The sequence below is a fragment of the Nonomuraea sp. AD125B genome, from assembly GCF_041402765.1.
GTDB lineage: Bacteria > Actinomycetota > Actinomycetes > Streptosporangiales > Streptosporangiaceae > Nonomuraea > Nonomuraea bangladeshensis.
Genome location: NZ_JBGLOU010000001.1, coordinates 573,266 through 663,037 on the forward strand (window position 1 = coordinate 573,266; position 89,772 = coordinate 663,037).

General features: G+C 73.5%; 85 protein-coding genes (1 of these 85 running past the window's edge). 35 read left to right on the forward strand and 50 right to left on the reverse strand.

From position 1 onward, the window contains the following. Window positions 1–1,206, reverse strand: partial view of an SRPBCC family protein gene (locus ACBR40_RS02595; RefSeq protein WP_371247216.1) — the 5' portion only. Its footprint begins 159 nt before the window's first position; 1,206 of the gene's 1,365 nt are visible here — the first part of the coding sequence; its start codon is at window positions 1,204–1,206; the stop codon falls past the left edge of the window. A gap of 5 nt (window positions 1,207–1,211) precedes the next feature. Next, window positions 1,212–1,799 (reverse strand): hypothetical protein, encoded by a 588-nt coding sequence (locus tag ACBR40_RS02600; RefSeq protein ID WP_371247217.1) that lies wholly within the window; start codon window positions 1,797–1,799, stop codon window positions 1,212–1,214. A 185-nt stretch (window positions 1,800–1,984) separates the two neighbouring features. On the opposite strand from ACBR40_RS02600, the gene ACBR40_RS02605 reads away from it, so the two are divergent. Beyond that, complete coding sequence (locus ACBR40_RS02605; RefSeq protein WP_371247218.1) at window positions 1,985–3,157, forward strand: SRPBCC family protein; 1,173 nt, start codon at window positions 1,985–1,987, stop codon at window positions 3,155–3,157. Between the two features lie 11 nt (window positions 3,158–3,168). Here ACBR40_RS02605 and ACBR40_RS02610 read toward each other — a convergent pair whose 3' ends face one another. Beyond that, complete coding sequence (locus ACBR40_RS02610; RefSeq protein ID WP_371247219.1) at window positions 3,169–3,444, reverse strand: hypothetical protein; 276 nt, start codon at window positions 3,442–3,444, stop codon at window positions 3,169–3,171. A gap of 81 nt (window positions 3,445–3,525) precedes the next feature. Between ACBR40_RS02610 and ACBR40_RS02615 the strand changes: the two genes are divergently transcribed. Next, the gene (locus tag ACBR40_RS02615; RefSeq protein ID WP_371247220.1) at window positions 3,526–4,101 is read left to right on the forward strand and encodes a carboxymuconolactone decarboxylase family protein; all 576 of its coding nucleotides are present in this window, start codon (window positions 3,526–3,528) and stop codon (window positions 4,099–4,101) included. A 26-nt stretch (window positions 4,102–4,127) separates the two neighbouring features. Here the strand turns inward: ACBR40_RS02615 and ACBR40_RS02620 are convergent, their stop codons facing one another. Then, a complete protein-coding gene (locus ACBR40_RS02620) occupies window positions 4,128–4,553 on the reverse strand; it encodes a MarR family winged helix-turn-helix transcriptional regulator (RefSeq protein ID WP_371247221.1) in 426 nt (141 codons plus the stop codon). A gap of 102 nt (window positions 4,554–4,655) precedes the next feature. Here ACBR40_RS02620 and ACBR40_RS02625 point away from each other — a divergent pair, with 102 nt between their 5' ends. Next, window positions 4,656–6,104 (forward strand): MFS transporter, encoded by a 1,449-nt coding sequence (locus ACBR40_RS02625; protein WP_371247222.1) that lies wholly within the window; start codon window positions 4,656–4,658, stop codon window positions 6,102–6,104. A 10-nt stretch (window positions 6,105–6,114) separates the two neighbouring features. Here ACBR40_RS02625 and ACBR40_RS02630 read toward each other — a convergent pair whose 3' ends face one another. Beyond that, entirely contained in the window at window positions 6,115–6,864 is a 750-nt protein-coding gene (locus tag ACBR40_RS02630) for a glucose 1-dehydrogenase (protein ID WP_344219200.1), read from the reverse strand. 64 nt (window positions 6,865–6,928) lie between these two features. Between ACBR40_RS02630 and ACBR40_RS02635 the strand changes: the two genes are divergently transcribed. Further along, window positions 6,929–7,489: a TetR family transcriptional regulator gene (locus tag ACBR40_RS02635; protein WP_371247223.1), complete on the forward strand. Its 561-nt coding sequence runs from the start codon at window positions 6,929–6,931 to the stop codon at window positions 7,487–7,489. Window positions 7,490–7,528: 39 nt separating this feature from the next. Here the strand turns inward: ACBR40_RS02635 and ACBR40_RS02640 are convergent, their stop codons facing one another. Together ACBR40_RS02640 and ACBR40_RS02645 are read right to left on the reverse strand one after the other, a co-directional pair. After that, window positions 7,529–7,810 carry a hypothetical protein gene (locus ACBR40_RS02640; RefSeq protein ID WP_371247224.1) on the reverse strand — a complete coding sequence of 94 codons (282 nt, stop codon included), beginning with the start codon at window positions 7,808–7,810 and terminating at the stop codon, window positions 7,529–7,531. Between the two features lie 91 nt (window positions 7,811–7,901). Further along, complete coding sequence (locus ACBR40_RS02645; RefSeq protein WP_344219194.1) at window positions 7,902–8,354, reverse strand: hypothetical protein; 453 nt, start codon at window positions 8,352–8,354, stop codon at window positions 7,902–7,904. A gap of 322 nt (window positions 8,355–8,676) precedes the next feature. Here ACBR40_RS02645 and ACBR40_RS02650 point away from each other — a divergent pair, with 322 nt between their 5' ends. After that, a complete protein-coding gene (locus ACBR40_RS02650; protein WP_371247225.1) occupies window positions 8,677–10,248 on the forward strand; it encodes an alpha/beta hydrolase in 1,572 nt (523 codons plus the stop codon). A gap of 18 nt (window positions 10,249–10,266) precedes the next feature. Here ACBR40_RS02650 and ACBR40_RS02655 read toward each other — a convergent pair whose 3' ends face one another. Further along, the gene (locus ACBR40_RS02655) at window positions 10,267–11,073 is read right to left on the reverse strand and encodes an N-acetylmuramoyl-L-alanine amidase (protein ID WP_371247226.1); all 807 of its coding nucleotides are present in this window, start codon (window positions 11,071–11,073) and stop codon (window positions 10,267–10,269) included. A gap of 123 nt (window positions 11,074–11,196) precedes the next feature. Further along, window positions 11,197–12,189 (reverse strand): NAD(P)-dependent alcohol dehydrogenase, encoded by a 993-nt coding sequence (locus tag ACBR40_RS02660; RefSeq protein WP_371247227.1) that lies wholly within the window; start codon window positions 12,187–12,189, stop codon window positions 11,197–11,199. A 176-nt stretch (window positions 12,190–12,365) separates the two neighbouring features. Here ACBR40_RS02660 and ACBR40_RS02665 point away from each other — a divergent pair, with 176 nt between their 5' ends. Beyond that, window positions 12,366–13,043, forward strand: a complete 678-nt coding sequence (locus tag ACBR40_RS02665) for a DUF2306 domain-containing protein (RefSeq protein ID WP_371247228.1) — start codon at window positions 12,366–12,368, stop codon at window positions 13,041–13,043. Here ACBR40_RS02665 and ACBR40_RS02670 read toward each other — a convergent pair. From ACBR40_RS02670 to ACBR40_RS02695, 6 genes are all read right to left on the reverse strand, one after another. Further along, a complete protein-coding gene (locus ACBR40_RS02670) occupies window positions 13,016–13,690 on the reverse strand; it encodes a response regulator (RefSeq protein WP_371247229.1) in 675 nt (224 codons plus the stop codon). The genes ACBR40_RS02665 and ACBR40_RS02670 overlap by 28 nt on opposite strands. Beyond that, window positions 13,687–14,841, reverse strand: coding sequence for a sensor histidine kinase (locus ACBR40_RS02675; protein WP_371247230.1), 1,155 nt, complete (start codon window positions 14,839–14,841; stop codon window positions 13,687–13,689). The genes ACBR40_RS02670 and ACBR40_RS02675 overlap by 4 nt, the downstream gene beginning before the upstream one ends. Before the next feature lie 27 nt (window positions 14,842–14,868). Beyond that, complete coding sequence (locus ACBR40_RS02680; RefSeq protein WP_371247231.1) at window positions 14,869–16,302, reverse strand: arabinose isomerase; 1,434 nt, start codon at window positions 16,300–16,302, stop codon at window positions 14,869–14,871. Window positions 16,303–16,319: 17 nt separating this feature from the next. Next, on the reverse strand, window positions 16,320–17,252 hold the full coding sequence (locus ACBR40_RS02685; protein ID WP_371247233.1) for a discoidin domain-containing protein: 933 nt from the start codon (window positions 17,250–17,252) through the stop codon (window positions 16,320–16,322). A gap of 16 nt (window positions 17,253–17,268) precedes the next feature. Next, window positions 17,269–18,849 carry an alkaline phosphatase gene (locus ACBR40_RS02690; protein WP_371247234.1) on the reverse strand — a complete coding sequence of 527 codons (1,581 nt, stop codon included), beginning with the start codon at window positions 18,847–18,849 and terminating at the stop codon, window positions 17,269–17,271. Window positions 18,850–18,989: 140 nt separating this feature from the next. Next, a complete protein-coding gene (locus ACBR40_RS02695; protein ID WP_344219174.1) occupies window positions 18,990–19,775 on the reverse strand; it encodes a DeoR/GlpR family DNA-binding transcription regulator in 786 nt (261 codons plus the stop codon). A gap of 150 nt (window positions 19,776–19,925) precedes the next feature. On the opposite strand from ACBR40_RS02695, the gene ACBR40_RS02700 reads away from it, so the two are divergent. From ACBR40_RS02700 to ACBR40_RS02715, 4 genes are read left to right on the forward strand one after another with little or no spacing between them, the layout of a single operon-like run. Continuing rightward, entirely contained in the window at window positions 19,926–21,230 is a 1,305-nt protein-coding gene (locus tag ACBR40_RS02700; protein ID WP_371247235.1) for an extracellular solute-binding protein, read from the forward strand. Next, the gene (locus tag ACBR40_RS02705) at window positions 21,227–22,138 is read left to right on the forward strand and encodes a sugar ABC transporter permease (protein WP_344219170.1); all 912 of its coding nucleotides are present in this window, start codon (window positions 21,227–21,229) and stop codon (window positions 22,136–22,138) included. Before ACBR40_RS02700 ends, ACBR40_RS02705 begins: the two co-directional genes overlap by 4 nt. After that, window positions 22,138–22,950 (forward strand): carbohydrate ABC transporter permease, encoded by an 813-nt coding sequence (locus tag ACBR40_RS02710; protein WP_091086146.1) that lies wholly within the window; start codon window positions 22,138–22,140, stop codon window positions 22,948–22,950. The genes ACBR40_RS02705 and ACBR40_RS02710 overlap by 1 nt, the downstream gene beginning before the upstream one ends. Continuing rightward, complete coding sequence (locus ACBR40_RS02715) at window positions 22,947–26,663, forward strand: hypothetical protein (RefSeq protein ID WP_371247236.1); 3,717 nt, start codon at window positions 22,947–22,949, stop codon at window positions 26,661–26,663. Before ACBR40_RS02710 ends, ACBR40_RS02715 begins: the two co-directional genes overlap by 4 nt. Here ACBR40_RS02715 and ACBR40_RS02720 read toward each other — a convergent pair. The 5 genes from ACBR40_RS02720 to ACBR40_RS02740 form a co-directional block, all read right to left on the reverse strand. Then, window positions 26,648–29,071, reverse strand: a complete 2,424-nt coding sequence (locus tag ACBR40_RS02720) for a LuxR C-terminal-related transcriptional regulator (protein ID WP_371247237.1) — start codon at window positions 29,069–29,071, stop codon at window positions 26,648–26,650. The genes ACBR40_RS02715 and ACBR40_RS02720 overlap by 16 nt on opposite strands. 82 nt (window positions 29,072–29,153) lie before the next feature. Beyond that, window positions 29,154–30,548 (reverse strand): amino acid permease, encoded by a 1,395-nt coding sequence (locus ACBR40_RS02725; protein WP_371247238.1) that lies wholly within the window; start codon window positions 30,546–30,548, stop codon window positions 29,154–29,156. A 108-nt stretch (window positions 30,549–30,656) separates the two neighbouring features. Beyond that, window positions 30,657–31,835: a glycosyltransferase family 4 protein gene (locus tag ACBR40_RS02730; protein WP_344219161.1), complete on the reverse strand. Its 1,179-nt coding sequence runs from the start codon at window positions 31,833–31,835 to the stop codon at window positions 30,657–30,659. Continuing rightward, window positions 31,832–32,707 carry a sulfotransferase gene (locus tag ACBR40_RS02735; protein ID WP_344219159.1) on the reverse strand — a complete coding sequence of 292 codons (876 nt, stop codon included), beginning with the start codon at window positions 32,705–32,707 and terminating at the stop codon, window positions 31,832–31,834. The genes ACBR40_RS02730 and ACBR40_RS02735 overlap by 4 nt, the downstream gene beginning before the upstream one ends. A 47-nt stretch (window positions 32,708–32,754) precedes the next feature. Further along, window positions 32,755–34,317 (reverse strand): acyl--CoA ligase family protein, encoded by a 1,563-nt coding sequence (locus tag ACBR40_RS02740; RefSeq protein ID WP_371247239.1) that lies wholly within the window; start codon window positions 34,315–34,317, stop codon window positions 32,755–32,757. A gap of 140 nt (window positions 34,318–34,457) precedes the next feature. Between ACBR40_RS02740 and ACBR40_RS02745 the strand changes: the two genes are divergently transcribed. Next, window positions 34,458–34,826, forward strand: a complete 369-nt coding sequence (locus ACBR40_RS02745; protein WP_371247240.1) for a hypothetical protein — start codon at window positions 34,458–34,460, stop codon at window positions 34,824–34,826. On the opposite strand, the gene ACBR40_RS02750 is transcribed toward ACBR40_RS02745, so the two are convergent. From ACBR40_RS02750 to ACBR40_RS02765, 4 genes are read right to left on the reverse strand one after another with little or no spacing between them, the layout of a single operon-like run. After that, complete coding sequence (locus ACBR40_RS02750; protein ID WP_371247241.1) at window positions 34,823–35,842, reverse strand: nitrilase-related carbon-nitrogen hydrolase; 1,020 nt, start codon at window positions 35,840–35,842, stop codon at window positions 34,823–34,825. The genes ACBR40_RS02745 and ACBR40_RS02750 overlap by 4 nt on opposite strands. Further along, complete coding sequence (locus ACBR40_RS02755) at window positions 35,839–36,279, reverse strand: hypothetical protein (protein ID WP_344219151.1); 441 nt, start codon at window positions 36,277–36,279, stop codon at window positions 35,839–35,841. Before ACBR40_RS02755 ends, ACBR40_RS02750 begins: the two co-directional genes overlap by 4 nt. A 3-nt stretch (window positions 36,280–36,282) precedes the next feature. After that, the gene (locus tag ACBR40_RS02760; RefSeq protein WP_371247242.1) at window positions 36,283–37,677 is read right to left on the reverse strand and encodes an aldehyde dehydrogenase family protein; all 1,395 of its coding nucleotides are present in this window, start codon (window positions 37,675–37,677) and stop codon (window positions 36,283–36,285) included. Then, a complete protein-coding gene (locus ACBR40_RS02765) occupies window positions 37,674–38,567 on the reverse strand; it encodes a DUF1838 family protein (protein WP_371247243.1) in 894 nt (297 codons plus the stop codon). The genes ACBR40_RS02760 and ACBR40_RS02765 overlap by 4 nt, the downstream gene beginning before the upstream one ends. 151 nt (window positions 38,568–38,718) lie before the next feature. Here ACBR40_RS02765 and ACBR40_RS02770 point away from each other — a divergent pair, with 151 nt between their 5' ends. Together ACBR40_RS02770 and ACBR40_RS02775 are read left to right on the forward strand one after the other, a co-directional pair. Then, complete coding sequence (locus tag ACBR40_RS02770; protein WP_371247244.1) at window positions 38,719–39,612, forward strand: SRPBCC family protein; 894 nt, start codon at window positions 38,719–38,721, stop codon at window positions 39,610–39,612. Beyond that, complete coding sequence (locus tag ACBR40_RS02775; RefSeq protein WP_371247245.1) at window positions 39,609–40,778, forward strand: zinc-dependent alcohol dehydrogenase; 1,170 nt, start codon at window positions 39,609–39,611, stop codon at window positions 40,776–40,778. The genes ACBR40_RS02770 and ACBR40_RS02775 overlap by 4 nt, the downstream gene beginning before the upstream one ends. A 24-nt stretch (window positions 40,779–40,802) precedes the next feature. Here the strand turns inward: ACBR40_RS02775 and ACBR40_RS02780 are convergent, their stop codons facing one another. Together ACBR40_RS02780 and ACBR40_RS02785 are read right to left on the reverse strand one after the other, a co-directional pair. Next, on the reverse strand, window positions 40,803–40,925 hold the full coding sequence (locus ACBR40_RS02780) for a hypothetical protein (protein WP_364451978.1): 123 nt from the start codon (window positions 40,923–40,925) through the stop codon (window positions 40,803–40,805). A 218-nt stretch (window positions 40,926–41,143) separates the two neighbouring features. After that, window positions 41,144–41,662 (reverse strand): DUF6232 family protein, encoded by a 519-nt coding sequence (locus ACBR40_RS02785; RefSeq protein ID WP_344216620.1) that lies wholly within the window; start codon window positions 41,660–41,662, stop codon window positions 41,144–41,146. Between the two features lie 293 nt (window positions 41,663–41,955). Here ACBR40_RS02785 and ACBR40_RS02790 point away from each other — a divergent pair, with 293 nt between their 5' ends. Then, window positions 41,956–43,338: a S28 family serine protease gene (locus ACBR40_RS02790; RefSeq protein WP_371247246.1), complete on the forward strand. Its 1,383-nt coding sequence runs from the start codon at window positions 41,956–41,958 to the stop codon at window positions 43,336–43,338. On the opposite strand, the gene ACBR40_RS02795 is transcribed toward ACBR40_RS02790, so the two are convergent. From ACBR40_RS02795 to ACBR40_RS02840, 10 genes are read right to left on the reverse strand one after another with little or no spacing between them, the layout of a single operon-like run. Then, window positions 43,339–44,571 (reverse strand): ABC transporter substrate-binding protein, encoded by a 1,233-nt coding sequence (locus tag ACBR40_RS02795; RefSeq protein ID WP_371247247.1) that lies wholly within the window; start codon window positions 44,569–44,571, stop codon window positions 43,339–43,341. It abuts the gene before it with no gap. Continuing rightward, window positions 44,568–45,599, reverse strand: a complete 1,032-nt coding sequence (locus ACBR40_RS02800) for a branched-chain amino acid ABC transporter permease (RefSeq protein ID WP_371247248.1) — start codon at window positions 45,597–45,599, stop codon at window positions 44,568–44,570. The genes ACBR40_RS02795 and ACBR40_RS02800 overlap by 4 nt, the downstream gene beginning before the upstream one ends. Then, window positions 45,596–46,453, reverse strand: coding sequence for a branched-chain amino acid ABC transporter permease (locus tag ACBR40_RS02805; protein ID WP_344216612.1), 858 nt, complete (start codon window positions 46,451–46,453; stop codon window positions 45,596–45,598). The genes ACBR40_RS02800 and ACBR40_RS02805 overlap by 4 nt, the downstream gene beginning before the upstream one ends. Window positions 46,454–46,457: 4 nt before the next feature. Next, window positions 46,458–47,150 (reverse strand): ABC transporter ATP-binding protein, encoded by a 693-nt coding sequence (locus ACBR40_RS02810; protein ID WP_344216610.1) that lies wholly within the window; start codon window positions 47,148–47,150, stop codon window positions 46,458–46,460. Beyond that, entirely contained in the window at window positions 47,147–47,908 is a 762-nt protein-coding gene (locus ACBR40_RS02815) for an ABC transporter ATP-binding protein (RefSeq protein ID WP_371247249.1), read from the reverse strand. Before ACBR40_RS02815 ends, ACBR40_RS02810 begins: the two co-directional genes overlap by 4 nt. A gap of 9 nt (window positions 47,909–47,917) precedes the next feature. Beyond that, complete coding sequence (locus tag ACBR40_RS02820) at window positions 47,918–49,192, reverse strand: ABC transporter substrate-binding protein (RefSeq protein ID WP_371247250.1); 1,275 nt, start codon at window positions 49,190–49,192, stop codon at window positions 47,918–47,920. A 1-nt stretch (window position 49,193) separates the two neighbouring features. Beyond that, a complete protein-coding gene (locus tag ACBR40_RS02825; protein WP_364451955.1) occupies window positions 49,194–50,285 on the reverse strand; it encodes a branched-chain amino acid ABC transporter permease in 1,092 nt (363 codons plus the stop codon). Further along, the gene (locus ACBR40_RS02830; protein ID WP_371247251.1) at window positions 50,278–51,168 is read right to left on the reverse strand and encodes a branched-chain amino acid ABC transporter permease; all 891 of its coding nucleotides are present in this window, start codon (window positions 51,166–51,168) and stop codon (window positions 50,278–50,280) included. The genes ACBR40_RS02825 and ACBR40_RS02830 overlap by 8 nt, the downstream gene beginning before the upstream one ends. Further along, on the reverse strand, window positions 51,165–51,935 hold the full coding sequence (locus ACBR40_RS02835) for an ABC transporter ATP-binding protein (protein WP_371247576.1): 771 nt from the start codon (window positions 51,933–51,935) through the stop codon (window positions 51,165–51,167). The genes ACBR40_RS02830 and ACBR40_RS02835 overlap by 4 nt, the downstream gene beginning before the upstream one ends. 59 nt (window positions 51,936–51,994) lie before the next feature. Beyond that, on the reverse strand, window positions 51,995–52,774 hold the full coding sequence (locus ACBR40_RS02840) for an ABC transporter ATP-binding protein (protein ID WP_371247252.1): 780 nt from the start codon (window positions 52,772–52,774) through the stop codon (window positions 51,995–51,997). A 188-nt stretch (window positions 52,775–52,962) separates the two neighbouring features. Here ACBR40_RS02840 and ACBR40_RS02845 point away from each other — a divergent pair, with 188 nt between their 5' ends. After that, window positions 52,963–54,159, forward strand: coding sequence for a helix-turn-helix domain-containing protein (locus ACBR40_RS02845; RefSeq protein ID WP_364451949.1), 1,197 nt, complete (start codon window positions 52,963–52,965; stop codon window positions 54,157–54,159). 51 nt (window positions 54,160–54,210) lie between these two features. On the opposite strand, the gene argG is transcribed toward ACBR40_RS02845, so the two are convergent. Beyond that, on the reverse strand, window positions 54,211–55,659 hold the full coding sequence (argG, locus tag ACBR40_RS02850; RefSeq protein WP_344216596.1) for an argininosuccinate synthase: 1,449 nt from the start codon (window positions 55,657–55,659) through the stop codon (window positions 54,211–54,213). Between the two features lie 111 nt (window positions 55,660–55,770). Between argG and ACBR40_RS02855 the strand changes: the two genes are divergently transcribed. After that, entirely contained in the window at window positions 55,771–57,606 is a 1,836-nt protein-coding gene (locus ACBR40_RS02855; protein ID WP_371247253.1) for a DUF2264 domain-containing protein, read from the forward strand. A 3-nt stretch (window positions 57,607–57,609) separates the two neighbouring features. Here ACBR40_RS02855 and ACBR40_RS02860 read toward each other — a convergent pair whose 3' ends face one another. Both ACBR40_RS02860 and ACBR40_RS02865 read right to left on the reverse strand, forming a co-directional pair. Continuing rightward, window positions 57,610–58,605 carry a hypothetical protein gene (locus tag ACBR40_RS02860; protein ID WP_371247254.1) on the reverse strand — a complete coding sequence of 332 codons (996 nt, stop codon included), beginning with the start codon at window positions 58,603–58,605 and terminating at the stop codon, window positions 57,610–57,612. Beyond that, window positions 58,602–59,774 (reverse strand): M48 family metalloprotease, encoded by a 1,173-nt coding sequence (locus tag ACBR40_RS02865; protein WP_371247256.1) that lies wholly within the window; start codon window positions 59,772–59,774, stop codon window positions 58,602–58,604. The genes ACBR40_RS02860 and ACBR40_RS02865 overlap by 4 nt, the downstream gene beginning before the upstream one ends. 49 nt (window positions 59,775–59,823) lie before the next feature. Here ACBR40_RS02865 and ACBR40_RS02870 point away from each other — a divergent pair, with 49 nt between their 5' ends. Further along, window positions 59,824–60,375, forward strand: a complete 552-nt coding sequence (locus tag ACBR40_RS02870; RefSeq protein ID WP_371247577.1) for a hypothetical protein — start codon at window positions 59,824–59,826, stop codon at window positions 60,373–60,375. Window positions 60,376–60,392: 17 nt separating this feature from the next. Here the strand turns inward: ACBR40_RS02870 and ACBR40_RS02875 are convergent, their stop codons facing one another. After that, complete coding sequence (locus tag ACBR40_RS02875) at window positions 60,393–61,031, reverse strand: HNH endonuclease family protein (RefSeq protein ID WP_344216592.1); 639 nt, start codon at window positions 61,029–61,031, stop codon at window positions 60,393–60,395. A gap of 154 nt (window positions 61,032–61,185) precedes the next feature. On the opposite strand from ACBR40_RS02875, the gene ACBR40_RS02880 reads away from it, so the two are divergent. Both ACBR40_RS02880 and ACBR40_RS02885 read left to right on the forward strand, forming a co-directional pair. After that, entirely contained in the window at window positions 61,186–61,482 is a 297-nt protein-coding gene (locus tag ACBR40_RS02880; protein ID WP_344216590.1) for a hypothetical protein, read from the forward strand. Then, window positions 61,482–62,618 (forward strand): NlpC/P60 family protein, encoded by a 1,137-nt coding sequence (locus ACBR40_RS02885; RefSeq protein ID WP_364451934.1) that lies wholly within the window; start codon window positions 61,482–61,484, stop codon window positions 62,616–62,618. Before ACBR40_RS02880 ends, ACBR40_RS02885 begins: the two co-directional genes overlap by 1 nt. Here ACBR40_RS02885 and ACBR40_RS02890 read toward each other — a convergent pair. Then, entirely contained in the window at window positions 62,600–63,553 is a 954-nt protein-coding gene (locus ACBR40_RS02890; RefSeq protein WP_344216586.1) for a cation diffusion facilitator family transporter, read from the reverse strand. The genes ACBR40_RS02885 and ACBR40_RS02890 overlap by 19 nt on opposite strands. Before the next feature lie 137 nt (window positions 63,554–63,690). Between ACBR40_RS02890 and ACBR40_RS02895 the strand changes: the two genes are divergently transcribed. From ACBR40_RS02895 to ACBR40_RS02920, 6 genes are all read left to right on the forward strand, one after another. After that, complete coding sequence (locus ACBR40_RS02895) at window positions 63,691–64,911, forward strand: cytochrome P450 (protein WP_364451928.1); 1,221 nt, start codon at window positions 63,691–63,693, stop codon at window positions 64,909–64,911. 63 nt (window positions 64,912–64,974) lie between these two features. Further along, window positions 64,975–65,655 carry a helix-turn-helix domain-containing protein gene (locus ACBR40_RS02900; protein ID WP_344216582.1) on the forward strand — a complete coding sequence of 227 codons (681 nt, stop codon included), beginning with the start codon at window positions 64,975–64,977 and terminating at the stop codon, window positions 65,653–65,655. Window positions 65,656–66,017: 362 nt separating this feature from the next. Further along, a complete protein-coding gene (locus tag ACBR40_RS02905; RefSeq protein ID WP_344216579.1) occupies window positions 66,018–66,380 on the forward strand; it encodes an STAS domain-containing protein in 363 nt (120 codons plus the stop codon). Between the two features lie 111 nt (window positions 66,381–66,491). Continuing rightward, the gene (locus ACBR40_RS02910) at window positions 66,492–66,890 is read left to right on the forward strand and encodes an ATP-binding protein (RefSeq protein WP_344216577.1); all 399 of its coding nucleotides are present in this window, start codon (window positions 66,492–66,494) and stop codon (window positions 66,888–66,890) included. A 101-nt stretch (window positions 66,891–66,991) separates the two neighbouring features. Next, the gene (locus ACBR40_RS02915) at window positions 66,992–67,357 is read left to right on the forward strand and encodes a helix-turn-helix domain-containing protein (RefSeq protein ID WP_344216575.1); all 366 of its coding nucleotides are present in this window, start codon (window positions 66,992–66,994) and stop codon (window positions 67,355–67,357) included. Window positions 67,358–67,376: 19 nt separating this feature from the next. Then, complete coding sequence (locus ACBR40_RS02920) at window positions 67,377–67,766, forward strand: STAS domain-containing protein (RefSeq protein WP_371247257.1); 390 nt, start codon at window positions 67,377–67,379, stop codon at window positions 67,764–67,766. Between the two features lie 59 nt (window positions 67,767–67,825). Here the strand turns inward: ACBR40_RS02920 and ACBR40_RS02925 are convergent, their stop codons facing one another. After that, the gene (locus tag ACBR40_RS02925) at window positions 67,826–69,280 is read right to left on the reverse strand and encodes an AAA family ATPase (protein WP_371247258.1); all 1,455 of its coding nucleotides are present in this window, start codon (window positions 69,278–69,280) and stop codon (window positions 67,826–67,828) included. Window positions 69,281–69,442: 162 nt separating this feature from the next. On the opposite strand from ACBR40_RS02925, the gene ACBR40_RS02930 reads away from it, so the two are divergent. Beyond that, complete coding sequence (locus ACBR40_RS02930) at window positions 69,443–69,598, forward strand: hypothetical protein (RefSeq protein WP_329576518.1); 156 nt, start codon at window positions 69,443–69,445, stop codon at window positions 69,596–69,598. Window positions 69,599–69,671: 73 nt separating this feature from the next. Here the strand turns inward: ACBR40_RS02930 and ACBR40_RS02935 are convergent, their stop codons facing one another. The 6 genes from ACBR40_RS02935 to ACBR40_RS02960 form a co-directional block, all read right to left on the reverse strand. After that, complete coding sequence (locus ACBR40_RS02935; protein WP_344216568.1) at window positions 69,672–69,926, reverse strand: hypothetical protein; 255 nt, start codon at window positions 69,924–69,926, stop codon at window positions 69,672–69,674. Window positions 69,927–69,982: 56 nt separating this feature from the next. Continuing rightward, the gene (locus tag ACBR40_RS02940) at window positions 69,983–71,092 is read right to left on the reverse strand and encodes a hypothetical protein (protein ID WP_371247259.1); all 1,110 of its coding nucleotides are present in this window, start codon (window positions 71,090–71,092) and stop codon (window positions 69,983–69,985) included. Between the two features lie 62 nt (window positions 71,093–71,154). Continuing rightward, window positions 71,155–71,748, reverse strand: a complete 594-nt coding sequence (locus ACBR40_RS02945) for a response regulator transcription factor (RefSeq protein WP_364451911.1) — start codon at window positions 71,746–71,748, stop codon at window positions 71,155–71,157. Next, window positions 71,745–72,833 (reverse strand): sensor histidine kinase, encoded by a 1,089-nt coding sequence (locus ACBR40_RS02950; RefSeq protein WP_371247260.1) that lies wholly within the window; start codon window positions 72,831–72,833, stop codon window positions 71,745–71,747. Before ACBR40_RS02950 ends, ACBR40_RS02945 begins: the two co-directional genes overlap by 4 nt. Window positions 72,834–72,915: 82 nt before the next feature. Then, window positions 72,916–73,920 carry a glycoside hydrolase family 11 protein gene (locus tag ACBR40_RS02955; protein WP_371247261.1) on the reverse strand — a complete coding sequence of 335 codons (1,005 nt, stop codon included), beginning with the start codon at window positions 73,918–73,920 and terminating at the stop codon, window positions 72,916–72,918. 217 nt (window positions 73,921–74,137) lie between these two features. Next, window positions 74,138–75,682: an MDR family MFS transporter gene (locus tag ACBR40_RS02960; protein ID WP_371247578.1), complete on the reverse strand. Its 1,545-nt coding sequence runs from the start codon at window positions 75,680–75,682 to the stop codon at window positions 74,138–74,140. Between the two features lie 168 nt (window positions 75,683–75,850). Here ACBR40_RS02960 and ACBR40_RS02965 point away from each other — a divergent pair, with 168 nt between their 5' ends. The 7 genes from ACBR40_RS02965 to ACBR40_RS02995 all read left to right on the forward strand — a co-directional run bounded on the left by ACBR40_RS02965 (window position 75,851) and on the right by ACBR40_RS02995 (window position 84,441). Continuing rightward, complete coding sequence (locus ACBR40_RS02965) at window positions 75,851–76,435, forward strand: TetR/AcrR family transcriptional regulator (RefSeq protein ID WP_344216558.1); 585 nt, start codon at window positions 75,851–75,853, stop codon at window positions 76,433–76,435. A gap of 43 nt (window positions 76,436–76,478) precedes the next feature. Beyond that, window positions 76,479–76,922: a GNAT family N-acetyltransferase gene (locus ACBR40_RS02970; protein ID WP_371247262.1), complete on the forward strand. Its 444-nt coding sequence runs from the start codon at window positions 76,479–76,481 to the stop codon at window positions 76,920–76,922. A gap of 158 nt (window positions 76,923–77,080) precedes the next feature. Beyond that, the gene (locus ACBR40_RS02975) at window positions 77,081–77,800 is read left to right on the forward strand and encodes a YoaK family protein (RefSeq protein WP_371247263.1); all 720 of its coding nucleotides are present in this window, start codon (window positions 77,081–77,083) and stop codon (window positions 77,798–77,800) included. Between the two features lie 86 nt (window positions 77,801–77,886). Further along, entirely contained in the window at window positions 77,887–79,047 is a 1,161-nt protein-coding gene (locus ACBR40_RS02980; protein WP_371247264.1) for an FAD-dependent oxidoreductase, read from the forward strand. A 122-nt stretch (window positions 79,048–79,169) separates the two neighbouring features. Then, the gene (locus ACBR40_RS02985; protein ID WP_371247265.1) at window positions 79,170–80,504 is read left to right on the forward strand and encodes an amidohydrolase family protein; all 1,335 of its coding nucleotides are present in this window, start codon (window positions 79,170–79,172) and stop codon (window positions 80,502–80,504) included. Window positions 80,505–80,543: 39 nt separating this feature from the next. Then, the gene (locus tag ACBR40_RS02990) at window positions 80,544–83,768 is read left to right on the forward strand and encodes an AAA family ATPase (RefSeq protein ID WP_371247266.1); all 3,225 of its coding nucleotides are present in this window, start codon (window positions 80,544–80,546) and stop codon (window positions 83,766–83,768) included. 34 nt (window positions 83,769–83,802) lie between these two features. Beyond that, a complete protein-coding gene (locus ACBR40_RS02995) occupies window positions 83,803–84,441 on the forward strand; it encodes a hemerythrin domain-containing protein (protein WP_344216546.1) in 639 nt (212 codons plus the stop codon). Between the two features lie 167 nt (window positions 84,442–84,608). Here the strand turns inward: ACBR40_RS02995 and ACBR40_RS03000 are convergent, their stop codons facing one another. Then, window positions 84,609–85,859 (reverse strand): AI-2E family transporter, encoded by a 1,251-nt coding sequence (locus ACBR40_RS03000; protein ID WP_371247267.1) that lies wholly within the window; start codon window positions 85,857–85,859, stop codon window positions 84,609–84,611. 147 nt (window positions 85,860–86,006) lie between these two features. On the opposite strand from ACBR40_RS03000, the gene ACBR40_RS03005 reads away from it, so the two are divergent. Next, a complete protein-coding gene (locus tag ACBR40_RS03005) occupies window positions 86,007–86,534 on the forward strand; it encodes an XdhC family protein (RefSeq protein ID WP_371247268.1) in 528 nt (175 codons plus the stop codon). A 76-nt stretch (window positions 86,535–86,610) separates the two neighbouring features. Beyond that, window positions 86,611–87,036: a hypothetical protein gene (locus ACBR40_RS03010; protein WP_371247269.1), complete on the forward strand. Its 426-nt coding sequence runs from the start codon at window positions 86,611–86,613 to the stop codon at window positions 87,034–87,036. A 103-nt stretch (window positions 87,037–87,139) separates the two neighbouring features. Here the strand turns inward: ACBR40_RS03010 and ACBR40_RS03015 are convergent. Beyond that, on the reverse strand, window positions 87,140–89,772 hold a 2,633-nt coding region (locus ACBR40_RS03015; RefSeq protein ID WP_371247270.1), incomplete at its 5' end, for a hypothetical protein.

Here is an 89,772-nt window from a genome sequence, read left to right on the forward strand (position 1 = left end):
GTCCTCCGGCTCCTCTTCCTCCTCTTCCTCCTCTGGCTCTTCCTCTTCCTCGGCGCCCTCTTCCTCGGGCTCCTCCTCTTCGGGCTCCTCTTCCTCGGCGCCCTCCTCTTCCTCGGGCGCTTCCTCCTCGGCGCCTTCCTCCTCTTCGGGCGCTTCCTCCTCGGCGCCTTCCTCCTCTTCGGGCGCTTCCTCCTCGGCGCCTTCCTCCTCTTCGGGTGCGCCTTCCTTTTCCGCTTCCTCCGGCGGGGTCACCTCGCCGTCGTGGATCTCGCCCCGCCAGCCGTCCTCGGCGATCTCCTCGGGACGCAGCATCACGTGGGACATGACGTGCCGGGCGAAGTGCTTGAGCTCCAGCCGTACCCGCCGCCCCTGGGCCCGCCACAGGTTGCCGGTGTGCTCGAACAGCCCCTTCGGGTAGTACTCCAGGATCACCACGACGCGGGTCAGATCGGGCGTGAGCTCGTGGAAGGTGACCGAGCCGTCCACGTACCCCTTGTCGCCCTCCGACCGCCAGATGATCCGCTCGTCCGGCGTCTGCTCCAGGATCTTGGCCCGCCAGGCGCGGTGCGACCAGAAGACCTGCGCCTTCCAGTTCTGCCTCTCGTCGGACTGCTGGTCGATGTTCTCGACCTTCTTCATGAACGTCGGGAAGTCCCGGAACTGCGTCCACTGGTTGTAGACGATTCGGCGGGGCGCTCCGATGTCGATCGCCTCGACGATGTTGGTGACCTTGAGCGACTTGCCGCCCGAGCCTTTACCGCGCTTGAAAATCTTGCCGATCTTGCCGAACACGCCCTTGATGGCACCCTTCGCCGCTCCGGCCAGCGTCGAGCCGCCGATCGAGCCGCCTCCCGACCCGCCGAGCAACTGTTTGGCGCCGCTGAGCAGCCCGCCTCCCGAGCCGCCCTCCGAGCCACCGCCGGGGTCATCGCCGGGGTCATCGCCGGGGTCACCGCCCGAACCGCGGCCCGAACGGCGGCGCGAGCGACCCGGCGTGAAGTCGTTCAGCCGCCCGTTCACGCCCTCGACCTTGCCGATCGCCGACGACAACGCCCGCCCGGCGGCGGCCACCCCCAGCCGCTTCAGCGCGGAGCTGAGCTCTCCCGTCGGCAGCTTCGAGACCGCCTTGCCGGCCACCGGGGTCTTCTTCAGGGTTTCCTTGCCTTTGCCGACGACCTTCTCCGCCGCCCTCAGCGCTTCGGTCATCGCGCTCACTCCTTCGTCTTGTCCCGCTCGGCGGACCGGCGGCGGGCCACGCCCGACGCGGCCGCTCTGACCCGATCGGCGGCCCTGGGCACGTGCGGCTTCGGCACGTGCGGCTTCCGGAGGCGGGATTTCTTGCTGCGGGGCTCTTCCTCCTCCTCGTCCTCCTCGCCGCCGCCCTCCTGGTCGGCGTCCTCCTCGGCGCCTTCGTCAGTGCCCTCTGCGGCGCCCTCTGCAGTGCCTTCTTCGGTGTCCTCTGCAGTGTCCTTCTCTGGGCCCTTCTTGGTGCCTTCCTCGGCGCCCTCTTCGCTGCCCTTCTCGGCCTGCCCGGCCTGCTCCAGCCGGTCGGCCAGGGTCTCTATCTGCCGGACCGCGGCCGTCATGGCGGCGGACTTGGTCAGATCCAGCAGTTCCCCGCGCAGCCGTCCGGTCAGCTCGCCCAGTTCCGGCGAGCCGCTCAGCAGGTCGCCTCCGTTCCGCTTGAGCTTGCGGAAGAGCATCGTCGCCGCCATGGCCGAGGCCATGCGCAGCTTGTGCCGCCTGCCGAGGTAGTAGCCGGCGACGAGGGCCAGCGCGACTTTGCCCGTTTCGTTCATGGCCCGCTCCTTTGCGCGTACGCGCCCGGTCGGAATCCGTCCCTCCATGCCCCGACCTTCCCTTGAAAAACGACATATGCCGACAAAAGGGACATATTTTGGGCCGGTGCGATGAACAGCGATGACGCATGACAGGGGCCGGAGGCGGGTAGCCGCTGGTCGAGGGGCGGACGAGGGGGGACACCATGCGCCTGAGCACGGACGACAGAGCCGCCGGAGGGCGGCGCGGGCCGGGGAGGGCCGTCACGGCGGGGGCGGCGTTCTGCGCCGGGGCCGCGGTGGCGTACTTCTGCGACCCGGTACGAGGACGCAGTCGCCGGGCCATAGGGCGGGACAAGGCCGCCCACGCCACGCACAAGCTGCGCGACGGCCTCGGCGTCCTGAGCCGCGACCTGACCAACCGCAGCCGGGGGCTGGCCGCGGCGGTCCGCTACCGCTGCAGGAGCCAGCCCGTCGACGACCGGGTGCTGCACGAGCGCGTACGCGCCGAGCTGGGCCGCCACGTCAGCCACGCGCACGCCGTCGAGGTCCGGGTGGACGAGGGGATCGTCACGCTCGCCGGCGACGTGCTGGCCGCGGAGGACGAACGGGCCCGCCGGGCGATTCGCCGCGTTCCCGGCGTGCGGGGGGTCGAGGCCGTCTGGACCGCCCACCGCGAGGCCGGAGGGACGTCCCGGCTGCACGGCGGCAGGCTCCGGCGGCCGGTGCCCGAGCTGCTGCAGGTCCAGTGGTCGCCGTCCGCCCGCTTTCTGGCGGGCACCGCCGCGGTCGTCCTCTGGACCCTGCGGCTGCCGGGCCCGTTCTCGACGGCGGCGCGCGGCCTGGCCGGGGTGCTGGCCGTGCGCGCCGCGACGAACCTGCCGCTGCGCCGCCTGACCGGGATCAACGCCGGGCGCCGCGGGGTCGACGTCACCGCCGCCGTCACCGTGAACGCGCCCCCGGCCGCCGTCTGGGGGCTGATCAGCGACTACTCGGCGTTCCCGAAGTTCATGCCGCACGTGTACGAGGTACGCCTGTCCGTCGACGGCCGCACCTCCCACTGGCTGGTCAGCGGCCCGGCCGGCACACCCGTACGGTTCGACGCGAGCGAGACCCGCCGCGTGGAGGGCCGCGAACTCGCCTGGAAGTCGGCCGAGGGCGAGCTCATCGCCCACGCGGGCACGCTGCGGCTGGCCCCGGGCCCGGGCGGCCGGACGCAGGTGCAGGTGCGGCTCTCGTACAACCCGGTGGCGGGGGCGGCGGGCCACATCGTGGCCCGGCTGCTGGGCACGGACCCCGAGCGCCGGCTGCGCCAGAGCCTGGCGATGCTCAAGACGCACGCCGAGCACGCCGCGCTCCCTGCCGTGGCCCGCGCGTGACCGCCGGCCTCCTACCGTGAGGGTGAGGGTGAGGGCGACGGGGTCGCAGTGGGGGAAGCCGCCGGCGAAACGGACGCGGACGGGACCGCCGGGGCGGCCGGGGCGGCCGTCTCCGGCGGCTTGCCGAGCGAGGTGACCACCAGCACCCCCGTGGCGACCGCCACCACCGCGACCAGCGCGACGGCGACCAGCGCGAACCTGCGCACCGCCCGCTTGTGCCTGACCTGCCGCGCAGCCTCCTCGCGCCGCAGCTCGGCGCGCCTGCGCTTGACCTTTCTCTGTGACATGAACGCTCCCGAGAGTTCCTCGGGCGTCACGATAGGAGGCAGGCTGTAATGCGCAGCTAAACGGACGGACGGAGGCCGTGAGTGGAGCGGAGCGACCCCGGGCGACGCCTGCCCGGACTGCGCCCGGACGAGCTGGACGAGGAGCAGCGGCAGGTCTACCAGGCCATCGCCGGCGGCCCCCGGTCGCGGGGCCCGCAGCCGTTCGCGCTGGCCGACGCGGATGGGCGGCTGCGCGGCCCGTTCAACGCGATGCTGCTCAGCCCGCCGGTCGGCGGCGCGCTGCAGGCGTTGGGGGCCGCGGTGCGCTACGGCTCGGTCCTGCCCGCCCGCGTACGGGAGCTGGCGATCCTGGCCGTGGCCGCGCACTGGGACAGCGCGTTCGAGCGCGAGGCGCACGAGGCGGTCGGCCGCGCGTGCGGCCTGACCGAGGACGAGCTGGCGACGCTGCGCGAGGGCGGCCTGCCCGAGCCGGACGACCCCGCCGAGCGCGCCGCGCTGCGGGCCGTGGCCGCGCTCGCGGCGCGCGGCCGGCTGGACGACGAGGAGTACGCGGGGGCGGTGGCGGTGCTGGGAGAGCGCGGCCTGTTCGAGCTGACGACGCTGGTCGGCTACTACGGCACGCTCGCCCTGCAACTGAGGGTCTTCGCCGGCGAATGACCGCGGGAGAGACCGGGTGGACGTTCTCAGCGCTCCATGCTGGCGTTGAAGTGCGCGAGCCCGCCGGCGAAGGACTCCAGCTCCTCCGTCGTCCAGCCCTCCAGCACCTTGGCCAGCCCGCGCAGCCGGCCCTCCCGCTCGGCCCGCGCCCGCCGCAGCCCTTCCTCGGTGACGCGGAGCTTGCGCGCCATGCCGCCCTCCGGGTCGGGGATGCGCTCGGCCAGCCCGGCCCGCAGCAGCACGGCGGTCTGCCGGTTCACGGTGGAGGTGTCGAGGCCGAACGCCCGCGCGAGCTGCCCGATCGACAGCGGCCCCTCGGCCTCCAACCGGCTCAGCAGGATGTAGCTGCTGCGTTCCAGCAGCCGCTCGTCGGGCCGGCCGGCCGCCGCCAGCTCCTTGTAACGGCCGATCAGCATGAGCTCCCGCTCGATGTCGGCGATCTCCCTGCGCACCTTGCCTCCCGTCGCGGGAGTCAAGAATATCCGTTGAGTGGGCATGTGTATGATGCACACCATTTGCGCCTGGCGTGCAGGCCGACATCGGGGGAGCGACGCATGGACGAACCGGGCACGGTGCCGCGCAGCGGACTGATCGTCGGGGTGCTGGCGGCGGCGGGCATCACGGTCTCGCTGATGCAGACCCTCATCGTCCCCCTCATCGCCACCCTCCCGGCCCTCCTCCACACCACCACCGCGAACGCCTTCTGGGCCATCACCGCCACGCTGCTCGCCGGCGCGGTCGCCATGCCCGTCTCCGGCCGCCTCGGCGACCTCTACGGCAAACGCCGCGTCATGGTCGCCAGCGCCCTCCTGCTGTCCGCCGGCTCGTTCGTGTGCGCGCCCGCCGAGACGCTGGTCCCCATGGTCGCCGGCCGCGCCCTCCAGGGCCTCGGCATGGGCGTCATCCCGCTCGGCATCGCCATCATGCGCGACGTGCTCCCGCCGCAGCGGCTCGGCTCGGCCATCGGACTCATGAGCTCCTCGCTCGGCGTCGGCGGCGCGCTCGGCCTGCCCGCCGCCGCGCTCGTCGCCCAGTACGTGAGCTGGCACGCGCTGTTCTGGGCGGCGGCCGGGCTCGGGCTGCTGATGAGCGTGCTGATCCTGGTGATCGTGCCCGAGTCGCCGGTCAGGTCGCCCGGCCGCCTGGACGTGGTCGGCGCGATCGGCCTGTCGGCCGGCCTGGCGCTGTTCCTGCTGCCCGTCTCCAAGGGCAGCGAATGGGGCTGGACCAGCGGGACCACGCTCGGCATGTTCGGGGCCTCGGTGCTCGTCCTGCTGCTGTGGGGCTGGTGGGAGCTGCGCGTGCCCGCGCCGCTGATCGACCTGCGCACCTCGGCCCGCCGCCAGGTGCTCATGACGAACCTGGCCTCCATCGTGATCGGCTTCGCCATGTACGCGATGTCGCTCATCACCCCGCAGCTCCTCCAGCTCCCCGTCGCCACCGGCTACGGCCTGGGCCGCTCGATGGTCGAGGCCGGCCTGTGGATGGCGCCCGGCGGGCTGGTCATGATGGCGATCTCGCCCGTGGCGGCCCGCCTGTCGGCGGCGCGCGGGCCGAAGACGTCCCTGCTGCTCGGCGCGCTCGTCATCGCCGCCGGCTACCTGCTGGCCCTCGTCCTCATGAGGCACGCCTGGGGCATCCTCATCTTCTCTGCCGTGGTGGCCGCCGGGATCGGCTTCGCGTACGCGGCCATGCCGTCGATCATCATGTCGGCGGTCCCGCGTACCGAGACGGCCGCCGCCAACGGCCTCAACAGCCTCATGCGCTCGATCGGCACCTCGTCGGCCAGCGCCGTGCTCGGCGCGGTACTGGCCAACATGACGATCCAGGTCGGTCCGGCGACGCTGCCCTCCGAGGCGGGCTTCCGTACCGGGTTCGTCATCGGGGCGGGCGTGGCGGTGCTGGCGGCGCTCATCGTCACCGCCATCCCCGGCCGCCGCGCCGCCGCCCGCCACCTCGCCGGCGCCCCGTCCGGCCTGGACGAGGAGCTGCCCGCCCGCTGAGCGCCCCTTCCTACCCGGCCGACCAGCCGCCGTCCACGGGGACGATCGCGCCGTTGACGAACGAGGCGGCGTCCGAGGCCAGGTAGAGCGCGGCGTCGGCCATCTGCTCCGGCTGCGCCATGAGCTCGCCCAGGGCCAGCACCGGCGACAGGCGGGCGGCGCCGGCCGGGTCGAAAGTGGCCCCGTCGGCGATGTTGGTCGCGGTGGGGCCGGGCAGGATGGCGTTGCAGCGGATGCCGTCCTTGGCGTACGCCCAGGCGACGCTCCTGGTCAGGCCGATGAGCCCGTGCTTGGAGGCGGTGTAGGCGGCTCCGGCCGCGCCGCCGCGGATGCCCGCCTCGGAGGCGGTGTTGACGATCGCGCCCCGGCCCTGGCGCAGCAGGTGCGGCAGCACCGCGCGGGTGACCAGGAACGCGCCGGTCAGGTTGACGCGGATCACCCGGTCCCACACCTCGGGGGCGATCTCGGCGGGCAGCGCCATGGTGTCCAGGATGCCGGCGTTGTTGCAGAGCACGTCGATGCGCCCGTACGCGCCGATCGCCGCCTCCGTCAGCGCCGCCACCGACGCCTGGTCGCCCACGTCGGCGGTGACGGCGAGCGCGGCCTCGCCGACGACGGCGGCCGTCTCCTCGGCCCGCGCCCGGTCCACGTCGGCGGCCACCACCCGGGCGCCGGCCTTGGCGAAGGCCACCGCCATGGCCCGGCCGATCCCCGACCCCGCTCCCGTGACGAGGGCGACGCGGTCGTCGAATGCGTTCATGAGCCTGTCCTTCCTGGGGGTGCTCGGCAACCGGACATCTCTGTCCGGTTGTACGATAGCCCTCATGCCGGGGCCGCGTCGACCGAACAGAGGACCCAGCGCCGCCGCCGAGAACCGCGCCGCGCTGATCACCGCCGCGCGTCAGGTCTTCGCCTCCGAGGGCTACGGCGCGCCGCTCAGCTCCGTCGCCCGCGCCGCCGGCGTCGGCCAGGGCAGCCTCTACCGGCACTTCCCCGACCGCGTCGCGCTGGCCATGGCCGTGTTCGAGGAGCAGGTCGCCGCCCTGGAGTCGCTCGCCGCCGAGCCGGGCAGCACCATCGACGACCTGCTCGCGGTGATGACCGAGAACGCCGTCGCCTCGACCGCGTTCATCGAGCTGGTCTCACGGGCCTCCGCCGAGCCCGACCCGCGCATCCTCGGCCTGCGCGAGCGCGTGGTCGGCCTGCTCCAGGGCGTCCTCGACGACCCGCGGCGGGCTCCCCGCATCCGTCCCGGCGTCTCGGCTGACGACCTCGTGCTGATCTTCGGCATGATCGCCGGCGCCCTCGCCCACATCCCGGCCCCTGAGCGCCGCGCCACCGTCCGCCGCGCGTGGTCCCTGCTCCGCGAGGGCGTGGAGCTCTGACGCCCCGCGAGGGCGTGGAGCTCTGACGCCCGCCGCCGATCAGCCCTCGACCGGCAGCCCGGCCTTCTTCCTGCCGTACCGCCGGGCGATCAACCAGGACTGGAGGGCGAACAGCGCCAACGCCACCAGCCCCGCCACGGCCGACATCTCCTCCTCGGAGAGCCCGCCCGCGCATTCCGTGATGTTGCCGCCCTCGTACGGGGAGACGCAGCCCGACCCCAGGATCAGGTCGGCGACGAGCCAATTGACCAGCAGAAGAGGGACCGCCACCAGGACGAGCAGCAGCGCGACGCGGCTCGCAGGTGATGTTCGACGGTTCATCCCGACCACATAAGCAGAGCCGGATGATCACGGCAAGACCGCGACGGCGGAAGGCCGCGTCAGCGCGGCCTTCCGCCGTCGTACGGGATCGTCAGTTGTAGGGGTTGTCGTAGGTGAAGCCGCTGCGGTGTTCCCTGTAGACGTTGTTCGGGAAGCTGGACCCGATCAGCTCGAAGGTGACGTTCCGGACGACGGCCCCGTAGTCCACCTCGCCCGAGTGCGGGGAGGCGAAGCCGGAGTAGAAGCACCAGGGAACGGTCGTGGAGGGGTTCCAGAAGAGGGTGTTGTAGAGGACGCCGTTGACGTAGATCCTGACGTACGGCGCCTGGAAGCTCGAACGGCGGCACAGCACCAGCGAATAGGTGTACCGCGTGTTCCCGTCGTCGAAGGCGACCGTGCCCTCGACGCGGGCGAGCTGGGTGCCGTCGCTCGCGTTCACCTGCAGGACGATCGGGCTCGGGGGTCCGTACGCGGCCTGTGCCGGGCTGAGCGGCAGCAGCGCGACGGCGATGGCGGCGAGCAACAGCGCGATGCGGCTTCGCATGCACGTCCTCCTGATGGGGGAGTAGGGCGGGTCCACTCGCGGCGAGATTATGGTCGGACGTGCACGGGGTCCGGTGCCCGCGTCATCCGGCCGGGCACGAACCGGGACGCCGGCACACCCCTTTTCGCGGGCCACGCCGCCCACCAGCCCGGCGACCGGAGCAGGTCCGGCAGGGGCCGATGAAAGTTTCACCCGCCCCGGGGCAGGACGTCGATGACGTGGTCGTGGCCGCGCCAAGGCGCGGGAAACCGCCGTACGCCGGAGCGTGCGGGCCGCCAGGATGTCGTCGCGCGGCGACCGGCCGCCTGCCCGAGGAGCGTGCATGAGGAGATCCGCGGCCATGGCCGCCCTGCTTCCCCTGGTGGCCACCACTGTGACCGTCACTGTGGCCGCCACCGTGGCCGCCCCGCCCGCCACCGCGACCGCCACCGCGACCGGCCAGGAGCTCACGTGGAAGCGGTGCCCGGCCCAGGAGAACGGCGACCGGCCGGAGCCGCTGTCCGACGGCACCGCCTGGGAGTGCGCGACGCTGAAGGTGCCGCTGGACCACGCCCGTCCGGACGGTCCGCGGCTGCGGCTGGCGCTCATCCGCGCCAAGGCCAGGCCGGGCGCGGGTGAGCGGCGGCTCGGCTCGCTCGTCTTCAACTTCGGCGGCCCCGGCGAGTCCGGCGTGGCCACGCTGCCGCCGATCGCCAAGGACCGCTACCTGAAGCTGCACCGGCGTTACGACCTGGTCAGCTTCGACCCGCGCGGCGTGGGCCGCAGCGACGGGGTGCGCTGTCTGGACGGCCGGAGGTTCGACGCCTGGCGCGACCTGGACGGCACCCCCGACGACCCGGCCGAGGAGCGCACCCTGATCGGCGGCTTCCGCGCGTTCACCGCCTCCTGCGCCCGCCACGCCCGCGCCGTGCTGCCGTACGTCGGCACCGAGAACGCCGCCCGCGACCTCGACCTCCTGCGGCAGGCGCTCGGCGAGGAGCGGCTGCACTACTTCGGCATCTCGTACGGCACCAAGCTCGGCGGCGTCTACGCCCACCTGTTCCCTCAGCGGGTGGGCCGGATGGTGCTGGACGGCGCCGTTGACCCCACGGAGAACGCCGAGCAGGTCGCCCTGCACCAGGCGAAGGGGTTCCAGCGGGCGCTGGGCAACTTCCTGCGCGACTGCGCCGGGCGGCGCGACTGCCCGGTCCCCGGCGGGCGGGCCGCCACGCGGAAGGGCGGGGAAGAGGACAACCGGCGGGGCGAGCGGCGGATCGCCCGGCTGCTCGCCCGCCTCGACTCCCGCCCGCTGCCCGCCGCCGGCGGACGCCGGCTCACCCAGACCCAGGCCCTGTACGGCATCGCCGCCGCGCTCTACTCCCGCGAGTCCTGGCCGTACCTGCGGCTCGCGCTGCGCTCGGCGATCGAGGACGGCAAGGGCGACCTGCTGCTGTACTTCTCCGACGCCCTCTACGGCCGGGGCGACGACGGCCGCTACACGAGCCTGCAGTCCGCCAACGCCGCCGTCAACTGCGCCGACTCCAGCGACCGGTACACCGCCGCGCACGTACGCGCCCGGCTGCCGGAGTTCCGCACCGCCTCGCCGGTCTTCGGCGAGCTGCTGGCCTGGTCGCTGCTGCAGTGCACGGGCTGGCCGGTCGCCGGCGCGGCGCCCGCGACCGACGTGCGCGCCCCGGGAGCGCCACCCGTCCTCGTGGTCGGCACCACCGGCGACCCGGTGACGCCGTACGAGGGCGCGGCCACGATGGCCGAACGGCTGGGCGTCGGCGTGGAGCTCATCCGCCGGGGCGAGGGCCACGGCGCGTACGGCTCGGGCAGCTCCTGCGTGGACGACACCGTGAACCGGTTCCTCCTGGACGGCACGGTCCCGGCGGACCGCACCACCTGCCCATGACCGGGCCGAGGCCGGGGGTCAGACCCGCAGCAGCGGCGGCCAGGTCTCCGGGCCGACGACGCCGTCCGCGCCGAGCCCCCTCGTCTGCTGGAACGCGCTCACCAGCGCCATGAGACCCTCGTCGGCGACCGTGGACTCCAGCCAGGCGCGCAGCCCGCCGGGGAGGTCGGCGTACGCGGCCGGGGGCACGTGCCCGCGGGCGAACAGGCAGCCGCGCACGGTCTTGACGTCGTAGTTGTCGTCGCCGAGCCTGATCACCGGCAGGTTCCTCACGAGTTCCTCCGTCCAGAAGGCGCCAGGGCCGGCCTTGATGATGGCGGCCACCGACGCCCGGAAGTCGTTCATGTCGATGGAGTGGGGGTCGGGCTTGGCGGTGTTGACCTCGCGGTGCGCCTTGACCCGCGAGGCCGGCAGCTTGAACTCGCGGCACAGCTCCGCGCACAGCCGGACGTAGGACTCCCGCTGCGCGGCCGGCCAGGGCTGGGTCCCGTTGTTCTCGGCCTCGATGCCGAGCGAGCTGGAGTTGTCGTGCCAGGGCGAGGTCGAGGGGGCGTTGTGCCAGCACCGCCCGGCGGCGATCACGTAGATGCGGCCGGAGCGGCCGAGCCCGAAGTGCGACAGCGGGCCGTCGAGGCCGGGCCGCCCGTCGCGCACCACGGCCAGCGACGGGTAGTCGCCGCCGCCGGCCGGGCCGGCCGTGTGGTGGCAGACGACGCCCTGCACCTCCGGCTGCGGTCCGTGGCCCCGGGTCCGCCACCCGGCCACCTCGGTGACCGGGCTGCCGGTGCGGCGGGCGACGTCGGCGAGCTGGGTCAGGAACGGCATCAAGGACTCCCATCGCTGTCGTGCGTCCTGCGCGGTTCCCTAGAATGCCCGACAAAATCGGGATTATGAGCGCTTTCCCCGCCCCGGCCCCCGGCCGGGCGGGCTGACCTGCGCGCGCGGACGTCAGGACTCCGTCACGGTGACGACGACCTTGCCGCGCGCGTGGCCCTCCTCCTGGTAGCGGACGGCCGCCGGGATCTCCTCGAAGGTGTACCGCCGGTCGATCACCGGCCGCACCTCGTCCGCGTCGATGAGCGCGCCCAGCGTGATCAGGTTGCGCCGGGTCTCCTTCCACGGGCCGTTGGTTATGGCGACCTGGTGCGGCAGGAACGGCGCGGCCGCCAGCGTCCCGAACATCCGCCCCATCGGCTGCAGCCACCGGCTGCCCCGCCCGCCCACCTGCACGTGCCGCCCCTTCGGCCGGATCAGCCGCCGGAAGGCCCGCCCGGGGTGGCTGCCCGCGACGTCGACGACCAGATCGAAGCGGCGGCCGAGGCCCAGGACGTCCTCCTTGGTGTAGTCCACGACCTCCTCGGCGCCGAGCGAGCGCACCAGGTCCAGGTTCGCGGGGCTGCACACGGCGGTGACCTTCCCGCCGAACGCCCGCGCGAGCTGCACCGTGAACGTGCCCACGCCGCCGGAGGCGCCGTTGACCAGGACCCGCTGCCCCTCCTCCAGGCCGCCGTCGTCGCGCAGGGCCAGCAGGGCGGTCTGCGCCGCCATCGGCACCGCCGCGGCCTCCTCGAACGACAGCGTCCGCGGCTTGGGCGCCAGGTCGGCGACCTTGACGGCGGCGTACTCGCCGAAGCCGCCGCCGCCGGACATCGCGTACACCTCGTCGCCGGGGGCGGCCTCGGTCACGCCGGGGCCGGTCTCCTCGACGACGCCGGCGACGTCCGCGCCGAGGATCGGCAGGCTCGGCCGGAACAGGCCGGGGCCGCCGGGCATGAGGCGGGCCAGGCGCGGCTCGCCGCGCATCAGGTGCCAGTCGAAGGGCTGGACGGACGTGGCGCGCACCCGCACCAGCACCTCACCGGGGCCGGGCACGGGGCGGGGCAGCTCGGTGAGCTTCAGCGCGTCGGGGGAGCCGTAGGAGTCGAGGACGAAGGCCTTCATGGGGCGCTCCTTGTTCTGGTGGGGACCGTCGGTGGGGACTGACGAACGCCAGTGTGGGCGCGGCCCCGCCCCGTCGTAACCGCCGAAAGTACGACCTCCCGAGTGGCCTTTGGGACGCCTGGATCAGGGCCGAAGCGCCGATGAGCGGGCCCCGTCCCGGCCGCCACCATCGGGGCATGACCCAGGCATCCGTTCCCACCGGCTCAGCCGGGCGCCGCGCGTCGCGGCTCGTGCCCGTCGCGCTGATCGCGCTCTCCGTCGTCCCCCTGGTGGCCGGCGCGCTCCGGCTGTCGGCCCTGTCCGGCGGCCCGGACGTCATGCCGGACGGCGCCCGCTTCGCCGCCATGCCCGTGCCCGTCGTGGCGCACATCATCGCGGCGACCGGCTACACCGTGCTCGGGGCCTTCCAGTTCGGGGGCCGCAGGCCGCCCGCCAGGCACCGGCTGATGGGGCGGATCCTGCTGCCGCTCGGGCTGGTCGTGGCGCTGTCCGGCATCTGGATGACGCTCTCCTACCCGCGCCAGGACGGCGACGGCGACCTGCTGGCCGCCTTCCGGCTCGGGTTCGGCTCGCTCATGGCGGCCGCGCTCGTCCTCGGCCTGGCCGCCGTGCTGCGCCGCCGCTACGCCCGCCACCGCGCCTGGATGATCCGCGCCTACGCGCTGGGACTCGGCGCGGGCAGCCAGGCGCTGATCCTGGGCCTCTGGACGGGCGCCGCGGGCGGCGATCCCACGGGCACGACGCGGGCGCTGCTGCTCGGCGCCGGATGGGCGGTCAACCTGGCGGTGGCCGAAGCGCTGATCCGCCGCGGCACGGGCCACCGGGGTCAGCGCCTGACCCGGTCCGTCTCGTAGGCCCACATCGCGATCTCGACCCGGTTGCGCACGCCGAGCTTGGTCATCAGGCTCGCGACGTGGCTCTTGACCGTGCTGAGCGAGATGTGCAGCTCGGCGGCGATCTCGCTGTTGGTCCGGCCGCGCGCCACCGTCGCCAGGATCTCCTCCTCCCGCTCGGTCAGCGGCTCGACCGGCTGCGCGGGCGGCGCGGACGGGGCCGACCCGGCGAACGCGCCGAGCAGCCGGGCCGTGACGTTCGGGGCGATGAGCGCGTCGCCGCCGGCCGCCGCCCGCACCGCCTGCGCCAGCAGGTCGGGCCCGGCGTCCTTCAGCAGGAAGCCGCGGGCGCCGGCCCGCAGCGCGGCGTAGACGTACTCGTCCAGGTCGAAGGTGGTGATGACGACCACCGCGATGGGGTCGGCGACGGCCGGGCCGGCCAGCAGGCGGGTCGCCTCGATGCCGTCCAGGGCGGGCATGCGGATGTCGAACAGGCAGACGTCGGGGCGCAGCCGCCGGGCCAGCTCGACCGCGCGCCGCCCGTCGCCGGCCTCGGCGATCACCTCGATGCCGGGCTGGAGGTCGAGGATCATCCGCAGGCCGGTCCTGGCGATCTCCTGGTCGTCGGCGACGATCACCCGGATGGGGCCCTGGTCCTGGTCGCTCACGTCGTCGCCCCCGTCCTGGGCAGGACCGCGGTGACGGTCCAGCCGCGGCCCGGGTTCGGGCCCGCCTCGCAGGTGCCGCCCAGCAGGCCCGCGCGTTCGATCATGCCGATGAGGCCGTACCCGGCCGAGGAGATCTGCCGGGCCACGACGCCGTCGCCGTCGTCGGACACCCGCAGCCGCACCGCCGCCTCGTCGGCGGCGACGTCCACCTCGATGCGGGTGGCGTGCCGGGCGTGCCGCCGGGCGTTGGTGACCGACTCCTGCGCGATGCGGTAGATCGCCGCCCCCACCGACGGCGGGACGCCCTCGACGTCGCCGCTGATCCGTACGTCCACGGCCGGCCCGACCCGCGCCCGGCCGGCCAGCTCGGTGAGGTCGCCCAGCTGCTTGCCCGGCGTCAGCTCGGCCGGCTCGTTGCGGCGCAGCACGTGCACCATCGTGCGCATCTCGGCCAGCGTGCGCGACGCCTCGGCCTCGATCACCCGGAGGGCGTCGGCCGCGGCGTCCGGCTGCTCGGCCGCCGCCGCGGCCAGCCCCGCCTGCGCCCTGATCGCCATGGCCGAGACGTGGTGGGCCACGAGGTCGTGCAGCTCGCGGGCCAGCTGCTCGCGCTCCAGCAGCTTCACCTGGTCCAGCTCGCGCGAGCGGGCGCCGGCGCGGAAGCGCAGAGCGCCGCCCAGCCCGAGCGCCGCCGCCGTCACCGCCAGCCCCGCCACCAGGTCGCCCAGCTCAAGGCGGCCCTGCGCCGCCGACAGCCCCAGCGCGACCAGCGCGATGCCGAGCCCGGCGACCGCCTCACGCCCCGACCCCCAGCGGAACAGCGCGTAGACGAGGATCAGCACGAACGCCATCGTGTACGTCTCGACGTCCTGCCCGCCCGCGGCCAGCCCCGCGGCCCCGCTCACCACGAACGCGGTCACCAGCATGAGCAGCGGCCGCCGACGCCGCCACAGCAGCAACGGCACCAGCACGACGGTGAGCACCACCGCCGGCACCCGCAAGGGCAGGTCCGGCCGCAGCACGCCCTCCAGGACCGCGACCGGCACGAGCACCGCGACGAGCGCCCAGTCCCGCCAGACCCGCCGCGGCGCGCCGGGCGCCCGCGGCTCGTTCCACACCGAGCGCCCTAACGAGCGGATGAGTCCGCGCACGCCCTCATCGTACGGGTTTACCCCCGTTCATCGCCCCGGCTGCACGTGCGTGATCCCGGCGCCGAGCAGGTCGGCGACCGCGCGGAGCTCGGCCAGGCGGTGGCCGGTGCCGAGAGCCCAGTGGTGGGAGATGCCGCTGGCGCTCCAGGCGTCGGTCCACTCGCCGGGGTCGCAGCCGAAGTCCACCCGCGAGGTCGTGTTGCCGATCTGCAGCAGCGGACCCTCGACGACCTCGCCCTCCGAGACCACGAAGCCGTAGCCGCCGTCCCGGTCCTGGCGCAGCCCGAACGCGGTGACCGGGCCGCGCGTCACGTCGAACTCGACCGACACGCCCCAGCCGCGCTTGCCGTGGTAGACGCCGAGGCCGCGCAGCAGCGGGCGGCGGGAGCTGATCGCCAGGTGGGCGGGGCCGTCGTGGCCCATCTCGACGTGGCCGCGGGCGAAATCGAGCGCCTGCAGCTCGGTGAAGGAGCCGCCGCCGCCCAGCCGGTCCATGATCAGCATGGCGAGCGAGGTGCGCAGCTCGTACTCGCCGGCCGCCGGGACGCCGCGGGCCGTGAGCAGGGACGCGCCGAGGATCATGCCGGCGCCCAGCCGCTCGTGGATCTCGCCGTCCAGGCCGCGGTGGTAGTAGGCGAGGCTGTCCAGGGCGAAGTCCTCGACCAGCCGGTCCAGGCCGACCGAGACGCGGGCGGCCCACTGGAGGTCCTCCTCGTTGACCGAGCCGTCCAGCTCGAAGACCTCGCGGGCCAGCGCCACCCGGCCGGCGGCCTCGTCGTCGCCGACCTTCTCCACCCGTACCCGCAGGTCGTCGAACTCCAGCACCTCGACGTGGCCGCCGAAGTTGGCGCTGACCAGCGTCAGGTCGGTGGCCACGTCCAGCATGCCGGGGTAGAGGTGGCCCATGAGCCCGTGCCGGCCGCGGCCCAGCGCGGCCCGCACCCCGGCCGCCTTCACCCAGCGGCCGATGCGCTCCCACGCCCGCTCGTCCTCCAGGTAGCCCGACACCGAGCGGAACGGGATGCCGCAGCGGGTGAAGGCGTTGGCCATCTCCGGCAGCGGGCAGGCGCCGCAGTAGGCGAGCCACTGGCCGGTGTCGAAGGTGGCGTGGTCCATCGACTCGGTCGGCTGCAGGTTGATGAGCAGCACGGGCGCGCCGCTGCGCTGCGCGATCGGCACGAGCATGGTGGCCGTCATGTACGTCGTCAGGAACCCGACGATCAGGTCGCACCCGGCGGCGCGCAGCTTCTCGGCCGCCGCCGCGCCCTCCTGCGCGTCGGAGATGAAGCCGACGTCCACGACCTCGCAGTCCAGCGCCTTCATGCGTTCGGCCACCCGCGCCGACGAGCGCCGCAACTGCGGCAGCAGGTCGGGGAACTGCGGCCAGTACGCCCCCAGCCCTCCGGCGACCAGCCCCACCTTCACGGGGCGCGGTGTGATCCGAGTGAACGTGCCGCTCACCGGCGTTCTCCCTTCGCTCAGCGGACTTCGACCTCGATGATGCGGGTGTAGTCGTTGGCGCCGTTCGAGGCGAGCGCCACGACGCGGACCGCGTCCGCGGTGACCGGCGCGAAGTCCGAGCGCACGGTCCCCGCGGTGTTGCCGCGCACCTGCGCGACCGTCTGCCACTGGCCGCCCACCTGGGCCTGGACGTCCCAGTCGCGCACGCCGTAGCGGTAGGCCGGGTAACGCTCGGTGTCGAGCGTGTACAGGTCCACGCGGGAGATCTGGCGCGCGCCGCCGAGCGCGATGGCGACCGTGTCGGGGAAGGATCGCGCGGTGGCGTCGTTCCAGCCGTTGCCGCCGGCCCAGCCGTTGGAGGAGCGGTCGCCGTCGGCGACGCTGCACGGCGGGTAGTTGGCGTTGGTGTGCTGCGAGGAGGCGGTGACGGGGCGGCGCAGCGCGACGTTCCCGCCGTTGTCGAGCCGGTCCACGGGCATGACCTCGACCGGCACCTCCAGGCTGCGGGCAGAGGTGCGCAGGCGCAGGCCGTACGTGCCCTCGGCGGTGCCGGGCGGCACGGCCACCAGCAGCTTGGCGGACAGCTCGTAGCCGGGCGGCAGGTAGCTGGTGAGCATCGCGCGGGACGCGGTCAGCGGCGGGTCCACCTCGACGGCGGCGGTGGCGTAGCCGGCTTTCTTCGCGTCGCTGCGCAGGCCGATGTCGATCCTGGCGGGGCAGGCCGGGTCCACGCCGAGCGGGGCGACCAGGCGGTCGGCGCCGGCGATCGGGGTCAGCGCGCCGCTGCCCTTGGACGTGCCCGGCCGCACCTTGACCGAGACCGACGACGGCGGCTCCGAGGCGGGGGCGGGCAGCGAGGGGGACGGGGGCGCGGGCGTGGCGGCGGTCGTGAGCAGGACCGTCGTGACCAGGGCCGTGGTCGCGGCGAGCGCGGCGGTGAGGTGACGCATGTTCGAAACCTTCCTCCTAGAGCGCGTGCAGGCCGGGGGCGCCGTCGAGGGTGACCAGGCTGGCCCTGGTGGAGACCGGCGCGCCGGGCCGGTCCACGTACGGGACGACCCGGAAGTCGGCCCGCCACTGGCTCCGCGTGACCTCGCAGGAGACGTAGCCTCGCTGGTAGCTGGAGAAGCGCACATGCGGGTTGACGGGATCGCTGCCGCCGGGCGGCACGCCGGTGTTCGCGTTGCCGTTGCCGCCGCTGCTGACGGACGTGCACACCAGCTCGACGCCGACGGCAGGCGAGGCGGGGTCGTCGAAGTTCGTCCGCAAGTCGCCCGCGAGGTTGTAGTGGATGTCGCCGGTCAGCACGACCGGGTTGCTGACCCGGCGCTCGACCAGGCCGGTCAGCAGGCGGTCCTTGGCGGCCTTGTAGCCGTCCCAGAGGTCCATGCTGAGCTTCTGCGCCGGTCCGGCGTCGAAGTCGAGCTGCATCATGGCGACCTGCTGGGCGAGCACGTTCCACCGGGCGCGGGACGCGCCGAGGCCGTCCAGCAGCCACTTCTCCTGCTCGGCGCCGATCATCTGGCGGGCCGGGTCGAGCCGGTCGGCGCAGTCCACCTGCTGGCCGTCGCCGCAGACCTGGTCGTCGCGGTACTGGCGGGTGTCGAGCACGTTGAACTCGGCGAGGTCGCCGAAGGTGAAGCGCCGGTAGACGCGCGCGTCCGGGCCCTCGACCGAGGGCAGGCGGACCGGCATGTTCTCCCAGAAGGCGCGGAAGGCGTTGGCGCGGATGACGAGGTAGTCCTGCTCGCTGACCTCGCCGCCGGGGCCGTACCGGCCGGCCCAGTTGTCGAGCACCTCGTGGTCGTCCCAGGTGACGATCCACGGCGCGGCGTGGTGGGCGGCCTGCAGGTCGGGGTCGCTCTTGTAGAGGCCGTACTGGACGCGGTAGCGGTCGAGGGTGTCGCACTGCACCCGGAACTGCTCGGGGACGGGCGTGTTGCGGTTGCCGCCGGTCGGCACGATGCCGAACTCGTAGATGTAGTCGCCCAGGTGGAAGACCACGTCGGGGCGCTCGTCGGCGAGGTGGCGGTAGGCGCTGTAGTAGCCGTCCTGCCAGGACGCGCACGAGGCGAAGGCCAGGCGCAGCGCCTCCGGGCTGGCGTCGCGGGCGGGCGCGGTCCTGGTGCGGCCGGCGGGGCTCAGCTCGCCGCCGGCGCGGAAGCGGTAGTGGTAGTCGCGGCCGGGCCGCAGGCCGGTGGCGTCCACGTGCACCGAGTGGCCGTACTCGGGCCTGGCCCAGACCGAGCCGTGGCGTACGCGCCGGGTGAACGCCTCGTCCTCGGCGATCTCCCACTCCACCTTGATCTTCTGGTACGGCAGGCCGCCGAGCGGATGCAACGGCTCGGGCGCGAGCCGGGTCCAGAGCACGACCCGGTCGGGAAGCGGGTCGCCGGAGGCGACGCCGAGCCGGAAGGGGTAGTCGCCGCGAGCCAGGGCGCGCGAGTCGGCCCGCGCGGTCCACGGGTCGGCCAGGTCGGAGGTGAAGGCCAGGGCGAAGGCGGCGCCGCCGAGGCCGAGGAAGGATCTACGGGAGGGATGATCCATGCTCCTGCTTCCTACGCTGGGGGGCGAAAGCCCTCACTTTGTAGCAAGCAGGATGTGCTCGTAACAAGAGTGGAGTTACAAATAACGTCCTCGACGTTACATTCGCCGCCCGCCGGGGGCCGGCAGAGTCACCGGCAGGGTCACACGTGCGCGACCAGGACGTTGCGGTGCCGGTCGTGCAGGCGCTGCAGCAGGTCGGCGGGCGCGCCGGAGTCGACCACGATGACGTCGAAGTCGTCGAGCGGCGCCACGCGGTGCAGCGCCACCCTGGCCAGCTTCGAGCCGTCCACGGCCAGGATGCGCCGGGTGCCCGAGCGCAGCATCGCCCGCTTGACCAGGACGATCTCCTGCTCCTGATGGAAGGCGTACTGGTCGGAGACGGCCGAGGTGGACACCACCACCACGTCGGTGCTCACGGCCTCGGCCGCGTCCACGCAGCCGAGGCCGAGAAACGAATCATGGCTCGCGTGATATTCGCCGCCCAGCGCGATGAGCCGGATGTCGGGGACGCCGGCCAGCAGCCGGATCGCCTCCAGGAAGTTCGTCACCACCGTGAGCGGCGCGAGCTCCCCGAGATGGCGGGCCACGGCCAGGGCCGTGGTGGAGTCGTCGAGCATGATCGAGCTGCCCGGCTCGATCTGGGCCGCCACCACCCGCGCGATGGCGTCCTTCTCGGCGGTGTGGGCCTGCAGCCGGTAGGCGATGTTGCTCTCCCACACGTTGCTGGCCTGGGCCGTCGCCCCGCCACGGACCTTGCGGACCATGCCCTGGCGTTCGAGCTCGTCGAGGTCGCGGTGGACGGTCATCACGCTCACGCCGAAGCTCTCGGCGAGCTCGGCGACCGAGGCCGAGCCCTGGCGCACGATGTGCTCGGCCATGCCGCGCCACCGGGCGGACCTGCTGGGGGTGTGCTGACGCGAATCCACCGAAGCCCTCTCCGCCCTCTCCACACTGGTGAGACGGCTGCGCATCCTACTCTTGACACCCCGCTGGGGCGACTCGTAACCTCCCTGCATCCATCACTTGTAACAGAATTGGCTGTGAAATTAACAATCAATTCATGGAGGTAGGCGAGCATGACCGGCCTTCTGCACGACGCCCGGGTGAGCCGCGGGCAGTTCTTCCGCCTGATGGGTGGCCTGGCGCTGGCCAGCGCGGCCACCGCCTGCTCCACCCGGCCGGAGACGACCGCGACGACGGGCGGCGGCGGCACCACCACCGACCTCAAGTTCGTCGGCGTCTCCGACCAGAAGGCGCCGATGGACAAACTGGCCGCCGCCTACGCCCAGGCCACGCCCGGCGTGCGCGTCACGCCCTCGTACGCGCCCACCGACCAGGTGCAGACCTCGCTGCGCACCCAGCTCGGTGCGGGCAACGCCCCCGACCTGCACGTGGTCTATCCCGGCAGCGGCAGCGCCATGTCGATGACCCAGATCGCCCAGGCCGGCCTGCTCGCCGACCTGTCGGCGCAGGCGTGGACGCAGACCATCCCCGCGGGCTTCAAGCCCGCCTTCCAGCTCGACGGCAAGACCTACCTGTACTCGGCCGGCTCGTCGGTCATCGGCGCCGTCTACAACAAGAAGGTCTTCCAGCAGGCCGGCATCGACGCGCCGCCTGCCACGTGGACCGAGTTCCTGGCCGTCTGCGACAAGCTCAAGAAGGCCGGGGTCGTGCCGATCGCGCTCGGCGCGCAGACGCCGTGGGTCACCCAGCTCATCACGTACGCGCTGGTGCCCTCCACCGTCTACGCCAAGGACCCCACGTTCGACGACAAGCAGCAGGCCGGGCAGGCCACCTTCGCCGGCTCCGGCTGGCAGCAGGCCTTCGAGATGTACCTGGAGCTGCAGAAGCGCGGCTTCTTCAACGACAAGCCCAACGGCACCACCTTCGAGCAGCAGACCTCGATGGTCGCCACCGGCAAGGCCGCCATGGCCGTGCAGGTCTCGGCCGTGCTGCCCGACTTCCGCAAGGCCGCCTCCTCGCCCGACGACCTGTCGATGTTCCCGCTGCCGGGCGCCGACGACGCCGCCTCGGTGTGGATCCCGGCCGGCGTCGTCGTCGGCCTCGGCGCCAGCGCCAAGGGCAGGAACGCCGAGGCGGCCAAGGCGTTCGTCGACTTCCTCGGCAAGCAGGAGAACATCAACGCCTGGGCCAAGGAGATCGCCGCCATCCCGCTCACCCAGGACGCCTCCTCGACCATCGACCCGGCGGTGGAGTCGTTCCTGCCGTTCACCAAGGACCGCGCCGTGCCGTTCATGGACCAGCGCTGGCCCAACGCCGAGGTCCAGCCGGTGCACTTCGCGGTCGTGCAGAAGCTGCTGGCCGGCGACTCCACGATCGACGAAGCACTGAAGAAGATGGACGAGGCTTACCGCAAGTGACCCCTTTGACCGTCCGGCGCGCGCGGCCGGCCAGCGCCGCCCGCCCGCGCCGCAGCGCCACCACCCCGCCCTGGCTGTTCGCCGCCCCCGCCCTCGCGGTGTACGCGCTGGTCGTGCTCTACCCGGCGATCAGCGGCGTCGTGTACGCCTTCACCGACTGGAGCGGCATCGGCGAGGACTGGTCGTTCGTCGGCCTGGCCAACTTCCGCACCCTGCTCGGCGACGAGCAGGCCATGGGCTCGATCGGCAACACGCTGCTGCTGACCCTGGCCGTCGTCGCCGTGCAGAACGGCGTCGGGCTGCTGCTGGCGCTCGGCGTGCACGCGAAGCTGAGGAGCCGCGCCCTGCTGCGCGTGGTCTTCTTCGCGCCGGTCGTCGTCAGCCCGGTCATGGTGGCCTTCCTGTGGAAGTACATCTACAACCCCGACCCCGACGCCGGGCTCAACGGCCTGCTCGGCCTGCACGTGGACTGGCTCGGCGACCCGTCGGTGGCGCTGTGGTCGATCGCCGGCATGGTCGTGTGGCAGTACGCCGGCTACTCCATGGTCATCTTCCTGGCCGGGCTGGAGGGCGTGCCCAAGGAGCTGCACGAGGCCGCGATGATCGACGGGGCGGGCACGTTCCAGCGGTTCAGGTACGTCACCTGGCCGCTGCTCGCGCCGGCCGTCACGATCAACCTCATGCTGTCCACGATCGGCGGGCTCAAGCTGTTCGACCAGGTCTTCGCCGCCACCAACGGCGGCCCCGGCTACGCCACCGAGACCCTGTCCACCGTGCTGTACAAGCAGGCGTTCGTCTTCGGCAAGTTCGGCTACAGCACCGCGGTCGCGCTGGTGCTGGCGCTGTTCGTGGCCGCGGTCTCGCTCATCCAGGTCTCCTACCTGCGCGGCCGGGAGGTGAGCGTGTGATGCGGCGGACGTTCCTGCTGGAGATCGTCATGATCGCGGTAGCGGTGGCGTTCCTGTTCCCCGTCTACACGCTGGTGTCGCTGGCGCTGAAGGACCCGGCGCAGATCTCGCAGGCGCCGCTGGCCCTGCCCGACCCGCCCACGCTGGACAACTTCGCCACCGCCTGGTCGGCCGCCGCGCTCGGCCCTTCGCTGGTCAACAGCACCGTCATCACCGTGGTCAGCCTGGTCGCGCTCATCGCGCTCGGCTCGTTCGCCGCCTACTTCCTGGCCCGGGTGCAGACCCGGCTCGGCTACGGGCTCTACATCCTGTTCCTGCTCGGCATCGTGCTGCCGTTCCAGCTCGGCATGATCCCGCTCTACCGGCTGGTCACCGACCTCGGGCTCATCGGCACGCACGCCGGGATGATCCTCTTCTACACCGGGATCCAGCTGCCGTTCACCGTGTTCCTCTACACCGGCTTCATCCGGGCGCTGCCCCGCGAGTACGCCAGCGCCGCCCAGATCGACGGCGCCGGCCACCTGACGGCGTTCACCCGCGTCGTCTTCCCGCTGCTGCGGCCCATCACCGGCACCGTGCTCATCCTGAACGCGGTCTTCATCTGGAACGACTTCTTCACCCCGCTGGTCTACCTCGGCGGCTCCGGTTTCGAGACGGTCCCGGTCAGCGTCTTCGCCTACGTCGGCCAGTACGTCTCCCAGCACGGCCTGGTCTTCGCCGGCCTCGTGCTCGGCGCGCTGCCCATCGTGGCGGTCTTCCTCGCCCTGCAGCGCTACGTCATCAAGGGCTTCTCCAGCGGGTTGAAGGGATGAGCGAGGCCGCCCGGATCTTCCGGGACCCGCCGCGCGCGTACTCGCCGGCCGCCATCTGGTGGTGGAGCGGCGAGCCCCTGCGCCGCGACCGGCTGCGCTGGCAGATGGAGCGGCTGGTCGCCGGGGGAGTGCACAACCTCGTCATACTCAACCTCGCCCCGTCGGGGCCGCTGTTCGGCGCCGACGCCGACGACCCGCCGTTCCTGTCCGAGGCGTGGTGGGAGCTGCTGGACGGGGTGTGCGCCGACGCCTTCGAGCTCGGCGCCCGCCTGTGGTTCTACGACCAGCTCGGCTTCTCCGGCGCCGACCTCCAGGCCCGCCTGGTGCAGGAGCGGCCGGAGTTCGCCGGGCAGTGGCTCGGCCCCGGCGGTGAGGTCACCACGCGCGGCTTCGACTACCTGTCGGCCGAGGCGTGCGCGGTGCTGCTCGACCGGGTGCACGGCGAGTTCGAGCGGCGGATCGGGCACTGGTTCGGGCGGGTCGTCGCCGGGTCGTTCCAGGACGAGCTGCCCACGCTGCCCACCTGGTCGCCCCGCTTCGCCGAGGAGCACCTGGCGCGGCGCGGGAAGGAGTTCTCGCTCGCCGACCCCGACTGGGCCGCCTACCAGCGGACCCGCGCCGAGCTGGCCGAGGAGGCGTTCTTCCGTCCGCTCGCCGCCTGGCACGAGCGGCACGGCCTGCTGAACGGCTGCGACCAGCAGGACCCGGCCCGCGCCGGGCATCCGGTGGCGGGCGTCGAGCTGTACGCCGACTACGCCCGCACCCACCGCTGGTTCTCCGCGCCCGGCTCCGACCACCACGGCGACGCCCGCCTGCACGCCTCGCTGGCCCACCTGTACGGCCGCTCCCGCGTCTGGATCGAGGCGTTCCACTCCAGCGGCTGGGGCGGCACCCTGGAGGAGACCTTCGACTGGCTGCTGCCGTGGCTGCGGGCAGGGGCGACGCTCTACAACCCGCACGCGGTCTACTACACGACCCGGCGCGGCTGGTGGGAGTGGGCGCCGCCGTCCACCGACTGGCGGCAGCCGTACTGGCGGCACCACCGGGTGTTCGCCGACGCGGTGACCCGCCTGTGCGCCGCCCTGTCGCTGGGCCGCCACGCCTGCGACGTCGCCGTGCTGCTGCCGACCACGACCGTCCAGTCCGGCACGGCCCTGGCGGGCGGCGCGCCCGCCGGGCCGGAGGCGGCGCGAGCCGACGAGGTCTACCGGGCGCTGGTGGGCGACATGGCGTGGTTCGCCACGAAGCCCGGGGTGCTCGACCTGCTGGGCCTCGACGCCGACGTGATCGACGAGGACTCGGTACGGCGCGCGGAGGTCGCGGACGGGCGGCTCGCGGTGTCCACGGAGGCGTACCGGGCGATCGTGCTGCCCGCCGTCACCGCGCTGGACGGGGACGTGGCCGCGCGGCTGGCCGCGTTCACCGACGCGGGCGGGCTGCTCGTGGCCGTCGGCGCCGTGCCGCCGGAGCTGCGCGGCCGGGCCAGGCTCGCCGCGACCCCCGAGGACGTGGGGGAGGCGCTGGCCGCGATGCCGCGCCGGGTGGAGGCCCCGGTGCCCGCGCTGGTGCGCGAGACCGGCGACGCCACGCTGGTGTTCCTGACCGCCACGCATCCGATGGCCAGCAGGATCGGCGTCGGCCGGCCGGAGGAGCGGGGTGTGGACCTGGGCTGGCTGGACGCCGACATCGACTTCGACCCCGCCCGGTACGCCCGCGAGATGCACGTCACCGTGCGGGACGTGGCGGGCGCGCCCCGGCTGCTGCGGCCCTTCGCGGGCGGCGACCCGGTCCCGCTGCGGCACGTCAGGCGCGGCGACGCCGTCGAGGTGGTCGTGCCGTTCGACGACGGGCCCGCCGCACTGCTGGTCTTCGACGGCTCCGCCGCCGCCCCGGCCAACGACCCGGCCAACGACCCGGCCAACGACCCGGCCAACGACCCGGCCAACGACCCGGCCAACGACCCGGCCAACGACCCGGCCAACGACCCGGCCAACGACCCGGCCAACGATCTCGCCGACGACCTCGCCGCGGACCCGGCCAACGATCTCGCCGACGACCTCGCCGCGGACCCGGCCGACGACCTCGCCGACGGCCCGGCTTCGCCGGAGCCGGCGTACCCCGTGGAGACGAACCTCGGGGACGAATGGGACGTCGAGCTGGTCCCCACCCTCGACGACACCTGGGCGGACTTCGGCGGCGGCGCCGGCGTCGAGCTCTGGACGCTGCGCACGCCCGGCGGCGAGCCCGTGCACGTCACCTTCGGCCCGCGCGGCGAGCAGCGGGTCGGCGACGGCCCGTGGACGCCCTCGGTCTGGTCGGCCTCGCGCGGCCTGCGCAAGGACCCCGTGCACCGCGACACCCTCGGCCCCAAGGGGCACGTGCCGGTGGAGTTCCTGGCCTTCGGCCGGGTCGCCGCCGGGGCGGAGGCCAGCTTCCGCAGCGTGCTCACCGTGCCGCCGGGCCCGCCGCGGTGGCTGGCGCTCGGCGCGGGCGCGGCCAAGACGCTCTGGCTCGACGGCGAGCCGCGCCCCCTGGACGACGCCGGGTACGCCGCCGTCACCCGTGACCCCGTGCCGCCCGGCGAGCACCTGCTGGAGCTGCTGCTCGTCCCTGACGAGGAGCTGGACCTGCGGGCCTACGCCTGCCTGGCCGACGACCCGGCCGACGCGGCCCGGCCCGAGTGGATCGCCGGGTCCCGCCTGGAGACCGTCGTGGAGGCCGGCGACGGTGACCAGGTGCTGCAGGTGGCGTCCACCACGTTCTGCCGGGTGCTGGTCAACGAGGTGGAGGCGGGCCGGCAGGGCGGGTTCGACCCGTACGCGGAGGCCGACATCCCGCGCGTGCGCCGCTACGACCTCGCCCCCCTGCTGCGGCCCGGCCGCAACACGATCGCCGTGGAGTCGGACGGCTGGATCCTGGCCGACGGCCTGGCCGTCTCGGGGCCGCACTGGTCGCCGGAGCCCCGGGTCCGCCGCCGTCAGCACGGCGACCCCGCCGCGCTCTGGCTGCGGCCCCGTCCGCATCCGCTGCCGGAGGCGGGCTGGCTGGACGGGCGGCCGTCCGCGCCGCCCGCCCGGTTCGCGGTGCCGGGCGACCGGCCGGGGGAGGAACGCTTCCTGCTCGACGTCCCGCCGGGCGCGACCGCCGTCGATTTGCCCACGACCGGCCGCGTCGAGGTCCGCGCCGCGCTCGGCTCGACCAGCCACGCCATCGAGCCGGGCCCCGGCCCCGAAGGCCGGGTCGTCGAGCTGGGTGGCGGGCTCGGGAGCGGGCCCATCGAGGTGCGGGTGGTGACCGAGCCGGGGGCGCGGGCGGGGGCGGCCTTCGGCGGGCCGGTCCGCTTCGCCTGCGGCCCCGGCCGGATGCGGCTCGGCGACTGGGAGGAGCGGGGCCTGCCCGGCTACAGCGGCGGCGTGCGTTACCGGACCACCGTCACCGTCCCGGCCGCCGGTCCCGGCCTGCTCGACCTCGGCCGGGTACGGGGCACGGCCGAGGTCGTGGTCAACGGGGAGCCCTGCGGGGTGCGGGTCTGCTCGCCGTACCGGTTCCCCGTCGAGCTCGCTGAGGGCGCGAACGTGGTGGAGATCCTGGTGCTCGGCACGCTGGGGCCGTACCTGGACGAGGTGAGCCCGACGCACTTCGTCTTCGCCGGCCAGCGCGCCAGTGGCCTGTTCGGTCCGGTACGGCTGCGCACGCCTCAGCCCCCGGCCTGATCGCCCTGCCCGGCGACCCAGGCCGCGATCTGGGCCCGGGAGGTGAAGCCGAGCTTGCACAGGATGTGCTCGACGTGCGCCTCGGCGGTGCGCTGCGCGATCACCAGGGTGGCCGCGATCTCCTTGTTGCTCATGCCGCGGGCGACCAGCGCCGCGATCTCCCGCTCGCGGCGGGTGAGCGGCGAGGTTTCGCCGGTCCGCGCGGCGCGGGGCTGCCGTTTCTCGCCGCCCGTCTTCTCGCTGCCCGCCGCGTACCCGGGCACGTCGCCGGGAGGCAGCTCCACGCCCTTGCGGAAGGCGGCGGCGAACCCGCGGGCGCCGAGGTGCTCGCGCGCCACCGCCTCGGCGGCCTCGTGGTAGCCCTCCAGGTAGCCGAACAGCGGCCCGCCGAACGCCCGCCAGCTCTCCTGCGAGGCGCCGAGCAGCGTCGCGGCCCGCTCGGCCGAGGCGTCCGCGGTCATCCAGGCCAGCGCCTCGACGCAGAGCGCGACGCCGAGCCGGTCGTCGAACGGCTGCTTGAGCCGGATGGCCTCGCGCTCCATCTCGATCGCGCGGGCCGGGTCGCCCTGCCGCCAGGTCTCGATGCCGAACATCCACAGCGTGTAGGAGCGGAACCAGTGCTCGTGGCGCGCCTCGCACCGCGCCAGGCACTCCTTGAACCGGTCGATCGCCTGCTCGTCGTCGCCGAGCAGGCCGTGCGCCGTCGCCAGGTACATCAGCGCGTTGACCACGCCGCTCTCCTCGCCGGCCGACCGGTGGCCGTCGGCGGCCTCGCCGAGCAGCGTCACCGCTTCTCTGAGGTCGTGGCGCATCAGCGCGGCCAGGCCGGCGACGTACGCGACGGGCGCGGCCGGCGGCGGGTCGGGCAGGGCGTCGCCCAGCTCCCGGCACTCCCGCAGGAGCGTGTCCGCCTCCTCGAAGTCGCTCTGCAGCACCGCGAGGCGGGCCTGGACGCACAGCGCCTCGGCCCGCTCCGGCGTCGGCTCGGGCGCGGCGGCCAGCAGCCGCGCCAGCCACACCCGGCCTTCGCGCAACGCCCCGGCCGCGATCCAGTAGAAGCAGAGCGCCGTGGCGAGCACCAGCCCGTCGCGGAGGCCGTCCGGCCCCGGTGCGTAGGGGGAGGAGCCGGGCGAGCCGGACGGCAGGGCGGAGTCGAGGGCGGTGCGCAGGTTGCCGTGGTCGGCGCGCAGGCGGGCGAACCAGGAGACCTGGTCCGGCCCGTACCAGCCGCGCCGGGCGCGCAGGGCCAGGTCACGGAAGTAGGCGCGGTGCCGGGCACGCAGCTCCGCCTCCTCGCCCGACTCGCGCAGCCGCTCGCGCCCGTACTGCCTGATGGTCTCCAGCAGCCGGTATCTCACGCTCTGCCGGTGCTCCTCGCGGGCCAGCACCGACTTGTCCACCAGCCCGCCGACCAGGTCCATCACGTCCTCGGGCGGGATGCCGCCGCCGGAGCACACCTGCTCGGCCGCCTCCAGGTCGAGCCCGCCGGAGAACACCGACAGCCGGCTCCACAGCAGCCGTTCCTGCTCGGTGCAGAGGGCGTGGCTCCAGTCGATGAGCGAGCGGAGGGTCTGCTGGCGCGGCATGGCGGTCCTGGCGCCGGTGGTGAGCAGCCGGAAGCGGTCGTCCAGCCGTTCCAGGAGCTGCTCGACCGACAGCGCGCGCAGCCGTACGGCCGCGAGCTCGATGGCGAGCGGGATGCCGTCGAGCCGGCGGCAGACGCGGGCGACGGCCTCGCGGTTGGCGTCGGTGATCTCGAAGCCGGGCAGCACGGCCCGCGCCCGCTCGGCGAACAGCCGCACCGCGTCGGTCTGGCCGTCCGCCCGCGCACCGGCCTCGGCGTCCCCGGCGGTCTCGGCGGCCTCGGGGACGGCCAGCGTCGGCACCTGCAGCACCTGCTCGCCCGTGACGCCGAGCGCCTGCCTGCTGGTGGTGAGGATCCGCAGGCCGGGCGCGGCGCGTACGAGCCGGTCGGCCAGGGCCGCGCACGCGTCCAGCAGATGCTCGCAGTTGTCCAGCACCACCAGGGTCCGCCGGTCGCGCAGGTGGCCGGCCAGCACCTCGATGGAGGGCCGCGGCGCCCTGTCCTGGATGCCCAGCGCCGCCATGACGGTCGCGACCAGCAGCTCGGCGCTCTCCAGCGCGGCCAGCTCCACCAGCCACACCCCGTCGTGGTAGGCCCGCCGCAGGTCGAAGGCCACCCGCAGCGCCAGCCGCGACTTGCCGACGCCGCCCACGCCGGCCAGCGTCACCAGCCTGCCCTCGCCCAGCAGCCGCTTGACCTCGGCGATCTCCCGCCGGCGGCCCACGAAGCTGTTGAGCTCGGCCGGCAGCGAGCCGGCCGGCGACACGGTCCGCCACCTGTCCGGTTCGAGATTCGGCCCGCTGTTCGGCGCAGCGATGGTCATGATGGAAGCCCCCAAGGACCCAGGCTATGCCGTGACCCTTTTCGTACGCCTTTGTCTTGGTATGGGGTTGGCAAAACCCGCTTCAGCCCGGGTTGAGCGCCGAGTGCCGCCGGCCGTAGGAGAGGTAGACCACGAGCCCGATCAGGAACCACACCGCGAAGCGCAGCCAGGTCAGCGGCTCCAGGAACGTGATCAGCCAGAGGGAGAACACCACGCCGATCGCCGGCACCACCGGCATCCCCGGCGTGCGGAACTCCCGGTGCAGGTCCGGCTGCCGGTAGCGGAGCACGATCACCGCCGCGCACACCACCACGAACGCCAGCAGGATGCCGATGTTGGTCAGCTCGGCCGCCTCCCTGATCGGCAGGAACCCGGCGATCAGCGCCGAGGCCACGCCCACGATCCAGGTGACCCGCGAGGGCACCCGCCGCACCGGGTGCAGCCGGGCGAACCAGCCGGGCAGCAGCCCGTCCCTGCTCATCGAGAACCACACGCGGGTGACGCCCAGCATGAACGTGAACATCACGGTCAGGATGCCGACGATGGCGCCCACCGCGATCAGCGCCGCCAGCCCCCGCAGCCCGACGGAGGCGAACGCCGAGGAGAAGCCGCTCTCCGGGTCGATCTCCCGGTAGTTCTGCATGCCGGTGAGCACCAGCGTGGCCAGCACGTAGAGGATCATCGAGACGACCAGCGAGTAGATGATGGCCTTCGGCATGTGCCGCCGGGCGTCGCGCGCCTCCTCGGCCGCCGTGCTCATCGCGTCGTAGCCGAACACCGCGAAGAACACCGTGGCCGCGCCGGTGATCGCCCCGCTGACGCCGAACGGGAAGAACGGCGAGTAGTTGGCCGGGTCGATGAAGAAGAACCCGACCACGATCACCACCAGCACCACCGCGACCTTGATCGCCACCACGGACGTCTCGAACCGGGCGGCCGTCTTGATGCCGCGGTTCAGCAGGAAGGCGATGAGCAGGCACAGCAGCACGGCGAACAGGTCCACCACGTGGCCGTCCCCGGTGCCGGGCGCGCCCAGCATCCAGGCCGGCAGCCGCAGGCCCAGCTCCTCCACCAGGAAGCCGAAGTAGCCGGAGATGCCGATGGCGACCACCGCCACGATCGCGGTGTACTCCAGCAGCAGGTCCCAGCCGATGAACCAGCCGACGATCTCGCCGAGCACCGCGTAGCCGTAGGTGTAGGCGGAGCCGGCCTTCGGGATCATGCCCGCGAACTCGGCGTAGGAGAACGCCGCCGCCCCGCTCGCCACCCCCGCCAGCAGGAACGACACCAGCACCGCGGGCCCGGCCGTCTGGTTGGCCACCGCGCCCGCGAGGGCGAAGATGCCCGCCCCGATGATGCCGCCGACGCCGATCGCGGTGAGCTGCCACAGCCCCAGCGACCGGGAAAGCTCGCCCTCGTGCTCCTCCGCGATCTGTTCGACCGGTTTGCGGCGGAACATGCTGTGTGACGCGGCCATGACGACCTCCTGAGCACCCTGTCGGTTCTCAGGAGGTCCTTTCCCGGCCCGCTCCCGGCATGCCCCGGCGACGGCGGACCGGACCGGGATTTGACGCGTACGGCGAGGTCAGCGTGCCTTGCCGAAGTCGGCGGGCACCGGCCGGCCGGTGCTCAGCAGCGTGAACAGCTCCTCCCACAGCGGCATCACGACCTCCGGGGTGTAGGCGTGCGCCGTCGCCGCCGCGGCGGCCCCGAGGCGCGCCCGCAGCTCGCGGTCGGCCATGAGCCGGCCCAGCTCCTCGCCCAGCTTCTGCACGTCGCGCGGCGGCACCAGGACGCCGTTCTGGCCGGAGACCAGCACGTCGGCGGGCCCGGTCGGGCAGTCGAAGGCGACCACGGGCAGGGCGTGGCCCATCGCCTCGATCATCGCCATCGGCAGGCCCTCGATGCGCGAGCTGAGCGCGTAGATCGACGACCGCGCGAGCTCCTCGTGGATGCGGTCGCTGCGGCCCATCAGCGTGATCCGCCCGTCCATGCCGGTGTCGGCGATGCGCTGCTGCAGCTTCTGCTGCGAAGGCCCGGTGCCGAAGATGCGCAGGCGCCACTCCGGGTGCTCCTCCGCCACCGAGGCGAAGGCCGGGATGAGCATGTCGTAGCCCTTCTGCGGCACCAGCCGCCCGGCCGCGATCACCACCGGGTTGCTCTGGTCGGAGTGCTCGCGGTGGTCCATGTGGACGGCGTTGGGGATGCGCACGATGGGCGTGTCGTCCAGGATGGCGTGGTATTCGGCGCGGCTGGTCTCGGTCAGCACGGCGACCGCGTCGAAGCGGCCGTAGTGGCGGGCGATCTGCTCGCGTACGGCCTCGTGGTAGGCGGCCAGGTTCATGTGCTCCTGGGCGATCCTGATGACCTTGCGCGAGGCGCGGCGGGCGGAGATCAGGTTGAGCGCCGGGCGGGTGGTGACGAGGATGCCGTCGTTCAGCGACGACACGTAGTCCATCACGGCGGCCTCGACGCGCTCGGTGAACCACTCGGCGGCGAACTCGCCGTACGGGACGATCTTGCCGCGGGCCCGCCGCCACACCTTGCGCACCAGGGAGTCGGCCGACACCCCGTCGCGCTGGTCGACCAGCGCGGACAGGCGCACCCGCGGGTCGATGGCGAACTGCGGCTTGCCGCGCCGGCGCACCACGCTGACGATCTCCACGTCGTGGCCGGCCTCGGCCATCGCGTTGGCCTGGTTGACGACCGTGCGGATGGTGCCGCCCATCCCGTACGCGTGCAGCAGCATGTAGCGGATCCTCACGGGAGGTACCCCCACGTGCGCGCCATCCCCTTGAGGACGTCGGGCACCTCCTCGGGCCCTGGCAGCTCGCGGCCGGGCTGCACCTGCCCGGAGCGGATCTTGTCCTTCCAGTCGCCGAGACCCTTGGTCACCACCTCGGGGGTGCCGTAGCTGAGCATGGCGGGCTCCCACGCGATGGCGAGGAAGTCGCAGATCCCGCGCAGCGTCCGCTCCGGGTCGGCGGTCAGCTCCTCGTAGCGCACGGTGAGGCCGGGCAGCGCCTTCCTGGCACGCTCCACCGCCTTCATGTAGCGCAGCGCGTCCTTCGCCGCCTCCTCGGGCGTGCGCTTGTCCGGGCTGGCCTCGTGCCAGGAGGTCGCGATCGAGGCGGGATGGCGCAGCAGGAACACGAAGCGCGCGTCCGGCCAGCAGGCGGCCAGGCGCTCGTAGGCGAAGGCGTTGGCGGGCGTCTTGTCCACGACGTACCGCTTGCCGCTGCGGACCAGCTCCCGGTGCAGCACCCGGTCCCACAGCAGGTGCTCCAGGTCGGCCTTGTTGTGGCCGAGCGCGGCCATCGCCTTCTCGGCCAAGCTCGTGCCGAAGTCGACGCCGAGCCGCCGGACGTGCAGCTCGTGCGGGGCGTGCAGGTCGGGGTGGGAGTTCAGCATCGAGCGCAGCAGCGTCGAGCCGGACCGCACGGGGGAGATGACGAACACGGGCGCCCTCAGCAGCCGGTCCGCCTCGGGGTCCGCCGGCGGGCGGAACGAGACGTCGGCGGCCTTCTTGGCGGGCACGACCGATTTGGCGGCCGGGCCGGAGGTCTTGGACACCCGCTCGATGCGCAGGCCCGTGTGCCTTTCCAGCGCGGTGGTGATCTTACGCTGCCACTTCATGGTGGGGGAGGGTACTTACCTTTTCTGCAGATTGTCTGAAAGCGGCCTCAGTGGATGCGGCGCTCCCGGCCTGCCCAGGCCTCGTCCCGCAGGACGTACTTCTGGATCTTGCCGGTGGAGGTCTTCGGCAGGTCGCCGAACTCCACGCGCTTCGGCACCTTGAACCGCGCGAGCCGCGCCCGCACGTGCTCCCTGATCTCGTCCGCGGTGGCCGTCGCGCCCTCGCGCAGCGTCACGTACGCGGCGGGCACCTCGCCCCAGTGCTCGTCCGGCACCGCGACGACCGCCACCTCCAGCACCGCCGGATGGTCGGCGATGGCCTGCTCGACCTCCACCGAGGCGATGTTCTCGCCGCCCGAGATGATCACGTCCTTGCTGCGGTCGCGCAGCTCCACGTACCCGTCGGGATGGCGGACGCCGAGGTCGCCGGTGCGGAACCAGCCGTCCGGCGCGGCCGCAGCGGTCGCCTCGGGATCGCGGTAGTAGCCGAGCATGACGTTGTTGCCGCGCAGCGCGATCTCCCCGACCGTCGTGCCGTCGGCGGGCACGTCGCGGCCGTCCGCGGCCACGACGCGGGCGGTGCAGGCGATCATGTTGCCCACGCCCTGGCGGGCCTTCAGCCGCGCCTGGCGCTCGCCGGTCAGCCCGTCCCACTCCGGCCGCCAGTCGCAGATCATCGCCGGGCCGAACGTCTCGGTGAGCCCGTACAGGTGGATGACGTCGAAGCCGAGGCCCGACATGCGGCGCAGGATCGCGGGGGACGGCGGCGCGCCGCCCGTCGAGACCCGCACCGTGCGCTCCAGCGGAGCCGCGTCCGGCGCGTGGGCGATCATGGACAGCACGGTCGGCGCGCCCTCCAGATGGGTGACGCCCTCGGCCCGCAGCAGCCGCCACACCTCGGCCGGGTCCGGCTTCGGCAGGCACACGTGCGTCCCGGCCGCCGCCGTCACCGCCCACGGGAAGCACCAGCCGTTGCAGTGGAACATCGGCAGCGTCCACAGGTGCACGGTGGCCGGCGACAGCCCGGCGTGCCCCACCATGGCGAGGGCCTGCAGATAGGCGCCGCGATGGTGGTACATGACGCCCTTCGGGCGGCCGGTGGTGCCGGAGGTGTAGTTGATCGACAGCAGCGCCCGCTCGTCGGCCGGGGTGAGCGCCAGCGGCGACGCCTTCGCGAGCAGGTCCTCGTACTCCGCGCCGGCCCGGATCCGGAGCGGCGGCTCGGCCAGTCCGGCGCAGGCCGCGTCCACCAGGCCGTCGAAGACCGGGTCGTGCACCAGCACGCCCGCCCCCGAGTGCTCCAGGATGTAGCCGACCTCGCCCGGCGCCAGCCGGGTGTTGATCGCCACCAGCGGCACGCCCGCCCACGGCACCCCGAAGTTCGCCTCCAGCAGCACGGAGGTGTTCGGCGCGAGCACCGCCACCGGGCGGCCCCGCGTCAGGGACGCCAGCGCGCCCGCCATCCGGCGGCAGCGATCGCGCAGCTCGTGGTAGGTGACGCGGCGGTCGCCGTCGATCACGGCGATCCGGTCGCCGTGCGCGTCGGCGGCCCGGTCGAGGAAGGAGACGGGGGTCAGCGGCTCGTACGACAATCCGTCCAGATCGGGCATGCGATGGTCCTCCGGCCGAGAGGCGGGCTCACCGCCATCCTGAGCCGCGATCCCACGCCGCGTCCACCCAGTTCGGCAGGACTTTCCGCCCCCGCGCTGGGTAGTCGTGACGGCCGGACCGAGAGCGAAGGAGCGTTGCCGTGCAGATCCCTCAGCGGCCCGGCATCAGCCAGGTGCACACCGGCATGAAGGTCGTCGACCGCGACGGCAAGGAGGTCGGGACGGTGGAGCTGGTCAAGATGGGCGACCCGCAGGCGGCCACCACCGACGGACAGCAGACCGGGCGCGGCCCCGGCTTCGTGCCCGTGCTGTCGGACGTCTTCAGCCACGCCGAGCCCGACCTGCCGCCCGTGCTGGCGGCCCGGCTGCTGCGGACCGGCTTCGTGAAGGTGGACGGCCGCGGGCTGTTCGCGCGCGACCTGTACGTCGCGCCCGAGCAGGTCGCCAGGATCGAGGACAACGTGGTGCACCTGTCGACCGACGGCGACTCCCTGGCCAAGGAGAGCTAGGCCGGGGGTTCCTCCGGGCCGAGGAGGCGGGCGATGGTCTCGGACTGGCGGGCGCGGAACCAGGCGCGCTCGCGAGGGCCCGCCTCCAGGCCGCAGGGGCGTTCGACGTCGTGGCGGGCGTACTCGTCGGCCCACAGCGCGGCCTTGACCCGGCTCGGCAGGTTCGCCAGGCCGGGGCGGCGGCGGGCGCGGCGCAGCGCCGCGAGGTCCAGCTCGGCCGCGGCGACCAGCGTCTCGCCCGACCCCGCCCGGGCGAGGGCTCGGCCCTGGGGGTCGATCAGCTCCGAGCCGCCGTTGACGGAGTCGCCGGGGACGGCGGTGCCGGTCAGGCCGCCGGAGTTGGCCGCCACCACGTACGTCAGGTTCTCCACGGCGCGGGCGCGGCGGGCGATCGCCTTCGGCGTCAGGTCCGGCGAGGACGCCTCCGAGGTGGGGTTGCAGAACACCTCGGCCCCGCGCAGGGCGAGCGCGCGGGCCAGCTCCGGCATCTGGACCTCCTCCGAGGCCAGCGCCGCCAGGTTGCCGATCTCGGTGCGGGCCACCGGCAGCACCCCGTCGATGCCGTACACCTCCGTGTAGCGCTCCCACACGTCGTACGGCGAAGGCGTGAACAGCGAGTGCAGCCGCCGGTAACGCAGCACCACCTCCCCGGCGGGGGAGAGGATCACCGTCGCCTGGAAGTACAGCCCGGGGAAGTGCTCGTCGCGCTCGTAGGCGTTGACGCACAGGAACACCTCGTCGCGGACGGCGATCCCGGCCAGCATGCGGTATTCGGGCCCGCCGGGGTCGAGCGCCGCCCGTTCGCGCCACTCCGGCAGGCTCTCGCGCATCGGGAAGCCGGTCAGCGCGTACTCGGGCAGCACCACCAGCCGCAGCTCCGGCCCGAGCCACGCCTTGGAGCCCGCGACCCGTTCGGAGACGTGGGCGACGGCGGCGGCGATCTCGGCGCGCGGGTCGGCGGCCGCGTTGATCGCCCGGGTGCCGAGCTGCAGGGCCAGGGCCAGGTAGGCGGTCACGCGCCGGTCCTCCGCTCGTCGATCAGCGTCCTGCGCACGCACACGCCGTCCTCCAGCCACTGCCACACCCGGCTGCGGGAGCGGCCGTCCTCGCTCAGCACGATCAGCTCGAACAGCCGCAGCGGCCGGCCCTTGTAGCGCCAGGTGAGGTAGATCGTGCTGTCGTCCACCTCGCGGAACTCGCCCTCCAGCCGGTCGGTGTCGATGCGGCACCGGCCGCCGCCCAGGTACGCGGCCGGGAACTCGTGCACCTCGGCGCGGCCGTCGTCCCAGGTGTAGCGGTTGGTCTGGTGGTAGGCGGCGTCGCCGGCGATGCGGCACGTCATGTGGACGCGGTGCCGGTCGAGCAGGGCTCCGTCGCGGCCGAGGTGGAGGTATTCGCCCTCCCACTCGCCCTCGTGCCGGGCCAGCAGCGGCATCTCCTCGCGCAGTCCCATCGGCTATTCCTCCGTCGGGTGCCACCAGGGGTCGGCGGCGGGGGATCGGTTGATCAGGAAGGCGCGGCGGCGCAGGAACCGGGCGATCGACGCCGGCCCCATGCGCGAGCCGCCGAGCCCGGACAGGCGGAAGGAGTGCTTCTCGCCCTCGTGTACCAGCGCGGTGAGCGCGGCGTCGTTGACGCTGACCGCGCCGACCGGCAGCCGGGCGGCCACCGCCATGGCCTCCTCCTCGGTGGCGGCGAACACGGCGGCCGACAGCCCGTACGCCGAGTCGGCCGCCAGCGCGACCGCCTCGTCCGGCCCGTCCACGGCCATGACGGGCAGCACCGGCCCGAACGTCTCCTCCGTCATCACCAGCATCGAGTGGTCCACGCCGGACAGCACGGTGGGGCGGCACCAGTGGCCGCCGCCGTGCCGCTCGATCGTCCCGCCGGTGTGCGTGACCGCGCCCCGCGCCGCGGCGTCGGCCAGGTGGGCGGCGATCACGCCGGGCCGGTCGGGCGCGATGATCGGCCCGATGGGGCCGCCCTCGCAGGTCAGCCGGGTCCGCTCCGCCTTGGCCGCGAGCAGCGCCAGGAAGTCGTCGTGGACCTCGCGGGCGACGTAGACCCGCTCGATCGACTGGCAGGACTGGCCGGCGTTGGCGGTGCCGCCCCACAGGATCGCCGAGGAGGCCCGGTCGAGGTCCGCCCCGGCCAGGACGATCGCCGGGTCCTTGCCGCCGAGCTCCAGGTGCGCGGGGACGAACGCGCGGGCCGCCGCCTCGGCCACCTGCCGCCCGGTGGGGACGCTGCCGGTGAACACCACGGCGTCCACCAGCCCCACGAGCGCCGCCCCGGTGACCGGCCCGCCCTCGACGACCGCCAGCGGCAGCTCGCCGGGCACCAGCCGGGTCAGCGGCTCGATGAAGCGCGGCGTCACCTCGCTCGGCTTCACCAGCACCGCGCAGCCGGCGGCCAGCGCCGGGGCGGCGTCGAGGAGGCCGAGCAGCAGCGGGAAGTTCCACGGCGTGATCGCCCCGACCAGCTCGTACGGCACCGCGTCCCCGGCCACGTGCACCCCGGGCAGCTCGGCGGCGAACCCGGCGGGCGGGGCGAGCAGCGCGGGCGCCCGCCGCGCCCACCGCTCGACCGCCCCCGCGACGACCTGCCGCTCCAGCACCGACTCGGCGACCCGCCCGGTGTCGGCCACCAGCGCGGCCAGCAGGTCCTCGTCGCGGGCCAGCGCCGCGGCGAAGCGGGCGAGCACCGGGCCGCGCCCGGCCGGCCCCGCCGCCGCCCACCCGGCGGCCCGCGCGCGCAGCCCGGCCGCGATCCCGGCGAGCCGGTCCGGCGGGACGGGACGCAGGGGCCGCTCGATCCGGCCGGTCAGCGGGTCGAGGACCGGCGTGCTCACGGCCGGCCGTGGGCGGCGCACCAGCCGGCCCACGTCATGGCGCCCTTGTCGAGCTGCTTGGCGTGGAAGGAGGTCCAGGAGTTCTGGCTCGGCCCCGGCTCGTCAGGCGCGGCCGTGTAGAGCGGGTGATGGGCCTCCACCTCGGCGCGCAGCCACGGCTCGACGTCGGCGTACGAGTCGAGCGACCAGGCGTGGGCGCGGTAGGTGAGCTGCCCGCGCACCTCGCTCTCGGCCAGGCCCATGAACGGCGCCCACGGGGCCGTGCGCGTCCAGCTCACCTTGACCTTCATCGCGCCGTCGGGGATCTCGCCGGGGACGGTGCGCGCGGCCACCTCGCGGTCGTCCACCTGGAACTCGAACATCTCCTGCGCCGTGTAGACGCCGCCGACCAGGCCAAACGTCTCGCCCAGGGTGGCGCCGTAGTCGGCGCGGACGGCGATGTCGCTGGTCCAGACGCTCTCGTCGTGCAGCCGGCGGACGGGCGGCCCGGCGAAGGCGGGGGTGATGGGGAACGGGCCGAAGTTGACCGCGTCGTTGTTGATCGGCACGACCGGGTAGGTGCGGCCGTCGAGGGGGTTCGCCCATTCGCGCAGGACGCGCACGGGGTCGCCGGGGTCGGTGTAGCAGACGATCTCGCGGGAGAGCTGGTGGAGCCGGTCGGTGCCGGGCACGCGGTACAGGCGGCGAATGTTGTAGCCCTCGATCCCGAACAATTTCCGGCCATGCGGAATATCAGGTTTCAGCGCGTCACCGGGAATGTTGGCGTAGACGGAGCCGGAAATGCGGAAAACCATGTCCTCCCCATCCGGACGTCCGAAAGTTTGGAGGGCCAGCATTCCGCTCGGGTCGGTCACCGTCCGGTAAACGGGGCCGGGATGCGTCGAGTCCATGACGATCAGAATAAAGGCTTAACGCTGCGTGTATTTCGTGCCGGAAACTGGGTGTGTCATCCCTTTTGTCAGGGGTACGGGGCGCGAAGGGCACCGGGAGGCGTGGCGTCTCCCGGCGCTCGCACGTACATCCGACACCTGTGAGGACCGCATGATGACCGACCGACTCGGCCGTGCGCTGGGCTGGACCAGCCTCGCGCTCGGCACGGCGCAGCTCGCGGCGCCCCGGGCCGTGACCCGCCTGTGCGGCGTCGACGACGCGCCGGGGGCCACGACGATCGCCAGGCTCGTGGGAGGACGCGAGCTGCTGCACGCCGCGCTGCTGCTCGGCGGCAAGACGCCCGCCCGGTGGACGTGGACCAGGATGGCCGGCGACGCGATGGACCTCGGCCTGCTCGGCACGGCCGCCGCCAACCGCACCGGCGGCCGGCGCCGCCGCGCGCTGTGCGCGCTCGGCGCGGTCGCCGGCATCGCCGCCCTCGACGCCGCCTGCGCCGGGATGCGCGCCCGCAAGGCCCGCAGCCCGCTCCAGGTGCGCGCCTCCATCACCATCAACAAGCCCCGCGCCGAGGTCTACCGCTTCTGGCGCGACCTGGAGAACCTGCCGACCTTCATGACCCATCTGGAGTCCGTCCGCACCCTCGGTGGGGGCCGCTCCCGCTGGCGGGCCAAGGGCCCGGTGGTCGACCTGGAATGGGAGGCCGAGATCATCGACGAGCGGGCCGGCGACCTGATCGCCTGGCGCTCGGTGCCCGGCAAGGGCGTCCGCAACGCGGGCCTGGTCAGCTTCACCGACGGCCCCGCGGGACGCGGCACCGTCGTGGACGTCTCGCTGGAGTACGGCATGCGCGGCCGCAAGCTGGCCGCCGCGGTCGCCCGCATGTTCGGCGAGCACCCCGAGCAGCAGGTACGCGACGATCTGCGCCGCTTCAAGCAGGTCATGGAGACCGGCGAGGTGGTCCGTTCCGAGGGCAGCCCCGAGGGCCACCGCGCCCGGCGTCAGCTCCACCAGCGTCCCGCCCAGCCGATCGGAGCACGCGCATGAAGGCCAACGTGTGGACCGGCCGCAACAGCGTCGAGGTCGAGAACGTCCCGGACCCGCAGATCCTCAACGCGCGGGACGCGATCGTCCGCGTCACCTCGACCGCGATCTGCGGCTCCGACCTGCACCTGGTGGACGGCTACATCCCGACCGTGAAGAAGGGCGACATCCTCGGCCACGAGTTCATGGGCGAGGTCGTCGAGGTCGGCCCCGGCGTGCGCAACCTGCGGCCCGGCGACCGCGTCGTGGTGCCGTTCACGATCGCGTGCGGCTCCTGCTTCGCCTGCGAGGCCGAGCTGTACTCGGTGTGCGAGAACTCCAACCCCAACGCGGGGATGGCCGAGAAGCTGATGGGCCACTCGCCCGCCGGGATCTTCGGCTACTCGCACATTCTGGGGGGCTTCCCCGGCGGGCAGGCCGAGTACGCCCGGGTCCCGTTCGCCGACGTCGGCCCCATCAAGATCGAGGACGACCTGCCCGACGAGAAGGTGCTGTTCCTGTCCGACATCTTCCCCACCGGCTTCATGGGCGCCGAGATGTGCGACATCAAGCCGGGCCAGACCATCGCGATCTGGGGCGCGGGACCCGTCGGGCAGCTCGCCGCGGCCAGCGCGTTCCTGCTCGGCGCCGACCGGGTCATCGTCATCGACCGCTTCCCGTACCGGCTCAAGCGGGCTCAGCGGACCGGCGCCGAGGTGCTCAACTACGAGGAGGTGAACGTGCTGGACGCGCTGCGGGACATGACCGGCGGGCGCGGCCCCGACGCCTGCATCGACGCCGTGGGCATGGAGGCCCATCATCCGACCCCGGCGATGTACGCCTACGACCGCACCAAGCAGGCCGCCCGGCTGGAGACCGAGCGGCCGTACGTGCTGCGTGAGGCCATCATGGCCTGCCGCAACGGCGGCGTGGTGTCGGTGATCGGGGTTTACGGCGGGTTCGTCGACAAGTTCCCGATGGGCACCGTCATGAACCGTTCGCTGACGATCCGGTCCGGGCAGTGTCACGTGCAGCGCTACATGCGTCCGCTGCTGGACCGGATCCGCTCCGGCGAGATCGACCCGAGCTTCGTCATCTCGCACCGGATGCCGCTCAGCGAGGCGCCGCGCGGCTTCGAGCTGTTCAAGCACAAGATGGACGAGTGCAACAAGGTCGTGCTCACGACGTAGCCGCCGAGCGCGGGGGAGGAGGCGTCAGCCCCGCTGGCCCTTCTCCCCCGCGTACGCGACCGCCGCCCAGACGGACAGCAGGACGGCGGCGGCCGCGAACACCCACCAGCTCCATGACGCGGTGAGCAGATTGATCAGCGCGCTCACGATCGCCGACAGCACCGCGCAGCCGGCCGCCGCCGCCCCGTTTCTCCGCGATTTCCGGTGCTTTCTTCCGGGTGCTCTTCCGGGCGGTCCCGGAGAAACCGGCTGCGGCGGCTGCGGGGACGACTGATGTTTCCCGCCGGCCACGATGTCCCCGGTCCCGTGATGCACCGCTTTTCCGATGCTGCCCGGCCCGTATTGGTGGATCTCGTCGCCGCCGTTCATCGCGTCTCGATGTTTCCGGCGCCGTGGTGGGTCGCTTTCCCGATGCTGCCGGCGCCGTACTGGTTGATGACCTCGTTGCGGCCCACGGCGTGGGTGATGTTGAAGGTCATCGGCGGCAGGTCGAGCTTGCCCACGGCGGCGGTGAGATCGGCCGAGAGCTGGTCGATCTCGCCTCTGTCGGTGCCCCAGACGGCCTCGCGCTCGACTCCGGCGGTGCCGATGACCAGGCCGTACACCGGCGGCAGCCGGAGCACCGCCACGAGCCGCCAGATCAGCAGCGCGAGGACGACGACGAGCGCGAGCGTCCAGATGTCGCCCAGCGCCCCCACGAGGACGCCGCCGAAGATCAGGGTGAGCAGGGCGCGGACGACGAATTTCCGCCACGCCGCGCCCTTGTCCGCCACCAATTTCCGCTGTCCGATGTGCGTGATGGTCCGCAGCGCGTAGGTGTCGCTGCCGACCTGCATGACCCCGTCGCGAACCAGCACCTGCACCGGCGCGTATTCAGTTCCCATTGTCCCGCCCCCTTCTGGAGATACGAAGAAATCTATGTTTCGGTGGCGGCCGATGGGCGGATTATTGATAACTAGTTGGATTCATTGGATCGACATTCGCGTAACTGTAAATTCCGAAAAAATAATAAAAGCTGAAATGCGGCAATATGTCCGGCGAGGGCCGCGAAGGCGGTCCCGCCTGCGCCGGCGGGAGCTTCTCGGGACGAAACGGGAGAAGTCAACCCTTGCCCTGCGGGAAGATCGCGGGGACACTGCGGTCGGACCCGTGCTCACGTCCGGCTGGAGGCGCCACCGTGCGAAGCCTGCTCCTGACCGTTCTGCTCATCCTGACCGCCGTCACCGCGCCCATGAGCGCGCCGGCCGCCGCGGCGGAGGAGGAGCAGGACCCGCTGGACCAGCTCAGGGCCGTCCCCGGCCTGACCGTGGTGTCGGAGACGCGGCCGGCCGGCTACCGGTTCTTCGTCCTCAGCTACACCCAGCCGATCGACCACCGCGACCCGCGCAAGGGGACGTTCCAGCAGCGCCTCACCCTGCTCCACCGCGCCGTGGACGTGCCCGTGGTCCTCTACACCGGCGGCTACGGCCTGGCCGCCGACCCCGCGCCCTCGCGGACCGAGCCCACCAGGATCCTCGACGCCAACCAGGTCTCCGTCGAGCACCGCTTCTTCCGCTCTTCGCGCCCCGTGCCCGCCGACTGGCGTGACCTGAACATCTGGCAGGAGGCCACCGACGAGCACCGCATCGTCCAGGCGCTCAGGACGATCTACCCGGGGCGCTGGATCCAGACCGGCGCCAGCAAGGGCGGCATGACCTCCGTCTACCACCGCCGCTTCTACCCCGGCGACGTGGACGGCGTCGTGGCCTACGTCGCCCCCGACGACCCGGTCAACCAGCTCGACCGCGACTACGACCGCTTCTTCGCCGAGGTCGGCACCGCCCCCTGCCGGCAGGCGCTGGAGACCGTGCAGCGCGAGGCGCTGCTGCGCCGCGACCGGATGGTCCCCCTGCTGGAGGCGGACGCCGCCCGCAACGGCTACACCTTCACCAGGACGCTCGGGAGTGCCGACCGCTCGTACGAGATGACCGTCCTGGACACGGTGTGGGCCTTCTGGCAGTACTCGACGGCCGCGGACTGCGCCTCGGTGCCACCCGCCACCGCGACCGACGAGCAGCTCTACGCCTGGATCGACAACGTCGCGTTCTTCGGCTTCTACACCGACCAGGGCCTCGAGTACTACTGGCCCTACTACCACCAGGCCGCCACCCAGCTCGGCTGGCCCGACCTCGCCTTCGCCCACCTGCGCGGCCTCACCCGGTACCGCGGCCTCTACCAGCCCAACTCGGTGCTGCCCGTCGAGCTGCGCGCCCGGCACCAGCCCCTGCCCATGCTCGACGTGGACTTCTGGGTGCGCAGCCAGTCGGAGCGGATGATGTTCGTCTACGGCCAGAACGACCCCTGGAGCGCCGAGCGGTTCACCCCGTCGGGGCGGGACTCGTACCTGTACGTCGTGCCGGGGGCCAACCACGGCGCTAACATCGCCTCCCTGCCCGAGGCCGAGCAGAGGGAGGCCGTCGCGACGCTGCGGCGCTGGGCGGGCGCGACGTCGCTGCTGCGCTCCCCGGGCACCGCGACGCTGCCGGACGACGACATGCTCATCCACCGCCGCCCCGCGTGATCATCCGGCGCGGGTGTCGATCACCCGCCCGAACGGCACCCACCGCTCGCCCTCGAAGCGCGAAAGCTGCTCGGCCTCGATCGGGAAGGCGTCACCCGGCCCGGTGGACAGCGTGATCCCCGGCAGTAGCATGCCGAGCCGGACGTCGTCCAGCCGGTGCGCCGCCGCGCGCAGCGCCTCCCGCGAGGGGCAGCGCATGCTCCGCAGCGTCTTGACGAACGCCTCCGCCGCCATCCAGCCGAAGACCACCTGCTGGCTGCCGGGGTCGGCCTCGGGGGCGTAGCGCTCCAGCGCCGTCAGATACGTCCGCACGGCCGGGTCGTCGGCCCACTCCGGCGCGGCCGGGTCCTTCTGGAACCCGGCGGTGATCACCCCCTGCACCTTGTCGTAGCCGACCGGCTTGAGCACGGCGGGGGAGGCGGCCACGCCGTTCAGTATGTGCAGCGGGTTCCAGCCGGTCATGGCGGCGTCGGCGGCCAGCGCCTGCGCGGCGAACTTCGGCGTGCTCACGTCGAGCAGCACGTCCGCCTTCGACGCGGCGAGGTTGGCGAGCTGGCCCTGCACGCCGGGGTCGGTCACCTCGTAGCCGCGCTCGGCCACGATCCGCACCGAGGTGCCTTCGATCGCGCGGCGGAAGCCGTCCAGCAGCTCGTGGCCGAAGTCGTCGTTCTGGTAGAGCACCGCGACGCGGGCGTGCGGCACCTCCTCGGCGAGGTAGCGGGCGTAGACGCGGGCCTCGGCGACGTAGCTCGGCTGGAAGCCGATCGTCCAGGGGCGGCGCGCGGCCTCGGCCCCCCATGCGGCGGCCCCGGTCGCGACGAACACCTGCGGCACCTTCCACCGGTGGGCGAACTCGCGCACCGCCGCCGTCGAGGGCGTGCCGAGCGTCTGGAACAGCGCGAACACCCGCTCGTGCAGCACCAGCCTGCGGGCCTCCTCGACCGCGCGGGCCGGCTCGTAGGCGTCGTCGCGGACGAGGAAGTCGACGCGCCGCCCGTCCACGCCGCCGTGCCGGTTGACGTGCGCGAAGTACGCGCCCGCGCCCTGCGCGACCGCCGCGTAGGCGGAGGCGGGCCCCGACAGCGGGTAGATCCCGCCCACCTTGACGTGGTCCGCGCCGATGCCGGTGCCGTCCTGGCCCGCGCACTCGCCGGTGAGCACGGCGCCGCCGCCACCGCCCGTCCGGCACCCCGTCACCAGCAGGAGCATCAGGACCAGCAGGACCCGCCTCATGCCCGCCTCCCCGCCGGGAGCCGGGCGGCCACGGCGGCGGCGGCCCGGCGCAGCAGCCCCGCCAGGCCGGTCGGGGCCGCGTAGACCACCACGACGATGAGCAGCCCGGACACCAGGCCGGGGGCGGCCGGGTCCAGCTCGCGGGCCGCGGCCGGCACCGCCGTCACGACCAGCGCGCCGAGCAGCGGCCCCGCCGGCGTCGCCAGGCCGCCGATCACCGCCCCGGCCAGCAGGGTGATGGACAGGCTCAGCGTGAAGGTGTCCGGCGCGACGAACCCCGTCGTCCACGTGTGGAGGGCGCCCGCCACGCCCGCGTACATCGCGCTCCAGGCGAACGCCCGCGTCAGGTGGGACGCGGCGCGCATGCCGAGCACCTCGGCCGCCGCCGGATGCTGCCGGATCGCGGTGAGCGCCCGCCCGCCGCGCGAGCGCGTCAGGTTGCGGATCCCGGCCACGGCCACCGCCGCCGTCGCCAGCACCAGGAAGTAGATCCACTGGTCGTCGTCGAGCCAGGCTCCGCGCGGCGTGGCCACCGGCATCCCCATCGCGCCGCCGGTGACCTCGGGGAACCGCTTGAGCAGCGGCGGCAGCACCACCGCGACGGAGAAGGTCACCACGGCCAGGTACAGGCCGCGCAGCCGCAGCGCGGGCAGCCCGGCCGCCCAGCCCAGCCCGTACGTGACCAGCGCGGCGGCGGGCAGCGTCACCGGGTACGGCAGCCCCAGCCGCCCGATCATGACCGCCGCCACGTACGCCCCGACGCCGAAGAAGGCCCCGTGCCCCAGCGAGATCTGCCCGCTGTGTCCCACCACGAGGTCCAGCCCGAGCAGCGCCACGGCGTACACCAGCACCAGCGTCACCTGGAACAGCCGGTACGGCGGCAGCACGAACGGCAGCCCGACCGCCGCCACCCCGATCACCACGAGCGCGGCCCGCCGCCACGGCCATGTCGGCCGCCGGTCGCCGGCCGCCAGCCCCACCGCCGGCCGCCGGTGCCCGGTGAGCGCGGCCCCGCGGACGCCGGTCATGCCCGCTCCACCGGAGCCGAGCCGAACAGGCCCTGCGGGCGCAGCAGCAGCACCGCGACCACGATCACCAGCGGGACCGCGATCTTCAGATCCGCCCCGACGAACCCGAGGTACGTGCCCGCCAGCGTCTCGGCGACCCCGACGGCCAGCCCGCCCGCCACCGCGCCGAGCGCGCTGTCGAACCCGCCCAGCGTGGCGGCGGCGAAGGCGTGGACCAGCACCCCGGTCATCATCGAGGGCTCCAGGAAGAGCGCCGGGGCGAGCAGCACCCCCGACAGCGCGCCGACCGCCGCCGCCGCGCCCCAGCCCAGCGCCAGCACCCACCCCACGCGTACGCCCGACAGCCGCGCCGAGCGGGCGTCCGCCGCGACGGCCCGCATCACCAGGCCGAGCCCGGTACGCCGCACCACCAGCGCCAGCGTCCCGAGCACCGTCCCTGCCACGCCCGCCGCCGCGAGCGCGGCGAGCCCCGGCGGGGCGTCGGGGAACGGGCTCGGGAAGGCCCGCAGCGCCGCCGTCCACACCAGCGTGGCCAGCGCGTTGACCAGCACGTAGAGGCCGATCGTGGTCACCACCAGCGTCACCTCGCCGGCGCCGCTCTCCAGCCTGCGGATGACCAGCCGCTCGGTCACCACGCCCGCGGCGAAGGCGAGCGCCACCGTCACCGGCAGCGCCACCCAGTACGGCATCCCGGACACGACGAGCTGCCAGGCCACGTACGTGGCGAGCATGGCCAGCTCGCCCTGCGCGAAGTTGACGATCCCGGTGAAGCGGTAGGTGAGCACCAGGGCGAGCGCGAGGGCCGCGTACCCCGCGCCGGCGCCCAGCCCTTCGAGGAGTTGCTGGCCGAACACCGGCTCACCACCTCCCTCGGACGCGCCTGGCGGTGATCCGGCCCGCCTCCATGAGGAAGGACCGGTGCGCCACCTCCAGCGCCGCCGGCACGTTGTGCTCGACGATGACCATCGTGGTCCCCTCGTCCCTGTTGATCGCGTGGATGGTGCGGAAGAGCAGGCCCGCCGTCCTGGGGGCCAGGCCGCGCATCGGCTCGTCCATGAGCAGCAGCCGGGGGCGGGCCATCAGCGCGCGGGCGATGGCGAGCAGGCGCTGCTCGCCGCCGCTCAGCGTGCCCGCGGGCTGGCTGAGCTGCGCCCGGAGCACCGGGAACCAGCCGAACAGCCGCTCCAGGTCCTCGCCGGCGCCGCGCCGCGGCCACGGGCGGGCCCGTGCGCCCACCCGCAGGTTCTCCTCGACGGTCAGCGGGCCGAACGTGCCGCCCTCCTGGGTGACGTGCGCGACCCCGAGGCGGGCGATCTCGTCGGGGGCGCGGCCGAGCAGCCGCGTCCCGCCGAGCGTGGCCGTGCCGCGCGCCCGTACCAGGCCGGACAGGGCGCGCAGCAGCGTCGTGCGGCCCGCGCCGTTCGGGCCGAGCAGCACCGCGATCTCGCCCTCCGGCACGGTCAGGTCCACGCCGTGCAGCACGCGGGCCGCCCCGTACTCGGCCCGCAGTCCCCGCACCTCCAGCCCGGCCCCGCCCGTCGGGCCCGTCATGGGGTGACTCCCAGGCAGGCCGCCACCACGGCGGGGTCCCGGCGGACGACCTCCGCCGGGCCGTCGGCGATCTTGTGTCCCCGTTCCAGGCAGACGATCCTGCGGCACAGCGACAGCACGAAGTCCAGGTGGTGCTCCACGACGACGATCGTCAGCCGCAGCTCCGCGTGCAGCCGCCGGATCAGCCCGGCGAACGCCGGCACCTCGGACGGGGCGAGCCCGCCCGCCGGCTCGTCGAGCAGCAGCAGCCGCGGCCCGGACGCCAGCGCCCGCGCGATCTCGACGAGCTTGGTCGTCCCGTACGGCAGCGCCTCGGGCGGATGGTCGGCGTACTCGCCCAGCCCGAACCGGGCCAGCAGCGCGTCCGCCGTCTCCCGCAGCCGCCGCTCCTCGCCCGCCGCCAGCCCGAGCGCCGCCCCCCAGAACCCGGCCCGGCCGTGCCGGTGCGCGCCCGCCATCACGTTCTCCCGCACCGACAGGCCGGGGAACAGCGCGGTGTTCTGGAAGGTGCGGGCCACCCCGCGCTCCGCCACCCGGTGCGCGGGCAGCCGGGCCAGGTCCTCGCCCGCCAGCAGCACGTGCCCCTCCTGCGGCGCGCACCGCCGGGTCAGGCAGTCGAACAGGGTGCTCTTGCCCGCGCCGTTGGGCCCGATGAGGCCGACGAGTTCGCCCTCACCGACGGCGAGGTCCACGCCCGAGAGCGCGGTGACCCCGCCGAAGCGCATGGTGAGCCCGGAGACCTCCAGCAACGCGGCCATGTCGCCGGCTCAGCCCGCCGTGGGGACGGTGTAGCCCTCGGCCAGCTCGGACACGGCGGCCTCCTTGACGAGCGTGGCGCCGCCGACGGCGTCCTTGTCCGGCTTGACGATGTACGACGCGCGCGAGGCGGGCCGGTCGTAGACGCTGAAGTCCATCGGCGTGCCGCCCAGCCCGGCCTCCCACGCCTTCTGCGAGCGGTGGGCCGCGATGATGCCGGCCCGGCTGAGGTCCTTGTTCTCGCACGCCTTGCGCAGGGCGTCGCCGACGATGACGGCCGCCGTCCAGCCCGCCGCCACGCCGCTGTCGAGCGGCTGGCCGGCGTACTTGGCCCGGTAGTCGGCGATGAGCTTCTGGTACGCGGGCAGCGGCGCGCTGATCGGCGCGCCGGCGGTCACGTAGTAGAAGTCCTTCAGCAGCGCGGGCGCGGCCGGCGTGTCGAGCAGCTGCGGGCTGTAGGCCGAGTTGCTGCCCATGAACGGCACGTCCATCCCGCCGGCCAGGGCCACGCCGACCAGCGAGGCGGCCTGGCGCGGGCCGGCCGAGACCAGCACGGCCTTCACCCCCGCCTTCTTGAACGCCGCCACCTGGGCCGTCATGTCCTGGTCCGTCGCCTTGATCTTCTGCTCGACCACGGTGAGGCCGAGCTTGCCCGCCGCGTACGTGGACCCGGCGAGCGCGCTCTCGCCGTAGTCGCCCTCGAAGTACAGGTGACCGATCTTGTCGCCGGACTTCAGCCCCTTCTCCTTCACCAGGAAGTCCACGCCGTTGATCATGTCCACGTCGTACGTGGTGCCGGTGACCTGGATGGCCTCGCTGCCGAGCAGCCCGGTCGCCCACGCCATCGGGATGGTGAGCACCTTGTCGGCGTTGATCTTGTCCTTGAGCGCGGTCACCATCGGCGAGCCGATGAACTGCGGGATCGCCGCCGTCTTCGGCGCCACCTCGGCGTAGGACGCCATCGCCTTCTGCGCGTCGTAGCCGTGGTCGCGCACGACGGTCTCGATCTTCCTGCCGCAGACGCCGCCCGCCTGGTTGACCTGGTCGAAGTAGAGCTGCTGGGCCTGGGTGAGGCTCTTGCCGAGCGAGGCGTACGGGCCGGTCAGGTCGGTGAGCAGGCTGAGGGTGATCGTGTCGCCGGTCACGCCGGGGCCCGTCTTGACGCCGTCGCCGCCGGTGGCGCTCGCCTGGCCGCCACCGCCGGTGGCCTTGCCGCTGGCGCAGGCGGTGGCGGCCAGCGCCAGGGACACGAGCGCGGCCACGACGGCCTTGCGGTTACTGGACATGTCAGCTCCTGGTCTCGGGGGACGGGGTGGGGTTCGCGGACAGGGGGAGCCGCAGGCCGGGCAGCCGCCGGCGCAGCGAGTGGAGCAGGCCGAGCAGCCCGCCCGGCAGGAAGAGCACGACCGCGACCACGGCCGCGCCGTACAGGAGGCGGGCGGCCTCGGCGGGGGAGACGCCGTCGCCGGAGCCCGGCGCGGCCACCAGCGGCAGCGCGTCGCCGTAGCGGGTCAGCAACTGCGGCAGCAGGGAGACGAAGACCGCCCCGATCACCGCGCCGCCCACCGAGCCGAGGCCGCCGATCACGATCATCGCGAGGTAGTCGAGGGAGAGCAGCATGCCGAAGTAGTCCGGCACCGTGCGCTGGAAGACCAGGGCGAGCAGCACGCCGGCGAGGCCGCCGTACATCGAGGACAGCACGAACACCCCGGCCCGGTAGCGGGCGACCGGCACGCCCATCACCCCGGCGGCGATCTCGTGGTCGCGGATGGTGTTCATGGCCCGCCCGGGACGGCCGCGCAGCACGCCGCGCGCGAACAGCGCCGCCGCCAGCAGCACCGCCCCGCCGAGGAACCACAGCCGCTCCAGCGCGCCGAACGGCACGTCCATGACGACCAGCTCCGGCGTGTCGGCGAGGACGAAGCCGAACAGCTCCAGGGGCGGCACCGCGCGGCCGTTGAAGCCGCCCGTCACCGGCCCCGCGTTGAACAGCAGGTGCTGGCCCAGGAAGATCAGCGCCAGCGTGGCGATGCCCAGGTAGGCGCCCTTGAGCCGCCCGGCGATCGGGCTGAACAGCCCGCCCGCCGCCCCCGACAGGACCACGGCGAGCACGGCGGCGAGCGGCGTGGGCAGCCCCAGGCCGCCCAGCGCCTCCGTGGGCTCGGCGGCGAAGTACACGTAGGCGTAGGCGCCCACCGCCAGGAAGAACGCGTGGCCCATGGAGAGCTGGCCGGTGGCGCCGGTCAGCAGGTTGATCCCGATCGCGCCGACCGCGGCCGACATCGCGAACAGCCCCGCCTGCAGCCAGAACCCCTCCAGGTAGAAGGGCACCGCCACGAAGGCGGCCAGCACGCAGGCCCTGATCAGATGCCTAGACACGGGCGAGCTCCTTCGTGCCGAACAGGCCCGAGGGCCGCAGCAGCAGGATGGCGATCATGACGAGGAACGGCGCCACGTCGCCGATCCCGCGGCCCAGGAAGGTCAGGTCGTTCTGGTAGCCGGTCATCAGCGCCTCGGTGACCCCGACGACCAGGCCGCCGACCAGCGCGCCCGTCGTGGAGTCCAGGCCGCCGAGAATGGCCGCGGGGAACGCCTTCAGCGCCGCGAACGAGGCGCCGCGGTCCAGGCCGGGCGTGGGGAAGACGCACAGGAACAGCGCGGCCACCGCCGCCAGCGCCCCGGCCACCGCCCACGCGCTGAGCGACACCCGGCCGAGCCGCACGCCCATCAGCGCGGCCGTCTCCGGGTCCTCGGCCGTGGCCCGCATCGCCACGCCCCAGCCGGTGAACTTGAACGCCAGCAGGAACACCGCGATCAGCAGCGCCGCCGTGACCAGCGCGACCAGCCGGGTCTCGGCCACCGGGACCGGCCCCAGGTGCACCACCCGCGACCCCCACGGGTCGCCCATGGCCAGCACCTCGGTGCCGATCCTGCGGGTCAGCTCGGTGGTCAGCACGATGTCCACGCCGATCGTCACGATCGCGAGCACGCTGTGGGTGGCCGCCTTGGACCGGCGGATGACGAGGAACTCCACCAGCGCGCCGAGCACGGCGGCCACGGCGATCCCGGCCAGCAGCGCGGGCCAGAAGCCGATCGCGCCGTGCAGCCGCGCCACCACGTAGCCGCCGGCCAGCAGCAGCGAGGCGTGCGCGAAGTTCACCACCTCGGTCGCCTTGAAGATGACGACGAAGCCGAGCGCGATGAGCGCGTACACGGCCCCGATGGAGATCCCGTTGACGAGCAGCTCCAGGAACGTGATCACGAGCCCTCCCCGGTGCCCAGGTACGCGCCGACGACCTTCGGATCGTTCTGGACCTCGGCGGGCGGGCCGTCGGCGATGCGGCGGCCGAAGTCCAGCACGGTCACCCGGTCGGCGAGGCGCATGACCATGCCCATGTCGTGCTCCACCAGCAGGATCGAGATCCCGAGGCTCTCCCTGACCGAGACGATCAGCTCGGCCATCTCGACCCGCTCGCCGCTGTTCATCCCGGCCACCGGCTCGTCGAGCAGCAGCAGGCGCGGCTCCATCGCCAGGGCGCGGGCCAGCTCCACCCGTTTGCGGATCCCGTACGGCAGCAGCCCGACCGGCGTGCCGAGCAGGTCGCCGAGCCCGACGAACGCGGCGATCTCCGCGACCCTCGCCTCGTGGGCGCGCTCCTCGCGGCGGGCGCGGGGCAGTCGCAGCCCGGCCGCGACGAAGCCGGCGCGGGTGAGCCGGTGCCGGCCGAGCAGCAGGTTGTCGCGCACCGGCAGGCGGGGGGAGAGCGCGATGTTCTGGAAGGTGCGGGCCACGCCGAGCGCCGCCACCTCATGCGGGCGCAGCGCGGTCAGCTCGGTCCCGCCCAGCCGGACGCTGCCCGAGGTGGCCCGGTAGACGCCGGACAGCACGTTGAAGCAGGTGGACTTGCCGGCGCCGTTCGGGCCGATGAGGGCGTGCACCGTGCCGGGCTCGACGGTGAAGCTGACGCCGTCGAGCGCCGTCAGCCCGGCGAAGCGGACGGTCACGTCACGCACCTCCAGTGGCGGCATACCGCCCGGTCGGTATGTCGCGCTCGCGCCGGACTCCGGGGTCGCGCCTGATGTCGCGGTCACGCCGACCACCTCGACAGCCCGGCGCGGGGGCGCGCCTCGGCCGGGGCCTCGTCGCTGACGCCCAGGTAGCGCCGCCTGACCTCGTCGCTGGCGGCCAGCGCCGCCGCCGGGCCCTCCATCGCCACCGCGCCGACCTCCAGCACGTACGCGTAGGAGGCCAGCGACAGCGCCGTGGCCACGTTCTGCTCCACGAGCAGCACCGACGTGCCCGCCGCGTTGATCGCCCTGATCGTGGCGGCGATCCTGGCGGCCATCTGCGGGGCCAGCCCCAGCGTCGGCTCGTCGAGCAGCAGCACCGACGGCCCCGCCATGAGCGCCCGGCCGATGGCCAGCATCTGCTGCTCGCCGCCCGACAGCAGCCCCGCCGGCTGCCGGGAGCGCTCGGCGAGCACCGGGAACAGCTCCCGCACCCGCTCCCTCGCCTCGGCGGCGGCCCGGCGCGGCGTGCCGAGGCCGCCCGCGCGCAGGTTCTCCTCCACGGTCATGCGGGCGAACACCCGCCGGCCCTCCGGCACGTGCGTGACGCCGCACCGCACCACCGCCGCCGCGCCGAGGCCGGACAGGCGGGCGCCGTCCAGCTCGACCGCGCCGCGCGCGATCCGGCCGCGCTGGAACCGGAGCGTTCCCGAGACCGCGCGCAGCAGCGTCGTCTTGCCCGCGCCGTTCGCGCCGAGCACGGCCACGACCGCGCCGGACGGGACCCGCATCGACACGCCGTCCAGGGCGCGTACCGGCCCGTAGTCCACGACGAGATCGCCGACGGTCAGTTCGGCCATACGACTTCCTCCCAAGACCCCATGCCGGCTCACCCAAACCGCTGACGTGCGCCGTCGTCCAGATGCCGGCGGGAAGTCAGGCGGCCTGCCCACCGCGGCCGGGCCCCGGTTGTGCAGCCGCACAACGATGGATCACAAAACGCTACAGAGCCTTGTTCTGGAGCGGCGGGCGATGGCAGCCTCGGGGAATGCGTCCCCCTACGGTCGTGGACGAGGACGTCCGCCAGACGCTCCGCACCGCCGCCGTGGTCCTGCTGGAGCACCTGCCCGAGCTGACCGGCGAGCTGGTCGCCCGCACCCGCGACGGCGACGAGGTGTACTGCGCTTGCGTCCCCTACGACGAGCACTGGAAGAGCACGCTCGAAGGCGTCCGGCTGGGGCTCACCGCCATCCTGCAGCCGCCCTCCGAGCGCCGCGACCTGGTCTTCACCGCGAACATGGCCCGCCGCCGCGCCGAGCAGGGCCTGCCCCTCGACTCGCTGCTGCGGATGTACCGCCTGGCCGGCCAGGTCGTCTGGTCGGCGCTGGTCGACCACATGGAACGCGAGCGGCCCGAACGGCTGAGCGTGCTGGTGCGCGCCGCCGGGCACGTCTGGCACGCCATCGACCGGCAGTCCATGGTGGCCTGCGACACCTACAACCGGCGCGAGCAGGAGATACTCGGCCGCAGCAGGGAACGCGTCAACGCCCTGCTCGACGCCCTGCTCGACGGCACCGCCGACGCCGGGGTGGTCCGCGCCGCCGAGGCCGCGCTCGACCTGCCCGAGCACGGCAGCTACGCGGTCGTCACCGTACGCCGCGGCGGCCGGCAGGACGACGCCCTGCTGCCCGAGTCGCTGGACGGCATGCGCCTGCTGTGGCGGATGCGCACCGGGCACGAGGTGGCCGTGGCCGCGCTCGGCGGGGCCGGCCTGGACGACCTGTGCAGGGAGCTCAGCTACGTCATCAGCGGCGTGGCCGGCGTCAGCCCCGTCGTGACCGGCCTGGCCGAGCTGGCGGCCGCGCACGAGCTGGCCCTGCTCGCCATGCGCACCTGCGTGGACGGCGGGCCCGAGATCGCCCGCCTGGACGGCCGGGTGCCGGCCGCGCTCATGCTCACCCGGCCCGACCTCGCCTTCCACCTGCTGGACAGCGCGCTCGGGCCGCTGCTCGCGCTCGACTCCGCCGACCGCGACACGCTGCTGACCACGCTGGAGACCTGGCTCGCCTGCGACGGCTCGGCCGCCAGGGCCGCGGCCCGGCTGTTCTGCCACCGCAACACGATCGTCAACCGGGTGCGCAGGATCGAGCAGCTCACCGGCCGCTCGCTGGCCCGCCCCCGTGACCTGGTGGACCTGGCGCTGGCCCTCGACGCGGCCCGCCTGCTGCCGAACAGGAACGCGTGAGGCCGCGGGGGAACACCCCGCGGCCTCACGTCGCTCACGCTCAGCTCACCCTCAGTCGGTGCCGAACTCCATCGCGGCCTGGTCCAGCAGCTCCTCCTCCACCACGGCCTCGCCGCGCGAGGCGATGGCCTCCGCGCCGCCCTCGTCCATGGCGCCGATGAGGCCGGTCGAGGCGGCCTGGGCCGCGCCCACCAGGGTCGGCTGACCGCCGCCGACCATGCCGAGCCGGGCGTACTGCTCCAGCTTGGACCGGGAGTCGGCGATGTCGAGGTTGCGCATGGTGAGCTGGCCGATGCGGTCGACCGGCCCGAACGCGGAGTCCTCGGTGCGCTCCATGGACAGCTTGTCCGGGTGGTAGCTGAACGCCGGGCCGGAGGTGTCGAGGATCGAGTAGTCCTCGCCGCGGCGCAGCCGCAGCGTCACCTCGCCGGTGATGGCCATGCCGACCCAGCGCTGCAGCGACTCGCGCAGCATCAGCGCCTGCGGGTCGAGCCAGCGGCCCTCGTACAGCAGGCGGCCGAGCTTGCGGCCCTCGACGTGGTAGCTCGCCAGGGTGTCCTCGTTGTGGATGGCGTTGACCAGCCGCTCGTAGGCGGCGTGCAGCAGCGCCATGCCGGGGGCCTCGTAGACGCCGCGGCTCTTGGCCTCGATGATGCGGTTCTCGATCTGGTCGGACATGCCGAGCCCGTGCCGGCCGCCGATGGCGTTGGCCTCCAGCACCAGGTCCACGGCGGAGGCGAACTCCTTGCCGTTGATCGTGACGGGACGGCCCTGCTCGAAGCCGATCGTGACGTCCTCGGGGACGATCTCCACCTCGGGGTCCCAGAACCGCACGCCCATGATCGGCTCGACGATCTCGATGCCGGTGTCGAGGTGCTCCAGCGACTTGGCCTCGTGGGTCGCGCCCCAGATGTTGGCGTCGGTCGAGTAGGCCTTCTCGGTGCTGTCGCGGTAGGGCAGGCCGTGGGCCAGCAGCCACTCCGACATCTCCTTGCGCCCGCCGAGCTCGTGCACGAAGTCGGCGTCGAGCCACGGCTTGTAGATGCGCAGGGAGGGGTTGGCCAGCAGGCCGTAGCGGTAGAAGCGCTCGATGTCGTTGCCCTTGAACGTCGAGCCGTCACCCCAGATCTGCACGCCGTCCTCCAGCATGGCGCGCACGAGGAGGGTGCCGGTGACCGCCCGGCCGAGCGGGGTGGTGTTGAAGTAGGTGCGCCCGCCGGAGCGGATGTGGAACGCGCCGCAGGCCAGCGCCGCGAGCCCTTCCTCCACGAGCGCCGCCCGGCCGTCGACCAGGCGGGCGATCTCGGCGCCGTAGGCGGTGGCGCGGCCGGGGACGGAGGCGATGTCGGGCTCGTCGTATTGGCCGATCTCGGCGGTGTAGGTGCACGGCACTGCACCCTTCTCGCGCATCCACGCGACCGCTACCGAAGTGTCGAGACCACCGGAGAAGGCGATCCCGACTCGTTCACCGACAGGCAGGGAGGTGAGTACCTTGGACACGAGCAGAAGTATATACACACCTCTGCATGTCCATGCAATGCGGCGCGCGGACGCGGCGGGGAGCGCTTCGGTGGAAACCGCTTTCCAGCGAACGGCGTAGGATCCCGTTCCATGCCTCTCCCACCCCCTGACCACCGCCTGTCACCCCGTACCGGCTGGACCCGCGCGCACTGGGAGGCCATGGCCGACCGCCTGCTCGACGCCGTGGTCCCGTACGCTGCCGACGGCTTCGCCCAGTACCGCCTGCCCGGCATCCCGAGCCGGTCCGGGCCCGTCAGCGACGGCCTGGAGGGCTTCGCCAGGACGTTCCTGCTGGCCGCCTTCCGCATCGCCAGCGCCGGCGGCGAGGTCCCGCCCGCGCTGGTGGAACGCTACGCCGAGGGCCTGGCCGCGGGCACCGACCCCGCGCACCCCTGCGCCTGGCCGCCGCTGACCGACATGTCCCAGCCGCTGGTCGAGGCCGCCTCCATCGCGCTGGCGCTGCACGAGACCCGGCCCTGGCTGTACGACCGGCTCGACCCCGCCGTCCAGGAGCGGGTGCTCGCCTGGCTGGCCGGGATGCTGGGACGGCGTACGCCGGACAACAACTGGGTGATGTTCCGGGTGGTCGTCGAGCAGTTCCTGGCGGAGGCGGGCGGCCCGTACGAGCCCGCCGAGATCGAAGCCGGCCTGGAGCGCATCGAGGACTGGTACGCCGGCGACGGCTGGTACTCCGACGGCAAGGGCAAGAACTTCGACTACTACACCGGCTGGGCGCTGCACCTCTACCCGTCGCTGTGGGCCAGGATGTCCGGCGACACCGCCCGCCAGGAGCGCTACGCCGCCCGCCTGCGCCTGTTCCTGGAGGACTACCAGCACTTCTTCGCCGCCGACGGCGGGCCCGTCCACCAGGGCCGCTCCCTCATCTACCGGTTCGCGACCGCCGTCCCGCTGTGGCTGGGCGAGCTCACCGGCGCCTCGCCGCTGCCGCCCGGCCGCACCCGGCGCATCGCGAGCGGCGTCCTGCGTCACTTCGCCGAGCGCGGCGCGCCCGACGAGCGCGGGCTGCTCACCTGCGGCTGGTACGCCCCCTTCCCGCCCGGCACCCAGGACTACTCGGGTCCCGCCTCGCCGTACTGGGCGAGCAAGGCGTTCCTCGGCCTGCTCCTGCCGCCGGACCACCCGGCCTGGGCCGCGCCGGAGGAGCCCGCGCTTGTCGACCTCGCCGACCAGGTCGTGCCCGTGCCCCCGGCCGGCTGGCTGCTGCACGCCACCCGCGCCGACGGCGTCGTACGCCTGCTCAACCACGGCAGCGACCGCGACCGCGTCCAGCGCCAGGACGGCGAGCCCGATCCGCTCTACCTGCGGCTCGCCTACACCAGCCACACCGGCCCCGACTTCGCGCCGGACGCGGCCGACAACCAGCTCGCCGTCGTGTCCCCGGAGGGCGTCCCCTCGCGTCGCCGCCGCATCGAGCCGCTGGCGGTGGGGGAGCGGGTGGCCGCCTCCGCGTACCGGGACGGGGACGTCCGTGTGGTGACCACCTCGGTCGCGGACGGGCCGGCCGAGATCCGCGTCCACCAGGTCACCGCGCCCGCCGGCCACCTGGTCCGCGACGGCGGCCACGCCCTCGCCGACGGGCTGCCCCCCGCCACGCACGTCGAGGGCGTCCACGCCGTGGCCCGGCGCCCGGACGGGCTGACCAGCGCGGCGCGCGGCCTGCACGGCTTCACCTCGGCCGGCGTCGTCACCGGCGACGGCGTCAACGCCTTCGGCCCGTGCTCGGCCACCCCGTACGTCACCTGCCCGGCCCACCCGGGCGGCACGGCCGTGTACGTCAGCCTGATCCTCCTCACCGCCGCCCCCGGCGAGCCGCCCCTGCCGGAGGTACGGGTGACGGCGGACGAGGCCGTGATCACCCTGTCCACGGGCGAGCCGGTACGCGTCCCCCTGAACGAGGGGACGTGAAGATCATTCGGGCTGGAAGACCACGGCGCCGTCCGTCGCGGTCACGATGCCGGACACCACGTAGGTGGAGGTCCCGCTGTAGCCGTACGGCGGTTTCCGCTGGACGCCGGCCTGGAACTCTCCCCTGACGAGGACCTGGCCTTGGGAGATGGTGATCTCGCACGTCGGGTAGCGGAGGATCTTGATCTGTGTCAGGTCCGGGGACGAGAGGAACGCCCACGGTCGTGGGCAATTGGTGTCCTCGGTCCCGGGGCTCTCTGAACACTGGTCGAGGAACTTGCGGACCTGTCGATCGACCTCCCCCTGGGCCGTGGGCTTGACGGTGGGGCGCAGCAGTGCGACCGGTATGTGCCGATCGACGCCTGGGTACGCGGTGACCGGATCGGCCCGCAGGAGCGATTGCTCAGGGAGCGTGACCTGGTAGGCGCCGGGATAGCCGAAGGCGTTCACGAGTCCGCGGCTCACGATCGCCGGCGTCCCGGCCACCAGGACCGTCTCGGCCGTCTCCGCCCGGGCGTACACCTCCTGGATCGCGCCCTCGACGATGCGCCACGCACGGAACGGGCCCTCCGTCGCTCGTTCGTCGCGCTTGAGGGTGAAGGTTCTCCGCTGCGGTTGCCCGGCGAGCAGGTAGCTCACGTTGACGGTGGCCTGATCGTCCTCCCCGACCGCAGCCGGCTCCACGCGGACGCCCGTCGGAGGACTGTAGCCGGACGACTTGAGCACGGCGTCGCCGCGCAGGTCCTCACCGGCGAGCTCTCGCCCCGGAGCCGGCGTCACGAGACCGCCGGCCGCGCCGGCGTCCCGGTCGGCCAGCGCCTGGAAGAACGCGCGGACCGTGCTCTCGGGCGTGAAGAACACGCCTTGCACGATCTTCAGCGTGACCACGAGCACGACCAACGCCATGAAGACGGCGGCGCCGATGGCCAACTGGCGTCGCCTGGACCTGTAGTCGATCAGCGCGCTGGCCGGATCGCCCTGGGGGTACGTGACCGTCATGATCCGTCCTCCGGCAGGGAGTAAGCGCGGCCGGGCTCCTCCAGTCGTTCCAGGCGCAGCTCAGGGGGAGGATGCGAGGCGCAGATCGCCGCGGCCCAGCCGTTGCGCCCGCCCTCGAACGACCGGCGGAGGTCGCTCAGTATGTGGCGCATGCCCGCGCGGTAGCCCGCCAGCACGGCGCCCTGGTCGGCGCGGTACTCCGCCTCCCGGGAGTCGGTCGCCTGCATGGGCACGACGAGGTAGCGGACGGTGACGAAGACCGGCCAGAAGACCGTCCAGAGAAGGAAACGCAGCAGCGAGTTGCGCGTCTGGTTGAGCAAGGAACCCGCGGCGGCCTGGACCACGTACAACGGCAGTGCCACGCCCCGGACGAAGCTGGCGGAGATCGGGTCTCCGTTGCGCCAGTGCACCAGCTCGTGCGCGAGTATCGCGGAGATCGTCTCACGATCGTAGGCGAAGTGTTCAAGGAATCCGCGAGTGATCACGATATGCCTGGTATAGGCGTGAGCGACGGGCTCGTTGCTGTCGTCGACGAGCACGGGCGGATGGTTGGGGAGTCCCAGCCGGGCAGCAGCCTCCTCGACGAGTGGCAGGATCAGCGCCGCCTCCCGCCGGCTCATGCGCCGGGCGCCCGTGATGTGGAGGAGTTTCCGCTCGAAGACCACGCGGTACAGCGTGTAGAGCAAGCCCACGACGACGCCCAGGGCGATGGTGACGAGGAGGACGGCGAAGCCGTCGATCAGGCCGTTGTCGAACGGGCTCAGAAAGACCCAGGCGAGGCCGAGAAGGAAGCCGATCGCCATTCCGAGCGCCGCGCCGGTCATGGCGGCGCCGACGCCCCCCGTTTTCGCGGACAGGGTGGCGAAGGCGTCACTTAAGAGTGGAATATGGAGGGATGCGAAAATGGTGCCATCCGTGGAGGCGGCCGAGAAAACGGTGGCGAGCATGGCGCCGTACAGGCCGAGGGTGACCGCCGCGGTGAGGGCTACGGGAATGTAGAGCCAGGCGGCGATGAGCGCCGTCAGCGCTCCGCGCAGGTTGCGCAGGATGCCGAATTCCAGCCAGATCAGCAGGTTCGGGAAGCCGGTGGGGCGACCGGTCAGTAGTCGTTCGAGTAGCGGTAATCGCTGCCCAATGGGAGCAGAAGGCGACATTTCGGGTAGTGGCATGATTTTTGTGGCTAATTCTGATGAGGGGGTGTTATGGATAACGGGAAGTATGCCGTACCCTGGCGGCTTCAGTGAGAGGAGCTCGGATTTGAGGATAGAAGTCCAAGTCCGAAGCATCGGCAACTCCGGCGAACCGCAAGCGGAGCTCGCCCGATATCTCAACTCCCAGGAGAAGCTCCGTGGCAGGGCACATCTGACCGGCGGCGGGAGCCGAACGGCGCCCGGCGTGAGCCAGCCCATCTCCATGATCGTGCTGGACCTCCTGGGCCCGGCGGGCGTGGCGTTCGCCGCCGCCGCGATCGCCTGGCTCAGGCACCGGACCGCCGACACGAAGATCACGGTAAGGCGGGCGGACGGCCTGGAGTTCGAGATCTCGGCGCAGCGGGTGCGCAGGCTCGGCCCGAAGGAGCTGAGCGCGCTGGCCGAGCAGCTGGGAAAGCTGGCCACAGAGCCCGTCACGCAGGGGTCCGGCGGACCCGCAAGGCAGGCCGCCGAGCCGGCGAGCCCGGCCGGAGCTCCGGAGACGCCGGCGGTCACCTCCGCTCAGAGCGACGGCGTCCCGGCGGCGTTGGCGGAGCTCCAGCAGGTGGACGACGCCTGATCCGTGACGGCACGGCGTCACCGGCAGGTGCGCAGCATGTTGAGCAGTGCCACCCGCTCCCTCCGCGTGACGAACAGCCGGTAGTGGTGCTTCACGGTGATCCACGAGGTGGCGTACTTGCACCAGTAGGCGCGCCGCTGCGGCCGCCAGCTCTGCGGGCCCTGGCCGCCCTTGGCGAGGTTCGCCGAGTGGCTGACCGTGATGAGCTCCGGGCGGGTCAGGTCGTTGGCGAACGCCCGCCGCTTCGCCTGGCTCCACCGGCTGGCCCCGGAACGCCAGGCGTAGGCGAGCGGCACCACGTGGTCCACGTCCACCAGGCGCTCGCTCTTCAGCCACTTGCCGTCGTACGGGCTGTACCAGGCGCCCTTGACCGGGTGGCAGGCGGCGTTCCTGCGCACCCGCCGCCCGTCGCGGGCCAGCACCGTCTCGCGCGCGTCGCAGGTGCCCTTGTGGTGCGCCCAGCGCGGCATGAACCGCTGGTGGCTGTATCCGCGGATGGGCAGCGGGCGGGCGACCTTGAGCTGATCCAGCAGGCGACGTGCCCGCGCCGCCGACCCAGCCTCGGCCGCGGCCGGTGGCGCGGCGGCGACGAGGACGATCGGGACGGTCAGGGACGCGAGCACGGCGGCCTGGGCCGCCCGCCTGAAGAAGATCATGGTTCAACCCTTACCAGCATTCACGTGCGCTCGGTGCCGATACATCGGGAAGGCGGGCCCGATCCGGCCGGACGGATGCGTCAGAAGGGGCGATTGGTGCAAGATGGATCCCGCACCGACGGAGATCACGGCGAACACACGGGGTGAGCTGGCGATGGGCGGGCTAGAAGTCCACTTCCAGGCGTTGGAGGACTGTGCGTCCGTCGCGCTGCGGGTGGGGAAGGAAGCGACCGAGCTGGCCGGGGGCTATCCCGCCGGCGCCACCGACTCCCTGATCTTCGGCAAGCTGGCCGACTCCTCCGGCCTGGCCTCCGCCGTCGACGCGATCGAGAAGGAGGCGGGCGGCGAGCTGGGCCAGGCCGGCTCCAAGCTCAAAGGCGTCGAAGCGGCGCTGGACAAGGTGCGGCAGAACGTCCGCAACGCCAACCTGGCCAGCGGGGCGGACTCCTGATGGGCGTCGCCGAGCAGGTCGCCGCGCTGCCGGACGGCGCCGAGCTGGCCGAGCTGCTGCGCAAGGTCAGCGGCAGCCCCGAGACCATCCGCGGCATCGCCAAGCGGTGGCGCGGCGCGGCCGGCAAGGTCGACGGCTACGCCGGCCGGGTCAGCGCCGCGGTCCGCACGGTCGACAACGCGTGGAACGGCGGGTCCGCGGACGCCTTCGTCACCTACATGAGCGGCTACGAGCGCGCGGGCACGGCCTTCCACCACGCCCTGACCAACAGCGCGGGCGCACTCGACAACGCCGCCCAGGCGCTGGAGACGGCCAAGTCGAAGGTCGAGGGGATCTGCAACACGCTGCTGGACGACGTGCGCGCCTGGCGGACGGCCCACCCCAAGGCCGACAAGAAGGAGGACGACGCCGCGGTCAAGCCCCTGGTCGCCAAGGCGCTCACCGACGCCCGGCCGCACGGCAAGGACGCCGAGACGGCCGTGACCCAGGCCATGAAGGACGTCAAGAAGCTCCTGGGCGACTGGGCGACCGCCGAGACCAAGGCGCCGAGCGACCGGGCGGCGACGTTCGCCGCGATCAAGGCGTCCGGCGACCAGACGTTCGTGCCGGGACCGGGCCACACGGTGAAGTGGGAGCCCGCTCCGCTGCCGAAGACGACCCTGCAGGGCAACGACGGAGGCGGGGCCGGCCCGATGGGCGGAACCGGGGGCGGGCCTGGCGGCGGACCCGGGGCCGGCTACGCCGGGGACGGCCCGCCGCCGACGCCCCTGCCGTTCGAGAAGGGCACCGCCACCGGCGCCCGCATCGTGGAGGCCGCCAGACTGCACATGGGCAAGCCGTACGTGTGGGGCGCCAACGGCCCGTCGGCCTTCGACTGCAGCGGCCTCGTCTACTACGTGCTCAACCAGGCGGGCATCAAGATCGGCGACACCACCGCCGCCGGCTACCAGGCGAGCGGCACGCCGGTCAGCACGCCGCAGCCCGGCGACCTGGTCTTCTTCGGCAACCCCGCCGGGCACGTCGGCGTCTACATCGGCGACGGCAAGATGATCCACGCGCCGCACGCCGGGTCCACCGTCAGCATCGGGACCGTCGCCAACGACGGCCGCGCCGTCAGCTACCGCCGCTTCACCTGATCCTGGTCGCCCTGCCGCCGCTCCTGCTCGGTGGCGGGGGCAGGGGAGAGGTAGATCACGGAGGCGATCGGCACCCGGTCGCGGATGCGCCGCTCGGTCTCGCCGAGCGCCTCGGCGACCGCGTCCGACTCCCGGTGTCCCGCGACGGTGACGCGGGCGGCCACGAGCAGGTCCTCCGGCCCCAGGTGCAGGGTGCGGAGCTGGGTGTAACCGGCGATGACGTCGTCGTCCCTGAGCACGTCCTCGATGGAGCGCTGGATCTCGGGGGAGGCGGCCTCGCCGATGATCATGCTCTTGGTCTCCCTGGCGAGCGTCACCGCCACGATGATCAGCAGGACGCCGATCGCGACCGAGCCGACCCCGTCCCAGACCGTGTTGCCGGTGATCAGGGCGAGGGTGACGCCGATCAGGGCGAAGGCCAGGCCGGTCAGGGCCGCGGCGTCCTCCAGCAGCACCACCGGCAGCTCCGGGGCCTTGGCGTCGCGGATGTAGCGGGTCCAGGACCGGTTCTTGCGCAACCGGTTGGCGTTGCGGACGGCGGTGCGCAGCGACAGGCCCTCCATGACGATCGCGCCCAGCAGCACCCCGACCGCCCACGGCCAGCTCTCCAACGGGTGCGGGTCGCTGATCTTCTCGTAGCCCTCGTACAGGGCGAACAGGCCGCCGCCGAAGAACAGCACCACCGACACGAGGAAGGCGTAGAAGTACCGCTCGCGGCCGTACCCGAACGGGTGGGCCGGCGTGGGCCCGCGTTTCGAGCGTGACCGGCCGAGCAGCAGCAGCCCCTGGTTGCCGGAGTCGGCGACGGAGTGGATGCCCTCGGCGAGCATCGACGACGAGCCCGTGAAGAGGAACGCCACGAACTTCATCACCGCGATCCCGATGTTGGCCGCCAGGGCCGCCAGGGTCGCCTGCTGGGAACCGCCTCGGCTCACGCCGCCTCCTCTCGATCGGAAGCCTCGCCAGTACCCAGAAGCGGGCGGGAACAACGCGGCGGCGGGCGGACGTTGCCGGAATAAGATGATCATCTTATATTCGGAGGGTCGGACTCACCGGCTGGAGGGCCAAAGCGATGGCTGACGAGATCCCCGCATACCCGTTCGACCGCCCTGCCGCGCTGGAGCCGCCGCCGCAGCTCGCCGAGCTGCGCGAAGGCTGCCCGGTGGCGCACGTACGCCTGCCGAGCGGCGACGTGGCCACCCTCGTCACCCGCTACGACGACGCCCGCTCCGTGATGGCCGACCCGCGCTTCAGCCGTGACCTGGCCAGGGAGGGCGCGGCCCGGCTGGCCACCACCGAGGACGGCGGCGTGTTCAGCCGGCAGCGGGCCGGCGGCTCCGCCATCCGCGACGGGCAGGGCCACCTGCGGTGGCGGCGGCTGCTCAGCGGCTGGTTCACGCAGCGCAAGATGGAGGTGTGGCGGCCCCGCGTCCAGGCCATGGCCGAGGACCTGCTGGACGCCATGCTCGCCAAGGGCTCCCCGGGCAACCTGACGACCGGGCTCGCGCTGCCCCTGCCGGTGCGCGTCATCTGCGCCCTGGTCGGCGCGCCGGCCGAGGATCAGGACAAGTTCGCGCACTGGTCGCGGGTGATGCTCACGCTGACCGCCTACACGCAGCAGGAGGTCGACCAGGCCTACAGCGAGTTCAACGCCTACGTGTCGGACCTCGTCGACCGCAACCGCGCCGATCCCGGCGACGACCTGCTGAGCGAGCTCACCCAGATCAGCGACGCCGAGGACGGCCGGCTCGGCAAGGACGAGCTGATCTCCACCGTGCGCGGGCTGCTGCTGGCCGGGCACGAGACCACCTCCAACATGATCGCGATCATGACGGCCGTGCTGCTGTCCGAGCGCTCCCGCTACGAGGCCGTCGTCGACGACCCCGACCTGATCCCGGGCACCGTCGAGGAGGTGCTGCGCCTGGACAGCACGCTGTCGATCATCGGCGGCGTGCCCCGGTACATCACCGAGGACGTCGAGCTGAGCGGCACCCTCGTGCCCGCGGGCAGCACGGTGATCCCCAGCACCACGGCCGCCAACCGCGACCCGGCGAAGTTCCCCGACCCCGACCGATTCGACCCCAGGCGGCCCAACGTCGCCCAGCACCTCACCTTCGGCGCCGGCCCGCACTACTGCCTGGGCCAGCCGCTGGCCCGCGTGGAGCTGCAGGTCGTGCTCGGCCTGCTGACCCGGCGCCTGCCCGGCCTCGGGCTCCGCGACCACCCGTCCGACCTGCGGCTGCGCACCGGTGGCATCGCCGGCGGGCTCCAGGAGGTGTGGGTGACCTGGTGAGCCGGCCGCGTCCGTGGTGATAATCGGGGAAAGACTGCGCCGAATTCATCATTAAGGACGGTCATGAACGTCAGCACGGCGGTCCCCGCGCCGTCCTCCCGGCCGTCCCCGCGCTCGCTGCGCGCCCGGGACAAGCTCATGCGGACCGCCGAACGCCTGTACGCCGAGCACGGCTTCGCCGGCGTCTCCATGCGGATGATCCGCGAGGCGGCCGGGCAGCGCAACAACTCCGCCGTGCAGTACCACTTCAGCTCCCGGGACGAGCTGATCGTCGCCATCCTGGAGCAGCACGCGGCCGCGGTCGAACGGCACCGGTCCCGGCTGGTGGCCGTGCTGGAGGAGCGGGGTGAGGCGTCGCCGCGCGAGTGGATCGCCTGCGTCGTCGAGCCCGGCATCGAGCATCACGTCGAGCTCGGCACCCCCTCCTGGTACGGGCGCTTCCTCGCGCAGGCCGTCGTGGATCCGGGGCTGCGCGAGCACGCGCGGCGGGCGTACACCTGCACGCCCTCCTTCCAGCGCCTCGACCGCCTCCACCCCGTCGCCGGGGCCGGGCGGGACGCCGAGCTCACCGAGCGGCACGCGGCCATGATCCGGCTGCTCCTCGTCCACATGTGCGCCGACCTGGAGACCGAGCTGGCCGCAGGGGAGGCCACGCCGGACGAGGCGGAACGGGCCTGGCGGCGGCTCGGCGACAATCTCGTCACCGCCGTTCTCGGCCTCAGCTCCGCCCTGCTCCCCGGCTGAATTCCGCCGTTCATCCACGCCTGAACGCCCGGGTTTCGGCGTGGCGGCGGGGGGAAGGGGCGGCTGACAATGCTGCGGGACATATGCCGTGAACCGCTGCGGGAGCGTGCCTGACGCCGGATCTGGGCGCCCTCGCCGCGACCACCGCGGGAATCGGACGCGACCAGGTGTGGACCACGAAGAAACAAGATTGTCGACGACCAGTGAAGACGATTGTGGGCGATTCCCCGAGATGCGGCGCCAGGAGGGGCGTACCGCGGGCCGTCCGCGTCCGCGTAGGCTTGCCGCCTAGCCGCCGCGGGGGTTCCGCGACGGCCCGGACGAGACGTCCGGCCTGGATCACGGACCTTGAGGGGAAAGCGGTGACGGCACTCGCGATCGAGGTGGAGCGCCGGCCTGGCTACTGGTTGCTGACCCTGAGCGGTGAGCTCGACAGGCAGACCCAGCCCGACCTGTCGCGCGCGTTCGACGAGCTGCTCGGCGGCGCGCCGCACGAGTGCCCGCACATCGTCTGCGACCTGGGCGGCCTGGCCTTCTGCGACTCCAGCGGGCTGCGCGCGCTGGTCATCGCGCAGGAGCGGGCGCGCGAGCGGAGCGGCGGCCTGCGGCTCATCGAGGTGAACCCGAGCATGGCGGCGCTGCTGGAGATCACCCAGCTGGAGGAGCAGCTGCCCGCCTACGACGACCTCGACCACGCCACGAACGGGCTGATACGTCCGGAATGACCGTCGTGCCGGCATCAGGAGCCCCGACTGCCTCTCCGGCGGGCGGGCGGTCTCACAGTGGACGGATCCGCCCGTGAGCCGCGGCACGTTGACGAGACGGGACATGACACGTTGAGCGACCTGCTCGAACTGAGCCTCCCCACCGGCACGGACCTGGGCGCGGTCCGGGCGGTGCTCCGCGATCACGCCCTGACGTCCGGCATGACGGCCAGACGGGTGGAGCTGCTGGTCCTGGCGGTCAACGAGGCCGTCACGAACGTGCTGGACCACGGCGGAGAGGGCGGCCGGCTCGTCGCCCGCGCCGGCGACAAGGGCATGGTCGTCGAGATCCTGGACGAGGGCGGCACCCTCCTCCCCGAGCACCTGAGGCGGCTCCCGGCCCGCAACCCCACGAGCGGCATGGGCCTGTTCATCATCCGCAGCGTCTGCGACCGGGTCGACCTCGACCACCCGGACGGCCACTCCCGGCTCCGCCTCTACATGGACTACGCGGGTCCGACCGCTCACTGAACGGCGCGTGGTGCGCCCCCCACTTTCACGAAAAACTTTTCCGTAATAGTATTTCGCCAGGACGTGCGCACACCACCCATCCGCGACCACCAGGAGGATCAATGGAGCAGGTGCGTTCCTCCCCGGCGGACCGGTCCTGGACGTTCCTGACCAACCACGCCCGGGTGCTCACCGAGATCGCCCGCGATCCCGGCGCGCGGGTGCGCGACATCGCGGCCGCGATCGGCATCACCGAGCGCGCCGCCCAGAACATCGTGACCGATCTGGAACGCGGCGGCTACATCACCCGCACCCGCGTGGGCAGACGCACCCGCTACAGCGTCGACCCCAGCCGTCCGTTCCGCCACCCCGCCGACGCCGACCATCAGATCGAAGGGCTGTTGTCCCTGTTCACCGACGACCACCCGCCCGGCCAGGAGCGACCGGACGGAGACCTCGACCGCCGCGCGCCTTCTCTTCCGTCGTGACAGGAGCCACCCGATGCCGATGACCACCGACGAATCCGGCCACGCGCTGCCCGGCGGCCGCGCGCCCGACTGGCTGACGGTCCTGGTCGAGGAGCGCGACGGGGACGCCGTGGTGCGCCTCGACGGCGAGCTCGACATCCTCACCCGCCCGCGGCTGAGCGCCGCCTGCGACGAGCTGCTGAGCCGCGGCGTACGCAGGATCGTCATCGACGCGGCCGGCCTGAGCTTCAGCGACTGCGCGGGGCTGAGCGCGCTGCTCGGCGTGCAGCGCGAGGCGTGGCGGCGCGGCGGCTCCCTCGTGCTGACCGGCGTGCACGGTATGCCGGCCCGGCTGCTCGCCATCACCGGCGCCGCGGCCACCCTGCTGCCCGGCGAGGCCACCGGTCCGGCCAAGGCCGTCGGCGAGTGACCGGCCCCGCCCGCCCGCCCGCCCGGGCGGGGCGGTGGGCGGCGGGTGAGCGGCGGAGGTCAGCAGGCGGGCGGTGACAGGCGGGCCGGGGTGCGGGTGTCCTTCGGGTCGGCCGGGATCACCCCGTCCCGTGAGCCCTCCTGCGACCCGAGGAGGGCCCGGGTGAGTGACTGGTCGTCGCCCGCCATCGCCCGCAGCGCCGTGTCGAAGTGCTCGTCGGTGAGCGCGGGCGCGCCGGCGCGCAGCGCGATCAGGATCACCCGCCGCATCAGCTCCTTCACGAACGACGCCGTCACGCCCTCGGTCGCGGCGACCACCTTCCCGGTGTCGGCGTCGATCCGCTGGTCGCGCGCGTAGAGCCGGACCAGCCGCTCCCGCGCCGCCGCGTCCGGACGCGGCACCTCCACCGCGAGGTCCACCCGTCCCGGCCGCTGGACCAGGGCCCGCTCCAGCGCCTCGACCCGGTTCGTGGTCAGCACGAACGTCACGTCCGCGTCGCCGCCGATGCCGTCCATCGCGTCCAGCAGGGAGAACAGCAGCGGGCTGGTCTCGTGGTGGCCGCGGTCCTCGGCGATGAGGTCGACGTCCTCGATGACCACGAGGGACGGCTGCAGCGTGCGGGCCAGCGCCACCGCGTAGTCGATGCGCCGCATGGCGGGCCCGGTGATGAGCACCGCCGTGTGCTCGCGCAGCCGCCCGATCAGGTAGCGGGTGGTGTGGGTCTTGCCCGTTCCCGGCGGCCCGTACAGCAGCAGGCCGCGGCGCAGGTGCTGGCCGGCGGCGGTCAGCCGGTCGGCGAGCTCGGCGATGCCGACGATGTGCTCCTCGATGGCCTCCAGCCGTCCCTCCGGCAGCACCACCTCCTCGGCGGCCAGTTCGGGGCGGGGCAGGAAGGTGAGCAGCTCGTTGTCCCGGTGCTCGCTGAATCCGAAGCTGAGCACCTGGCCGCGGAGCGGGTCGTGCTCCCGCTTGAGCCGGTCGATCTCCTCGCGCACCGCCGTCGCGGTGCCCCGCTCGGCCGTGAGCACGGTGAGCAGGGTGTGCGGCTCGTGGTCCTCGCGCTCGCTCAGCGCGAGGACCACCGGCGTGCCGTCGGGCGCGACGGTGGCCACCAGGCCGAGCTGCACGACCTCGATCGTGGTCTCGGGCCCGATCGCGGCCGTGCCGTAGTCGGGGCGGCCGAGCAGCCGGCTCCCGTCACGCATCGCGGCCAGCAGCATGTTGATGATGCTCTCCCAGCGGCGCTCGCCGCCGACGATGCCGAACCAGCGGGCACCCGGCGAGTGGCGGTCGAGGTAGAGATCGGTGGCGATCTGCAGCGCGGCGTGCTCGTAGAAGCGGTACCTCTCCTCGACCACCACCACGTCGCTGAGAGGGCAGCCCAGGTGCTCGGTCACCTGAGTGATCAGGGGGGAGGCCGCGTTGTCGGCGCCGATGCTCTCGGCCACGGCGCTGTAGACCTGCCGCAGGCTCTCGGCCAGGGCCCGCGCGCTCGCGGGATCGATGTCCGTCACGATCGCCATCATGCCGCACGGGATTCCGGCCCGCGCGGCGTTATTTAACGTGCTTTGTCGCATCTTGGCCGCTCGGTCGTTCGTGGACCTCCCCTGAGGGCATCCGCGTGTACGGGGAGTAGTGAACCGCTTCTCTCCGTGACACGCAGAAAGGGAAGTCGGATGGCTCAGGACGCGCGCAAGCCGAAGAGCGGCGACAAGGACAAGAACAAGGGCAAGGCCAAGGGCGCGATGCCGGGCCGCAACGGCGCCGAGAAGAAGCCCGGCGCCGCCAAGCCCGAGGACTGGAAGAACAACGTGCCGGGCGACCAGGGCTGACGCCTGACGTGCTGGTGCCCTGCGGCCTCCGGCCGCAGGGCACCTTGCGTTGTCCGGGACGACGCCGGCGGGGTCAGTCGCCGGACTCGCTCATCAGCCGGGTCCAGAAATGCTGCAGCTCTTCGGCGATGTAGCGGCGGTAATGGATGCGCTGCCGGCCGTCGTCGTCCCGGTAGACCGAGACCTCGGTATAGGGCGTCCCATCGTCGATGAAACCCGTATGGAGCTGCGCCCAGTCTTCCGCGCGCGGTGTCCACTCCGGAAAAGCCAGCGTCGCGGCGCGGTCCCGGATGGCGGTGTGCCAGCGTTCTTCCCCCAATATGGCCATACTCCACGGTGCCAGAGCAACGGTCAGGACCGGGCAAAACACCCCGTTGCGGAGAGTCAGAGCGTGGCGGTCTCCTCCGCCCCGTGTGCCGACCGGACCCGGGACCAGGCGACGGCGAGCAGGACGACGGCCGCCGCGGCGAAGGCCACGTTCCCCGCCAGGTCCACCGCCGGGGTGGCGGGCAGGGCCGGGGGCTGCGGGAAGGAGTGCCAGGCGTAGGTGAGCATCCAGCCCGCGCCCAGCGCGAACCGCTGGGCCGCCCCCCAGCCCGTCCGGCGCGCCCAGCGGGCGACGAGCGCGTACGCCGCCCCGTACAGGGCGAGGTTCGCGGCCACGGCCGGCCACGCGCGGAGGACGTCGATCGTCAGCGCGGCCAGCCAGAAGGCGAGGCCCGCCACGAGCGTGAGCCCCAGCACCGCCCCCGCCCCCGGCGCCCGCTTCACCGCCCGTCCCGGCGCCTGCCCCCGTGCCCGCTCCGCCGCCCGCTCCTGCTCCTGCGCCTGGGCCCGCTCCGGCCCCTGCTCCTGCGCCCGCTCCCGCTCCCGCTCCCGCTCCTGCCCCTGCGCCTGTTCTGCGAGTGTGGCGGCGGGCCGGTGGCGGCGTAGGGCGAGGGCGGTCAGCAGGGCCGCCGTCACGGCCGCCGCCGCGAGCTGTCCCGCCGGCGCGCGGTAGGCGTCCGGGTTCAGCGCGGTCGCCGCCGCGCCCAGCGCGTACAGCACCCCGGCCACGACCAGGCCGGGCCGGCCCAGCCACGGCTCCTCCGCCCTGGACGGCACCAGGGCCTCCATGACCGCGATCGGCGCGAGAACGCTCCCCGCCGCGTGCACGCCGCCCAGCACGAACGTCGTCCACCAGGCGCTCACGCCCACGCCCGGCAGCCACGCGTACGACGCCAGGTCCATCCCGGCGAAGTGCGGATCGAACAGGGACCGCGTGAGCAGCCCCTCCTCCACCACCCCGTACGCGACCGCGAGCAGCACCATGCCCGGCCAGCCCGCACCCCGCCGACGGGCCAGCTCGCGGATGAGCAGGGCGCCGCCCCCGTACAGCGGGGCCAGGACGATCAGCGCGGGCAGCGCGGTGACGGGCAGGTTCCCCAGCAGGAACTCGCCCGCCAGCGGGGACAGCACGAAAAGCCCGAGAGCGGGCACAAGCCGTTTTCCCATGAATCCAGCGTCGCCAGGCCCCGGCGGGGCCGGTAGTGACGTTCGTCAGCAGGGCGCGCGGGTCACAGCCAGCCCTTGGCCTCGGCGGCGCGGGCGGCCTCGGCGCGGTTGCGGACGCCGAGTTTGCCGATGGCCGACGACAGGTAGTTGCGCACGGTGCCGTCCGACAGGTGGAGGCGGCGGGCGATGTCGGCGACGGTGCCGCCCTCCGCCGCGGCCCGCAGGACGTCCCGTTCCCGGCCGGTCAGCGGGTTCGCGCCCGTGGAGACGCTGGCGGCGGCCAGCTTGCGGTCGAACACCCGGCCGCCCGCGTGCACCCGCCGCACCGCGTCGGCCAGCTCACCGGCCCGCGCGTCCTTGACCACGTACCCGGCGACGCCGGCGTCCATCGCCCGCCGCAGGTAGCCCGGCCGGCCGAACGTGGTCAGGATGATCACCCGCACGCCCGTCAGCTCCCCGGCGACGGTGAGGCCGTCGCGGCCGGGCATCTCGATGTCGAGCAGCACCACGTCGGGGCGGAGCGCGGTGACGGCCGGGGCCACCTCGTCGCCGCGGCTCACCTGGCCGACCACCTCCAGGTCCGGCTCCAGGCCGAGCAGGGCCGCCAGCGCCGCGCGTACGAGGTGCTGGTCGTCGGCCAGCAGCACCCGGATCATGCGGCCGCGCCCGCCAGCGGCAGGCGGGCGCTCAGCCGGAAGCCGCCGCCCTCGGCGGGGCCGCCGTCCAGGACGCCGCCCGCCACCTCGACCCGCTCGGCCAGCCCCCGCAGCCCGTTGCCCGCCGCGCCTGCGACGTCCGTACGGCATCCGCCGCCGTCGTCGCTCACCTCCGCGTACGCCTCCCCGCCCCGCACCCCCAGCCGGATGCGGCAGTGGCGGGCACCGCTGTGCCGTACCACGTTGGTCGTCCCCTCCCGCACCACCCAGGCCAGCACCGGCTCCACGTCGGCGGGCAGCGGCCCGGCGGCCACCTCCAGCCGCACCCCGGCGGTGGCGAGCGCCCGCCGCGCGCCGTCCAGCTCATCCGCCAGCGACAGCTCCCGGTAGCCGGTGATCGCCTCCCGCACGTCCGCCAGCGCCTGCCGGGACAGCTCCTCCACCTCCTCGGCCTCCGCCCGCGCCCGCTCCGGGTCGGCGGTGACCAGCCGCGCCGCGAGCTGGCTCTTCACCGTCATCACCGCGAGGCTGTGACCGAGGAGGTCGTGCATGTCGCGGGCGAAGCGCAGCCGCTCGTTGTCCACGGCCAGCCGCTCCACCTCGGCGTTGGCCTGGCTGAGCGCCCGGTTCGCCGACTCCAGCCGCAGGAAGGCGCGCATCGCGACGGCGAAGATCACGCCCTGCAGCGGGAACCACCAGCGTTCGGCCAGCGACAGGCCGAGCAGCAGCGGGAAGGCCAGCGTGACGGCCAGGATCGTCGCCCCGGCCGCCACCGGCAGCGCCCGCTCCGGCAGCGACACGGCCACCGCCGCGATGAGGAAGAACCACATCGACAACAGCCACAGCTCGCCCAGCAGCGGCGTCATCGCGGCGGCGACCGCGTACAGCAGGGCCAGGGCGAGCAGGCCCGCCGTGCGGCGCGACCGCTCCACGCACCACATGACCCCCAGGTAGAGCCCGACGAAGGCGGCCAGTCCGGCCGTCGCCAGCGCCACCCGCCCGGGGGAGGGGGAGGAGGCCAGGAACGTGGGCAGCGGCCACACCAGGACGACGAGGTAGAGACAGTTCCACAGCCTGCCCTTCACGCCAAGCAGCCTATACAGCCCATCGCCGGCCGTCCCCTGACGAATGTCATGGGCACGGTCCGGCGAGGGGCGGATCAGCTGGTCAGCTCGCGCTGCAGGAGACCGTCGGCCAGGTGTAGTTGCCGTTGTGCTGGATCGTCACCCCCCAGTTGTTGCCGCTGCCGTTGGGCCGGGCGGTGAGGGTCTGGGCGTTCGGGTAACTGGCGCTGATGTTCCAGGTGGCGATGACCTTGGCGGGGGAGGGGACGTTCATCGTCACGGTCCAGTTGCTCGATCCGCTGACGGCGACGTTGAGGTTGTAGCGGTCGCTCCACTGCTGCCCGGCGGAGAGCGTCGCGGAGCAGCCGCCGCCACCGCCGCCCCCTCCGCCGCCGCCCCCGCCGCCCCCGGAGGAGCTGCCGAGCGTGATGTTGGAGCTGCCGCTGCTCTGGTAGCCCTCCGTCGCGAGGATCTGGTAGTCGTGGCTGCCGAGGTTCATGCCCTTGCCGGCCCAGGCGTCGAAGTGGTTGCCGGCGGTGATGGTCCCGCCGGTCCGCTTCGACTGCCGGACGCTCCAGTACTGGTCGAAGGTCCTGGTGCCCTCGATGGACGGGGCGTTGTAGCGGGTGGTCCGGTAGATGTCGTACGTGCCGCCGTCGCTGGTCACGGTGCCCATGTACGTCCCGGTGGGCCGGAAGGTGCCCCAGTTGTCGACGATGTAGTACTCGATGAGCGGGTTCCGGGTCCACCCGTAGAGGGTCAGGTAGGCGTTGCCCGACGGGTTGAAGCTGCCCGAGTAGGTGACCGTCCTGCGGCCGCCGGTGCTCCAGCCCTTGCCGGCGACGAAGTTGCCGGTGTTCCTCCAGGACGTGCTGTAGTTGCCGCCGGAGCCGAGGTTCATGGAGACGGTGCCGGGGCTGTCGGTCCAGAACGAGTAGAAGTAGCCGTTGTCGGTGCCCGTCTGGTTCGAGGTGACGGTCGTGTCGGCGCCGGCGGTGCCGGGCATGACCAGCGCGGACAGGATCAGCGCGAGGGCCGAGGCGCCGCCGAGGAGCAGCCGGAGCCGGCCGCCGCGGCGGGGTCGGTGACGGGTCGGGGCATCGTTCATCGGATCTCCTCTACCTCGAAATTATCGGCAGACTGGCGAAAGTATCGGATCCGTCAAGAAGGATGTCAACGCCTCAGGCGGTCGTGGCGACCTCGCCGGCACGTCCACGGCTCTAGTAGTCAGGGAGAACGCGTCCGGCAGTCCTTGAAACTTTCGGAGAGTTTCCGAACAAAAAGAAGGCCGCGCCCCTGAAGGGACGCGGCCTTGATGGCGAGGGTCAGGCCTTGCCGGCGACCTTCTGCTCGGCGGCCTCACCGGCCGGCTCGGGCAGGTCCAGGCTGTCGCGCAGCGTGGCGGGCCGCAGGAACGCCGCGGCGATCAGGCCCACCACGGCGATGCCCGCCGAGACGAGGAAGATGTGGCCGGTGGCGTCGCCGTACGCGGCCCGGACGATCGGCACGATCGGCGCGGGCATGTCGGCGATGTTGAGGCTCCTGCCCGCCTGGCTTCCCGTCACCGGGATGCCCGCCTTGGCGAGGCCCTCGGCGATGCTGGTCGCCACCCGGTTGGCCAGGATGGCGCCGAGCACCGACACGCCGACCGTGCCGCCGAGCGAGCGGAAGAACGTGATCGCGCCGCTGGCCGCGCCGATCTCGCGCAGCGGGACGGTGTTCTGGATGACCAGCACCAGGTTCTGCATGGACATGCCGACGCCGACGCCGACGGCCAGCATGTAGAGCGACACCAGCACCAGCGAGGTCTCGTGGTCGATGGTCGACAGCCCGACGAAGCCCGCCAGCAGCACGACCAGCCCGACCAGGATGTACGGCTTGGTCTGCCCGCTCCTGGACACCATCCGGCCGCTGATCGTCGAGGAGAACAGCACGCCGACCATCATCGGGATGGTCAGCAGGCCCGCGGCGGTGGGGCCGTACCCGCGGCCGATCTGGAAGTACTGGCCGAGGAAGACCGCGCCGCCGAACATCGCCATGCCGACCGCGAGGCTGGCCAGGATGGCGAGGGCCGGGTCGCGGCGGCGGACGACGTGCAGCGGCACGACCGGCTCGCGCACCTTGGCCTCCACCCACGTGGCCAGGGCGAGCAGCACCACGCCGCCGCCGACCATGGCCGCGGTCTGCCAGGACAGCCACTCGAAGGAGTTGCCGACGAAGGTCACCCAGATGAGCAGGACGCTGACGCCGGCCGCGATGAGCGCGGCGCCCCAGTAGTCGATGGTCACGTCCGTGCGGCGCACGGTGGGCAGGTGCAGGGTCTTGGCCAGCAGCGCGAAGGCGGCGACGGTGAACGGCACCGCGATGAAGAAGCACCAGCGCCAGCCGAGCCACGAGGTGTCGGCGATGAAGCCGCCGAGCAGCGGGCCGCCGACGGTGGCCACGGCCATGACCGCGCCGAGGTAGCCGTTGTAACGGCCGCGCTCCTTCGGGCTGATCATGGCGGCGATGACGACCTGGGCGAGGATCTGCAGCGCGCCCATGCCGAGGCCCTGGATCGCGCGGAAGGCGATGAGCTGCCCGGTGTTCTGGGCGAAACCGCAGGCCAGCGAGGACACCATGAAGATCACGATGGCGATCTGGAGCAGCAGCTTCTTGTTGAACAGGTCCGCGAGCTTGCCCCAGATCGGGGTCGAGGCGGTCGAGGCCAGCAGGGACGCGGTGACGACCCAGGTGTACTGCGACTGGCTGCCGTTCAGCGCGCCGATGATCTGCGGGAGCGCCACCGAGACGACGGTGCCGCTGATCATGGCGACGAACAGCACGAGGAGCAGGCCGCTCAGTGCTTCGAGGACCTGCTTGTGGGTCATCGGCTCCGCCGCGGACGGCGCTGCCGGCTGTGCGCTCACGCGCAACCTCCTGTGGGGGAACGAACGTCAGGGATGATCCCGGATCGCGGGACCCGGATACCTTACATGCACATCGGGAAAACTTTGCGCACTGGGCATATATTCCCGGCGGGTAGACTTCTTTCCATCATGAGCAGCACGCCAGGGCTGCGTGAGCGCAAGAAGGCCGAGACCCGCCAGGCGGTTCACGAGGCAGCGCTCCGGCTCACCCTCGAACACGGCCTCGACCACGTCACCGTCGAGGCCATCGCCGACGCGGCCAACATCTCGCGCCGCACGTTCAGCAACTACTTCGCCGGCAAGGAGGACGCCCTCCTCTACGGCGACGAGCAGCGCCTCGGCACGCTCGTGCGGCGCGTACGCGACCAGCCGCCCGAGCTGACCGCCTGGCAGGCGCTGCGCGCCGCCATGGACGTCCTCTACCACGAGGCCGGCGGCGGCGACCGCGACCTGCTCGTCCGCACCCGCCTCGCCATGCGCCACCCCTCCCTGCTGGCCCGGCAGCTCACCGTCAGGGTCCGGCTGGAGAACGAGCTCACCGAGGCGGTCACCGGCCGCGCCCTGCCCGACGGCGTACGGCCCGAGGTGATCACCGCCGCGTTCCTGGCCGCGCTGCGCGTCGCCACCCAGTGGTGGTGCGCGGGCAACGACGAACGCGACTTCCGCGACCTCATCGACCAGGCGCTCGACCAGATCGCGGGCCGGTTCCGCTGACCCCGGCCCGCTGCTCCACGCCGGCCGCTCTAGGCTGGCCGGTGTGCTGATCCGCCCGAGAACCCCCGGCGACCTGGAGGCGTGCGTCAAGGCCCTCGCCGAGGTGCAGGTCGCCGACCGCTACCCGGTGGACTGGCCGGACGACCCCGGCGGCTGGCTCACCCCCCGCGGGCTGGAGCGGGCGTGGGTGGCCGTCGAGGACGCGGCGGTGCTCGGGCACGTGGGGCTGACCGCCGACCTGGAGGTCACCCGGCTGTTCGTCGTCGCGGCCGCGCGGGGGCGGGGGCTCGCCGGGCTGCTCCTCGACACCGTACGCGCCGCCGCGGGCGGGCGGCCGGTCACGCTGGAGGTCTCCTCCGAGGGGAAGGCGGCCATCGCCCGCTACGAGCGCTCCGGCTGGCGGCGCACCGGCAGCAGCCGCGCCACCTGGCTGAACGCGGCCGGCGAGCCCGCGCTCCTGCACCACTACGTGAGCCCGCCCTCCTGACCGGCGCCCGCGCAAAGACCCGGCAATGATCGCGCCCGCCGGGCCGGCCCGTCCTGACGGCCGGGGTAGAGCTCCGGAAGCGGGACGAGGGCGGAGGCGCGGATGAGGCTCACCGAGGCGGGGACGACGCCCGGCACCCGCGCGCCCGCACCCGGCTGATGCCCGCCGGCCCGCCGGCACCGGTCCCGCCGGCCGAGGGCGGAGGGCGGCTGGCCGTGCTCGCCGTCACGCTCACCGTCGGCACCGGCGCGCTGGACGTGGCCGGGTTCGCCCGGCTCGGCGGCGTGTTCAGCAGCGTCATGACCGGCAACCTGGTGGTGTGCGGGTTCGCGATCGGCACCGCCGCCTTCGCCCAGCTCCTGACCGGGGTCACGGCCATCGGCGGTTACGTGGCGGGCGTCCTCGGCGGCACCCGCATCACGAGCCGCTTCCGGAGCAGGCGGGAGACGGCGGCCGGGGCCGGGTGGAGGTGCCCGCGAGGGGTGATCGCGGCGCTGGCGGTGGAGCTGGCCGTGCTCGCCGTGTTCGCCGCCGGCTGGGTGGCCGCCGGTCCCCGGCCCGCCGCCGTCCCGCTGCACGGGCTGCTCGCCCTGGCGGCCGGGGCGATGGGCCTGCAGAGCGCGGCGATGCGCGGGCTCGGCGGCGGCCATCCGGTGTCGACGACGTACCTGACCGGGACGCTCACCGGCGTCGTCGCCGCGCTCATCACGGTCGGTCGTCCGCAGGGGGCCCGATTGCGCGACCTGACGGTCCTGACCGCGGTCCCCGTCGGGGGCGCCGGGGGAGCGCTGGTGCTCGCGTACGCGCCCGCCCTTCTTCCCGCCATCCCTCTCGCGACGGTGCTGACCGCCGTGACGGTGGCGACTCTCCTGCACTGACCCGGCCGCCGCCGCATCCGGATCATGGACTGCGGACCCCTTCTGCTCTACTGGAGGTAGTACTACCAACGGTAGAGGGGTGGGTCATGCGCATCGTCATCGTGGGAGCCGGCATCGCCGGGCTGGCGGCGGCCAGGGGGTTACGGACGGCGGGACACGAGGTCACCGTCCTCGAACGCGCGCCCGCGCTGCGGGACGGCGGCTGCGCGATCATCCTGTGGAGCAACGGCACCACCGTCCTGCGCGACCTCGGCGTCCCCCTGGAAGGGCTGGGCCGGCGGCTCGACACCCTGGAGGCGCGCAGTGCCCGCGGCCGGCCGCTGATGACGGTGGACACCGCCCGGCTGGAACGCGAGCTCGGCGCCCCGACGATGGTCATCCCCCGCCGCACCCTGATCGCCCGGCTCGCCGAGGGCCTGCCGGAGGACACCGTACGGTTCGGCGCCCGCGTCATCCGGCTCCACGACGACGGCCGGACCGTGCGCGCCGAGACCGAGGACGGCACGCAGCACGCCGCCGACCTGCTCATCGGCGCCGACGGCGCCAACAGCCCGGTCCGCTCCGCCCTCTTCGGCGCCGCCCCGGCGACCGGCGCCCGCCCGACCGGCGCGGCCTCCTGGCAGGGACTGATCCCCGCCCCCTTCGACCTCGGCTCCCGCTCCCTGCTCTTCCTCGGCCGCCTCGGCCTCGTCGGCCTGCTCCCCGCGGGCGACGGCATGCTCCAATGGCTCATCGACCTGCGATGGCGGCCCGGCGACGAGGCCGACCCCGAACGCGCGCTGGCCGCCCTGCGCGAACGGTACGCGAGCTACGGCGCGCCCGTCCCCGCCCTGCTGGCGGCGCTGTCGGAGAAGGACCTCCAGCTCTTCCCGCACACCAGGCGCCGCGCCTCCCTGCCCTGGCGCCGGGGGCGGAGCGTGCTCATCGGGGACGCCGCGCACGCCATGCCGCCCATCCTGGCCCAGGGCGCGGGCCAGGCGCTGGAGGACGTCGCGGCGCTGATCCACGCCCTCACCGGAGCCACCGGCGAGAACGCCGCCGCGGCGCTGCCCGCCTACGAGCGAGCCCGCAGGCGGCGGGCCGCCCTGGCCTCGACGGCCGCCACCCGGGGCGTGGCGACCGCCGGGCCACGTACGGCGTTCCAGAGCGAGGCCGCACTGCGCGGCGCCGTCGCGCTGCCCGACCGGCTGGCCACCTGGCTGTTCGGCCGGCTCGTCACCGGCGTCAGCACCCGCCTCGCCCGCTGACCCGGCCGGGCGAGCGGGCACTCGCGGACGACTGAAGCGCCCGCTTGAGTCCGCCACAAGAGGGTCATGGCACAAATCGGGTCGTGCCACGAACACGGCATCACCGACCCGGGAGGAAGACGATGTCCAAGGCGATGTCCAAGACGATGTCCCCGTACGACCTGATCATCACCGGCGGCCACCTCATCACCATGGACGCGGCGGTCCCCGACGGCCCGGCGACCGTGGCCGTGCGCGACGGCCGCATCGCGGACGTGCTGCCCGCCGGCCGCGAGCTGCCGCCCGCCGCCGACGTCCTCGACGCCGGCGGCGCCCTGGTCCTGCCCGGCCTCGTGGACGCCCACCGCCACACCTGGCAGTCCGCCACCCGGCACTTCGGGCTCGGCTGGAGCCTGATGGACTACCTCGGGGCCGCCTTCCTGCGCCTCGGCCCGGCCTTCCGCCCGGCCGACGTGCACGCGGCCACGCTGCTCGGCGCGCTCGGCGCGATCGAGGCGGGCATCACCACGCTCGTCGACTGGGCGCACATCCAGAACACCCCCGAACACTCCGACGCCGCCGTCGCGGCGCTGCGCGAGAGCGGGATCAGGGCGGTGTTCGCCTACGGCTGGCCGCAGACCGACCCGATGCGCTGGGTGGGCGACAGCGACGCCGTGCTGCCCGACGACGTCCACCGCGTCCGCGCCGGGCTGTCGGACGACTCGGCCCGGGTGACGATGGCGCTCGCCGCCCGCGGCCCCGAGATGTCGCGGGCGAGCGCGGTCAAGCGCGACCTGGAACTCGCCAGGGCGCTCGGCCTGCGCGCCACCATGCACCTCAGCAACGCCGGCAGCCTCACCCAGCTCGACACGCTCGGCCTGCTCGACGAGACGATCACCATCGTGCACGCCTGCGGCTGCGGCGACGACGAGCTGAAACTGGCCGCGGACCTCGGCGTCACCGCCGCCGTGTCGCCGCTCATCGAGCTGACCATGCCCGGCCTCGGCACGCCCGCCACCGGCCGGCTCAAGGCGGCCGGGATGGTGACCGGGCTCAGCGTGGACACCGAGATCGCCACGTCGGGCGACCTGTTCGCGCAGATGCGGGCCGCCCTCGCCCAGCACCGGCAGTCCGGGCACCCCGAACCGCTGTCCGCACGTGACCTGCTCGCCATGGCGACCGCCGGCGGCGCCGCCGCGGCCGGCCTCGGCGACCGTACGGGCAGCATCACCCCGGGCAAGCGGGCCGACCTCATCGTGGTCGCCACCGGCGGCGCCGCCACCGCGCCGGTCGTCGAGCCCGCCGCGAGCCTCGTGCTCGGCGGGCACCCCGGTCTGGTACGGGACGTCATGGTCGAAGGACGGCTGCTCAAGCGCGACGGCGTCCTGCTGGGCCCGCTGCGGGAGGCGCTCGACGCGGCCGTACGCACCCAGGAGCACCTGCGCGAAGCCGCACCGGAGGTCTTCCCGGCGCTCTGAGCCGGGTGACAGAACCGAAGATCGTGGCACAATCTCCGCATGGCGGTGGAGTTCCACGTCCTCGGCCCCTTCTCCGTGAGCGTCGACGGACGCCCTGTCGACGTCGGCGGGCCGCGTCCCCGGCTGCTGCTGGCCCGCCTGCTCCTCGCGCGCGGCGCCACCGTCTCCGTGGACGCGCTGCTGGACGCCCTCTACGGCGGCGAGCCGCCGGCCCGCGCCGTCGGAACGCTCCACACCCACGTCTCCCACCTGCGCCGCCTGCTCGAACCCGGCCGCGCCCCCCGCACCCCGTCGGCCGTGCTCGTCAACCGGCCGCCGGGGTACGCGCTCGGCCCGCACCGGCTCGACGCCGACGAGTTCGCCCGCCTGTCGGCCGAGGGAGACCAGGACGCGGCGCTGGCGTTGTGGCGGGGGACGCCGTACGAGGAGTTCGCGGACGTCCCCTGGCTGCGGCCCGAGGTCGAACGCCTGCACCAGGCCCATCTCGCGGCCCGCGAGCAGCGGCTGGCCGCGCTTGCGCCCTCGCCGGCGACCGCCGCCGAGCTGGCGGAGCTGGCCCGCGCGCACCCCCTGCGCGAGAGCCTGTGGGAGGCGCTGGCGCGGGTCCTGTACCGGCTCGGGCGGCAGGCCGACGCGCTCGACGCCCTGCGCACCGCGCGGCGGCATCTCGCCGAGGAGCTCGGGCTGGACCCGGGGCCCGGCCTCCGCCGCCTGGAGTCCATGATCCTCACCCAGGACCCGGCACTCGGCGAGACCACCCCGGCCTTACCCGATCCCGCGCCCGGCGGCGCGTCACCGGGTGCGGGGGTGACCGGCGGGGGGCCGGTGGTGGTGGGGCGGGCGGGGCCGCTCGACCGGCTGGCGGAGCTGGCCGCCGAGGTCGAGGCCGGGCGCACCGGGATCGCGGTGATCTCAGGCGAGCCGGGGATCGGCAAGACGTGGCTGGCTGAGGAGTTCGCGCGCGGGCGGCAGGCCCGGGGCTGGCTCGTCGCCTGGGGACACTGCCACGAGAGGTCGGGCGCTCCGCCCCTGTGGCCCTGGCGGCAGATCGCCAGAGAACTGCTGGAGCAGGGCGGAGCCGAGCCGCCCGCCGCGCTCCTCGACGCCGACGACGCTCCAGGGGACCCGGAGGGGGAGACGGGGGAGGCCAGGTTCCGGCTGCACCGCGAGGTGGCCCGCCACTTCGCCGCCGCGGCGGCCGGACGCCCCCTGCTCCTGCTCATCGACGACCTCCAATGGGCGGACACCGCCTCGCTCGGACTGCTCGCCGACCTGGCCCGCCTGCTGCGGGGCCGCGTCGCCGTGGTGATCACCGTGCGCTCGGGCGAGGGCCCGCCCGCTATGTACGACGCGCTCGCCATGGTGAGCCGCAGTCACGCCCTGCGGCTGCCGCTGGCCGGGCTGGACGCCGCCGCGGTGGCCGAGCTGTCCGGGCTCGACCACGGCCAGGCCGCGGCGCTGGCCGAACGCACCGGCGGCAATCCGCTGTTCATCCGCGAGACCCTGCACCTGGCCGCCGGCGGGGGGCTCGCCCGCGCTCTCGCCACCGTGCCCGAGGGGCTGGCCGACGTGCTCCGCCAGCGCATCGGCCGCCTGCCCGCGCCGCACCGCGCCGTCCTGGAGGCCGCCGCCGTCGCCGGCGACGCCACCGACCACCTCCTCCTCGCCGGGGCGCTCGCGGCGGTGACGCCGGCCGAGGCAGGCGCCGTGCCGGTCGAGGAGGCCGTCGCCGCCGCTCGCGCCGCCCGGCTGCTCGCCGACGACCGTACGTTCACCCATGACCTGATCAGGGAGACCTGCTACGCCGACCTGCCCCCGGCCCGCCGCGCCGCGCTGCACCTCGCCGTGCTGCGCGGACTCGCCAGCCGCCCCGCCGCCGACCCCGCGACGATGGCCGCGCACGCCCTCGCCGCCGGGCCGGCCGCGACGGCCGAGGCCGTGGAGCTGTGCGTGGCGGCGGCCGGGCGGGCCGCGTCCCGCCACGCCTACGACGACGCGGTCACCTGGTGGCGGCGGGCCGCCGACACGCACGGCCGGATCCCCGGCGCGGACCCGTCCCGGCACGTACGGCTGCTGCTCGGCCTGGTGCGCGCCCAGCTCGACGCGGGCGACGGCTTCTCGGCGCGGGCCACGCGCAACGAGGCCGTGCTCGCCGCCGACGCCACCGGCGACGACACCCTCACCGCGCAGGCGCTCACCAGCCTGGACGCCCCCGGACTGTGGAAGTTCTACACCTACGGCGACACCGAGGTGGACGTCGTCGAACGCGTCGAGGACGTGCTCGACCGGCTCCCCGCCGGCGACTCCGAGCTGCGCTGCCGCCTGCTCGGCTGCCTCGGCATGGAACGCTACGACGGCTCGGCCGACCCCCGGTGCGACGACGCGACCGCCGAGGCGCTCGCCATGGCCCGCCGCCTGGTCGCCGCCGGCGCGGGCAAACGCCTGCTGGCGGTCACGCTCAACGCCCGCTACCTCGGCATCCAGCTTCCCGAGCGGCTGCGCGAGCTCGACGCGATCGGCGACGAGCTGACCCGCCTCGGCCTGCCCGGCTTCGAGCTGCTCGGATGGCTGATCCAGGAACGCACCCGCCTGGAGCTGTACGACGTGCGCGCCGCCGACGAGGCCGCCCACCGCGCCGACCGGCTGGTCGAACGGCTGGACCTGCCCTGGCCCCGCTTCCAGCACCTCATCTACCGCGGCGCCCGCCGCCTGATGGAAGGCGACCGGGCCGGGGCGGAGGAGGCGTACACCGCCGCCGCCGAGGCGGGGGAGCGGCTCAACCTGTGGCACACCCGGCCCGCGCTGGACTCGGCGGTCGTCGCCACGCACCTGCTGCACGGCGAGCCGGTCGAGGACGAGGAGCTGATCGAGCGCTTCTCGCCGTTCCCCGCGCACCGGCAGGCCGTCCGCATCCTGACGGCGGCGGCCAAAGGGGACGGCGCGGCGCTGGAGGCGGCCCGGCGCGAGGGCCGCCCGCCGATGCCCCGCGACTTCGGCGAGCTGCCCGCGCTCTGCCTGGTCGGGCTCGCCTGGCAGGCGGCGGGGGACGCGGAGGCGGCGCGGGAGATGTACCGGCGGCTGCTGCCGTACGAGGACCGCCTGGCGATCGGCGCGGGCACGTTCCCCGCCGGGCCGGTCGGCTACTACCTCGGCCTGCTGGCCGAGGACCCCGGCACCCGCCGCGCCCACCTGAGCGCGGCCGTCCGCCGCTGCGAGCAGGCGGGCCTGACCTGGTGGGCGCAGCGCGCCGCAAGCGCCGGTTGAGTCGTCCTGCAGTGCCCCGTCGCATCGTGGCCGCATGACGACGAACACGACACCTGCCACGAACGCCGGCCCGGACCTCACCCTGTTCCTGGCCTTCCACCGCGGGCTGCGCCGCGACTTCGGCCGCCTGGCCGACGCGCTCGACCGCTGCCCCGACACCGACGAGGCCCGCCGCGCGCTCATCGACGAGCACACGGCGATGCAGCTGCGGGCGCTGCACCACCACCACAGCGACGAGGACGAGAACATCTGGCCGCTGCTCCGCGGCCTGGTGCCGGCGGCCGTCGAGGTGCTGGACCGGCTGGAGTCCGACCACCAGGAGATCGACGTGGTGATCGAGCGCCTGACCGGCCCGAGCCGCCCGGCCGCCGAGCAGGCGGCGGACCTGCGCCGCCTGCACGAGCTGCTGAACGCGCACCTCGACCTGGAGGAGTCCCAGGTCGTGCCGCTGATCCGGGCGCACGTCACGCCGGAGTGGTGGGAGGAGGCGGGCAAGGCGGTCAGCAAGAGCCACGGGCGCGACCTGCCGATGGTCGCCGCCTGGACGCTGGACGCCGCCAGTGAGGAGCAGCGGGCGCACATCTTCGCGACCGCGCCCTTCCTGCTGCGGGTGCTCTACCGGCTGAGCTGGCGCCGCGCGTACGAGCGGCGCGCCGCCCAGATCTTCGGCTGATCAGCGCTTCAGCCAGCGCCGCCCCGGCGGCAGGAACAGCGTCACCAGGGCGGCGGCGACGGCGAGGGCGAGAACGAGCAGAACACGACGCATGACTTCTCCTATGGGTGAAAACGTGGCTGACAGACCACGAATACCCACAGTAGTTGTCCGATTACACCTGCCGATCAGTGCCGGTCCTGTCGCGGCAGCGTCACCTCGTACAGGACGAGCTGGATCGCCGCCGCGATCGGGATGGCGAGCAGCGCGCCCACGACGCCGAGCAGCGTCCCGCCGATCAGGGCCGCGATGATGGTGACCGCGGCGGGCACGTCCACGGACGACATCATGATCCGGGGCGCGATCAGGTAGTTCTCGATCTGCTGGTAGACGATGAAGAAGATCAGGCAGGCGATGCCCGTCGGCACCGACACGAACAATCCGACGAGCGTCCCGACGGCCGCCCCGATCGTGGCGCCGACCAGGGGGATCAGGTCGGTGATCGCCACGATGAGGGAGATCGCGAGCGCGTACGGCACGCGGGCGATCGACAGGAAGACGAACGTCGTGACGCCCGCGATCAGCGAGATCAGCAGGTTGCCCGCCACGTACCCGCCGATCCGTTTGATGACCTCGTCGCCCAGCAGCTGGACGCGCTCGCGGCGGCTCGCGGGCACCAGCCGGTAGCCGAGGGAGGTGATCGAGCGCAGCGACGCCAGCAGGTACAACGTCAGGATGAGCACCGTCAGCGCCGAGAACACGGCGCTGACCACCACCGTCGCCGCGCCCAGCAGCCCGCCGAAGACCTGGCGGCCGAGATCGCCGCTGAGCAGGTACTGCTGCAGCCGGTCGAGCAACTGGTACTGCTGGTCGAGCGCGCGGATCTGCGGGTGGTTCTGCAGCTCTCCGATGTAGGTGGGGAGCTGCGTGACGAAGTCGCCGGTCTGCGTGGCGAGCGGGGGCACCACGGCCACGCCGAAGCCGACGAAGAAGACGATCACGGCGGTGAAGACCGCCGCGATCGCCCACTGCCGCGACAGCCCGCGCTCCTCCAGCCACCGCACGGCGGGGTTGAGCCCGATGGCGAGGAACAGCGAGACCGCGATGAGGATGAGCACCGACGCCGACGCGGCCAGCGCCTGCACCAGCAGCCACGCGCTCAGCACGCCCAGCGCGGCGGTGAAGCCGAACACGAACGGATGGCGGGTCAGGGCGCGTCCGGGGCGGCCGAAGTAGGCTTCGGCCTCGCCGCGCCGAGCCAGCGAGGCGGCGGGCTCACCACGCGCCTCGTCCGCGGGCAGGCGGGAGGAGTCACCGCCGGCCGCGCCGCCTGAGGCATCGGCGGGGCCGCCTGGGGCGCCGGCGGGTCTGTCGGCGGCGGCGCCGGCGGGGGTGGGGTGATCGGCGCCGGGGCCGGTCGGGGGGAGCGGGCGCGTCATGTCGGCCTCTTCTACGCAGGGCCCGAATCGGGGAGAACCGGCATGGCTACTGTCCCGGCCGCCGCCGGATATTCACCCCGTGATGGAATCGTTGCCGGACAGTCAGGGCACCCCCTGCGACCCGCCGTCACATGTCAGACTGCCGACATGACCCACACCCACGACGAGGACCCGGCCTGCGAGGTCGCCCACGGCGACGCCCCCGCCCAGGAGAGCGGCGGCGAGACCGGTCGCACCCTGGTCGCCGTCTTCGCCTCCCCGGTGGCCGAGAGCCTGCTGCGCATCGGCGCCGAGCTGGGCTTCCGGCCGGTCCTGCTGGAGCCCGACCCCGCGCGCGGCCTCGACGGGTTCCCCGCCGTACGCGAGATCGGCGGGCACGTGGACGCCACCGCCGACGTCGTGCTCACCGACCACCACCGCGACGAGATCGGCCCCGTCCTGCGCGACCTGCTGAAGTCGCCGGCCCGCTGGATCGGCATCATGGGCAGCCCCCGCCACGTCGGCCCGCACGTGCGGGCGCTGGCCGACCTCGGCGTGCCGCCGGATGAGGTGGCCCGCGTCCACCGACCGATCGGGCTCAACATCGGCTCCCGCACCCCGCCGGAGATCGCCGTCGCCACCCTGGCCGGGCTGATCGCCGACCGCAACGGACGCCCCGGCGGGTTCGCCTTCTGACAGCGCCGCCCCGCTGCCGTCCGCTGCCGCTCGCTTCCAAGCGGTCCGCAAGTCGGCCCCGGTACCTCTGGTACACGTGAAGAGACCTCTGCTGACCCGCGCCCTGACCACCGCCGCGGTCGCCGCCGCCGTCGCGCTGACCGCGTCCGCGCAGCCCGCCGCCGCCGCGCCCACGAGCTGGAAGTGGGGCGCCGTCCACTCCACCGACGGCATGGCCACGGCCTGGGGCAAGGTCGTCGTCGGCCAGTCGGGCCTGGCGGTGACGGGCAACCTCGACGACCATTACGGCAAGGGCTGCTCGTGGGCGCTGATCAAATACCAGAGCGCCCGCAACGGCCGCTGGCGCACCCACGGGATCTACAACTGCAAGCCGGGCACCGGCACGTTCCGCAAGAACGTCGGCGGCGTCCTGCAGATCAGGATCCAGGTCTGCCGGGGCACCGCCACGCGGCCGACCGGCAAGTGCTCGCGCTGGCGGACGGTGTGGACCCAGGGCGGCTGACGGCCGCGCGGACGGTGACGGTCAGCGGCCGGGGCCGGCGTCCTCCTGCGCGGGCGTGAAGCTCAGCGGGCGGGGCCGGCGTCCCTCTGCGCGGGCGTGAAGCTCAGCGGGCGGGGCCGGTGTCCTCCTGTGCGAGCTGCCCGTGCAGCCGGCGGGCCGCGCGGACGAGCCCGCTCGACCCGGTGCGGGCGGCGAGGTCCGCGACCTCGGGGATCACGCCACGCGCTCCGGCCCACCCGGCCACCTCGGCGGCGAACTCCAGCGTCCGGGTGTGCGCGGTGGTGGCCCGCTCGCCCGGCCCCGGCAGGTAGACCGGCAGCAGGCCGCTCATGATCTGCCAGACCTCCCGGTGGGCGCCCCGCCGCGCGCACTCGTCGAGTGCCCGCACCACCACGGTGGGCCTGACGCGGTCGAGCAGGCGCAGGCACTGCCCCAGTTGCCTGCCGCACTCGACGGCGGGCAGGGAACCCGTGGCGACCGCGCGCAGCAGCGGCTCCCTGCAACGTTCGGCGTCCCAGCCCTCCTCGCCCAGCAGGATGCCCAGCAGCAGCGCCATGCCCTCGCCCACAGGTCCCTCCTGGTGGCAGAGCCGGGAGATCGCCGGCTGCAGGCCGCCCGGCCCCCGCCAGTCGCCGTACAGATAGGGGACGAGATGCATGGCCAGGACCTCCCGGTCGGAGGGCAGCACGAGCCACCACGCCGATTGGTAGTAGCTCACCCAGCGGCGGGACGGCGACTCGCAGAACAGCGCGTCCACGAACGCGATGCCGGTCGGCTCGTGCCGGACGAGCGGCCGAGGGCGCTCGCCGGGCTTCCCGGTCCACTCGACGCTCGTGACGGGCTCGGGCCGGTCGGCCAGCCAGCGCGCCAGCGTGACGCCCGCCTCCGAGGTCAGCCGGCCGGCGCGAGCCACCACATCGGGGTCCACCGCGCGCGGCAGCCTCAGCAGCGCCTGCCCCAGGTCGTCGGGCAGGGCCCGGACACCCTCGCGCTCGTAGCCTTCGATCCTGGCGACCAGCTCGGCCGGGTCGAGGTGACCGGAGGTGCAGGTGGGCGTGGCCAGCAGGTACGGCGGCAGCGTCCCCTCCACCAGCGCGGCGTGGACCTCGGCGCAACGCCGCATCAGGGCCCCGTAGAGCGGCGCGACCGGCCCCGGGACGGACAGCCGCCCATCGGCGGCGGGCGCGACGGCCTCCCCGGCGGCGGCGCGGAGCAGCGCCTCCGTCCACCGCTCCAGATTGAACCACTCGTTCGTCTGGCGCAGGTCCGTCACTTCGTCCGGCGCTCTCCTGGCGTGCGGGTGCCGGACGAAGCCGTCGAGCCAGCGGTCGAAGGCGAACTCGTGATCCAGCCGGTTGAAGGTGCCGGTCAGCGTCTCCATCGCCGGGCGGACCGGGTGGCGGCCGGGCGCGTCGAACACGGGCGGTTCGCCCGGCTCGAAGACATCGGCCGGCGCGGCCTCGGTCTCGACCGCGCCGTAGCCGGGGGTCAGCCGGGCCGCGAGGTCGGGCGGCAGGACGGCCGCCGCCTCCCGCACGGTCTCCGCCCCCACGGCCGACATGCGCCGCGCGTGCTTGACGGCCCAGCGGACCGCGCGCTCCCGCACCTCGTACGACTCGCACAGGAACGCCGAGGCGAGCGCCGGCGCCAGGTCGTCGAGGTCGCCGGAGGTGTCGCGGGCGGCCCGGTCGAGCAGCGTCAGCCCGGCCCGTACGAGCTTGCTCTCGGGCCGGAACAGCAGCGCCGTCACCGCCTCGCCGACCTCCTCGCCGCTCAGCGTGACGCCGGGCCCGCGCAGCATCCGCAGGGCCAGCTCGGCGACCGGGCCGGGCGCGGCGGGCAGCAGCCGCAGGTAGTCGCGGACCTGTTCCTGGCCGGGGGCCGGATCGAGCAGGTCGTGCAGCCGTACGAAGAAGCGCAGGTCGGCGGCGGTGCCGCCGCGCAGGAAGCGGCTCAGGCAGCCCGCCACGAGCTGCTCGTGCCCGACCGGCGAGGCCTTGGCGAGCGCGCGCAGCCAGGACCGCCCGGCAGGGGCGTCGGCCCGGTCGTCGCGCAGCGCCCGGCCCACGCCCTCGGCCTCGAACAGCCGGGGGATCAGGTGCGGGGCGAGCGGGTCGGTGGCGAGGCGGGGCTCCATGGACGCCCAGGCGACGACCAGCGGCTCGTGCGCGGGCGGCTCGGCGCCGGTGCGGCGCAGCAGCTCCAGCGCCAGCCCGGCGGCGCCGTTGTCGAGCTGGGCGCGGGTGCCCCGCAGCCGGGCGGCCAGGCGCGTGGCGAGGTCGGCCTGCCACTCCGCGGGCCGGGCGGCGACGACCCGCAGCAGCGGCTCGATCGGCATCGTCTCGCCCCACTCGGCGAAGTCGCGCCTGAGCAGCCAGTCGGCGACCGCGGCGGTGCCGCCCAGCGTGCCCGCTCCCACGACGCGGAGGGGCGCGATCCAGACGTTGCGCCGGCTCCAGGGGACGCTGTGCCGGTGGTGGTAGTGGTCGGGACTCTCCCACCACCAGCGCTGCGCGACCTCCTCGGTCACGCCCCGCTCCACGTGCTCACTGACGAACTCCCGCCTGGCCTGCTCCTCCGCCTCCCGCGCCCGCTGCTGGGCCGCGTCGAACCGGGCGTGGGCGGCCTTGCGCGCCTCGCCGATGTACGCGCGCAGCCGGCCGGCGATCTCGCGGCGCTCCTCCGCGCCGAGCCGCAGCACCACGTCGGGCCGCGCCGCCCCCGCCCCCCCCCCCC

Excerpts from the sequence above, each read along its gene's own strand:
- ACBR40_RS02915 (WP_344216575.1), top strand. The coding sequence starts at position 66,992 with ATGGAGCAGGTGCGTTCCTCCCCGGCGGACCGGTCCTGGACGTTCCTG.
- ACBR40_RS02995 (WP_344216546.1), top strand. The coding sequence starts at position 83,803 with ATGACGACGAACACGACACCTGCCACGAACGCCGGCCCGGACCTCACC.
- ACBR40_RS02920 (WP_371247257.1), top strand. The coding sequence starts at position 67,377 with ATGACCACCGACGAATCCGGCCACGCGCTGCCCGGCGGCCGCGCGCCC.
- ACBR40_RS02815 (WP_371247249.1), bottom strand. The coding sequence starts at position 47,908 with ATGGCCGCGTTGCTGGAGGTCTCCGGGCTCACCATGCGCTTCGGCGGG.
- ACBR40_RS02685 (WP_371247233.1), bottom strand. The coding sequence starts at position 17,252 with ATGCGTCACCTCACCGCCGCGCTCGCCGCGACCACGGCCCTGGTCACG.
- ACBR40_RS02820 (WP_371247250.1), bottom strand. The coding sequence starts at position 49,192 with ATGTCCAGTAACCGCAAGGCCGTCGTGGCCGCGCTCGTGTCCCTGGCG.
- ACBR40_RS02765 (WP_371247243.1), bottom strand. The coding sequence starts at position 38,567 with ATGGACTCGACGCATCCCGGCCCCGTTTACCGGACGGTGACCGACCCG.
- ACBR40_RS02845 (WP_364451949.1), top strand. The coding sequence starts at position 52,963 with ATGCGTCCCCCTACGGTCGTGGACGAGGACGTCCGCCAGACGCTCCGC.
- ACBR40_RS02975 (WP_371247263.1), top strand. The coding sequence starts at position 77,081 with ATGCCCGCCGGCCCGCCGGCACCGGTCCCGCCGGCCGAGGGCGGAGGG.
- ACBR40_RS02725 (WP_371247238.1), bottom strand. The coding sequence starts at position 30,548 with ATGGCCGCGTCACACAGCATGTTCCGCCGCAAACCGGTCGAACAGATC.
- ACBR40_RS02880 (WP_344216590.1), top strand. The coding sequence starts at position 61,186 with ATGGGCGGGCTAGAAGTCCACTTCCAGGCGTTGGAGGACTGTGCGTCC.
- ACBR40_RS02955 (WP_371247261.1), bottom strand. The coding sequence starts at position 73,920 with ATGAACGATGCCCCGACCCGTCACCGACCCCGCCGCGGCGGCCGGCTC.
- ACBR40_RS02785 (WP_344216620.1), bottom strand. The coding sequence starts at position 41,662 with ATGGGAACTGAATACGCGCCGGTGCAGGTGCTGGTTCGCGACGGGGTC.
- ACBR40_RS02990 (WP_371247266.1), top strand. The coding sequence starts at position 80,544 with ATGGCGGTGGAGTTCCACGTCCTCGGCCCCTTCTCCGTGAGCGTCGAC.
- ACBR40_RS02650 (WP_371247225.1), top strand. The coding sequence starts at position 8,677 with ATGAGGAGATCCGCGGCCATGGCCGCCCTGCTTCCCCTGGTGGCCACC.
- ACBR40_RS02945 (WP_364451911.1), bottom strand. The coding sequence starts at position 71,748 with ATGATCCGGGTGCTGCTGGCCGACGACCAGCACCTCGTACGCGCGGCG.
- ACBR40_RS02715 (WP_371247236.1), top strand. The coding sequence starts at position 22,947 with ATGAGCGAGGCCGCCCGGATCTTCCGGGACCCGCCGCGCGCGTACTCG.
- ACBR40_RS03000 (WP_371247267.1), bottom strand. The coding sequence starts at position 85,859 with ATGACGCGCCCGCTCCCCCCGACCGGCCCCGGCGCCGATCACCCCACC.
- ACBR40_RS02875 (WP_344216592.1), bottom strand. The coding sequence starts at position 61,031 with ATGATCTTCTTCAGGCGGGCGGCCCAGGCCGCCGTGCTCGCGTCCCTG.
- ACBR40_RS02625 (WP_371247222.1), top strand. The coding sequence starts at position 4,656 with ATGGACGAACCGGGCACGGTGCCGCGCAGCGGACTGATCGTCGGGGTG.
- ACBR40_RS02855 (WP_371247253.1), top strand. The coding sequence starts at position 55,771 with ATGCCTCTCCCACCCCCTGACCACCGCCTGTCACCCCGTACCGGCTGG.
- ACBR40_RS03005 (WP_371247268.1), top strand. The coding sequence starts at position 86,007 with ATGACCCACACCCACGACGAGGACCCGGCCTGCGAGGTCGCCCACGGC.
- ACBR40_RS02710 (WP_091086146.1), top strand. The coding sequence starts at position 22,138 with ATGCGGCGGACGTTCCTGCTGGAGATCGTCATGATCGCGGTAGCGGTG.
- ACBR40_RS02770 (WP_371247244.1), top strand. The coding sequence starts at position 38,719 with ATGATGACCGACCGACTCGGCCGTGCGCTGGGCTGGACCAGCCTCGCG.
- ACBR40_RS02870 (WP_371247577.1), top strand. The coding sequence starts at position 59,824 with ATGCCGTACCCTGGCGGCTTCAGTGAGAGGAGCTCGGATTTGAGGATA.
- ACBR40_RS02980 (WP_371247264.1), top strand. The coding sequence starts at position 77,887 with ATGCGCATCGTCATCGTGGGAGCCGGCATCGCCGGGCTGGCGGCGGCC.
- ACBR40_RS02775 (WP_371247245.1), top strand. The coding sequence starts at position 39,609 with ATGAAGGCCAACGTGTGGACCGGCCGCAACAGCGTCGAGGTCGAGAAC.
- ACBR40_RS02985 (WP_371247265.1), top strand. The coding sequence starts at position 79,170 with ATGTCCAAGGCGATGTCCAAGACGATGTCCCCGTACGACCTGATCATC.
- ACBR40_RS02690 (WP_371247234.1), bottom strand. The coding sequence starts at position 18,849 with ATGGATCATCCCTCCCGTAGATCCTTCCTCGGCCTCGGCGGCGCCGCC.
- ACBR40_RS02735 (WP_344219159.1), bottom strand. The coding sequence starts at position 32,707 with ATGAAGTGGCAGCGTAAGATCACCACCGCGCTGGAAAGGCACACGGGC.
- ACBR40_RS02930 (WP_329576518.1), top strand. The coding sequence starts at position 69,443 with ATGGCTCAGGACGCGCGCAAGCCGAAGAGCGGCGACAAGGACAAGAAC.
- ACBR40_RS02605 (WP_371247218.1), top strand. The coding sequence starts at position 1,985 with ATGCGCCTGAGCACGGACGACAGAGCCGCCGGAGGGCGGCGCGGGCCG.
- ACBR40_RS02800 (WP_371247248.1), bottom strand. The coding sequence starts at position 45,599 with ATGACCGGCGTCCGCGGGGCCGCGCTCACCGGGCACCGGCGGCCGGCG.
- ACBR40_RS02895 (WP_364451928.1), top strand. The coding sequence starts at position 63,691 with ATGGCTGACGAGATCCCCGCATACCCGTTCGACCGCCCTGCCGCGCTG.
- ACBR40_RS02840 (WP_371247252.1), bottom strand. The coding sequence starts at position 52,774 with ATGGCCGAACTGACCGTCGGCGATCTCGTCGTGGACTACGGGCCGGTA.
- ACBR40_RS02810 (WP_344216610.1), bottom strand. The coding sequence starts at position 47,150 with ATGACGGGCCCGACGGGCGGGGCCGGGCTGGAGGTGCGGGGACTGCGG.
- ACBR40_RS02645 (WP_344219194.1), bottom strand. The coding sequence starts at position 8,354 with ATGCGAAGCCGCATCGCGCTGTTGCTCGCCGCCATCGCCGTCGCGCTG.
- ACBR40_RS02600 (WP_371247217.1), bottom strand. The coding sequence starts at position 1,799 with ATGAACGAAACGGGCAAAGTCGCGCTGGCCCTCGTCGCCGGCTACTAC.
- ACBR40_RS02610 (WP_371247219.1), bottom strand. The coding sequence starts at position 3,444 with ATGTCACAGAGAAAGGTCAAGCGCAGGCGCGCCGAGCTGCGGCGCGAG.
- ACBR40_RS02835 (WP_371247576.1), bottom strand. The coding sequence starts at position 51,935 with ATGCCGCCACTGGAGGTGCGTGACGTGACCGTCCGCTTCGCCGGGCTG.
- ACBR40_RS02635 (WP_371247223.1), top strand. The coding sequence starts at position 6,929 with ATGCCGGGGCCGCGTCGACCGAACAGAGGACCCAGCGCCGCCGCCGAG.
- ACBR40_RS02640 (WP_371247224.1), bottom strand. The coding sequence starts at position 7,810 with ATGAACCGTCGAACATCACCTGCGAGCCGCGTCGCGCTGCTGCTCGTC.
- ACBR40_RS02860 (WP_371247254.1), bottom strand. The coding sequence starts at position 58,605 with ATGACGGTCACGTACCCCCAGGGCGATCCGGCCAGCGCGCTGATCGAC.
- ACBR40_RS02960 (WP_371247578.1), bottom strand. The coding sequence starts at position 75,682 with ATGACCCACAAGCAGGTCCTCGAAGCACTGAGCGGCCTGCTCCTCGTG.
- ACBR40_RS02630 (WP_344219200.1), bottom strand. The coding sequence starts at position 6,864 with ATGAACGCATTCGACGACCGCGTCGCCCTCGTCACGGGAGCGGGGTCG.
- ACBR40_RS02885 (WP_364451934.1), top strand. The coding sequence starts at position 61,482 with ATGGGCGTCGCCGAGCAGGTCGCCGCGCTGCCGGACGGCGCCGAGCTG.
- ACBR40_RS02935 (WP_344216568.1), bottom strand. The coding sequence starts at position 69,926 with ATGGCCATATTGGGGGAAGAACGCTGGCACACCGCCATCCGGGACCGC.
- ACBR40_RS02865 (WP_371247256.1), bottom strand. The coding sequence starts at position 59,774 with ATGCCACTACCCGAAATGTCGCCTTCTGCTCCCATTGGGCAGCGATTA.
- ACBR40_RS02755 (WP_344219151.1), bottom strand. The coding sequence starts at position 36,279 with ATGGGACTGCGCGAGGAGATGCCGCTGCTGGCCCGGCACGAGGGCGAG.
- ACBR40_RS02900 (WP_344216582.1), top strand. The coding sequence starts at position 64,975 with ATGAACGTCAGCACGGCGGTCCCCGCGCCGTCCTCCCGGCCGTCCCCG.
- ACBR40_RS02665 (WP_371247228.1), top strand. The coding sequence starts at position 12,366 with ATGACCCAGGCATCCGTTCCCACCGGCTCAGCCGGGCGCCGCGCGTCG.
- ACBR40_RS02940 (WP_371247259.1), bottom strand. The coding sequence starts at position 71,092 with ATGGGAAAACGGCTTGTGCCCGCTCTCGGGCTTTTCGTGCTGTCCCCG.
- ACBR40_RS02795 (WP_371247247.1), bottom strand. The coding sequence starts at position 44,571 with ATGAGGCGGGTCCTGCTGGTCCTGATGCTCCTGCTGGTGACGGGGTGC.
- ACBR40_RS02965 (WP_344216558.1), top strand. The coding sequence starts at position 75,851 with ATGAGCAGCACGCCAGGGCTGCGTGAGCGCAAGAAGGCCGAGACCCGC.
- ACBR40_RS02720 (WP_371247237.1), bottom strand. The coding sequence starts at position 29,071 with ATGACCATCGCTGCGCCGAACAGCGGGCCGAATCTCGAACCGGACAGG.
- ACBR40_RS02700 (WP_371247235.1), top strand. The coding sequence starts at position 19,926 with ATGACCGGCCTTCTGCACGACGCCCGGGTGAGCCGCGGGCAGTTCTTC.
- ACBR40_RS02740 (WP_371247239.1), bottom strand. The coding sequence starts at position 34,317 with ATGCCCGATCTGGACGGATTGTCGTACGAGCCGCTGACCCCCGTCTCC.
- ACBR40_RS02655 (WP_371247226.1), bottom strand. The coding sequence starts at position 11,073 with ATGCCGTTCCTGACCCAGCTCGCCGACGTCGCCCGCCGCACCGGCAGC.
- ACBR40_RS02660 (WP_371247227.1), bottom strand. The coding sequence starts at position 12,189 with ATGAAGGCCTTCGTCCTCGACTCCTACGGCTCCCCCGACGCGCTGAAG.